The 113,429-nt window shown below is 64.2% G+C and carries 105 protein-coding genes and 2 pseudogenes (1 of these 107 running past the window's edge); 49 read left to right on the plus strand and 58 right to left on the minus strand.

Going from position 1 to position 113,429, the window contains the following annotated elements; all coding sequences use genetic code 11:
- Positions 1-189: 189 nt before the first annotated feature.
- Positions 190-987: an acyl-CoA thioesterase domain-containing protein gene (locus tag ABIB95_RS18865; protein ID WP_028169709.1), complete on the plus strand. Its 798-nt coding sequence runs from the start codon at positions 190-192 to the stop codon at positions 985-987.
- A 66-nt stretch (positions 988-1,053) separates the two neighbouring features.
- On the opposite strand, the gene ABIB95_RS18870 is transcribed toward ABIB95_RS18865, so the two are convergent.
- Positions 1,054-1,521 (minus strand): nuclear transport factor 2 family protein, encoded by a 468-nt coding sequence (locus ABIB95_RS18870; RefSeq protein ID WP_354241171.1) that lies wholly within the window; start codon positions 1,519-1,521, stop codon positions 1,054-1,056.
- A 150-nt stretch (positions 1,522-1,671) separates the two neighbouring features.
- Positions 1,672-2,460 carry an alpha/beta hydrolase gene (locus tag ABIB95_RS18875; protein WP_354241173.1) on the minus strand — a complete coding sequence of 263 codons (789 nt, stop codon included), beginning with the start codon at positions 2,458-2,460 and terminating at the stop codon, positions 1,672-1,674.
- A gap of 248 nt (positions 2,461-2,708) precedes the next feature.
- Between ABIB95_RS18875 and infC the strand changes: the two genes are divergently transcribed.
- Positions 2,709-3,248 (plus strand): translation initiation factor IF-3, encoded by a 540-nt coding sequence (infC, locus tag ABIB95_RS18880; protein ID WP_071917037.1) that lies wholly within the window; start codon positions 2,709-2,711, stop codon positions 3,246-3,248.
- A gap of 63 nt (positions 3,249-3,311) precedes the next feature.
- Here infC and ABIB95_RS18885 read toward each other — a convergent pair whose 3' ends face one another.
- Positions 3,312-3,716, minus strand: coding sequence for a hypothetical protein (locus tag ABIB95_RS18885; RefSeq protein WP_085404991.1), 405 nt, complete (start codon positions 3,714-3,716; stop codon positions 3,312-3,314).
- A 271-nt stretch (positions 3,717-3,987) separates the two neighbouring features.
- Here ABIB95_RS18885 and rpmI point away from each other — a divergent pair, with 271 nt between their 5' ends.
- Positions 3,988-4,188 (plus strand): 50S ribosomal protein L35, encoded by a 201-nt coding sequence (gene rpmI / locus ABIB95_RS18890; protein WP_008539890.1) that lies wholly within the window; start codon positions 3,988-3,990, stop codon positions 4,186-4,188.
- Between the two features lie 88 nt (positions 4,189-4,276).
- The gene (gene rplT / locus ABIB95_RS18895) at positions 4,277-4,636 is read left to right on the plus strand and encodes a 50S ribosomal protein L20 (RefSeq protein ID WP_014490867.1); all 360 of its coding nucleotides are present in this window, start codon (positions 4,277-4,279) and stop codon (positions 4,634-4,636) included.
- Positions 4,637-4,662: 26 nt separating this feature from the next.
- Here rplT and ABIB95_RS18900 read toward each other — a convergent pair whose 3' ends face one another.
- A complete protein-coding gene (locus ABIB95_RS18900) occupies positions 4,663-5,070 on the minus strand; it encodes a hypothetical protein (protein ID WP_354241175.1) in 408 nt (135 codons plus the stop codon).
- Between the two features lie 136 nt (positions 5,071-5,206).
- Here ABIB95_RS18900 and pheS point away from each other — a divergent pair, with 136 nt between their 5' ends.
- The 3 genes from pheS to ABIB95_RS18915 are packed head-to-tail and all read left to right on the plus strand — an operon-like array spanning position 5,207 to position 9,461.
- Positions 5,207-6,289 carry a phenylalanine--tRNA ligase subunit alpha gene (gene pheS / locus ABIB95_RS18905; protein WP_354241178.1) on the plus strand — a complete coding sequence of 361 codons (1,083 nt, stop codon included), beginning with the start codon at positions 5,207-5,209 and terminating at the stop codon, positions 6,287-6,289.
- The gene (pheT, locus tag ABIB95_RS18910; RefSeq protein WP_354241180.1) at positions 6,286-8,694 is read left to right on the plus strand and encodes a phenylalanine--tRNA ligase subunit beta; all 2,409 of its coding nucleotides are present in this window, start codon (positions 6,286-6,288) and stop codon (positions 8,692-8,694) included. The genes pheS and pheT overlap by 4 nt, the downstream gene beginning before the upstream one ends.
- Positions 8,691-9,461, plus strand: coding sequence for a sulfite exporter TauE/SafE family protein (locus ABIB95_RS18915; RefSeq protein WP_354241182.1), 771 nt, complete (start codon positions 8,691-8,693; stop codon positions 9,459-9,461). The genes pheT and ABIB95_RS18915 overlap by 4 nt, the downstream gene beginning before the upstream one ends.
- A gap of 166 nt (positions 9,462-9,627) precedes the next feature.
- On the opposite strand, the gene ABIB95_RS18920 is transcribed toward ABIB95_RS18915, so the two are convergent.
- On the minus strand, positions 9,628-11,025 hold the full coding sequence (locus tag ABIB95_RS18920) for a flavin monoamine oxidase family protein (protein WP_354241184.1): 1,398 nt from the start codon (positions 11,023-11,025) through the stop codon (positions 9,628-9,630).
- Between the two features lie 192 nt (positions 11,026-11,217).
- On the opposite strand from ABIB95_RS18920, the gene ABIB95_RS18925 reads away from it, so the two are divergent.
- On the plus strand, positions 11,218-12,189 hold the full coding sequence (locus ABIB95_RS18925) for a YiiX/YebB-like N1pC/P60 family cysteine hydrolase (protein ID WP_354241186.1): 972 nt from the start codon (positions 11,218-11,220) through the stop codon (positions 12,187-12,189).
- Positions 12,190-12,346: 157 nt separating this feature from the next.
- Here ABIB95_RS18925 and ABIB95_RS18930 read toward each other — a convergent pair whose 3' ends face one another.
- A complete protein-coding gene (locus ABIB95_RS18930) occupies positions 12,347-12,622 on the minus strand; it encodes a metal-sensitive transcriptional regulator (protein WP_007598521.1) in 276 nt (91 codons plus the stop codon).
- A 50-nt stretch (positions 12,623-12,672) separates the two neighbouring features.
- On the opposite strand from ABIB95_RS18930, the gene ABIB95_RS18935 reads away from it, so the two are divergent.
- A complete protein-coding gene (locus tag ABIB95_RS18935; protein ID WP_354241188.1) occupies positions 12,673-15,150 on the plus strand; it encodes a heavy metal translocating P-type ATPase in 2,478 nt (825 codons plus the stop codon).
- A 132-nt stretch (positions 15,151-15,282) separates the two neighbouring features.
- Positions 15,283-15,729 carry a nickel-responsive transcriptional regulator NikR gene (gene nikR, locus ABIB95_RS18940; RefSeq protein ID WP_063980230.1) on the plus strand — a complete coding sequence of 149 codons (447 nt, stop codon included), beginning with the start codon at positions 15,283-15,285 and terminating at the stop codon, positions 15,727-15,729.
- A gap of 174 nt (positions 15,730-15,903) precedes the next feature.
- Here the strand turns inward: nikR and ABIB95_RS18945 are convergent, their stop codons facing one another.
- Complete coding sequence (locus ABIB95_RS18945) at positions 15,904-17,547, minus strand: S53 family peptidase (RefSeq protein WP_354241190.1); 1,644 nt, start codon at positions 17,545-17,547, stop codon at positions 15,904-15,906.
- 287 nt (positions 17,548-17,834) lie between these two features.
- On the opposite strand from ABIB95_RS18945, the gene ABIB95_RS18950 reads away from it, so the two are divergent.
- The 3 genes from ABIB95_RS18950 (at position 17,835) to ABIB95_RS18960 (ending at position 22,030) form a co-directional block, all read left to right on the plus strand.
- A complete protein-coding gene (locus ABIB95_RS18950; RefSeq protein ID WP_354241192.1) occupies positions 17,835-19,007 on the plus strand; it encodes a phosphorylase family protein in 1,173 nt (390 codons plus the stop codon).
- Positions 19,008-19,070: 63 nt separating this feature from the next.
- A complete protein-coding gene (locus ABIB95_RS18955) occupies positions 19,071-21,098 on the plus strand; it encodes a S8 family serine peptidase (protein ID WP_354241194.1) in 2,028 nt (675 codons plus the stop codon).
- Between the two features lie 191 nt (positions 21,099-21,289).
- Complete coding sequence (locus ABIB95_RS18960) at positions 21,290-22,030, plus strand: sulfate transporter family protein (RefSeq protein WP_354241196.1); 741 nt, start codon at positions 21,290-21,292, stop codon at positions 22,028-22,030.
- Positions 22,031-22,060: 30 nt separating this feature from the next.
- On the opposite strand, the gene ABIB95_RS18965 is transcribed toward ABIB95_RS18960, so the two are convergent.
- From ABIB95_RS18965 to nth, 3 genes are read right to left on the minus strand one after another with little or no spacing between them, the layout of a single operon-like run.
- A complete protein-coding gene (locus ABIB95_RS18965; protein WP_354241198.1) occupies positions 22,061-23,689 on the minus strand; it encodes an MFS transporter in 1,629 nt (542 codons plus the stop codon).
- Positions 23,676-24,830, minus strand: coding sequence for an HlyD family secretion protein (locus tag ABIB95_RS18970; protein ID WP_354241200.1), 1,155 nt, complete (start codon positions 24,828-24,830; stop codon positions 23,676-23,678). The genes ABIB95_RS18965 and ABIB95_RS18970 overlap by 14 nt, the downstream gene beginning before the upstream one ends.
- Before the next feature lie 56 nt (positions 24,831-24,886).
- On the minus strand, positions 24,887-25,654 hold the full coding sequence (gene nth / locus ABIB95_RS18975; protein ID WP_354241202.1) for an endonuclease III: 768 nt from the start codon (positions 25,652-25,654) through the stop codon (positions 24,887-24,889).
- Positions 25,655-25,676: 22 nt separating this feature from the next.
- On the opposite strand from nth, the gene ABIB95_RS18980 reads away from it, so the two are divergent.
- Together ABIB95_RS18980 and ABIB95_RS18985 are read left to right on the plus strand one after the other, a co-directional pair.
- A complete protein-coding gene (locus ABIB95_RS18980; RefSeq protein ID WP_354241204.1) occupies positions 25,677-26,210 on the plus strand; it encodes a DUF2244 domain-containing protein in 534 nt (177 codons plus the stop codon).
- Between the two features lie 55 nt (positions 26,211-26,265).
- The gene (locus ABIB95_RS18985; RefSeq protein ID WP_028148809.1) at positions 26,266-27,162 is read left to right on the plus strand and encodes a methylated-DNA--[protein]-cysteine S-methyltransferase; all 897 of its coding nucleotides are present in this window, start codon (positions 26,266-26,268) and stop codon (positions 27,160-27,162) included.
- 123 nt (positions 27,163-27,285) lie between these two features.
- Here the strand turns inward: ABIB95_RS18985 and ABIB95_RS18990 are convergent, their stop codons facing one another.
- The 13 genes from ABIB95_RS18990 to dnaK form a co-directional block, all read right to left on the minus strand.
- On the minus strand, positions 27,286-27,909 hold the full coding sequence (locus ABIB95_RS18990; RefSeq protein WP_028155497.1) for a 2,3-bisphosphoglycerate-dependent phosphoglycerate mutase: 624 nt from the start codon (positions 27,907-27,909) through the stop codon (positions 27,286-27,288).
- 106 nt (positions 27,910-28,015) lie between these two features.
- Positions 28,016-28,831, minus strand: coding sequence for a 4-hydroxy-tetrahydrodipicolinate reductase (gene dapB / locus ABIB95_RS18995; RefSeq protein ID WP_028148808.1), 816 nt, complete (start codon positions 28,829-28,831; stop codon positions 28,016-28,018).
- Between the two features lie 103 nt (positions 28,832-28,934).
- On the minus strand, positions 28,935-29,933 hold the full coding sequence (locus tag ABIB95_RS19000) for a M23 family metallopeptidase (RefSeq protein WP_084794912.1): 999 nt from the start codon (positions 29,931-29,933) through the stop codon (positions 28,935-28,937).
- Between the two features lie 29 nt (positions 29,934-29,962).
- A complete protein-coding gene (locus ABIB95_RS19005; RefSeq protein ID WP_354177358.1) occupies positions 29,963-31,045 on the minus strand; it encodes a helix-turn-helix transcriptional regulator in 1,083 nt (360 codons plus the stop codon).
- A 178-nt stretch (positions 31,046-31,223) separates the two neighbouring features.
- Entirely contained in the window at positions 31,224-32,585 is a 1,362-nt protein-coding gene (locus ABIB95_RS19010) for an HlyD family type I secretion periplasmic adaptor subunit (protein ID WP_085404977.1), read from the minus strand.
- Positions 32,582-34,297: a type I secretion system permease/ATPase gene (locus tag ABIB95_RS19015; RefSeq protein ID WP_354241532.1), complete on the minus strand. Its 1,716-nt coding sequence runs from the start codon at positions 34,295-34,297 to the stop codon at positions 32,582-32,584. The genes ABIB95_RS19010 and ABIB95_RS19015 overlap by 4 nt, the downstream gene beginning before the upstream one ends.
- A gap of 122 nt (positions 34,298-34,419) precedes the next feature.
- Complete coding sequence (locus tag ABIB95_RS19020; protein ID WP_354241207.1) at positions 34,420-35,778, minus strand: calcium-binding protein; 1,359 nt, start codon at positions 35,776-35,778, stop codon at positions 34,420-34,422.
- A gap of 352 nt (positions 35,779-36,130) precedes the next feature.
- Entirely contained in the window at positions 36,131-36,433 is a 303-nt protein-coding gene (locus ABIB95_RS19025) for a DUF1330 domain-containing protein (RefSeq protein ID WP_063980243.1), read from the minus strand.
- A 73-nt stretch (positions 36,434-36,506) separates the two neighbouring features.
- Positions 36,507-37,220: an orotidine-5'-phosphate decarboxylase gene (gene pyrF / locus ABIB95_RS19030; protein WP_354241209.1), complete on the minus strand. Its 714-nt coding sequence runs from the start codon at positions 37,218-37,220 to the stop codon at positions 36,507-36,509.
- 6 nt (positions 37,221-37,226) lie between these two features.
- Positions 37,227-37,805, minus strand: coding sequence for an NADPH-dependent FMN reductase (locus ABIB95_RS19035; RefSeq protein ID WP_354241211.1), 579 nt, complete (start codon positions 37,803-37,805; stop codon positions 37,227-37,229).
- Positions 37,806-37,862: 57 nt separating this feature from the next.
- The gene (locus ABIB95_RS19040; protein WP_028148799.1) at positions 37,863-38,462 is read right to left on the minus strand and encodes a class I SAM-dependent methyltransferase; all 600 of its coding nucleotides are present in this window, start codon (positions 38,460-38,462) and stop codon (positions 37,863-37,865) included.
- 88 nt (positions 38,463-38,550) lie between these two features.
- Complete coding sequence (dnaJ, locus tag ABIB95_RS19045) at positions 38,551-39,678, minus strand: molecular chaperone DnaJ (RefSeq protein ID WP_063980245.1); 1,128 nt, start codon at positions 39,676-39,678, stop codon at positions 38,551-38,553.
- 245 nt (positions 39,679-39,923) lie between these two features.
- Positions 39,924-41,825, minus strand: coding sequence for a molecular chaperone DnaK (dnaK, locus tag ABIB95_RS19050; protein WP_028148797.1), 1,902 nt, complete (start codon positions 41,823-41,825; stop codon positions 39,924-39,926).
- Between the two features lie 395 nt (positions 41,826-42,220).
- On the opposite strand from dnaK, the gene ABIB95_RS19055 reads away from it, so the two are divergent.
- A complete protein-coding gene (locus ABIB95_RS19055) occupies positions 42,221-43,162 on the plus strand; it encodes a hypothetical protein (protein ID WP_208083799.1) in 942 nt (313 codons plus the stop codon).
- 125 nt (positions 43,163-43,287) lie between these two features.
- Positions 43,288-44,010 (plus strand): bifunctional nicotinamidase/pyrazinamidase, encoded by a 723-nt coding sequence (gene pncA / locus ABIB95_RS19060; RefSeq protein ID WP_028155509.1) that lies wholly within the window; start codon positions 43,288-43,290, stop codon positions 44,008-44,010.
- A gap of 152 nt (positions 44,011-44,162) precedes the next feature.
- Here pncA and grpE read toward each other — a convergent pair whose 3' ends face one another.
- Positions 44,163-44,768 carry a nucleotide exchange factor GrpE gene (gene grpE / locus ABIB95_RS19065; protein ID WP_063980247.1) on the minus strand — a complete coding sequence of 202 codons (606 nt, stop codon included), beginning with the start codon at positions 44,766-44,768 and terminating at the stop codon, positions 44,163-44,165.
- A 96-nt stretch (positions 44,769-44,864) separates the two neighbouring features.
- Entirely contained in the window at positions 44,865-45,953 is a 1,089-nt protein-coding gene (gene hrcA, locus ABIB95_RS19070; RefSeq protein ID WP_063980248.1) for a heat-inducible transcriptional repressor HrcA, read from the minus strand.
- Positions 45,954-46,121: 168 nt separating this feature from the next.
- Here hrcA and rph point away from each other — a divergent pair, with 168 nt between their 5' ends.
- From rph to hemW, 3 genes are read left to right on the plus strand one after another with little or no spacing between them, the layout of a single operon-like run.
- Entirely contained in the window at positions 46,122-46,835 is a 714-nt protein-coding gene (rph, locus tag ABIB95_RS19075) for a ribonuclease PH (protein ID WP_014490830.1), read from the plus strand.
- A gap of 11 nt (positions 46,836-46,846) precedes the next feature.
- On the plus strand, positions 46,847-47,482 hold the full coding sequence (gene rdgB, locus ABIB95_RS19080; protein ID WP_354241214.1) for an RdgB/HAM1 family non-canonical purine NTP pyrophosphatase: 636 nt from the start codon (positions 46,847-46,849) through the stop codon (positions 47,480-47,482).
- Positions 47,469-48,623: a radical SAM family heme chaperone HemW gene (hemW, locus tag ABIB95_RS19085; protein WP_063980250.1), complete on the plus strand. Its 1,155-nt coding sequence runs from the start codon at positions 47,469-47,471 to the stop codon at positions 48,621-48,623. The genes rdgB and hemW overlap by 14 nt, the downstream gene beginning before the upstream one ends.
- Before the next feature lie 120 nt (positions 48,624-48,743).
- On the opposite strand, the gene ABIB95_RS19090 is transcribed toward hemW, so the two are convergent.
- Positions 48,744-49,979 (minus strand): penicillin-binding protein activator, encoded by a 1,236-nt coding sequence (locus tag ABIB95_RS19090; RefSeq protein ID WP_063980251.1) that lies wholly within the window; start codon positions 49,977-49,979, stop codon positions 48,744-48,746.
- A gap of 339 nt (positions 49,980-50,318) precedes the next feature.
- Between ABIB95_RS19090 and rsmI the strand changes: the two genes are divergently transcribed.
- The 7 genes from rsmI to ABIB95_RS19125 all read left to right on the plus strand — a co-directional run bounded on the left by rsmI (position 50,319) and on the right by ABIB95_RS19125 (position 57,397).
- Positions 50,319-51,269 (plus strand): 16S rRNA (cytidine(1402)-2'-O)-methyltransferase, encoded by a 951-nt coding sequence (gene rsmI, locus ABIB95_RS19095; RefSeq protein ID WP_354241216.1) that lies wholly within the window; start codon positions 50,319-50,321, stop codon positions 51,267-51,269.
- Positions 51,256-51,654: a YraN family protein gene (locus ABIB95_RS19100; protein WP_028155515.1), complete on the plus strand. Its 399-nt coding sequence runs from the start codon at positions 51,256-51,258 to the stop codon at positions 51,652-51,654. The genes rsmI and ABIB95_RS19100 overlap by 14 nt, the downstream gene beginning before the upstream one ends.
- 10 nt (positions 51,655-51,664) lie before the next feature.
- The gene (gshB, locus tag ABIB95_RS19105) at positions 51,665-52,609 is read left to right on the plus strand and encodes a glutathione synthase (protein ID WP_354241219.1); all 945 of its coding nucleotides are present in this window, start codon (positions 51,665-51,667) and stop codon (positions 52,607-52,609) included.
- A 365-nt stretch (positions 52,610-52,974) separates the two neighbouring features.
- Complete coding sequence (gene cpaB / locus ABIB95_RS19110) at positions 52,975-53,790, plus strand: Flp pilus assembly protein CpaB (RefSeq protein ID WP_063980255.1); 816 nt, start codon at positions 52,975-52,977, stop codon at positions 53,788-53,790.
- 13 nt (positions 53,791-53,803) lie between these two features.
- Complete coding sequence (locus ABIB95_RS19115) at positions 53,804-55,321, plus strand: type II and III secretion system protein family protein (RefSeq protein WP_354241221.1); 1,518 nt, start codon at positions 53,804-53,806, stop codon at positions 55,319-55,321.
- Positions 55,322-55,373: 52 nt separating this feature from the next.
- Positions 55,374-56,108 (plus strand): CpaD family pilus assembly protein, encoded by a 735-nt coding sequence (locus ABIB95_RS19120; protein ID WP_354241223.1) that lies wholly within the window; start codon positions 55,374-55,376, stop codon positions 56,106-56,108.
- Positions 56,105-57,397 carry a CpaE/TadZ family protein gene (locus ABIB95_RS19125; protein WP_354241225.1) on the plus strand — a complete coding sequence of 431 codons (1,293 nt, stop codon included), beginning with the start codon at positions 56,105-56,107 and terminating at the stop codon, positions 57,395-57,397. The genes ABIB95_RS19120 and ABIB95_RS19125 overlap by 4 nt, the downstream gene beginning before the upstream one ends.
- Before the next feature lie 30 nt (positions 57,398-57,427).
- On the opposite strand, the gene ABIB95_RS19130 is transcribed toward ABIB95_RS19125, so the two are convergent.
- Both ABIB95_RS19130 and ABIB95_RS19135 read right to left on the minus strand, forming a co-directional pair.
- Entirely contained in the window at positions 57,428-58,201 is a 774-nt protein-coding gene (locus ABIB95_RS19130) for a tetratricopeptide repeat protein (RefSeq protein WP_354241227.1), read from the minus strand.
- A 79-nt stretch (positions 58,202-58,280) separates the two neighbouring features.
- Positions 58,281-58,526, minus strand: a complete 246-nt coding sequence (locus ABIB95_RS19135) for a PilZ domain-containing protein (protein WP_027534981.1) — start codon at positions 58,524-58,526, stop codon at positions 58,281-58,283.
- Between the two features lie 227 nt (positions 58,527-58,753).
- Between ABIB95_RS19135 and ABIB95_RS19140 the strand changes: the two are divergent.
- Positions 58,754-59,395, plus strand: a pseudogene (locus tag ABIB95_RS19140) (magnesium chelatase domain-containing protein); the annotation flags it as partial.
- 169 nt (positions 59,396-59,564) lie between these two features.
- Here ABIB95_RS19140 and ABIB95_RS19145 read toward each other — a convergent pair.
- From ABIB95_RS19145 to ABIB95_RS19160, 4 genes are all read right to left on the minus strand, one after another.
- On the minus strand, positions 59,565-60,047 hold the full coding sequence (locus ABIB95_RS19145; RefSeq protein WP_354241229.1) for a hypothetical protein: 483 nt from the start codon (positions 60,045-60,047) through the stop codon (positions 59,565-59,567).
- Positions 60,044-60,457, minus strand: coding sequence for a hypothetical protein (locus tag ABIB95_RS19150; RefSeq protein WP_354241231.1), 414 nt, complete (start codon positions 60,455-60,457; stop codon positions 60,044-60,046). The genes ABIB95_RS19145 and ABIB95_RS19150 overlap by 4 nt, the downstream gene beginning before the upstream one ends.
- A gap of 944 nt (positions 60,458-61,401) precedes the next feature.
- A complete protein-coding gene (locus ABIB95_RS19155) occupies positions 61,402-62,343 on the minus strand; it encodes a recombinase zinc ribbon domain-containing protein (protein ID WP_354241233.1) in 942 nt (313 codons plus the stop codon).
- 27 nt (positions 62,344-62,370) lie between these two features.
- Complete coding sequence (locus ABIB95_RS19160) at positions 62,371-63,900, minus strand: hypothetical protein (protein ID WP_354241235.1); 1,530 nt, start codon at positions 63,898-63,900, stop codon at positions 62,371-62,373.
- 117 nt (positions 63,901-64,017) lie between these two features.
- Between ABIB95_RS19160 and ABIB95_RS19165 the strand changes: the two genes are divergently transcribed.
- Positions 64,018-65,451, plus strand: coding sequence for a hypothetical protein (locus ABIB95_RS19165; protein WP_354241237.1), 1,434 nt, complete (start codon positions 64,018-64,020; stop codon positions 65,449-65,451).
- 132 nt (positions 65,452-65,583) lie between these two features.
- Here ABIB95_RS19165 and ABIB95_RS19170 read toward each other — a convergent pair whose 3' ends face one another.
- Positions 65,584-67,299 (minus strand): recombinase family protein, encoded by a 1,716-nt coding sequence (locus tag ABIB95_RS19170; protein WP_354241239.1) that lies wholly within the window; start codon positions 67,297-67,299, stop codon positions 65,584-65,586.
- Positions 67,300-67,332: 33 nt separating this feature from the next.
- Between ABIB95_RS19170 and ABIB95_RS19175 the strand changes: the two are divergent.
- The 3 genes and pseudogenes from ABIB95_RS19175 to ABIB95_RS19185 form a co-directional block, all read left to right on the plus strand.
- Positions 67,333-68,241 (plus strand): annotated as a pseudogene (locus tag ABIB95_RS19175) (YifB family Mg chelatase-like AAA ATPase); the annotation flags it as partial.
- A 109-nt stretch (positions 68,242-68,350) separates the two neighbouring features.
- Positions 68,351-68,824, plus strand: coding sequence for a hypothetical protein (locus ABIB95_RS19180; protein ID WP_354241241.1), 474 nt, complete (start codon positions 68,351-68,353; stop codon positions 68,822-68,824).
- Positions 68,825-68,943: 119 nt separating this feature from the next.
- Complete coding sequence (locus ABIB95_RS19185) at positions 68,944-71,178, plus strand: ATP-binding protein (protein ID WP_354241243.1); 2,235 nt, start codon at positions 68,944-68,946, stop codon at positions 71,176-71,178.
- A 205-nt stretch (positions 71,179-71,383) separates the two neighbouring features.
- On the opposite strand, the gene coaA is transcribed toward ABIB95_RS19185, so the two are convergent.
- The 7 genes from coaA to hisB all read right to left on the minus strand — a co-directional run bounded on the left by coaA (position 71,384) and on the right by hisB (position 76,119).
- The gene (gene coaA, locus ABIB95_RS19190; protein WP_028150152.1) at positions 71,384-72,340 is read right to left on the minus strand and encodes a type I pantothenate kinase; all 957 of its coding nucleotides are present in this window, start codon (positions 72,338-72,340) and stop codon (positions 71,384-71,386) included.
- Between the two features lie 25 nt (positions 72,341-72,365).
- Positions 72,366-72,686: a phosphoribosyl-ATP diphosphatase gene (locus tag ABIB95_RS19195; RefSeq protein ID WP_028150153.1), complete on the minus strand. Its 321-nt coding sequence runs from the start codon at positions 72,684-72,686 to the stop codon at positions 72,366-72,368.
- 78 nt (positions 72,687-72,764) lie between these two features.
- Positions 72,765-73,538, minus strand: a complete 774-nt coding sequence (gene hisF / locus ABIB95_RS19200; RefSeq protein ID WP_028150154.1) for an imidazole glycerol phosphate synthase subunit HisF — start codon at positions 73,536-73,538, stop codon at positions 72,765-72,767.
- Positions 73,539-73,548: 10 nt separating this feature from the next.
- Positions 73,549-74,286, minus strand: a complete 738-nt coding sequence (gene hisA / locus ABIB95_RS19205) for a 1-(5-phosphoribosyl)-5-[(5-phosphoribosylamino)methylideneamino]imidazole-4-carboxamide isomerase (RefSeq protein WP_354241534.1) — start codon at positions 74,284-74,286, stop codon at positions 73,549-73,551.
- Entirely contained in the window at positions 74,283-74,933 is a 651-nt protein-coding gene (gene hisH, locus ABIB95_RS19210; RefSeq protein WP_028150156.1) for an imidazole glycerol phosphate synthase subunit HisH, read from the minus strand. Before hisH ends, hisA begins: the two co-directional genes overlap by 4 nt.
- On the minus strand, positions 74,930-75,460 hold the full coding sequence (locus ABIB95_RS19215) for a DUF2628 domain-containing protein (protein WP_014490809.1): 531 nt from the start codon (positions 75,458-75,460) through the stop codon (positions 74,930-74,932). The genes hisH and ABIB95_RS19215 overlap by 4 nt, the downstream gene beginning before the upstream one ends.
- A gap of 65 nt (positions 75,461-75,525) precedes the next feature.
- Entirely contained in the window at positions 75,526-76,119 is a 594-nt protein-coding gene (hisB, locus tag ABIB95_RS19220; RefSeq protein WP_354241246.1) for an imidazoleglycerol-phosphate dehydratase HisB, read from the minus strand.
- Positions 76,120-76,309: 190 nt separating this feature from the next.
- Here hisB and hslV point away from each other — a divergent pair, with 190 nt between their 5' ends.
- The 4 genes from hslV to hslU are packed head-to-tail and all read left to right on the plus strand — an operon-like array spanning position 76,310 to position 79,341.
- Positions 76,310-76,870, plus strand: coding sequence for an ATP-dependent protease subunit HslV (hslV, locus tag ABIB95_RS19225; RefSeq protein WP_028150159.1), 561 nt, complete (start codon positions 76,310-76,312; stop codon positions 76,868-76,870).
- A 17-nt stretch (positions 76,871-76,887) separates the two neighbouring features.
- On the plus strand, positions 76,888-77,373 hold the full coding sequence (locus tag ABIB95_RS19230; RefSeq protein ID WP_135213974.1) for a GNAT family N-acetyltransferase: 486 nt from the start codon (positions 76,888-76,890) through the stop codon (positions 77,371-77,373).
- On the plus strand, positions 77,370-77,987 hold the full coding sequence (locus ABIB95_RS19235) for a DUF2585 domain-containing protein (protein ID WP_354241248.1): 618 nt from the start codon (positions 77,370-77,372) through the stop codon (positions 77,985-77,987). Before ABIB95_RS19230 ends, ABIB95_RS19235 begins: the two co-directional genes overlap by 4 nt.
- A gap of 49 nt (positions 77,988-78,036) precedes the next feature.
- Positions 78,037-79,341 (plus strand): ATP-dependent protease ATPase subunit HslU, encoded by a 1,305-nt coding sequence (gene hslU, locus ABIB95_RS19240; RefSeq protein ID WP_085404957.1) that lies wholly within the window; start codon positions 78,037-78,039, stop codon positions 79,339-79,341.
- A 51-nt stretch (positions 79,342-79,392) separates the two neighbouring features.
- Here hslU and ABIB95_RS19245 read toward each other — a convergent pair whose 3' ends face one another.
- Positions 79,393-79,698: a DUF3892 domain-containing protein gene (locus ABIB95_RS19245; RefSeq protein ID WP_166062285.1), complete on the minus strand. Its 306-nt coding sequence runs from the start codon at positions 79,696-79,698 to the stop codon at positions 79,393-79,395.
- A 279-nt stretch (positions 79,699-79,977) separates the two neighbouring features.
- On the opposite strand from ABIB95_RS19245, the gene ABIB95_RS19250 reads away from it, so the two are divergent.
- Positions 79,978-81,111 (plus strand): hypothetical protein, encoded by a 1,134-nt coding sequence (locus tag ABIB95_RS19250; protein ID WP_354241251.1) that lies wholly within the window; start codon positions 79,978-79,980, stop codon positions 81,109-81,111.
- Here ABIB95_RS19250 and ABIB95_RS19255 read toward each other — a convergent pair.
- From ABIB95_RS19255 to ABIB95_RS19265, 3 genes are read right to left on the minus strand one after another with little or no spacing between them, the layout of a single operon-like run.
- Positions 81,108-81,707, minus strand: a complete 600-nt coding sequence (locus tag ABIB95_RS19255; protein WP_354241253.1) for a Smr/MutS family protein — start codon at positions 81,705-81,707, stop codon at positions 81,108-81,110. The two genes, ABIB95_RS19250 and ABIB95_RS19255, sit on opposite strands and share 4 nt — an antisense overlap.
- Positions 81,704-83,245 carry a murein transglycosylase A gene (mltA, locus tag ABIB95_RS19260; protein WP_354241255.1) on the minus strand — a complete coding sequence of 514 codons (1,542 nt, stop codon included), beginning with the start codon at positions 83,243-83,245 and terminating at the stop codon, positions 81,704-81,706. The genes ABIB95_RS19255 and mltA overlap by 4 nt, the downstream gene beginning before the upstream one ends.
- Positions 83,223-83,930 (minus strand): Tim44/TimA family putative adaptor protein, encoded by a 708-nt coding sequence (locus ABIB95_RS19265; RefSeq protein ID WP_063980275.1) that lies wholly within the window; start codon positions 83,928-83,930, stop codon positions 83,223-83,225. The genes mltA and ABIB95_RS19265 overlap by 23 nt, the downstream gene beginning before the upstream one ends.
- 413 nt (positions 83,931-84,343) lie before the next feature.
- Here ABIB95_RS19265 and secB point away from each other — a divergent pair, with 413 nt between their 5' ends.
- Positions 84,344-84,829: a protein-export chaperone SecB gene (secB, locus tag ABIB95_RS19270; protein WP_028150166.1), complete on the plus strand. Its 486-nt coding sequence runs from the start codon at positions 84,344-84,346 to the stop codon at positions 84,827-84,829.
- Here the strand turns inward: secB and dnaQ are convergent.
- From dnaQ to ABIB95_RS19290, 4 genes are read right to left on the minus strand one after another with little or no spacing between them, the layout of a single operon-like run.
- Positions 84,826-85,542, minus strand: coding sequence for a DNA polymerase III subunit epsilon (gene dnaQ, locus ABIB95_RS19275; protein WP_354113559.1), 717 nt, complete (start codon positions 85,540-85,542; stop codon positions 84,826-84,828). The genes secB and dnaQ overlap by 4 nt on opposite strands.
- Before the next feature lie 27 nt (positions 85,543-85,569).
- Positions 85,570-86,169, minus strand: coding sequence for a dephospho-CoA kinase (gene coaE, locus ABIB95_RS19280; RefSeq protein WP_354241536.1), 600 nt, complete (start codon positions 86,167-86,169; stop codon positions 85,570-85,572).
- Between the two features lie 23 nt (positions 86,170-86,192).
- A complete protein-coding gene (locus ABIB95_RS19285; RefSeq protein WP_354241258.1) occupies positions 86,193-86,801 on the minus strand; it encodes a Maf family protein in 609 nt (202 codons plus the stop codon).
- 8 nt (positions 86,802-86,809) lie between these two features.
- Positions 86,810-87,649 (minus strand): pyruvate, water dikinase regulatory protein, encoded by an 840-nt coding sequence (locus ABIB95_RS19290; RefSeq protein WP_354241260.1) that lies wholly within the window; start codon positions 87,647-87,649, stop codon positions 86,810-86,812.
- Between the two features lie 459 nt (positions 87,650-88,108).
- Here ABIB95_RS19290 and hemJ point away from each other — a divergent pair, with 459 nt between their 5' ends.
- The 7 genes from hemJ (at position 88,109) to ABIB95_RS19325 (ending at position 97,045) form a co-directional block, all read left to right on the plus strand.
- Complete coding sequence (gene hemJ, locus ABIB95_RS19295) at positions 88,109-88,543, plus strand: protoporphyrinogen oxidase HemJ (protein WP_028150172.1); 435 nt, start codon at positions 88,109-88,111, stop codon at positions 88,541-88,543.
- A gap of 247 nt (positions 88,544-88,790) precedes the next feature.
- Complete coding sequence (gene rho / locus ABIB95_RS19300) at positions 88,791-90,056, plus strand: transcription termination factor Rho (RefSeq protein ID WP_045004625.1); 1,266 nt, start codon at positions 88,791-88,793, stop codon at positions 90,054-90,056.
- Between the two features lie 317 nt (positions 90,057-90,373).
- Positions 90,374-91,732, plus strand: coding sequence for a tRNA uridine-5-carboxymethylaminomethyl(34) synthesis GTPase MnmE (gene mnmE, locus ABIB95_RS19305; RefSeq protein WP_354241262.1), 1,359 nt, complete (start codon positions 90,374-90,376; stop codon positions 91,730-91,732).
- Positions 91,733-92,474: 742 nt separating this feature from the next.
- On the plus strand, positions 92,475-94,355 hold the full coding sequence (gene mnmG / locus ABIB95_RS19310; RefSeq protein WP_354241264.1) for a tRNA uridine-5-carboxymethylaminomethyl(34) synthesis enzyme MnmG: 1,881 nt from the start codon (positions 92,475-92,477) through the stop codon (positions 94,353-94,355).
- 9 nt (positions 94,356-94,364) lie between these two features.
- A complete protein-coding gene (rsmG, locus tag ABIB95_RS19315; protein WP_354241266.1) occupies positions 94,365-95,135 on the plus strand; it encodes a 16S rRNA (guanine(527)-N(7))-methyltransferase RsmG in 771 nt (256 codons plus the stop codon).
- A gap of 30 nt (positions 95,136-95,165) precedes the next feature.
- The gene (locus ABIB95_RS19320) at positions 95,166-96,020 is read left to right on the plus strand and encodes a ParA family protein (protein WP_063980282.1); all 855 of its coding nucleotides are present in this window, start codon (positions 95,166-95,168) and stop codon (positions 96,018-96,020) included.
- 137 nt (positions 96,021-96,157) lie between these two features.
- A complete protein-coding gene (locus ABIB95_RS19325) occupies positions 96,158-97,045 on the plus strand; it encodes a ParB/RepB/Spo0J family partition protein (RefSeq protein ID WP_354241268.1) in 888 nt (295 codons plus the stop codon).
- Positions 97,046-97,259: 214 nt separating this feature from the next.
- Here the strand turns inward: ABIB95_RS19325 and holA are convergent, their stop codons facing one another.
- From holA to leuS, 3 genes are all read right to left on the minus strand, one after another.
- Complete coding sequence (gene holA, locus ABIB95_RS19330) at positions 97,260-98,288, minus strand: DNA polymerase III subunit delta (RefSeq protein ID WP_071908756.1); 1,029 nt, start codon at positions 98,286-98,288, stop codon at positions 97,260-97,262.
- A gap of 110 nt (positions 98,289-98,398) precedes the next feature.
- Complete coding sequence (gene lptE / locus ABIB95_RS19335; protein WP_354178747.1) at positions 98,399-98,950, minus strand: LPS assembly lipoprotein LptE; 552 nt, start codon at positions 98,948-98,950, stop codon at positions 98,399-98,401.
- Entirely contained in the window at positions 98,937-101,561 is a 2,625-nt protein-coding gene (gene leuS / locus ABIB95_RS19340) for a leucine--tRNA ligase (RefSeq protein WP_354241270.1), read from the minus strand. The genes lptE and leuS overlap by 14 nt, the downstream gene beginning before the upstream one ends.
- 191 nt (positions 101,562-101,752) lie before the next feature.
- Between leuS and ABIB95_RS19345 the strand changes: the two genes are divergently transcribed.
- Positions 101,753-102,799 carry a GGDEF domain-containing protein gene (locus ABIB95_RS19345; RefSeq protein WP_354241272.1) on the plus strand — a complete coding sequence of 349 codons (1,047 nt, stop codon included), beginning with the start codon at positions 101,753-101,755 and terminating at the stop codon, positions 102,797-102,799.
- Here ABIB95_RS19345 and ABIB95_RS19350 read toward each other — a convergent pair.
- The gene (locus ABIB95_RS19350) at positions 102,796-104,499 is read right to left on the minus strand and encodes a diguanylate cyclase domain-containing protein (protein ID WP_354241274.1); all 1,704 of its coding nucleotides are present in this window, start codon (positions 104,497-104,499) and stop codon (positions 102,796-102,798) included. The genes ABIB95_RS19345 and ABIB95_RS19350 overlap by 4 nt on opposite strands.
- 109 nt (positions 104,500-104,608) lie before the next feature.
- Between ABIB95_RS19350 and ABIB95_RS19355 the strand changes: the two genes are divergently transcribed.
- A complete protein-coding gene (locus ABIB95_RS19355; protein ID WP_028150183.1) occupies positions 104,609-105,298 on the plus strand; it encodes a YggS family pyridoxal phosphate-dependent enzyme in 690 nt (229 codons plus the stop codon).
- A gap of 30 nt (positions 105,299-105,328) precedes the next feature.
- Here the strand turns inward: ABIB95_RS19355 and ABIB95_RS19360 are convergent, their stop codons facing one another.
- Complete coding sequence (locus ABIB95_RS19360; protein WP_354241277.1) at positions 105,329-106,114, minus strand: 2-keto-4-pentenoate hydratase; 786 nt, start codon at positions 106,112-106,114, stop codon at positions 105,329-105,331.
- Between the two features lie 6 nt (positions 106,115-106,120).
- Positions 106,121-106,690, minus strand: coding sequence for a L,D-transpeptidase family protein (locus ABIB95_RS19365; protein WP_354241539.1), 570 nt, complete (start codon positions 106,688-106,690; stop codon positions 106,121-106,123).
- 204 nt (positions 106,691-106,894) lie between these two features.
- On the opposite strand from ABIB95_RS19365, the gene ABIB95_RS19370 reads away from it, so the two are divergent.
- Positions 106,895-107,581: a response regulator transcription factor gene (locus ABIB95_RS19370; protein ID WP_007598630.1), complete on the plus strand. Its 687-nt coding sequence runs from the start codon at positions 106,895-106,897 to the stop codon at positions 107,579-107,581.
- Positions 107,582-107,640: 59 nt separating this feature from the next.
- On the plus strand, positions 107,641-108,087 hold the full coding sequence (locus tag ABIB95_RS19375) for a cyclic nucleotide-binding domain-containing protein (RefSeq protein ID WP_135213958.1): 447 nt from the start codon (positions 107,641-107,643) through the stop codon (positions 108,085-108,087).
- Positions 108,088-108,101: 14 nt separating this feature from the next.
- Here ABIB95_RS19375 and xth read toward each other — a convergent pair whose 3' ends face one another.
- The 4 genes from xth to ABIB95_RS19395 all read right to left on the minus strand — a co-directional run.
- Positions 108,102-108,917, minus strand: a complete 816-nt coding sequence (gene xth, locus ABIB95_RS19380; RefSeq protein WP_354241279.1) for an exodeoxyribonuclease III — start codon at positions 108,915-108,917, stop codon at positions 108,102-108,104.
- Positions 108,918-109,119: 202 nt separating this feature from the next.
- Positions 109,120-109,863: an outer membrane lipoprotein carrier protein LolA gene (locus ABIB95_RS19385; protein ID WP_354241282.1), complete on the minus strand. Its 744-nt coding sequence runs from the start codon at positions 109,861-109,863 to the stop codon at positions 109,120-109,122.
- Between the two features lie 150 nt (positions 109,864-110,013).
- Positions 110,014-112,497, minus strand: coding sequence for a DNA translocase FtsK (locus ABIB95_RS19390; RefSeq protein WP_354241284.1), 2,484 nt, complete (start codon positions 112,495-112,497; stop codon positions 110,014-110,016).
- 9 nt (positions 112,498-112,506) lie between these two features.
- Positions 112,507-113,429, minus strand: partial view of an aminotransferase class I/II-fold pyridoxal phosphate-dependent enzyme gene (locus ABIB95_RS19395; protein WP_354241286.1) — the 3' portion only. 292 nt of this gene lie beyond the right edge of the window; only the last 923 of its 1,215 coding nucleotides appear in the window; its start codon lies beyond the right edge, outside the window — the gene reads right to left on this strand; its stop codon occupies positions 112,507-112,509.

Consider the following 113,429-nt stretch of genomic DNA (forward strand, 5'->3'; position numbering starts at 1 on the left):
GTCGCTATCATCGACTTGGCGAGCGGAAAAAGTGTCGGCTATGTCCCCGAACACCCGTCGGTCATGTCCCCGGGCTGAACATCAAGCCGGGCGATGACACCGTTGTTGTGGTGAGAGCGCTTCTCGCCTCCTCATCCTGAGGATTGGGGGACCTTGATTTCCCCGCAGCTTTCCTCAAAGTCGCGCGTCATGACAAACATGCCTTTCTTCACCCGCGACGGCGATACATTCCATCCGACGGAAGTGGCCAACGGTCCCTGGGATCCGAAATCGCTGCACGGACGCGTCATCGTCGGCCTGCTCGGCTTCGCCATCGAGGAGCGCCATTCCGGCCCTGAATTCGTCCCGGCGCGGCTCACGGTCGACATGTTTCGGCTGCCGACCATCGACAAGCCGATCGAGGTGACGACGCGGCTGGTGCGCGACGGACTACGCATTCGCGTGGTCGAGGCCGAATTTGTCTCCGGCGGCGTCAGCATGGCGCGTGCCTCGTGCCAGCTGCTGCGCAAAACGCAGAATCCGGACGGCAACGTCTGGTCGCCGCCGAACTGGGACGTGCCGAAGCCGGACGACATTCCCAAGCCCACCGATCCCAGGCTCGGCATGAACGGCAAATGGACGACGCGGCCGATCGTCGGCCATATGGGCTCGCTCGGTCCGCGCCGGCTCTGGATGAGCGAGGTGCGCGAGCTGGTGGCCGGCGTGCCGATGACGCCGTTCGTTCATGTCGCTGTCGGCGCCGATTTCGCGAGCCCGTTTGCGAACGCCGGCGACAAGGGGCTCGGCTACATCAACAGCGACGTGACGATCTATCTGCATCGGCTGCCGGTGACGAACTGGATCGGCTTCGACGTGGTCAATCACCAGGCGACCGACGGTGTCGCGATCGGCGAATGCTGGCTCTACGACGAGCAAGGCCCGATCGGCACCGCCACGGTCGCAGCACTGGCGCAGCGCAAGCCGATGGCGAATCCGTCGAAGCGGTAATCGTTACTGTCATTCCGGGGCGCGCGCAGCGCGAGCCCGGAATGACAAGAGGAGAGGGCCGCGCGGCTACGCCAGATGCCGCTGCATCTCAGGCCGCGCTTTCAGCTCGGCGCCCTGCTTGCCGACGATCTTCGCAATCCGTTCCGGCGCAAACTTCAGATCGACGAACGCCGGCGCGGTGTTGGCGACCTCGTGATAGCTCACGATCCTGCCGTCGCGTAGCGTCATGATCGCGACGCCCTCGAACATTGCCCGCGCGCCGTTCGCTTCGGCCAAGGTCGAGCGATAGCTGAAGGTGTAGCGCGCATAGAGCGTGGTGCCGTCGGTGACGGGATCATGCATGTCCCAGCGGAAATCGGTCGCCGTGCGATAGAACCAGTCGTCGACCATCGCTGCGATCTTTTCGCGGCCTTCGAAGGCGCCGTAGAAGACGTCGTGATAGACGCCGTCCTCGGTGAAGAGATCCGCGAAGGCTTTTCCGTTACGCTGTTCGACGGCGTCGCAAAAGGTGCGCAGCATGGCAGTGGCGGTCATTGGCATTTCTCCCATTCTCGCTCTCCGTCATGCCCCGGCTTGACCGGGGCATCCAGTACGCCGCGGCTTCTCGGCTAAAGCACGATGGCCTCTGGAATACTGGATCGCCCGATCAAGTCGGGCGATGACACCGAATGTTGGGCGGCAGTCTCACCCGATCTCGGCCACCGCAGCAAGAATGCGGGCGATGTCCTGCGGGCGGGAGAGGCGGTGATCGCCGTCCTGGATCATGGTGAGCACGACGTCGTCGGCCGGCAGGCGATGCGTCAGCGCGAAGGCGTGCTGCCAGGGCACATCCGGATCCTTCGCGCCCTGGAGGATGCGGACGGGGCAGCCGAGATCGATGGCGCTGCCGAGCAGCAAATGATTGCGGCCCTCCTCGATCAGATTCCGCGTGATCGGATAGGGCGAGCCATCGCCATAGTCCGACGGCCGCAGCCAGAAGCCCTTGGTCTCGATTTCTTTCTTCACCGCGGCGGAAAAATTCTTCCACATCAACTCCTCGGTGAAGTCGGGCGCCGGCGCGATCAGCACCAGGCCCGCAAGCGACGCTTTACTGGCCCGCTTCCTGATCTCGCGCGCGAGCAGCAGCGCCATCCAGCCGCCCATGGAGGAACCGATCAGAACCTGCGGGCCGTCGCAGAACCGCTCGAATACCGCCACGCTGTCCTCGAGCCAGCTTCCGATGGTTCCATCGGCGAAATCGCCGCCGGATTCGCCATGGCCGGAGTAGTCGAACCGGACCGCGGCGCGGCCGTGGTCCGCGGCCCAGGCATCCAGCGCCACGGCCTTGCTGCCCTGCATGTCCGACTTGAACCCGCCGAGCCAGACCAGTCCGGGTCCGCGACCGGCGCGCCTGCGCACCGCGATCCTGCGTGCGGACGGGCCCTCGCCCACATCGATGAAGCCGAGCACGGCTTCGGGAATTGCATTGCTCATGGAACGTTTACTCTGGTTGTTCGGTTTGAACTGTCTGGATGCGTTCCGAGGCCCAGCCCAGCATCGCTATTGCCCTTTGGGACGCTTGCGGAACAGAAGCAAGGTGTCTATGTCCTGCAGCGTGCCCATGGGCGTGACCAAAATGCCTCGCATTTGAGGCTTTTTCGCCTCCCGCACGCGACTTGCTTGCCCGCAAACGCATCTTCCTTCAGACTAGCCGCCTCTTTCACAATTTTGGAGAACCACCCATTCGCCGTCCCAATAAAGCCCCGCCCGTTGCCAGCAAAGACGGGCCGCGCATCAATGATGATATTCGCAATGCGCAAATCCAGCTGATCGATCAGACCGGTGACAACAAGGGCACGGTCGAAACCGTCATGGCCATCCGCATGGCCCAGGAAGCTGGCATGGATCTGGTCGAGATTTCGCCGAATGTCAGCCCTCCCGTCTGCAAGATCATGGACTACGGGAAGTACAAGTATTCCGCCCAGAAAAAGGCCGCCGAAGCCCGCAAGCGGCAGAAGATCGTCGAGATCAAGGAGATCAAGCTCCGCCCGATGATCGACGACCACGATTACGACGTGAAGATGCGCGCGATGCAGCGGTTCTTCGAAGAGGGTGACAAGGTCAAGATCACGCTGCGCTATCGCGGCCGCGAAATGGCGCACCAGGAGATCGGCACCAAGCTTCTGGACAAGATCAAGAACGACGTCGCCGAGCTCGCCAAGGTCGAGCAGGACGCCAGGTTCGAGGGCCGTCAGGTCGTCATGGTGCTGGCGCCGCGCTGACGTCCGCTTTTCAGGACTGAGAGTTCAACGGCCCGTCCGGATTTCCGGCGGGCCGTTTGTGTATCAGGACCGGGTCGCATGCCAGATGCCGCTGCAGCGGTCGCCGGAAATGATGCCGTTCCAGGAGCCTGCACCGGCCACCCCGCCGAGCCGGCCGCCTCCACTGGCGTGGGACGCGCCGACCGAGACCTGGACCGCGACGGCGCCGCCGCGACGAACCGTGCCGGAGACCCGGCCGCCGCCGGCGGACGACACCCGGCCGCCGGTGACGGTGAAGGGGACGCTGTAACCGGAGCTGCAATTGCCCCGCGTGGTGGCGAAAGTGACATTCCAGATGCCGTCATAGCTGCCGATACGGGCGTCGGCGGTCGAGGGCAGCATGGCCGTGGCCAGCACGGCAAGCAGCGCCAGGCGGCGCGGGCGGGCGAGGTCCGTCAAGGACGAAAGCGATCGGGGAAAATGGGCCATTTTGGTCTTGCTCCAGGCGACATGGCTTGGACATATGGGTGGTAACTCCGAATAGTCGCCGGGCAGGTTTCGGCGGTTCAGCGTTGCCATTTGGCTTGTCCTCTGTCATAAGCCCAGCCTTCATCGCCCGGCTGATTAAGGGCTGCCGTGGCGGTGTCCGTGCGGGTTTCGCGCTTGTTCGTAAAACCTGAGCACAATCAACGCTCTAACGAGCATTTTTGACGGCCAGCCGCCTTCGCGGGCGGATTTCTGTGGCCATTAGGAGAGCCAAATGCCCAAGCTGAAGACCAAATCGGGCGCTAAAAAGCGCTTCAAGGTGACTGCCACCGGCAAAGTGATGCACGCCCAGCGCGGCAAGCGTCACGGCATGATCAAGCGGACGAAGAAGCAGATCCGTCAGCTGCGCGGCACTCGCGTGCTGTTCAAGACCGACGGCGACAACGTCAAGAAGTACTTCTTGCCGAACGCCTGATCGCGTCCAAGATCGTCGAAGATCATTGCCACCTCCGCCGCGCTCGCGCGGCGATCCGAAAACCAAGTCATCTCTGAAGGATTTTGTCATGTCTCGCGTCAAACGCGGTGTGACCGCCCACGCCAAGCACAAGAAAGTCTACAAGGCCGCCAAGGGTTTCTATGGCCGCCGCAAGAACACCATCCGCGCCGCCAAGCCGGCCGTGGAAAAGGCCCAGCAGTACGCGTTCCGTGATCGCAAGCGCAAGAAGCGGACTTTCCGCGCGCTCTGGATCCAGCGTCTCAACGCCGCTGTGCGTCCGTTCGGCCTGACCTACAGCCGATTTATCGACGGTCTCGCCAAGTCGGGCATCACCGTGGACCGCAAGGTGCTGTCGGATCTCGCGATCCACGAGCCTGCGTCGTTCCAGGCGATCGCCGAGAAGGCCAAGGCGGCGCTGGCCGCCTAAGAGGCTGCTTCAGAGCAAGCCCAGCACTAACGGCCGGCTCCGCCGGCATTCAGCGCACGTCGCGAGTAACGCTGGGCGACCTCCGCCCGGCAGAAGGCCGTGGCCGAGATATACATGGTGCCGGACTTGTTCCGGTACTTCCGGTCGCAGACCCGCAACTCGCGCTGATAGCTGAGCTTGTGCGGCGTTCTCAGCCGGTCGACAAAATCGGCCTCGCACTTCTTCTCGACCGCTTCGCCGAATTGCACGTCGCCGCTGGCGCCGTATGCGCAAGCATCGAACAGCGTCATGGCACGGTCGCAGCTCGGCGCCGCGTTCAGGACCGCGATGATGTCATCCATCGACGTCGATTTGGCCGGGCATTCCTCCGCGGCGTGAGCCGCGCTTCCCAAAAGAACCAAGCTCAAGCCGACCACCCAGGATCGTAAACGCATCGTCTTCTCCCTCGACTTCAGGTTGGTGCCAGCCATGCCTATAGGGTTCAAATGCCCTGCATTCACGACGGCTATACGGCTTGACGTTCCGGCCCGGCTGCGGCCACAACCGGCAGCGTTTTGAAAGGATCCGACCGTGTCCGACCTCGCCAGTCTCGTCCAATCCATCCTCGCGCAGATCAGTGCTGCCGGGGACGAAGCCGCCCTCGAAGCCGTCCGCGTTGCCTCCCTCGGCAAGAAGGGCTCGATCTCGGCGTTGCTTGCAACGCTCGGCAAGATGTCGCCGGACGAGCGCAAGACGCAAGGCGCGGCGATCAACCAGGCCAAGGACGAGGTCACCCAGGCCCTCGCCGCGCGGCGCGACGTGCTGAAGTCGGCGGCGCTCGATGCGCGGCTCGCATCCGAGACCATCGACGTCACCCTGCCGCTGCGCGATGCGCCGGCTGAAGTCGGCCGCATCCATCCGCTGAGCCAGGTCTGGGACGAGTTGACGACGATCTTCGCCGACATGGGATTCTCGGTCGCGGAAGGCCCCGACATCGAGACCGACGACTACAACTTCACCAAGCTGAATTTTCCGGAAGGCCATCCCGCCCGCGAGATGCACGACACCTTCTTCTTCCATCCGAAGGAGGACGGCTCGCGCATGCTGCTGCGAACCCACACCTCGCCGGTGCAGGTGCGCACCATGCTGAGCCAGAAGCCGCCGATCCGCGTGATCTGCCCGGGCCGCACCTACCGCATCGATTCGGACGCGACCCACACGCCGCAATTCCACCAGGTCGAAGGCCTCGTCATCGACAAGCACTCGCATCTCGGCCACCTCAAATGGATCCTGCACGAGTTCTGCAAGGCGTTCTTCGAGGTCGATCACATCAACATGCGCTTCCGGCCGTCGTTCTTCCCGTTCACCGAGCCGTCGCTGGAAGTCGACATCCAGTGCCGCCGCGACAAGGGCGAGATCCGCTTCGGCGAGGGCGAGGACTGGCTCGAGATTCTCGGCTGCGGCATGGTGCATCCGAACGTGCTGCGCGCCTGCGGCATCGATCCCGACGAGTACCAGGGCTTTGCCTGGGGCATGGGCATCGACCGCATCGCGATGCTGAAATACGGCATCGCCGATTTGCGCCAGCTGTTCGACAGCGACGTCCGCTGGCTGTCCCATTACGGCTTCAAGCCGCTCGAAGTGCCGACGCTTGCGGGAGGACTGAGCTCGTGAAATTCACCCTCTCCTGGCTGAAGGATCATCTCGACACCGACGAGCCCCTGGAAAAGCTCGCCGACAAGCTCACCATGATCGGGCTCGAGGTCGAGAACATCGAGGACAAGGCGAAGGCGCTGAAGCCGTTCACCATCGCGAAGGTGATCTCGGCCGAGCAGCATCCGAACGCGGATCGCCTGCGCGTCTGCATGGTCGACACCGGCGATGGTGGCGCACCGGTGCAGGTCGTGTGCGGCGCGCCGAATGCGCGCACGGGCCTGGTCAGCGTGTTCTCGCCGCCGGGGACCTACATTCCCGGCAAGGACATCACGCTCGGTGTCGGCACCATCCGCGGCGTCGAGAGCCGCGGCATGCTGTGCTCGGCGGCCGAACTGCAGATCTCCAACGACCATGACGGCATCATGGAGCTGCCGGCGGATGCGCCGATCGGCGCTGCTTACGCCGCATGGGCGGGTCTCGGCGATCCCGTGGTCGAGATTAATCTGACGCCGAACCGGCAGGACTGCACCGGCGTGCACGGCATCGCCCGCGATCTTGCCGCCGCCGACATGGGCAAGTTCAAGGACCCCACGATCAAGCCGATCAAGGGCGAATTCCCGTGCCCCGTGAAGGTCACGGTCGAGGACGCCACGCTGTGTCCGGGCTTCGCGCTGCGCCTCGTGCGTGGGGTGAAGAACGGGCCGTCGCCGGAATGGCTGCAGAAGCGGCTGACCGCGATCGGGCTGCGTCCGATCAATGCGCTGGTCGACATCACCAACTTCATGACCTACGACCGCGCCCGCCCGCTGCACGTGTTCGACGCCAAGAAGGTGAAGGGCAATCTCGTGGTGCGCCGCGCGCGCGATGGCGAGACGCTGCTGGCGCTCGACGGCCGCACCTACAATCTCGATCCCGCCATCTGCGTGATCGCGGACGAGCACGGCGTCGAATCGCTCGCCGGCATCATGGGCGGCGAAGCCTCGGGCTGCGACGAGAACACCACCGACGTGCTGATCGAATCGGCGCTGTGGAACGAGATCAACATCGCCCAGACCGGCCGCAAGCTCGGCATCAATTCGGACGCGCGCTACCGCTTCGAGCGCGGCGTCGATCCGGCCTTCATGGTGCCGGGGCTGGAGCTCGCGACCAAGCTCGTGATGGAGATGTGCGGCGGCGCGCCGTCGGAGAATGTCGTGGTCGGCAATGCCTTCGGCGACGATCGCGTGATCGATTTCCCGGTTACCGAGGTCAAGCGGCTCTCCGGCATCGAGGTGCCGCAGCCGGAGATGAAGCGTATCCTGACCCATCTCGGCTTCATGATGGCCGGCCCGGGTCCGGTGGTGAAGGTCGCGGTGCCCTCGTGGCGCACCGATGTGCATGGCAAGGCCGACATCGTCGAGGAGATCGTGCGCATCTACGGCGTCGACAAGGTGCCGATGACGCCGTTCGAGCGCGGCGAGGACGCGCGCAAGCCGGTGCTGACGCCGCTCCAGCTCCGCACCCGCCGCACCAGGCGCGCACTGGCGAGCCGCGGCATCATCGAAGCGGTGACCTGGTCCTTCATCACGAAGTCTGCGGCAACCCTGTTCGGCGGCGGTCAGCGCGAGCTCGAAGTCGCCAACCCGATCGCCTCGGATCTGTCCGACATGCGGCCGACGCTGTTGGCGGGCCTGATCGCGGCGGCGCAGGCCAATGCCGATCGCGGCTTTGGCGATGTCGCGCTGTTCGAGGTCGGCCAGGTGTTCAAAGGCGACCGCCCGCAGGATCAGTTCATGGCGGCCAGCGGCGTGCGCCGCGGCTTTGCTTCGTCCGAAGGTCTGGGACGGCATTGGTCGGGTTCGGCGCAGGCCGAATTGTTCGACGCCAAGGCCGACGCGCTCGCGGTGCTTGCCGTTGCCGGTGCACCGATGCAGGCGCTGCAGATCGTCGCGGGCGGACCAACCTGGCTGCATCCGGGTCGCTCGGGCACGATCCAGATCGGCCCGCAGAACGTGCTCGGCTATTTCGGCGAGATGCATCCGCGCGCGCTCGAGGCGCTCGGCGCCGACGGCCCGCTGATGGTGTTCGAGGTGATCCTCGACCGCATCCCCGAGGCGAAGAAGAAGCCGACCCGCGCCAAGCCCCTGATCGAGCTGTCGGCCTTCCAGCCTGTGTCGCGCGACTTCGCCTTCATTGTCGACCGCACCGTCAAGGCCGGCGACATCGTTCGCGCCGCGCAAGGCGTCGACAAGAAGCTGATCACCGGCGTGAATGTCTTCGACGTCTACGAGGGCAAGGGCATCGATGACGGCAAGAAATCGATCGCGATCGCCGTGACGATCCAGCCGCGCGAGAAGACGCTGACCGATCAGGAGATCGAGGCCGTCGCCGGGAAGATCGTGGCGGAAGTCACGAAGAAGACCGGCGGCGTCTTGCGCGGATGACCCTTGCGGATGTTCTTCCGAAGGACGTCAGCCTCACCATTGCGATGGCGCTCTGCGCCGTCGCTTTCGTTTCAGGTACCGCGCGCGGCTTCTCCGGCTTCGGCTCGGCGCTGATCTTCATGCCGCTGGCGAGCAGCATCGCGGCGCCGCGTCTCGTTGCCGCGCTGCTCCTGGTGATCGATTTCGTCGCGGCCCTGCCGCTGCTGCCCGACGCCTGGCGCAAGGCCGACCGCAGGGCCACCGCGGTGATCGTGCTGGGCGCGCTGGTCGGCGTACCGGTCGGCACCTATTTCCTCAGCGTGCTGGAGCCCGTCACCACGCGCTGGATCATCTCCTGCTTCGTCGCTGCGCTGTTGCTGCTGCTGCTGTCGGGCTGGCGCTATCGCGGCAAGGACCACGCCTGGCTCTCGGTCGGCATCGGCGGCCTCTCGGGCTTCTGTAGCGGTCTGGCGCAGACCGGCGGCCCGCCGATCGTCGGCTACTGGCTCGGCCGCCCCATCGCGCCGATCGTCGCGCGCGCCAATATCGTGCTGTTCTTCGGCGCGTCGGATTTCTTCTCGATGGTCAGCTACGCGACGACCGGCCTGATCTCACGCGAATCGCTGGTGCTGTCGCTGATCGTCGGCCCGGTCTATGCGATAGGCGTCGCGTTCGGTGCGTCGCTGTTCGGCCGCGCCAGCGAAAAAGTGTTTCGCGCGATTTGCTACGGTCTGATCGCGACGGCGGTGATCGCGGGGCTGCCGGTGCTGGACGGGATTTTGCGCTAAGCTCCGCTGTCGTCCCTGCGAAAGCAGGGACCCATACCGCGTGATCTGTCGATAAGCGCAGGTGGCAGTACCGACCAAGGACCCCTAACTGCTAGCTTTCGCCAAACCACTCCTTGTGGTGATGGGTCCCTGCGTTCGCAGGGACGACAGCGGAGTGTTTGGCGACTTAATTGCCCTGCTGCCGCGGCGCGCGGCGCTTCTTCGTCGACTGCGTCGGCACGTCGGCCGACTCGTCCTTGAGCGCGCCGATCTTGCGCAAGGCCGCATCCGCTGCGCGCTCACCGCTTTCCCAGGCGCCGTCGACGGTGCCCCACAGCGTCTCGTGCGTGGCTTCGCCGGCGAGGAACATGCTGCCGATCGGCTCGGTCAGGATTTTTCGCGAGAGCTGCCCGCCGGGCGAGGCCGCCGACATTGCGCCCATCACGAAGGGCGAGGCGTTCCAGCGCGTCGCGGTGGTCTTCTGCACGGCGGCCGCGGCCTCGCTGCCGAACAGCTTCGTGATCCATTCCCTGGCGAAGGCGACCATCGCCTTCTCGCCCTGCTCGGAGAGATCGCGGCCGAACGAGCCGCCGACATCGATCGAACACAGTGAGGAGCCGCCGATATTGGCGAGCATCAGCGCCGTGCGCGTCGAATTGCTCTGCTCGATGAGGATGTCATCGCGCGAGAGCCCCAGCGGATTACCCGGCAGTTGCAGCACAATGCGATCGTAGCTGCCGAGCGTGAGCTTTGACGCCGCATCGAGCGTGCGCTTGGGAATATCAGGCCCGAACTTGATCGCGCCCGACGTCAGCACATTGGTCGAGACCGTGACGATGGCGGCGCGTGCGGCGATCCTGCCGGATGACGTCTCCACGCTGACATCGCGATTGCTCCAGACAATCCTGCTCACCGGCGTCGACAGCGCCACCGGCGCCTGTTCGCCGAGCCTGGTGATCAGGGTCCCCAGGCCCTGGCGGCAGGCGATCGCGGTGTTGCGGTCCTGCGCACGCGCCTTGTCGATCGCCGACAGCTCCTTGAGGTCTTTGCCCGCAAAGCTCGCACCGAGCACGAATTCGGCCGCACCGGCCCAGTCCCCGAGATCCTTCGGCAGCACCGAGGCGCAGGCCGTATCGAGCTTGCCGCGCCCGGCCTCGTCGATGGCGCGGTTGGCGCGCACCAACGCCGCCAGGAACTGTTCGGTCTCGCCCGCGCGCGCATTGCGGCGGCCGATACGCATCTTCTGGCCGGTCGGTGCCGGCAGCACGTCGAGCCCGGCACTGCGCGCCAGCCGGATCATCGGATTGGTCTCGGGATTGTGCATCCAGCGCGCGCCGCGATCGAACGGCACGTCGAAGGTCGTGCTGTCCGTGATACAGCGCCCGCCGATCTGGGATGCCGCTTCCACGACCACGACCTTGCGGTTGGCCGCCATGATGCGCCGCGCCGCGGCAATTCCGGCCGCCCCCGCGCCGATCACGACGATGTCGGCCTCGCGCGGCAGGGGTGCGGCAGTCGCGCGCAGGACCGGCATCGCGGCAAGAGCCGCCGACGCCGATAGGAAGCTGCGGCGCGTGATTGTCATGTCATGGTTTCCGGGAACTTGCGGCGAACGGGAACAGCCCGCGAACCTTGCTGCATCTGGTGTTGCACGGCAACCACCATGGTGAATCAATCGTGCTTGATCTCACAGAGTGATGAACCGAATTGCAACACGTTTCGACCATGATAGAGAAGGGAAAAAGACGGCCGGAAAAGGCCGTGGGGGGAGTTTGAAATGGGGACGGTTCTGGACTCAGTCGGCAAGCTGATTGCCGCGTACCTCTCGAAGGAGGTGCCGGGCTACGAGCCGTTCACGCCGAGCGACCCGGAGCACCTGCGCGGCGTCATCGAGCCCGGCGACGTGCTGCTGGTCGAGGGCAACAACCGCATCTCCGGCATCATCAAATATCTGACGCAGTCGACCTGGTCCCATGCCGCGCTCTATGTCGGTCCGGTCGAGGGCGCCACGGAGCCCAACGGCGAGCCGCATGTGCTGATCGAGGCCAATATCGGCGAGGGCGTCACCTCGGCGCCGCTGTCGAAATATTTCCCGTATCACACCCGTGTCTGCCGCCCGGTCGGGCTGTCCTATGAGGACCGCACCACGGTCTGCCGCTATGCGATCAATCGCATCGGCTTCGGCTATGACACCAAGAACATCGTCGACCTGATGCGCTTCCTGTTCCCGTTGCCGATCCCGCAACGCTGGCGGCGGCGCATGATCTCGATCGGCTCGGGCGATCCGACAAAAATCATCTGCTCGGCGCTGATCGCGCAGGCCTTCGACGCCGTGCGCTATCCGATCCTGCCGAAGATCACCAAGGCTGGCAGCCGCGCCGCCCGCCGCGAGATCCTGCACATCCGCGATTCCTCGCTCTACATGCCCCGCGACTTCGACATCTCGCCCTATTTCGAAGTCGTCAAACCCACCATCGTGCACGGCTTCGACTACACCGCGCTGCACTGGGCCGACAAGCAGAAGCCGCTCGAGGAGGTAGCCGGCACATTCAGTGTGTTTCCAGAAACGCTCAGTGCGCCGCCGCTCGTTCCTGAGACGGCTGACGAAGAAGCGCCGACTGAAGTTCCGGCTGAAGAAGTGAGCGCGCAGCCCGCGGAGATGGGCGCCACCTGCTCCGAGCATTTTGTGCTGCTGAACGAACTGGCGATGTACCGCGCGCGGGGACGCGCGCAGGAGATGGCGGCGTAAACATCGCGCCTGCCGTCGTTCCGGCAAAGGCCGGGAGAGACGTTGCACCGCTCTTTCCACCGTCATTGCGAGCGTAGCGAAGCAATCCAGAGTCCCTCGGCGGAGGCAGTCTGGATTGCTTCGTCGCTGCGCTCCTCGCAATGACGACGGTGAGAGCCTACCGTTCCGCCCGCCCGATCACCGCCATCAGCTCCGCGATCTTCTCGCGCTGATCGGCCTTGTCGCCGCTCGCGATCGCGTGCTCGACGCAATGGGCGACGTGATCCTTCAGAACCTCTTCCTCGACCCGGCGCAGCGCGGCACGCACGGCCGAGATCTGCGTCACGATGTCGATGCAGTAGCGGTCCTCCTCGACCATTTTCGAGAGGCCGCGAACCTGACCCTCGATCCGGCCAAGACGTTTTCCGACGGATGCCTTGATGTCCTTGCGCATGCGCTTTATGTACCCCCCTAGGGTATATGTTGCAAGGCCGGAGCATGGCAATGAACGACGCCGACCACGGGCACCATCACACGTCGGAAACACCTTCCGGATGCGGCTGTTCCGCCAAGGCTGCTCCCGAGGCCGCCCCAATGGCTGCTCCGCCAGCCGACAAGCCCGCGGCTTCCTCTTGCTGCGGCGGGCACGGCGATCATGCCCAGCATCACGCGCATGACCACGGCGCCGCCGCGACCACAGTCCTCGATCCCGTCTGCGGCATGACGGTCGATCCCGCGGCCTCGAAGCATCACCACACACATCACGGCGAGACCTTCCATTTCTGCTCGGCCGGCTGCCGCACCAAATTCGCCGCCGATCCCGCAAAGTATCTCGCCAGAGAGAAGGCGCCCGAACCCGAGATGCCCGCGGGCACGATCTACACCTGCCCGATGCATCCGGAGATCCGCCAGGTCGGACCCGGCAGCTGCCCGATCTGCGGCATGGCGCTGGAGCCGGAGGTCGCGAGCCTGGACACCGGCCCCAATCCCGAGCTTGCCGACATGACGCGGCGGTTCTGGATCGGTGGCGCGCTGGCGCTACCGGCGGTGGTGCTGGAGATGGGCGGCCATCTCGCCGGCCCTCACGACTGGATCGATCCGGCGCTGTCGAACTGGATCCAGCTCGTCGTCACCACGCCCGCCGTGCTGTGGGCCGGCTGGCCGTTCTTCGTCCGAGGTTGGCAGTCGCTGGTCACCCGCAACCTCAACATGTTCACGCTGATCGCGATGGGCACAGGCGTCGCCTATGTCTACAGCGTCGTCGCGACTGTCGCGCCGCAGATTTTCCCGGCGACCTTCCGCAGTCATGATGGTGCCGTTGCCGTCTATTTCGAGCCCGCCGCTGTGATCACCGTGCTGGTGCTGCTCGGCCAGGTGCTGGAGCTGCGCGCCCGCGACGCGACGTCGGGTGCGATCAAGGCGCTATTGCAGCTTGCGCCGAAGACCGCGCGCCGCGTCGATGCCGATGGCGGCGAGCACGAGGTCGAGATCGATGCGCTCCACGCCGGCGACCATTTGCGCGTCCGCCCCGGCGAGAAGGTGCCAGTCGACGGAATTATCCTCGAGGGACGCTCCGCGCTCGACGAATCCCTCGTCACCGGCGAATCCATGCCGGTGACCAAGGAGACCGGCGCAAAGGTCATTGCCGGCACGCTCAACCAGTCGGGCGGCTTCATCATGCGCGCCGACAAGGTCGGGCGCGAGACGCTGCTGTCGCAGATCGTGCAGATGGTCGCGGACGCGCAGCGCTCGCGTGCGCCGATCCAAAGGCTGGCCGACCAAGTCGCGGGCTGGTTCGTGCCGACCGTGATCGCCGTCGCCATCGCCGCCTTTGCCGCCTGGGCCTGGTTCGGACCGGAGCCGCGGCTGGCGTTCGGCCTCGTTGCTGCCGTCAGCGTGCTGATCATCGCCTGCCCCTGTGCGCTCGGCTTGGCGACCCCGATGTCGATCATGGTCGGCGTCGGCCGCGGCGCGCAGGCGGGCGTGCTGATCAAGAACGCCGAGGCGCTGGAGCAGATGGAGAAGATCGACACGCTGGTGGTCGACAAGACCGGCACGCTGACCGAGGGCAAGCCCAAGGTGGTTGCGATCGTCCCGGCTGCCGGCTTTGCGGAGGACGACATCCTCCGCATTGCGGCCAGCGTCGAGCGCGCCAGCGAGCATCCCCTCGCCGACGCCATCGTGCGCGCCGCGAAAGAGAAGCAACTCACCCTCGCTCAGGTCGAACAGTTCGACTCGCCGACGGGCAAGGGCGCGACCGGAAAAATCGACGGCAGGAGCATCGTGCTCGGCAACGCAAGATATCTGGGGTCGATCGGTATCGACACCAGAGCGCTCGATGCCGAGGCCGAACGGATGCGCCAGGACGGCGCCACCGTGATCAACATGGCCGTCGACGGCAAGCTGGCCGGCCTGTTCGCGATCGCCGATCCGGTCAAGGCCTCGACTCCGGAAGCGTTGAGGGCGCTGGCCGATGAAGGCATCAAGGTCATCATGCTGACCGGCGACAATCGCACGACGGCGGAAGCGGTGGCGCGCCGGCTCGGTATCGTCGAGGTCGAGGCCGAGGTTCTGCCCGACCAGAAGAGCGCGGTGGTGACGAGGCTGCAAAAGGCCGGGCGCAGCGTCGCGATGGCGGGCGACGGCGTCAACGACGCGCCGGCGCTGGCGGCCGCCGAGGTCGGCATCGCCATGGGCACCGGCACGGACGTGGCGATGGAGAGCGCCGGCGTCACCCTGCTGGGCGGTGATCTCACCGGCATCGTGCGTGCGCGAAGACTGTCGCAGGCGACCATGAGCAACATCCGGCAAAACTTGTTCTTCGCTTTCATCTACAACGCCGCCGGCATTCCGATCGCGGCCGGCATCCTCTATCCGGCGTTCGGCATCCTGCTGTCCCCGATCATCGCCGCGGCGGCGATGGCGCTGTCCTCGGTGAGCGTGGTCGGGAATGCGCTGCGGCTGCGCGGGACGAAATTATGAAGGAACTGCGTAGCCCGGATGGAGCGAAGCGAAATCCGGGATCCTGCCCACATATTGGCACCGTCCCGGATTGCGCTTCGCTCCATCCGGGCTACGGTTCACGGGCCACAGGCGAGACGCGGGGAGCATCTGATGCAGCGGATTACGATCACCATCGAGGACGATCTTTTGGCGGAGATCGACGCGGCGGCGGAAGCGCGTGGCTACCAGAACCGCTCCGAGATCATCCGCGATCTCGCGCGTGCCGGCCTGCAACAGAGCGCCGAGGACACCGCGCAGACCGGCCCCTGCGTCGCCGGCCTCGTCTACGTCTACGACCACGCCGCGCGCGATCTCTCGAAACGCCTGGTGCAGGAATTCCACGGCCACCACGACCTCGCGCTGGCCACCCTGCATGTCCATCTCGACGATAACAATTGCATGGAGATGACGGCGCTGCGCGGCGACGCCTCCGAGGTCAAGCATTTCGCCGACCACATCATCGCCGAGCGCGGCGTCCGCTACGGCCGCGTGGTGATGATCCCGACCGGTGAAGGGAAGCAGGCGAAGGCGCGCAAGCACGGGCACCGGCACGAGTAGGAGCGAGCCGCACACGCGCTTAACCCTCTCCCCTTGTGGGAGAGGGTGGCTCACCGCGCAGCGGTGAGACGGGTGAGGGGTATTTCTCCGCGAATTCTGAACTCGCGGAAGCACACCCCTCATCCGGCGCTTCGCGCCACCTTCTCCCACAAGGGGAGAAGGAAGAGACAAACCTCACGCCGAGAGCAAATTCTGCAGCGCTTCGCCGTTGGGGACGCCGAGGCCGGAGCAGGCGTCCCAGCCGGGGCCGGCCTTGTACATGCCGTGCAGATCGCCGGTGATGTCATTGTTGCCGACCGTGATGTCGCGGAACACGCCTTGCGTGTGCGAGGCATAGATCAGCGGGTTGATGAAGCCGACGGTCTTGCCGAATTTCTTCGTCGTCGCCTCGTTGATGCGGGCGATCAACCCCGCCATCAGCGGCGCCACGGCACTTGTGCCGCCGATGGTGGTGCCGACGCCGTTGAGGAAGATCTGGTAGCCGGTCGCAGGATCGGCATCGCCGGCAACATCGGGCACCCCGCGGCCGTTGTGATGCGTCGGTGATTTCGGCACATGGGCCTGGGCCTGGTATTGCGGCCGCGGGAACACGACGCTGACACCGCCGCCGCCTGCGCCGCCCTGCGGCCCGCCGTTCCAGACCACCTCGTTGATCTGGCCGTTCGGCGCCTTCAGATTGGTGCCGCCGCAGGCGAGTGCAAACGGGCTCGAGGCCGGGAAATCTGCATGTGGCTTGCCGTCCCAGTCCGCACCCATGTCAGCCGAACCATTGTCGCCGGAGGCAACGCAGACGGTGACGCCCATCGCGGCGGCGTCGCGGATCGCCTCGTTCAGGCCGTCGACGAATTGCTGCGAGCCTTCCTGGTCTTCCGGCCCGCCCCAGCTGATCGAGATCACCGAAGGTTTTCGCGCGGTGTCGTGGACGGCGGCCTTGACCGCATCGATGAAGCCGTTGGTGGTGTTGGGCGCGAAATAGACCACGATCCTGGCGCCGGGCGCGATCGCACCGGCCACCTCGATGTCGAGCACGACCTCGCCGTCGGCGTCGGAATGGCCGGGCTTGTTGGCGCCGCCGTCGACGCTCGCAGGCGCGATCTTCGGCATCGCGATGCCCGCCTTCTTGAAGAAGGTGCGCAGGTCTGACGTTTTGTAGCCGGCGCCCGTGGGATGGCCCTTCTGGTCGATGTCGTTGAGCTCGATGATGGCGATGCACTGGCCGGCGCCGGTCTCGCCGCCGGGGAAATTGTAGAGCTGGGCGATCTGATCGACCGAGAAGCTGTCGCCCTGCGCGGCGCGTGCGGCTGCGCCCTTCTGCGGCAGCTTGCGGCGGAAGTGGGGTTGCGCCACCGGCCGGTTGTCCAGGCCGTGCACGCCGACCACGATACCTGCGAGCTCGGCCGGGATCTGCACGCTACCTTTACGCATGCGATGGGTCGCGCCCTCGTATCTGACCTTGTTGAGCTTGACGCCGAAGGCTGCGCTCATGGCCTTCACCGTCCCGGTCAGCTTCACGGTGCGGGACGCCAGATGCACGCTCTTGACGTTGAGATCGTGGTGATGCGCGAAATCGTCGATCTTGGCGACGTCGGCGGTATCGGCACCCATCGCTGCGCCGAACTCGGCACGCGAGAGATACTGGCGCTCGCGCGGCGGTTGCGCGCCGAGCGCCATCACCTGCTCATCGTCGGCACGCTTCGCGCGCAGGCGGACGCTGATCTCGATTTCCTGCTTGGGATCGGCCGCGCCGACGAGCTTGGCCCCCTTCGGCAATTTCCGTGCGCTGTTCGCCAGCGTCACGCGCGTGGTCGAGCTTGCCATGACTTCCTCCGTTTGTGATTGGAAGGCAGATTGTCGCACCTCAACTATAGGTGTAATCTCAAACCCAAATTGGTTCAGGCATTTGAGCGATATTTTTTCAGAAAACCTCTTGTTTGGCAGGGGCAACATCCGACTGGCTCAGATCGGCACGGAATCGGTCAATATTCACGACCATTCGACGACAAGGATTTCGATTTAAAATTGCAACCGTTGGCTTGTCTGGCCGACCAACGGAAGACGTTTGTCGAAATCAGACGTTTGAAAATCAATTTGGCGGAGACAATGCGATGCGTGCTGACCGCAAATGGGTTGAGAGAAATCTCGGTTTCGATCCGATCACGACGCCGCCCCCGCCCGACACCTTCGTGGTGAAACGCGTGGCCAAGGGCGCGGTGAAGAAATCCGCGAAGGTCACGACCGAAGACTTTCGGCGCGAGATCATCGATTTTGATTCCGAGTCGAGCGAGGGCCGCGAGTTCATGGCCTTCTCGACCTCGACCGGGCTGTCGCGCTTCACCGACATTGCCTGGCCGAAAGGGCTGGCGCCGCAAACCGGGCCGAAGCCGAAGGGCAACGGCAAGGGACCGTTGCCGCGCGCCGACGTGCTGGTCGTGACCTGGACCGTCGACGAAGGGCACGCCCTCAGCCGCGTGCTGACGCCGGGCAAGGACTCCCGCAACGATTACCTACCCTACACGCACAATTACGCGGCCATCTCCAAGAAGATGCGCAACGGCTGTCCGGCCAAGGAGCTGAAACGGCTCGGCACCTACTGGACCACCACGATCGGCAAGAAGAAGGTCGTGATCTTCAAATCCGATTCGCACATGTCGCAGGACGGCCCGCAGCTGCCGAACATCGACGTCTGGCGCCAGATCGTCACCGAGGTGCAGCCGGCGCTCGTCATCACGACGGGCACGGCCGGCGGCATCGGCAAGGAATTCGAGGTCGGCGACGTCGTCGTCAGTCCGATCGTTCGCTTCGACTGCCTGTCGAAGTTCAAGAAGCAGCCGTTCGCGCAGGAGCATTTTTCCAGCAGATCCGCCGTGACGAAGAAGTTCGCGCAAGCCAAGACGCTGTTCAAGGCCAATGCCGGGCAATTGCCGAAGGACAATACAAGGGCGCCGAAGATCTTCGTCGTGAAGCCGAGCGGCCTGTCCTCCTCCGTGGTCACCACCGACTTCTTCGGCTTCGACACCTCGGACGACCACTTCCATCTCCAGGGGCTCGGTGACGTCTCCGAAATGGGCGATGCCATCCTTGGCCTGGTCGCGCAGGAGATGGGCGACAAGGCACCGCGCTGGCTCGCGATCCGCAACGTCTCCGATCCGCAGATCAAGGCCGAAGGCACCCTGCAGCAGCAGGAGCAGATCGCCGCCCAGATCTACAAGGGGTTCGGCCGCTGGAGCACGGTCTGTAGCGCCATCACCTGCTGGGCCAGCATCGCGGCGGAGCCCTAGCGAGCGATCCGGCCAGCGCAGACGACAAAGGACGGACGATCAATCAGGGAGAGTGGAACGGCCATGGCGCAGATCACGATCAACGGCATCACGATCGATCCTTCGGCTCCGCACGCGGAACGCGCCGCGCTGTCGCTGGATCATGCGAATGCGAAGGAATCCGACTACATCATCGTGCAGACCAACCAGCCGCTCAACGCCGAGCGCAGAGGGCAGCTCGCCAAGGCCGGCGCCGAGATCCTGGAAGCCGTCCCGGGCAGCGCCGTCATCTGTCACTTTCCGGCGGCCGGGCTCGACAAGGTGCGGAAACTGCCGTTCGTGACATGGGCAGACCTCTACCCGGGCATCGTGAAGATCGCGCCGGCACTGCGCAACCTCGACACCCAACCCGGAGGCGTCGCTGCGGCGCGCGCGCTTGCGGCAAAGCCGGCGGCGCTCGACCGCACCAGCGTGACCGTCGACGTCATGCTCCACCGCAATGTCGGCGTGAAGGCCGCTGCAAAGAAGATCGCGGAAGCGGCGCATGTGCAGCTCGACGACGTCGTTCCGGGCACGGCCAAGGTGCGTGTGACGCTGAAGATGCGCCGTCTTGCCGACGTCGCGGCGCTCGACGAGGTACGCAGCGTCGAGAAGGTCTTTCCGCGCAAGCTGCTCAACAACATCGCGCGGGGCATTCTTCGCGTTCCCGCGGCGACGCCGAGCAATGGCGGCGAAGGCGCGGGCGAGATCATCGCGATCGCCGATACCGGCTTCGACAAGGGATCGACCACGAACACGCACCCGGCCTTCAAGGGGCGCGTCAAGAAGCTCTACGCGCTCGGGCGGCCCGGGCGCAAAGACGATCCTGATGGTCACGGCACTCATGTCGCGGGTTCTGCCCTCGGCGACGGCGTATCGAAAAGCGACGGCCCGATCCGCGGCACGGCTCCCGGCGCCAAGCTGGTTCTGCAATCCGTGCTCGACAGCGGCGGCAATCTCGGCGGCCTTCCCGACAGCCTCGATGCGCTGTTCGGTCCGCCCTACAAGACCGACAAGGCGCGAATTCATTCCAACTCCTGGGGCAGCGTCGGAAACTTCGGCGTATATGATTCCCAGGCCAACGAGCTCGACACGTTCGTCTACGCGCATCGCGACATGCTGATCTGCTTTGCCGCGGGAAATGAAGGCAGCGACAAGGATGGCAATGGCCAGGTCGACCCCAACTCCGTGACGCCGCCTGGTACGGCCAAGAACTGCCTCACCATCGGCGCATGCGAGAACAATCGCCCCAACGAGCCCATGACCTACGGAGAGGCCTGGCCACGCGATTTTCCGGCCATTCCCATCAACCCCGATCCCGTCGCCAACGATCCCGAAGGGATGGTGGCGTTCAGCAGCCGGGGACCCACCAACGACGATCGCATTAAGCCCGACGTCGTGGCGCCAGGATCTTTCATCCTGTCAACGCGCTCCCGCGTCACGAAATCGAAGGGATGGAAGCTCTCGAAGGACCCGCTCTACATGTTCGAAGGCGGTACCAGCATGGCCACGCCGCTGGTGGCCGGATGCGTCGCGGTGGTCCGGTCGTTCCTGAGGAAGAGCCACGGGCTGAAGTCGCCGAGCGCCGCACTGCTGAAGGCACTCATCATCAACGGAGCTCGTAGCATTGCTGGCCAATACATTCCCTCGGAGGCGGGCTCTGTCGCAAACAACAGTCAGGGTTTCGGCCGAGTCGACGTCCAGGCCGTGGTCGGCCCCCTTGCTGCGAAGGAAGCCTTGCAGTTCTTCGACGAGAAGAAGAAGCTCGACGCAGGCGAACGCGAAGACCGCACGGTCACGATACCGGCGGCAAGCGGCCGCCTGAAGGTCACGCTGGTCTGGACCGATCCGCCTGGCGAAGGCCTGCAAAGCGACCTCGATCTCGTCGTGGTGGCCAACAAGCAGGAACGCCATGGCAACATGCCGGCCGGCTCGAAGGACTTCGACCGCCGGAACAATGTCGAGCAGGTCATCTTCGAGAATCTGCCGGCCGGCGAAGCGGTGATATCGGTCATCGCTCATTCCATCGCTGTCGCGCCGCAGAACTACGCCCTCGTCATCAGGGTGAGCTAGAGCGTCTTCAAGCGAAGTGGCTGCCGGTCCGCGTGAGGAAAACGCGTCGAAACAAGAGCCCGGAGCTTCCGTTCTGATTCACTCAGAAACCAAGCTCCAGGCGCGGCAATCTGTCCCGGAAGGCTCGACCTCTTGTCGAACCTTCCGCGCATGTCTACCTCTCGCGGGTGGTTTTGCTGAGAGGTACTCCGATGCTCGATGCCGCCGTAAAGGCGCTGTCGCAATTGATCTCGCCGCCGATGCGCTCGATCCTGTGGCGATCGATCGGGCTTGCACTGGTGCTGATCATCGTGCTGGCGATCGGCTTGCAGCGGCTGCTGAGCTGGTTTGCGACCTATGGCGGGGTCTGGCTGGAAGGCCTGCTCGGGCCGAGCTGGCATTCCTCGCTCGAGGTCCTCGCCTGGATCGTCTCGATCGCGGCGGGCCTCGGCGTCGTGTTCGGCGGCGTGTTCCTGATGCCTGCGATCACCTCGCTGGTGGCGAGCCTGTTCGTCGACGACGTCGCCGACATCGTCGAGCGCGAGCACTATCCCGCCGAGCGGCCGGGCGCTGCGCTGCCGTTCAGCCAGGCGATCTACGAGGGCGTCAGGACCGCGCTGCTGACGATCGTGGTGTATCTGGTCGCCTTGCCGCTGGTCCTGTTCGCCGGTGCCGGATTCCTGATCTTCTTCGTCGCCGCCGCCTGGCTGCTCGGGCGCGAATATTTCGAGCTCGCCGCGATGCGCTTCCGCTCGCCGGAGGAAGCCAAGGCGATGCGGCGCGACAACGCCGCGACCATCTTCACCGCTGGCCTCTTCATCGCGGCCTTCGTCTCGATCCCGATCGTCAATCTGGCGACGCCGATCTTCGGCATGGCGTTCATGGTCCACATGCACAAGCGACTGTCGGGACCGCGGCCCGAGCTGATCGAGCCGGCGCGGCAGATGCGGTGAGACCTCTCGGCTCACCTGTCAGCTCACCTCTCAGTTCACTTGCACCCCGCATTTGCGCAGCAGCATCTTGGCGAAACCGAACGGCGCCGGCGTGAACGGGCCCGGTGGCGCCCGGGTGATCAGCGCGACGACGCCGAGCGCGACCATCGCGAGCCAGAAGCACAGCCAGAAGCCGTCGATATAGGCGAGCACATTGGCCTCGCGCTGCACCAGGCCCGCGAGCGTGCCGACCGCGCGCGCCTGCGCCATGCCGGTGCCATGGGCCGCGAAGTAATCGGCGAGCTGCTTGAGCCTACCCACCACGTCGGCATCGCCGACCACAAGGTTCTGGCCGAGATAGAAGGAATGGACCTGCTCGCGCACGCGCAGCCACGTTCCCATCAGCGCGATGCCGATCTCTGCGCCGCCGAGCCGCATGATCTGGATGTAGGCGGCAAAGGAGGTGGCGCGGCTCGGATCGGCGTTCGACAGCAGCGTGATGATGATCGGCAGCAGGAGCAGCGACTGCCCGATCGCCTGGAGCAGCACGATGCCGACAAAATCCTCGCGCGCCCAGACATGGCTGAGCTGGGTGCCCCAGAGATTGGCCGCGGCAAAGCAGGCAAAGCCCAGCACCACGACGAACCGCGTATCGAAATGGCGCAGCAGCCAGATCGAGATCGGCACCAGCACGAACATCGGCAGCGCGCCATAGGTGAGCAGCAACATCCCGCTCTGCTCCGGCCGGAGCAGAACGACATTGCCAAGGAAATTCGGCACCAGCGACGAGTTGGAGAGGCTGGTCAGCGTGTAGAGCAGGATCAAGATCAGCCCCAACCCGACATTGCGCGAGAACAGCACGTTGACATGTGCCCAGGGCTGTCGCACCAGCGACTCGTTGACGAGGAAGCCTGCGAACAGCACCACACCGCTGACGAGCAGCGCCATCACCGTCCCCGAGCCGAGCCAGTCCAGGCGATTGCCCTGGTCGAGGCCGGCATAGATCATCGAGACCGCGGCGCCGAGCAGCAGCATGCCGCCCCAATCGGCCTCGCGCAGCAGCGTGCGGTTCACCGGCTCGCTCGGCGTGCCCAGATAAACCATCAGGCCCATCAAGGGCGCGATCACGACGCTCTGCCAGTACATCCATTGCCAGCCGAGATGGTCGACATAGAAGCCGACCAGGGAGCTCGACGTATCCAGCGCAAAGCCGACCCGGATCGAATAGAGCGAGATCGCCGGCACCCACCATCGGATCGGTAGGTTTCGTAACACGATCATGAGCGTCGCAGGCACGAAGGTGCCGAGCAGCAGGCCATGAACGACGCTGAGCGCGAGCAGCGTCGGATAATCGTGCACGAAGGGAATGATCAGCGACACCGCGGCGTAGACGAGGCTCGGGATGCCGAGCACGCGGCGCAGGCCGAACACCGTCGCGAGCCACGCCACCGCCGGCGCAATCAGGATCTGCGAGCCGATGCCTGCGGTCGAAAGCCAGGCGCCCTCGTCAAACGAGAGCGAGAACGCACCGCGCAGGTCCGGCAGACCGACCGTGGTCAGCCGGCTGTCGAAATTGGCGAGGAACGAGCCGAGCAGCACCGCCGCCACGGCAAACAACGGCTGTGGCGCGATGCCGCCGCGCGAGACCGGTCCGCGGCGGGCATCGTCATTTTCCGCCATTGCCGCCCTTCGTGTCGATGCTGGTCACGACCGACATGCCGGGCACGAGCCGCGACAGCAGCGGCTGATTGTCGTCGAACTGGATCCGCACGGGAATGCGCTGCACCACCTTGGTGAAATTGCCGGTGGCATTGTCAGGTGGCAACAGCGCGACCTGCGCGCCCGTCGCCGGCGCGATGCGCTCGACCTTGCCGCGCAGTCTTTCGCGCGGGAAACTGTCGACGGTGATCTCCACAGGCTGGCCCGGAGCGACATGAGTCAGCTGGGTCTCCTTGTAGTTCGCGATCACATAGACCTTTGGCAGCGGCACCACGTTGATGAGGTTGGTGCCGATATTGACGTAATCGCCGGGCTGCACCTGGCGCTCGCCGACGACGCCGTCGAACGGCGCGATGATCTTCGTGTAACCGAGCTTCAGCTTCGCGCTCGCCAGCGTCGCCTTGGTGGCGTCGAGATCGGCGGCGCGCTGCTTCCTGGTGCCTTGCAGGACCTCGAGCTGATGCTGCTGGGCCGCGATCACAGCGCGGCTGGCGCGCACGTCGGCCTGCGCCTTGGCAAGACCCGCGACCGCCTGCTCGAGCCGCTGTCGCGTGCCGGCTTCGGTCTGCGTCAGCGATTGCTGGCGCTCCTGCTCCTGTTTGGCCTCGACCTCGAGCGCCTCCGCCGACAGCCGCGCGGCCTCAGCCTGCGCAATCGTCGCATATTGCAGCTCAATCTGGTTGGCGAGATTGTCGAGCACCGCTTGCGCGGCGGCAACCGCGGCCTCGGCTTGCGCGACCTGGGCCTGGTAGTCGGCGGGATCGATCTGGATCAGGAGATCGCCGGCCTTGACGCGCTGGAAGTCGGAGACCCCGACGGTCAGCACTTCGCCGGAGACACGGCTTGCAAGCCGCGTCAGGTCGGCGCGCACATAGGCGTCGTTGGTGGTCTGGACCACGGCGTTGCCGACCCATTCGTCGAAGCGGAGTGTCGCCAGTGCCACGAAGGCGAGCGCAACGATCACGGCGAACAGGGGGATCGCGAGCCGGCCCCAGAGCGAGCTCGCCGGCCGCTGCGTCGGCTTCGGCGGCGGAGCCGGTGCCGCGGCCGGCGGTGGCGATGGCGATGGCGATGGCGATGAGATTTGTTCTTGCTGACTCACGACATGTCCCCAAAACCGGCTTGCTTCACATCGCCCCCCGAAACGACGGCGCCACCTCAGACCGTCTTCTCCGGCCATCGGCAGAGATCGTTGATCAGGCAAACCTCGCAGCGCGGCTTGCGCGCGAGGCAAGTATAGCGGCCGTGCAGAATCAGCCAATGATGGGCGTGCAACATGAACTCGGCCGGGATCACCTTTTCGAGACCAAGCTCGACTTCGAGCGGCGTCTTGCCGGGAGCGAGCCCGGTGCGGTTGCCGACGCGAAACACATGCGTGTCCACCGCCATGGTGTGCTCGCCGAAGGCCATGTTGAGCACGACATTTGCGGTCTTGCGCCCGGCGCCGGGCAGCGACTCGATCTCGGCGCGCGTGCGCGGCACCTCGCCGCCGAAATCGCTGAGCACTTTTGCCGAGAGCGTAATGACGTTCTTCGCCTTGGTGCGATAAAGGCCGATGGTCTTGATGTATTCGCGCAAGCGTTCTTCGCCGAGGTCAAGCATCTTCTGCGGCGTGTCGGCGATCTCGAACAATGCGCGCGTCGCCTTGTTGACCCCGGCATCGGTGGCCTGCGCCGACAGCACCACCGCGACCAGCAGCGTGAACGGATTGACGTGCTCGAGCTCGCCTTTCGGCTCCGGATTGGCCTTGCGGAAACGGCTGAAGACTTCGTGGATCTCGGCCGGCGTCCAAGGTTTGGTAGAATTGGGTCTTGTGGCCTTGAGCGATTTCCTGGCGGGAGCCTTCGGCTTCGCAACTATCGCCTTTGCCTTTTTCTTCGGCACGGACGCTTTGCGCGGGGCCGGCTTGCGGGTGATTTTCGCCATGATCCGGATATACTGAGGGACGATGAGCACAGGCAACGAAATTGAGCGCGAGCGATCTGAGAGCGAGACGGAGCCTCAGATCTTTTCCGCGCTCCTGACGCCGCACCGCTCGCTGAACCGCACCGGCTTCCTCGCCGTGATGCTGTTCCTGAGCGTGGTGAGCTTTGCCACCGGCCTCGCCTTCCTGATGATGGGCGCGTGGCCGGTGTTCGGCTTCTTCGGCCTCGACGTGCTGGTGATCTGGTGGGCCTTCAAGGCTAATTTCCGCACCGCGCGGGCGCGCGAGGAGATTTCGGTCACGACGTCTGAGCTGCGGGTGCGGCGCGTCAGTCATCGCGGCCAGGTCGCCGAATGGACGTTCAATCCGCTCTGGGTCCGCCTCGACATGGAGGTCGACGAGGATTTTGGCATCGAGCATCTCTATCTGATCTCGCGCGGCCACCAGATCCAGATCGCCCGTTTTCTCGGTCCGGACGAAAAGGCAAGTTTTTACAAAGGCTTGGTTGAGGCCCTGAACGCTGCCAAGCGCGGCCCGACCTACAACCCGGTCTCCTGAGTCCGGATCGGAAATCGGGTGGTTTCGGCCCGGCGCCACGCCTACATTTCCAGTCATGATGACACTCGCCATAAATGACCAGCGCCTGGCCAAGCCGGGCTCCCAGAACGCCGCGTTGCGCGATTACGACTCCGTGCGCCGGGCGATCGCGTTCATCTCGGAGAACTGGCGCAGCCAGCCGGCCATCGAAGCGATGGCGGATGCGGCGGGCGTCACGCCGGATGAGCTGCACCATCTGTTCCGTCGCTGGGCCTCGATCACGCCGAAGGCGTTCATGCAGGCGCTGACGCTCGATCACGCCAAGGGACTGTTGCGGGACTCCGCGAGCATCCTCGATGCCGCGCTCGACTCGGGTCTTTCAGGACCGGGCCGGCTGCACGATCTCTTCGTCACCCATGAAGCGATGTCGCCCGGCGAATGGAAGAACGGCGGCGCGGGCCTGACGCTGCGCTACGGCTTCCATCCCTCGCCCTTCGGCACGGCGATCGTGATCGCCACCGACCGCGGCCTGTCAGGACTTGCGTTCGCCGATCCCGGTGAGGAGAAGGTCGCGCTCGCCGACATGACGCGGCGATGGCGCAACGCAACTTACGTCGAGGATCACGAAGGCACCGCGCCGCTCGCACAGCGCATCTTCGACACCAAGCTGTGGCGGCCGGATCAGCCGTTGCGCGTCGTCATGATCGGCACCGATTTCGAGGTGCGGGTGTGGGAGACGCTGCTGAAGATCCCGATGGGTCGCGCGGTGTCCTATTCCGACATCGCCTGCAACATCAACAGCCCGAAGGCCTCACGCGCCGTCGGCGCTGCGGTCGGCAAGAACCCGGTCTCGTTCGTCGTGCCCTGCCACCGCGCGCTCGGCAAGAGCGGCACGCTCACCGGCTATCACTGGGGCATCACACGCAAGCAGGCGATGCTGGGCTGGGAAGCCGGGCAGCTGGGGATGCAGTAGGCCCCGCTTCCCTAGGGTGGGCAAAGGCGCATAGCGCCGTGCCCACCATTCTTCCGCGATCGCTGACACATGGTGGGCACGCTACGCTTTGCCCACTCTACGACTCCGCGCTTGTGGCGAAGCTCAGCCCGCCAGATCCAGCTTCGAGGCCACCGTCGAATCCGCGTTGAGCCGGTAGATGATCGGCACACCGGTCGCGAGCTCGCGCTTCAAAATGCCTTCGGGCGAGAGCTTTTCCAGCACCATGATCAGCGCGCGCAGCGAGTTGCCGTGGGCGGCGACCAGCGTGCGCTTGCCGTTGAGCACGCCGGGCAGGATCTCCTGCACGTAATAGGGCAGCGCGCGCGCCAGCGTATCCTTCAGGCTTTCGCCGCCGGGCGGCGGCACGTCGTAGGAGCGGCGCCAGATCAGCACCTGGTCCTCGCCCCATTTCTTGCGGGCGTCGTCCTTGTTGAGGCCGGAGAGATCACCATAGTCGCGCTCGTTCAGCGCGAGATCTTTGGAGGTCGGCAGGCCCTTCTGGCCGAGCTCGCCGAGAATGAGATCGAGCGTGTGCTGCGCGCGCGTCAAGACCGAGGTGTAGGCGACGTCGAACACGAGGCCCTGCGCCTTCAGCTTGCGGCCGGCTTCCGTGGCCTCCTTCACGCCGAGCTCGGTGAGATCAGGATCCTTCCAGCCCGTGAACAGGTTCTTCAGATTCCACTCGCTCTGACCGTGGCGCACGAGCACGAGGAGACGTTCGCTCATTGACTGCTTTCCATTCAGGTTATTGTTGAGGAATGATCTTGGCGGAAAGCCGCTTCACATCTTGCGCTGACGCGGCCCTTCGGGTCCGGTTCATGCTCCGGCTCGCTCAGATGTCCGCGAGACCGAGCACGTCGGCCATGGAGTAGTGCCCCGGCTTCTTGCCATGCGCCCACAGCGCCGCCTTGAGCGCGCCGTGTGCGAACAGCATGCGGTCTTCGGCGAGATGCGACAGCGTCAGGCGTTCGAACGGACCGAGGAAGGTCACGCTGTGCTCGCCGGCGACGGTGCCGCCGCGCAAGGAGGCAAAGCCGATGTCGCCCGGCTTGCGCGCGCCGGTGATGCCGTCGCGGCCGCGATCCGAATGCTCATCGAGCGAGATGCCGCGGCCGGCGGCAGCGGCCTGGCCCAGCATCAGCGCAGTGCCCGAGGGCGCATCGATCTTCATGCGGTGGTGGGTTTCCACGACCTCGATATCGAAGCTCTCGTCGAGTGCCTTGGCGACGCGCTTGACCACCGCGGCGAGCAGATTGACGCCCAGGCTCATATTGCCCGACTGCACCACGACCGCACGGTTGGTGACGCTCTTGATCACGGCGTTGTCGGAGGCCGACAGTCCGGTGGTGCCGATGACGTGCACGATGCCGCGCTCGGCCGCGATCGCGACATTGGCGATGGTCGCGGCCGGCACGGTGAAATCCAGGATGCCGTCGGCATCTTTCGACATCGCCCAGAGGTCGGCCGAGAGTTTGACGCCGTTGGCCGGCAGGCCCGCGAGTACGCCGGCATCCTTGCCGAGCAGCTCCGAGCCGGGCGCCTCCAGGGCTCCCGCCAGCACCGCGCCTTCGGTGTCGGCAATCGCTCGTGCCAGCGCCCGGCCCATCCGGCCGCCTGCCCCGGCAACAATCAAACGCATATCGGACATAGTTCACCCTCTCCACGCCCTATAGCGGGAGCGGGCCGTTCCGGCAACCGATCAGGCCTTCAAAAGGCCCGTGGCGCGGGTCTCCCCAAGCACAGATGCAACGCTAGAGCATGAGCTCCAGGTCTTTCCTGAGCACGACCTGGCCATCGCGCTCTACAACATAAGTGGCCTTGTAGGAGCCGCGTTCCCACCCCCCGGGAGGTCGCTTCTTCCCCGCAAAGAGCATGAATTGCGCCTTGTTGGCCTGAAGTGGTGCAGACCGATTTTCCGCGATGACGTTGTCGAGGGGATCCTTGATGAGCAGCCATTGCGCGTCGCCCGCCTTCAGCCCGATAGCCCGCACGAACGCGACGATCGCCATCGAACCGGCGGACGGCTTTTGGCTCTCGGCACTGCCGTCCTCGATGAGTTCCATCGTGACCGGCCCCGTCGTAAAGCCCGCATTGAGGATGGCTCGTTCCTGGTACTCGAGTTTCGGGCGGAGGGCAGCAAGCCAGAGCGATTGACCGCCCTCGCAAGACTCGGGGCGAACGCCGTACGCAAAGGGATCGACCACCGCGCCATTGTGCCTCACGGTGAAATGCAGGTGAGGATACTCCGTGAGGCCGGAGAGACCGACACGGCCGAGCGGCTGTCCTAGGTCGACCTTGTCTCCAGGCTTGACCGACACACTGCCGGCGGCGAGGTGGCAGTACTGGGTTTCCCACTGCTCCGGATGTTCGATGACGACGCCATTGCCACATTCGGCCTCGCGCACCGCTTCGCGTCCCGATTTTGTGAAAGCGCCGTCCGGCGCGTCATTGCGTGTACGAAGAATACGGCCGCCTGCCGCCGCGCGCACGTCCACGCCGGCCCTTTGCACCGGCAGTGAGGGCAAACGAAAATCGGTGCCGTTGTGGTCGTCATAAGTCAGCGTGCCGCATTTGTAATCTCGCGCCGACCGCGACGGATCGAGATCCGTGTAATTCTGGATGTAGCAGGTGCGGCCAGGCTCGCAGGCAATCGGCAGCGCCAATTGAATGCTCTGGGCATGGGCAGGGAAGCCGGCCCCGGCCAATGCCAGGGCAGCGAACATCCGGTAGAGGAAACCTGCGCTGCCCATGCGCCTCGACATCGCGGAGAACCCCGTACTCATTCAGGCGAATGCTTGCCGGCCGTCCGCAATCTCATCGGACCCTCTTCGTCCAATCGACAATCGGAGGCCGGCCGGCTCACCCAGTTCTCGCGCCTGCCAGCGCCAAAAGGCGATTGGGTGAGATGATACAGAAGAAAGAACTCCGACTGTCGGTTGATCCCCAGTTTGAGCATGATCCTCTTGGTGTAGGTTCGCACCGTTGCCTCGGTCAGCCCAAGCTCGGCTCCAATATCGCGAGGGCACTGGAATTGAAGAATCCGGGCGACGATTCTTTCCTCAGCCCAGTTCAAGCCAAAGGCAGATGCGATGCAATGCGCGCCCTGCACGTCATCGAATTGCGGCACGACGATGAGGGCCTGTCCCAGCTTGTCATGCGTTGGAACAGCGCCGATCTTGGCGAAGGCGAACTGCTGACGATCCGTCGAAAGCGGTACCGTAGTGTTGAACCATCCATGAGTCCCGCTCTCGATGAGCACTTTCCCGATTGCCCCCCGCAAGCTCTCGGTCACGGAAGCGCATGAGCCAGCAAGCCTGCCTCCTTCCATCCTGAGCAACTCGCGCTTGGCAAGCAGCACGCGTCCACCACGATTGACTGCGTAAATGTGCAGGCCCTGGTCCACGACGATGGCGGGAAAGGTCAGCTCTTCGAGCCAGAGTTGCGCATCGACCTGCCCCGGCGCTTGCCGGGCAAGTGAATGAGCAGCCTTCCATAACGGGCGCACGGTATGCGCCAAGCCCGGAATCTCCGATGCCGCAAGCGCGGCCGGTCGCCATCCGGCCACGAACACGACCGTGGTTCGCTCATCGGAAGCAAACCTGCCAATGACTGAATGACTCTTTACCGGGGGTTCCGCGCCGATCAACTTGCGGACGAAGGAGGTCCGGGAATTGATCGGCTCGAGCGAGGCGACGTCCTCGGCCGTGCCCTTGCGCGCAAATCGCTCAACCATCGCCGCGCATGACGGATCGGCAGGAGCATCTCCGATCCTGGCTTCTTCCAGCCCGGAGGCGGATAGCATGGCTACGTAGCAGCTCCGGCAGCCGAGCAATTCCGCCATGGCCTTTGCGAAATATTCCATTGCGGCCTGTTGCGGGCGTGGCTCCGGACAAGACCCAGACGGACCGCATCCGTCATTGCCTTGCTTCGAGGCGCGCTCGACGCAATCGGAACGAAAATCATCCTGTGCGGAAGGTAGTGCCTTACTGCACTCATGCACGGTCGCCTCCCTCATAGGCCGGCCCACCCCTTACCAGCGCTTAATTCTCCCTGAACGCACGGTTGATCCGTAACGTCATCGGCTGCAAAAGATATTCCGCAAAGGTTCGTTCCCCCGTCTCGACAAATATCTCGACAGGCATTCCAGGCATCAATGTGGAGATGTAGGAGGCCGTCGGCGCGTTGGGGTCCAGCTCAACCTCGGCCAAATAGGAGCTGTCGCCGGAATGGGTGTCGGTCAGTGCGTCTGCCGCAACGCCGACGACCCTTCCCTCGAGCATCGGCCGGCGGCGAATGTTCAGCGCGTGAACTCGCACACGCGCCATCTGTCCGACATAGACCTCTTCCCGATCGGCAGGCTTCAATGTCGCCTCGATGACAAGCCGATCTTGCATCGGAACGATTTCCAAAAGGGTTTCCCGAGGTCCAAGCACGGCATTGAGGTCCCTGCTGTTGAGGCCGACGATCCTTCCACTTTCCGGGGCACGCAATTCAGACCGGACAAGCTGGGCACGCAACGCGGCAATTCGATGTCTGAGGTCGCCGATCTCCTCGCTCGTCGCATGCCGCTGCTTGGCGATATCCTGATTTTGGTTGAACCCCAGTTGCCTGCGTCTGTCCTGCAACTCCGCGATCTTGCCCTGCATCTCCGAGATTGACGCGGCATTGCGATCGACCTGTCCGGTGGCCTCGGCTTCGGCGCGTTGCAAGGCCAGCAAACGTGGTTTCCGGGCGAGGCCCTTTGCGAGGAGATAACTCGTGTCGGCGATCTCTTCCCGCAACAGCTTGAGTTGCTGTTCAAGCCCTTGGGTGTTGCTCTGCAGGCCGCGGATGGTGTCCGCGTTTTGCAGCATCTGCTGATCGATCACCTTGCGCTCGTTCTCAATCGCGGCCAGTCGCGCGGCAAATTCGGCCTCCTGGGTTTGAATGGCGATACGTGCGGAGAGACGCGTCGCACTTTCCCGCAATTCGTCCGGAAATCGGATTGACTTCGCGGCGTCCTGCTCCGCCGCCAGTCGGGCCTCCATCGCCAGATCAGCAAAGAACTTCGTTTCGAGGGAACCAAGGCTCCCTTCGATCTGCGCAGTGTCGAGCCGTGCAATGAGTTGACCGGCTTCGACGTGATCGTTCTCCCGGACATAGATCGATTTGATGATTCCGCCTTCCAGATGTTGCACTGCCTTGCGCTTCGAATGGACCTTGATGAATCCTGGTGCCACCACGGCGCCGCGGAGCGGAACCGTGGTTGCCCACAAGCCGAAGCCGCAAAATTGCAGGACGAGCAATACACAGCCCCATGCGATGATCCGTCGCATGTCGGATCGCGGTTGCTCCGTCGGCCACGTCTTCGACGGACCTGCAACAGGCGCGGACATCGCGGAGGCATGACCGGTCTGCGTCATGGAATGACCCTCCTGCCTGGCAACCTCTGAGGTTCGACATTGCGCGGGAGCCCTGGCGAACCCGGTACCGGTGCCGGCCGCTGGGCGCGAAGAACATCATATGGCGGTCCGAAGGCGACCTGGTTGCCGTCCCTCAACAGCAGCACGGCATCGGCGATGGTCAACAGCCGCGGCCGGTGAGTGACGATCACCGACGCCGCGCCGCGCGCTTTGGCCGATTGAATGGCGGAGCACAACGCTTCTTCGCCGTCCGGGTCGAGATTGGCATTGGGCTCATCCAGCAGGATCAATTTGCGATCGCCGAAGAAGGCGCGTGCAAGACCAATGCGCTGACGCTGGCCACCGGATAGCCTGCAGCCGTCGCGGCCGATCTCGGTCTGGTAGCCGGCCGGAAGGGACAGGATCATCTCATGCGCCTGCGCGAGCATGGCCGCGGCGACGATGGCCTCGTCCCGTGCGTATTCATCAAACCCGGCAATGGCTTCGGCCACCGTTCCTTCCAGGAGCTGCACGTCCTGGGGGAGATAGCCGACGAATTGCCCAAGCTGGTCGGGATCCCAGGTATGGAGTGCTGCGTGGTCCAACCGGATCGTACCGCTGGTCGGCCGATCGAGGCCTGCCATCAAGCGCAGTAATGTGGATTTTCCGGCGCCGGTCGGCCCGATCACGACGACAAGCTCGGACGGCCGGCATTGAAAGGATATGCCCGCGAGAATGGGACGCTGCGTCCCGCCAATCCGGAATGTCACCCGCTCGACCTTGAGCATGCCGGCTGGCGGCGGAAGCAACGTCTTCCGCGGACGCGCAAGAACCGGCATCGCGGCATTGCAGACCTGCGTCCAGGCGTCCTGCGCAGATGCCAACGCGCGCCAGGCCGAGACCAATCCTTCCATGGGCTGCAACGTGCGCGCTATCAGGATCGAGCTCGCGATCAGACTGCCGGACAGCACCTCATTCTGGAGCACGAGCCAGGCACCGCAGCCGATCGCGGCAATCTGCAGAATGGTCCTGACCATTCGCGCGGCGGCGCTAATCGTGTAGATGCGTTCGCTGGCCCGCACCACCGGAGACAGGGCTTCGTCATTGAGGCTCATAAACGCGCGGATGGCGCCCCGGGTCCAGCCCATCGCCCGCACCACGCTGGAGTGCCGGACGATTCCATCGAGCAACGCCTGCGTCTTCAACGCGGCCTGCGAAGCCTGCGCAATTTCGCCGCGCGCGATCCAATGGCTTGCAACACCCATCGCCAGCAGGACCCCCACCCCGATCAGGGCTATGACGCCATACCAGGGGTGCAGGAAGAACAGGATGAGAATAAACACCGGGAGGAACGGAGCATCGATCAGCGATGTGACCGTTCCGCTCGACAGGAAAGTTCTCAACTCGCGAAGCTTGACCAGATCGTGCTGCCGGCCGTCGCCCGGCGCCGCGCCGGTGATGCTGCCTTCGAGGATGATCGGAGCGAGGCAGTGCTCGAACCCAACCGCGAACCGGCTCAACAGGCGGTTACGAAACGTGTCGAAGGCGGCGCTGAAGGCGAGAGCGCCGACGGCGATGACGGTCAGGCCGACAAGCGTCTCGACGCTTCCGCTGCTGAGCACGCGGTCGAACACTTCGATGGAATAGAAAGGTACGACCAGCAGCAGCAGGTTTACGGACACGCTGAAACAGACGATCCACACCAGTGCGAATCGTCCCGGAATCAAGGCCACCAGCAATCTCTGACCAGATGCTGGGATCACACCACGGTTACGCGAATACATAACTTGCCGGCACTATCACTGACTGAAATGAGGGCGGGGCGGCCTGAAAGCCGCCCCGCTACTAGTCGGCGCTAGACAACGTCAACGGCCGTATAACCGGCGGCAGTGTTGATTTCGGCGATCGACTCGAACGGTGTCGCGCCGCCCGTGATGCCATCGAGCTGGATGGCGCCGAAGCCGAAATCCAGCACGGTGTTGGTGCCGTCGTCGTCCACTACCACTGTAGCCGGGTCAAAGCCTGGCGGAGCGTCGACAACAACGGCATCGCCATCGGCAAAGCTGAGATCGGTGACTTCATCGTTGCCGAAGTTCGTAGCTGTGTTGTCGCCGAAATTGTGCGTATCGGTACCAGCACCGCCCGTCAGCACATCATCGCCGAGTCCACCGTTGAGGACGTCGGCGCCATTGCCGCCGGACAACTCGTCATCGCCGTTACCGCCGTTCAGGGTGTCATTGCCGGCGCCGCCCGACAGGATGTCAGCCCCAGCCCCGCCGTTCAGGACATCGGTGCCGTCGCCGCCATCGAGCGTGTCATCTCCGGCGTCGCCGTCGAGCGTGTCGTTGCCGGTTCCGCCGCTCATTTCGTCGTCACCGGCGCCGCCGCTCATGGCATCGTTGCCCGCGCCGCCGGCCATCTCGTCGTCTCCGGCATCGCCGAACATCGTATCGTTACCGGCGCCGCCGTCCATGATGTCGTCGCCCGCGTCGCCGTGCATGGTGTCGTTGCCATCGCCACCGTTGAGCGTATCGGCGCCCAAACCGCCGTTCAGGATGTCGTCACCGGTACCGCCGTTCAGCAGGTCATTGCCAAGTCCGCCGTTCAGCGTGTCGTTGCCGGCATCGCCATTCAGAGTGTCATCTCCGAATCCACCGTTGAGTAGGTCGTTACCGTCGCCGCCATTCAAGACGTCATTGCCGGCGTCGCCGCTCAACGTATCGTCGCCGGCGTCGCCCCACAGGGTGTCGGCACCCGCGCCGCCATGAATGTCATCATTGCCGTCGCCGCCGTGGATGCCGTCGTCGCCGGCGTCACCAAAGAGCTGATCAGCGCCGGTTCCGCCATCGATGGTGTCGTTGCCTTGGTCGCCGTGGATAATGTCGGCGCCGGCATTTCCGTTCAGCGTGTCGTCGCCCGCGCCGCCGTTGATCGTGTCGTCGCCGGCGCCACCGGTGATCGTATCGATACCGGCATTTCCATCAAGGATGTCGTTGCCGGCACCGCCATCGATGGAATCATTGCCCGCGCCGCCGCTTACGTCATCATTGCCGTCCAGGCCAGTAATGGTGTCGTTGCCTTGAAGGCCAAAGATCTGATCGTCTAAATTCGTGCCAGGCAACACATCGTCGCCTGCTGTTCCGATGATTAGTGCCATGATCTTCACTCCCTTTGCATGGAAATGCGCGATGCGGGTCGCCTTGCGGCCCGTCACGGACGTCGCAGATTTCGGGTTGGCTTGATGCCCATCACCGATCGATGTGGGCTCCGATCAAGCAACCTTGGATGAAACGAGAGCGATCCAGCAATCCCCATTTGGGGACAAAAGAATACGGCAAGCTGGTGGACCCAATGACGGCCACGGTTTTCGTCTCAGGCGCGAACGACCCTCAGGCGTTCAAGCGAATGAGTCCGTCAAGGTGATGCAAGGTGATGTCGATGTGAGTGCGAGCGGAGATGTCCGCGACGCTCTCCTGATCGCGTGCGATGATCGCACGCGCGTGCTGTCCGCGAGAGCCGGATGATGCTCGCGTCAATCCAGGATAGGCTCTCGCGACGATCCGTCTTCAGGGCTGCGGGCCGTCATAGCCCTCGATGATGATGAGGTCGGCGATGGAGTGCGGCTGGCGCACCTTGATGTTGGCCTGGTATTCCGGCGAGTTGTAGCAGGCGATCGCGGTCTCGTAGTCGGGAAATTCAATCACGACGTTGCGCGAGCGGCTGGCGCCTTCGACGGTGGTGAACTTGCCGGCGCGAACGACGAAGCGGCCACCCCATTTCTTGAAGATCGGACCGTTGGCGACGGCATAGGGCTTGTAGCCCTCGTCGCTGCTCACATCCACGCGCCCGATCCAGTAGCCCTTTGCCATTGTTCTTCTCCCTGCTTGTTGATCTCTATCTAAGCATGATCCGACCGGAAAACCGCTGCGCGGTTTTTCCGAATCATGCGCCGAGCGCCTGCGCGATCTCGGCCTGGATGGCTTCCGCGATCGCCTTGGGGTCGGTGGCTTCAACCACCGGCCGTCCGACGACGAGATAATCGGCGCCCGCGGCAATTGCGCGGCCCGGCGTCATGATGCGTTTCTGGTCGCCGCTCGCAGAACCCGCCGGCCGGATGCCGGGGGTGACGAGATGCATCTGGTGGCCGACGATCTTGCGCAAGGCGCCGACCTCCTCGGGCGAGGACACCAGCCCGTCGACGCCGAGCACCTGCGCCTGCTGCGCGCGCGCTTCGACCAGCTCGGCGACGCTGAGCCGATAGCCGGCCGCGTGCAGATCGTCGTCGTTGTAGGACGTCAGCACCGTGACGGCGAGAATCTTCAGGCTCGCGCTGCCGCGGCCTTCGACCGCGCCCTTCATGGTCTGCGGATAGGCGTGCACGGTGACGAAGGTTGCACCCAGCCTGGCCACACTCTCCACACCACGCGTGACGGTGTTGCCGATGTCGTGCATCTTGAGATCGGCGAACACCTTCTTGCCCTTGTCGGCGAGCTTGCCGATCAGCGGCAGGCCGCCGGCATAAGCGAGCTGATAGCCGATCTTGTAGAAGGTGACGCTGTCGCCGAGCCTTGCGATCATCGCCTCCGCGGCGTCAACGCTGGGCAGGTCGAGCGCAACGATCAGGCGGTCCTTCGGGGCGATCTCGGCTGGCGTCATGTCACCTCACATCATGCGTTGGGAAATGTCGATCAATTGCCGCACCAGCTCCTTCAACGCGGCGATGTCGCCTTCGTTCGTGAGCCTGTCCATATCGTCATAGGCCTGGTCGGCAAAGGCGAGCGTGAGCTGGCTGGCAATCACATTGGCGTGGCAGGAGGTCAGGATCAGCCGCAATGCCTGGAGCGCACGGGCCGCGCCGAGCCGGCTCTGCGAGGCGCCGGCGAGCGCGAAGGCGCGGTTGCGAAACACGTCGCCGCGCGTCTCGTGCAGCTCATGTACGCGGCTGACCCAGTCGATCGCGTTCTTGAGCAGCGGCGGCACCGAGGCGTTATATTCGGGCGAAACGATCAGCACGCCATGATGCGCGCCGATCATGCGCTTGAGATTGATGGCGTGCTTGGGCGCGCCCGACTTGGCCTGGAGATCGCCGTCATAGATCGGCAGCGGAAAATCGGCGAGCGAGATGCGGGTGACGTCGACGCCGGCCTGAGCGAATTCATAGGCGGCGACCGCCGCCAGCTTCGCATTGTGCGAGCCGGTGCGCAGCGAGCCGGGAATGACCAGGATTTTGGGTGCGGACATCCACTTCCATGCGTTCGGCGAAACGAGTCCGCCGCGCAAAAGGGAATGCCGACGGAATTAGTCCTTGCGATACACCCAGACGCGGGCCGGCGGAAGGTTCATCCAGATCCGTTCCGAGGCCTCTGTGGACACGCCGGGCAGCGATTTCGGGATCGGCGGCACCACCGCATAGGTGAACTGCACGAAGGGCGCGCCCGGGGTCAGCGCCGCGAAGGCGTCGCGGACCAGCCGGAGCCGCGTCAGCATCGGTTTTGTCACGAGCGGCAGGCCGGAGACGACGGCGGAGGCCGGTGCGCTGAGCACGTTCCAGAGCGTATCGCGCAGGCGATAGGCATCGCCCTGCACCACCTTGGCTTGCGGATAGCGGTCGCGCAGCAAGGCGCAGAAGCCGGGATTGTATTCGACGAGGACGAGGCGCTTCTGGTCGACGCCACGCTCGACCAGGGCCGAGGTGATGGCGCCGGTGCCGGGCCCGAGCTCGACCACGGGTGCGTCTGAATTGACGTCGACGTAATGCGCCATGGTCCGGGCGAGCAGCTTGCCCGAAGGCATCACTGCACCCATGTGCAGCGGCTTTTCGATCCACGACCTTAGAAAGCGCACCTCGTCGTCGAGACGGGGCTTCTTCAACGCACGCGCGGACGATGGCAATGGCATGTCGGGACCGGACGGGACCGCGGGACCGCGGCGTGTCAGAAAATGGTCATAAACAGGTATAGGCCGAAGGCGGAACGGTCAAGACGAGTCAGGTTGCCCGATTACTGAATAGATCCTTGACCTTGGCGAAGAAGCCGACCGATTCCGGCTGGGTATTGCCGGAGGAGAGCTTTTCGAATTCCGCCAGCAATTCCTGCTGCTTCTTGGTGAGATTCTGCGGGGTCTCGACGGCAACCTGAACGTACATGTCGCCCATCTGGCGCGAGCGCAGCACCGGCATGCCTTTTGATGCAATGCGGAATCGGCGGCCCGACTGGGTTCCGGCCGGCACCTTCACCTTGGTTTTGCCGCTGTCGATGGTCGGCACCTCGAATTCGCCGCCGAGGGCGGCCGTCACCATCGAGATCGGCACCCGGCAGTGCAAATCGGCGCCGTCGCGCTGGAAGAGCTGGTGCTGGGCCAGCGACAGGAAGATGTAGAGGTCGCCGGGCGGGCCGCCGCGAACCCCGGCCTCGCCCTCGCCGGCGAGCCTGATCCGGGTGCCGTCCTCGACCCCCGGGGGAATGTTGACCGACAGCGTCCGCTCGCGGGTGACCCGGCCCTGGCCGGAGCAGGACGGGCAGGCATCCTCGATCATCTGGCCGCGGCCCTGGCAGCTCGGACAGGTGCGCTCCAGCGTGAAGAAGCCCTGCGACTGCCGCACGCGACCGGCGCCGCCGCAGCTCGAGCAGGTCTTCGGCTTGGTGCCGGCCTTGGCGCCGATGCCCGAGCAGGCCTCGCAGGTGACCGAGACCGGAATCTCGATCTGCGCGGTCTTGCCGCCAAAGGCTTCCTCGAGCGTGATTTCCATGTTGTAGCGCAGGTCGGCGCCACGCTCGCGGCCGCCACGGCCGCGCTGCCCGGCCATGCCGAACAGGTCCTCGAAGATGTCGGAGAAGGAGGAGGCGAAGCCCGCGCCGAAACCGGCGCCGCCGCCGCCCTGCTCGAAGGCCGCATGGCCGAAGCGGTCATAGGCCGCGCGCTTGTCCTTGTCCTTGAGGACCTCGTAGGCCTCGTTGATTTCCTTGAACTTGACTTCGCTGGTGTCGTCCCCGGGATTGCGGTCCGGGTGGAATTTCATCGCAAGCTTGCGGAAGGACGATTTCAGGACGGAATCGTCGGCAGTGCGTTCGACTTCGAGCGTTTCGTAATAGCAGCGCTTGGTGGACGTGGACATGTTGAACTCGGTCTATCCAATCGCGATTCAAGTCGGAGCGGAACAACGTCGCCAGGAGACGATATAGGCAGCCCTTTGCTTGGCGGCAGAGGGCGGCACGGCGACGTTCATCATAACGGCTGGGAATTGATCGATCGTAACGGGGACACGCCCCGCCGAGCCCGACACGACGGCCTCCCCCGTGAGGGGGGAGGCCGGTAGCGCGTGTGGGGTCCAAGCCGTCCGCATCATCACCCTCTTGGGGATCAGGCGGACTTCTTGTTGTTCTTGTCGTCGTCGACTTCGGTGAATTCCGCGTCGACGACGTCGTCCTTGGCCGCATCCTTCTTGGCGTCGGCCTCGGCCTGCTGCTTGTACATGGCCTCACCGAGCTTCATCGAAGCCTGGGCCAGCGTCTGGGTCTTGGCCTTGATCGCCTCGGCATCGTCGCCCTTCAGCGCTTCCTTGAGGTCGCTGACGGCATCCTCGATGGCGCGGCGCTCGGGCTCGGCGACCTTCGAACCGTGCTCGGCCAGGGCCTTCTCGGTGGAGTGCACCAGGCCATCCGCCTCGTTCTTGGCGGTGACGGCCTCGCGGCGCTTCTTGTCCGCCTCGGCATTGGCCTCGGCGTCCTTGACCATCTTCTCGATGTCGGCTTCCGACAGGCCGCCGGAGGCCTGGATGCGGATCTGCTGCTCCTTGGCCGTGGCCTTGTCCTTGGCCGAGACGTTGACGATGCCGTTGGCGTCGATGTCGAAGGTCACCTCGATCTGCGGCATGCCGCGCGGAGCCGGCGGAATGCCCATCAGATCGAACTGGCCGAGCATCTTGTTGTCGGCCGCCATTTCACGCTCGCCCTGGAAGACGCGGATGGTGACCGCGTTCTGGTTGTCCTCGGCGGTCGAGAACACCTGGCTCTTCTTGGTCGGGATCGTGGTGTTGCGGTCGATGATACGGGTGAACACGCCGCCCAGCGTCTCGATGCCCAGCGACAGCGGGGTCACGTCGAGCAGCAGCACGTCCTTGACGTCGCCCTGGAGCACGCCGGCCTGGATCGCGGCACCGATCGCCACGACTTCGTCCGGGTTGACGCCCTTGTGCGGCTCCTTGCCGAACAGCTGCTTCACGACTTCCTGGACCTTCGGCATGCGCGACATGCCGCCGACCAGAACGACTTCGCCGATCTCACCGGCGGTGACGCCGGCGTCCTTCAGCGCCTTGCGGCAGGGCTCGACCGTCTTCTGGACGAGGTCGTCGACCAGCGCCTCGAACTTGGCGCGGGTGAGCTTCATCGTCAGATGCTTGGGGCCGGTCTGGTCCGCGGTGATGAAGGGCAGGTTGATCTCGGTCTGCGTCGTCGACGACAGCTCGATCTTGGCCTTTTCAGCGGCTTCCTTCAGGCGCTGCAACGCGAGCTTGTCGTTGCGCAGGTTGATGCCCTGCTCCTTCTGGAACTCGTCGGCCAGATAACCCACGAGGCGCATGTCGAAGTCTTCGCCGCCGAGGAAGGTGTCGCCGTTGGTCGACTTCACCTCGAACACGCCGTCGCCGATTTCGAGAATGGAGATATCGAACGTGCCGCCGCCAAGATCGTACACGGCGATCGTGCCGGTCTTGGTCTTGTCCAGACCATAGGCGAGCGCGGCCGCGGTCGGCTCGTTGATGATGCGCAGCACTTCAAGGCCCGCGATCTTGCCGGCGTCCTTGGTCGCCTGGCGCTGGGCGTCGTTGAAGTAAGCGGGAACGGTGATGACGGCCTGGTCGACCTTCTGGCCGAGATGGGCTTCCGCGGTCTCCTTCATCTTCTGCAGGATGAACGCAGACACCTGCGAGGGCGAGTAGGTCTGGCCGTCGGCCTCGACCCAGGCGTCGCCGTTGGAAGCCTTCACGATCTTGTACGGAACGAGCTTCTTGTCCTTCTCGACCATCGGGTCGTCGTAGCGGCGGCCGATGAGGCGCTTCACTGCGAAGAACGTACGCTCGGGATTGGTAACGGCCTGGCGCTTGGCAGGCTGGCCGACGAGGCGCTCACCGTCGTCCGTCACGGCGACGATCGAAGGCGTCGTGCGCATGCCTTCGGAATTCTCGATGACTTTGGCGTTCTTGCCATCCATCACGGCGACGCACGAATTCGTGGTGCCGAGGTCGATCCCAATGACCTTTCCCATGGTCCTGATATCCTTGTTTTTGCGGCAGGTTGGCTGGGCCCAAGAGGCACCCGCTCCAAACCCCCTAAGATCAAACATCCGCGATATTGCGATGGTTGACGCTCATATAGGAGGGGGGGAGGGGCCCGCAAGGACCGAACGCAAGTTTCGGCCATGAAAACATTGGGTTTTGGAAGATCATATCCGGGCTCAACCGCCCTTGCGGGTGAGGAATTATTAACAGGTTCAGGCGTCAGGCCGGCCCCGCCACCGTGATCTGCCCCGCCCTGTTACCGGCGGGCTAAACCCGTTAAAAGGCGGTCGGCCGGACCGCCGCCATCAAGGCGGCTTTGCGCGACAAAGCGGCCCAATGGCCGACCATCGAACGGCCTCAATGTGAACCAATCAGAGTGCCCATGAAGCTCATTCGCCCCCTCGCCGCGCTCGCCGTTCTCGTCGCCACAGCGCTTCCGGCCCTTGCGGCCGATGCCGTTTTCCCGCCCGGCTTGCGCCTTGGCATGGTGCCGCTGGTCGGCCTGAGCACGGCCAAGACGTTTCCGGGCTTCGAGAGCGAGGACGGCAGCGTCAAGGTGCTGATCACCGAGCTGCCGCCGGCGGCCTATGGCGAGGTCGTGAGCGCCTTCAATTCCAATCCCGGCGGCACCGCCGGCGTCAAGCAGGACAAGATCGAGACCCCCGCGGGTCTTGCTTATTTCACCATGGAAAGCGGCAAGGCCGGCGAGACGCCGGTGAAGCGCTACTCGATGATCGTGCCGGGCGCCGGTTTCTCCGGCTATGTCGCGGTGCAGATCCCGGAGAACGCGACCAAGATCTACACCGACGAGGCGGTGCGGCAGATGTTTGCGAGCGCCGTCACCCGCAAGCAGGTCTCGGCCGAAGAGCAGATCGGGCTGATGCCGTTCAAGATCACCGATCTCGCCGATTTCAAGGACATCCGCACCCTGGCGCCGGGCTCCAGCATCATCCTGGCCGACGGCAATGAGAGCTCGGGCTATGAATCCAAGCCGTTCATGATCCTCGGCCTGATCGGCGCCACCCCGCAGCAGGCCGACGATCGCGCCCGCTTTGCCCAGGAGGCCGCGCTCCAGATCCCCGGCGTGCGCGAATCCCGCGTCACCATGTCGGAGCCGATCCGCATCAACGGCCAGCAGGGTTTCGAGACCCGGATCGACGGCGTCAGCGGCAAGGACAAGACGCCCGTGACCGTGGTGCAGTGGATCCGCTTCTCGAGCGGCGGTGCCTCGCTGCGCATCATCGCCAGCGCCCCGCGCGACCAGTGGTCGGCCGCCTTCACCCGCTTCCGCGCCGTGCGCGACGGCATCCAGCCCAAGGGTTAGTCCGAGGGTTAGTCTCAAGGGTTAGCCCAAGCGCTGGACAGAACCGGCTGCATTTTCGGGCTTCTGTTCGTATACGAACGGAACTAGGCTTCCTTCCATTGGATCATCCTGGAGGGAGGCGAACGATGCTTGATCGACGACAAATCCTCGCGGCGCTTGGGACAAGCGCTCTCGTAGCCCTTGCTCCAACCGCGCTCCTTGCGGCCGCATCGATCAAGCCGGACGATGCCTCCGCGCTGCTCGTGATCGACGTGCAAAACTGCTTCCTGCCCGGCGGCAGCCTCGCCGTTAAGGAAGGCGAGCAGGTCGTTCCCGTCATCAACAAGATGGCGAAAGCGTTTGCGAACGTGGTGATGACCCAGGACTGGCACACGCCGGGCCACATCTCGTTTGCGTCAGTGCATTCCGGCAAGAAGCCGTTCGAGACCGTCGATCTCCCTTACGGCAAGCAGGTGCTGTGGCCCGACCATTGCGTGCAGGGCACCGATGGCGCCGCGCTGTCGAAGGACCTTGCGATCCCGCATGCCGAGCTCATCATCCGCAAGGGTTTTCACAAGGACGTCGACAGCTATTCGGCCTTCCTGGAAGCCGACGGCAAGACCTCGACGGGCCTCGCCGGTTACCTGAAGGGCCGCAAGATCAAGCGCGTCTTCGTCGCCGGCCTCGCGACAGACTTCTGCGTCGCCTGGACCGCGCTCGATGCGCGCAAGGCGGGCTTCGAGGTCTATGTGGTGGAGGACGCCTGCCGCGGCATCGACACGCAGGGGTCGCTCGCAAAAGCCTGGGCCGACATGGCCAAGGCCGGCGTGAAGCGGATCCAGTCCGCGGATATCGCGGTGAGCGCGTAAGCGGCGCGAAAAGCTGCCAAACCCTCATCCTGAGGAGCGTGCTCCTTAGCACGCGTCTCGAAGGATGAAGGCCGAGCTGCAACAGCCGGGCCTGCATGGTTCGAGACGGCGCTGACGCGCCTCCTCACCATGAGGATCAACCAGTGCGCCGCTCAGTTCACTTCGTTGCTGTTCGCAGCCGGCGCAGCCTTGGTGCCGCCCTTGGCGACACCGACCAGCGCCGGGCGCAGCACGCGCTCGCCGATGGTGTAGCCGGCCTGCATGACCTGCACGACGGTGCCCGCAGGCACCGACGCATCCGGCACCTCGTACATCGCCTGCTGGAAGTTCGGGTCGAACTTCTGGCCCTGCGGATCGAACTTCTTGACGCCGTGCTTTTCCAGCGCGTTGAGCAGCGAGCGCTCGGTGAGCTCGACGCCCTCGATTAGCGAGGTCAGGCCGGGATCGGCCGCGGCACGGGCCTCGGCCGGAACGGCATCGAGCGCACGCTGGAGATTGTCGGCGATGTCGAGCACGTCACGGGCAAAGCCGGTGATGCCGTAGAGGCGGGCATCGGCGACCTCCTTGGTGGTGCGCTTGCGCAGATTTTCCATCTCGGCCAGCGTCCGCAGCATGCGGTCACGCGCCTCGGCGGCTTCCTTCTGCAACAGCTCGACCGAGCCGGGCTCCGGATCGTCGGGCATGATGTAGGGTTTTGACACCACGGGCTCATCGGTCGGTGGGGTCGTGTCGTCGGGCTGCCGGTCTCGATCGGTCATCGGCTCTCTTCTCGAACTCGTCTCAAGGGATTGTTGGCCCGGATATCGTGCCTAAGCTCACGAAAATCAAGCGCCCGTGATCGGAGGAAACGCCGGTCAGCCCCCCAGGAGGCGGCTGACGATGCGCGCGGCGTAGTCCACGGTCGGGATTACGCGGGCATAATTCAGCCGCGTCGGGCCGATCACGCCCAAAACACCGACGATGTGGCCGGCGGCATCCCGATAGGGCGAGATGATGGTGGAGGAGCCTGACAAGGAAAACAGTTTGTTCTCCGAGCCGATGAAGATCCGCACGCCCTCGGCGGTCTCGGCGCGTCCCAGAAGGTCGATCACGCCGCGCTTGGTCTCGAGATCGTCGAACAGCAGGCGAACGCGCTCGAGATCCTCCAGCGCGTGCAGATCCTCGAGCAGGTTGGCGTGGCCGCGAACGATCAGCTGGCGGTCCTCGTTCTCGCCGCCGGACCAGCTCGCAATACCGGCCGAAATCACCTTTTGCGTCAGCTGATCGAGCTCGGCGCGGGCTTCGCCGAGCGCGGTTTCGAGCTCGAGCCGCGCCTCGGCCAGCGTGCGGCCGCGAATCCGCGCATTGAGGAAATTACCGGCTTCCGTGAGCGCCGAGGAGGGAACTCCCGGCGGCAGCGACAACACGCGGTTTTCGACCTGACCGTCCTCGCCGACCAGGATCACCAGCGCCTTCTCGGGTTCCAGCCGGACGAATTCGATGTGTTTCAGCCGCGCATTGGATTTCGGGGTCAACACGACCGCTGCGGCGCGGGTGAGACCGGACAGCCGCGTCAGCGCCTCCGACAGCGCCGCCTCGACCGATTGGGCGTGACCCACCGACGTCAACTGGCTCTGGATCGACTGCCGCTCGGCGTCATTAAGGTCGCCGACCTGCATCAGGGCGTCGACGAAGAAGCGCAGGCCGAGTTCCGTCGGCAAGCGGCCGGCAGAGGTGTGGGGCGCATAGATCAGGCCGAGCTGTTCCAGGTCGGCCATGACGTTGCGGACCGAGGCCGGCGACAGCGGCATGGCGATCAGCCGCGAAATATTGCGCGAGCCGACCGGCTCGCCGGTCGCGAGATAGCTTTCGACAATTTGACGAAAGATGTCGCGGGAGCGCTCGTTGAGCTGGGCGAGGCCTGCGCGCGGCGCGATCAGATGGATCGGATCGTGATGGGCCACGGACGGTAACTCCTCTCAGACGCTTATAATTTGTCCATCCCGGAGGGTTCTGACAAGCGTGGCGTTTGCGGGGTGGAAAACCCGGGGTGAAAAAGCCTTGCCGCCCACCCTCACCCCACCTACAAGCACCGCGAATAGCCCTTTTCCGAGAGTTTTGGAGGATTTCCCATGCGGCCAAGCCGCCGTGCGCCCGACGAATTGCGCCCCGTGACGCTGGAGCGCGGCGTGGTCAAATATGCGGAAGGCTCCTGCCTGGTGAAATTCGGCGACACCCATGTGCTGGTCACCGCCACGCTGGAAGACCGCCTGCCGCCGTGGCTGAAGGGCCAGGGCCGCGGCTGGGTCACCGCCGAATACGGCATGCTGCCGCGCGCGACCTCCGAACGCACCCGCCGCGAGGCCTCCGCGGGCAAGCAAAGCGGCCGTACCGTCGAGATTCAGCGCCTGATCGGCCGCTCGCTTCGCACCATCGTCGATCTCGAAGCACTCGGTGAGCGCCAGATCACGGTCGATTGCGACGTGCTCCAGGCCGACGGCGGCACCCGCACGGCCTCGATCACCGGTGCCTGGGTCGCGCTCGCCGATTGCATCAACTGGATGAAGGCGCGCAACATGATCAAGGCCAAGGTGCTGCGCGACAACGTCGCCGCGATCTCCTGCGGCATCTACAACGGCACGCCCGTGCTCGACCTCGACTATGCCGAGGATTCGGAAGCCCAGACCGACGCCAATTTCGTCCTGACCGGCGATGGCCGCATCATCGAGGTGCAGGGCACCGCCGAACGCGAACCGTTCACACAGGACGAATTCCTCGCGCTGATGGCGCTGGCCCAGAAGGGTATCGCGCGGCTCGTGGACTTGCAGAAACTGGCCGTGGCGTAGTCAATAGGCCCATGCACCGCCGAATCACCGGAAAGCTCGTCATCGCGACCCACAATCCCGGCAAGCTCGCCGAGATGAAGGAGCTGCTCGCGCCTCACGGCATCGAGGCGGTGTCGGCCGGTGAGCTCGGCCTGCCCGAGCCCGACGAAACCGGCAACGATTTCCGCAGCAATGCCGCGATCAAGGCGATCGCGGCGGCGCAGGCGACCAAGCTCCCCTCCTTCGCCGACGATTCTGGCATCGTGGTCGACGCGCTCGATGGCGCGCCCGGCATCTACAGCGCGCGCTGGGCCGGTCCAGCAAAGGATTTTGCCGCCGCGATGGCCCAGATCGAGCGCCTGTTGCAGGAGCGCGGCGCCACCACGCCCGACAAGCGCACCGCGCATTTCGTATCCGCGCTCTGCGTCGCCTGGCCCGACGATCATCTCGAAGAGGTCGAGGCGCGCGTCGACGGCACCTTGGCCTGGCCGCCGCGCGGCACCGCCGGCTTCGGCTATGATCCGATGTTCCTGCCCAATGGCCACGATCGCACGTTCGGCGAGATGACCAGTATCGAGAAGCACGGTCTGCCGCCGCTTGGCCTCGGCCTGTCGCATCGCGCCCGCGCCTTCGTGAAACTGGCGGAGATCTGCCTTGAGCCGCGCTAAGCAAGCTTTCGGCGTCTATGTGCACTGGCCGTTCTGCCTGTCGAAGTGCCCCTATTGCGACTTCAACAGCCACGTCCGCCACGCCGCGATCGACGAGACGCGCTTCGCTTCAGCTTTCGCGCGTGAAATCGAAACGACCGCACAGCGTGCGCCCGGGCGTGAAGTCACCTCGATCTTCCTCGGCGGCGGCACGCCGTCGCTGATGCAGCCCGCAACCGTCGGCGCGGTGCTCGATGCGATCGGCAAGCACTGGCATGTCGCCAGCGATGTCGAAGTGACGCTCGAGGCAAACCCGACCAGTGTCGAGGCCACGCGTTTTGCCGGCTATCGCGCCGCCGGCGTCAACCGCGTCTCGCTCGGCGTGCAGGCCCTCGACGATGCCTCGCTGAAAGCGCTGGGCCGCATGCACAGCGCCCGCGAGGCGCTCGATGCCGTCGCCATCGCGCGCCGCTCGTTCGACCGTTATTCGTTCGACCTGATCTACGCCCGCCCCGACCAGACGCCGGCGATGTGGGCCGACGAGCTGCGTCTGGCGATCGACGAAGCGGCGGAGCATCTGTCGCTCTATCAATTGACGATCGAGGAAGGCACGCCGTTCTTCGGCCTGCACCAGGCCGGCAAATTGAAGACGCCGGACGAAGCGGTCGCGCGCGCGCTCTACGACGTGACGCAGGAGACCTGCGACAAGCTCGGCCTGCCCGCCTACGAGATTTCAAATCACGCGCGGCGCGGCGCCGAGTGCCGGCACAATCTGGTGTACTGGCGCGGCGATGAATATGCCGGCATCGGCCCCGGTGCCCATGGCCGCCTCGACATCGACGGGATCAGGCACGCCACCGCCACCGAGAAGCGCCCCGAAGCCTGGCTGATGCGGGTCGAGACCAACGGCCACGGCAACGTCACCGACGATCTCCTCAACAGCGAGGAGCGCGCCGACGAATTTTTGCTGATGGGATTGCGTCTCGCCGAAGGCATCGACCCCGAGCGCTACAGCGCGCTGTCCGGCCGCCCGCTCGATCCCAAGCGCATCGCGCTGTTGCGCGAGGAGGGTGCGATCATCGTGGATGCGACGGGGCGCCTGCGCGTGACCAGCAGCGGCTTCCCAGTGCTGGACGCCGTGGTCGCGGATCTCGCCGCGTAGCGAGCCGCCGTAGGGTGGGCAAAGCGGAAGCGTGCCCACCATTTTCACAGCGTTTGCAGGCAGATGGTGGGCACGGCGCGAAGCGCGCCTTTGCCCACCCTACGGCACCGTCGCCCCGAACTACGCCCCAAAGCTCTTCGGCGAGCCCGCGACCGCCACGCCACCACCCGTCGTCACCTTCATCACGGCGAGGCCGCGCTCGTTGGTGCCATCGGCGCGGAAGCGGAACAGGCCGTCGATGCCGGCGAAGCCGGAAGGGTTGGTGAGCACATCCGGCGAGAAGCGCGTCGGGCCTTGCGTGCGCGCCAGCGCGGCGACGAGGGCGACCGCGTCATAGGCGAGCGTCGCGGTGCGGATCGGCTCGGCACCGTATTTGGTACGGTAGCGGCCGGAGAAGGCGCGGAAGCCGGCCGGGTCCGGCGCGGCGTAGAGACCGCCTTGCAAGTTCGCATTGGCATAGACGCGCGGATTGTCCCACAGGCCGGTGCCGAGCAGCTGGATGTTGCGCAAATTCGCGCCTGCGGCCGTCATCGCATCGGCCACCGCGACGACGGCATCGCCGTCATCGGCGATGAACAGCGCATCCGCGCTGCCGAGCTGCTGGGCCACGGTGCGTGCCGGCGTCGCACGATCGGCGCCGTATTTCTCGAAGGCGACAATGCGGCCGCCGCGCCGCGGCACCGCCGCCTTCACCGCGGCCTCGACGACATTGCCATAGGCATTGTCGGGCACGAGCACGGCAACGGAGCGCTTTCCGATGCTGGCGGAATATTCGACGATTCGGTTGACGTCGGACTCCGGCAGGAAGCTCAGCAGAAAGACGCCGCGGCCGGCAATGCTGGAATCGGTCGAGAACGCGATCACCGAGATGCCGCGCGTACGCGCGACCTGCGCCACCGCCGGCACCGATTGCGCGAACAGCGGGCCCAAAATGATCTCGGCGCCTTCGTCGACCGCCTGCTGTGCCCCCGCCTGCGCCCCTTGCGGGCTGCCGTTGTCGTCCTTGATCAGGAGCTGGATGTTGGGATTCTGGAACTCGGCCAGTGCCATCTCGGCGGCGTTGCGCATCGACTGCGCGGCGAGGCCGGCATTGCCGGCGGCCGAGAGCGGCAGGATCACGGCAACCTTCACCCCGCCGCTGCCGGCGGTGGTGGCCTGTTGCGGCGGGCCGGCCGGCTGAGCCGGGGCCGGGGAGGAGCTGCTGAACGGGTTGGAGAACTGGCTGAGACTCTGCTGCACGCCGGCGCAGGCCGACAGCAAGGGGGCGCCGAGTAACAGGCCGAGTGCGCTCCGCCGGGTCGCCCCCGATAATCGGGAGCCCTGAACGGGAGATTTAGGATCGCGCGGGCCCAGCATCACAACTTCTCTTCTGACCGACCGTCGGCCGGCCGGTCACAACATTCTTTCCACGACACAAGCCGCGGATTCAGGCATATTGTCGGCAAATAGTTAACTAAAACAAAAGGATAATGACCACTTAACGCGGCCACACCTCAAGCCCTGGCTAGCTGTCCACCATCCGTCACCCGCATCAAGGTGGCGTTTCCGCCGCGAATGTGGCGCCGACGCTTCATTCCCTCTGCAATGTGATGCCGGATGGATCACATTCCAGTCCTTCCTCACCCCTGACCTGGCGCGATCTTTTTCCGAGGACCGGTTCCCAGCCCCCGGGATCATGCCTAAGTTCGATTCATTATGCGCGTAAAGCCGAGCCCGATAAATACACCTGAGACGACGGATCCCGCCTCGCGCGGTTTCTCCATCGACGCCCATCGGCTGACGGCGCCGAAGGCGGCGCCGGGCCTCCATCTGGTCGCCACCCCCATCGGCAATCTCGGCGACATCACGCTGCGCGCGCTTCAGACGCTCGCCGGCGTCGACGTCATCGCCTGCGAGGACACCCGCATCACGCGGCGCCTGACCGAGCGCTACGCGATCACGGCGCAGCTCAAGCAATATCACGAGCACAACGCGGAAGCGGCGCGTCCGAGGATCCTGGAGGCGCTGGGGCAGGGCGGCTCGATCGCGCTGGTGTCGGATGCCGGCACGCCGCTGATCTCCGACCCCGGTTTCAAGCTGGTGCGCGAGGTCTGCGCAGCCGGCCATGCGGTCTACGCGCTGCCCGGCCCGTCCTCGGTGCTGGCCGCGCTGTCGGTCGCCGCATTGCCGACCGACCGCTTCTTCTTCGAGGGCTTTCTGCCGGCGAAATCCGCCGCGCGAAAGTCGCGCCTTGCAGAGCTCGCCCGCATCGATGCGACGCTCGTGATGTTCGACTCCGGCAACCGCGTGCAGGACACGCTCGCCGAGCTTGCCGAGATCATGGGGACGCGCGAAGCCGCGATCTGCCGCGAATTGACGAAACTGCACGAGGAAATTTCGCGCGCGCCGCTGCAGGAGCTGGCACGCGGAGCGGACACGCTGGAGACGCGCGGCGAATTCGTGCTGGTGATCGCGCCGCCTGCGGCGGACGCGGAGCTGCTGACCTCGGATGCGCTCGACGGCCTGCTGCGCGAGCAGCTCGCCGCGCACAGCGTCAAGGATGCCGTCGCGCATGCGGTCGCGCTCTCGGGCCGGCCGCGCCGCGAGGTCTATGCCCGCGCGCTCGAGCTCGCAAAGGAGCTGAGGGACGGCGATGGCGAAGACTGAGGGCGCGGAACCGAAGGTCGCCTCGCCCGAGCGCGTCGCCGCGTTCCGCACCGGCATCTCCGCGGAGAGCCGCGCCGCCGCCTATCTCATGGCCAAGGGCTACCGCATCCTCGCCAGGCGCTACCGCACCCCCCATGGCGAGATCGACATCGTGGCGCGCCGCCGCAACCTGATCGCCTTCGTCGAGGTCAAGGCCCGCGCGACGCTAGATGACGCCGCCTTCGCCGTGACCCCGCGCCAACAGCAGCGCATCATCGACGCCGCGCAAGGCTGGCTCGTGGCGCATCCCGAGCATGCCGAATTCGAACTGCGATTCGACGCCATGCTGATTGCGCCGCGCTCACTTCCGCGCCATGTGTTGGCGGCATTCGACGCCTCGACCTGAAAGGCAGACCATGAAACTGAACGTCGCCGTCCAGATGGACCCCATCGCCCGTATCAACATCAAGGGCGATTCCACCTTTGCACTGCTCCTGGAGGCGCAGAAGCGCGGCCACGGCCTGTCCTATTACACGCCCGACAAGCTCTCGATGGTCGGCGAGGAGATCGTCGCGCCCATCCAGCTCCTGACCGTGCGCGACGAGCCCGGCAATCACTTCACGCTGGGCGAGCCCAGGCGCGAAGCGCTCAACGGCTTCGACGTCGTGCTGCTGCGCCAGGATCCGCCGTTCGATCTCGCCTACATCACCTCGACGCATTTCCTGGAGCGCATCCATCCGAAGACGCTGGTCGTCAACGACCCCGCCTCGGTGCGCAACGCGCCGGAAAAACTGTTCGTGATGAACTTTCCGCAGCTGATGCCGCCGACGCTGATCTCGCGCGACCTCGACGAGATCAACGCGTTCCGGGATAAGCACGGCGCCGTCGTGATGAAGCCGCTGCACGGCCATGGCGGCGCGGCGGTGTTCCGCGTGATGCCGCAGGACATGAATTTCGGCTCGCTGTTCGACATGTTCTCGGTGACGTTTAGGGAGCCGTGGGTGATCCAGCAGTTCATCCCCGAGGTGAAGCACGGCGACAAGCGCATCATCCTCGTCAACGGCGAGTTCGCCGGCGCGGTGAACCGCGTGCCGGCCGCCGACGACCTCCGCTCCAACATGGTGCGTGGCGGCGCCGCGCAGGAGACCGAGCTCACGCCACGCGAGCGCGAGATCTGCGCCACCGTCGGCCCGGCGCTGCGCGAGCGCGGCCTGCTGTTCGTCGGCATCGACGTCATCAACGGCAACCTCACCGAGATCAACGTGACATCGCCGACGGGCATCCGTGCCATCGCGCGGCTCGGCGGACCTGATGTCGCGGCGAAGGTCTGGGACACGATCGAGCAGAAGCGGGCGAAGTAGGGCGCTCACTCGTAGCTCGGATTGCGCTTCGCTCCATCCGGGCTACGGACATCAATTGAAACACGAGGAAGTACGCTCCTCACCCTGAGGAGCGACTACCGCGCACGCTGCGCGAAGCGCCGATGACTAACCACCCATTCACCATGACGTCGCGCGCATCGTTCGAACGAACGTCCCGCCCTGCGTGAATCTACGGGGCCATTGGCCGAGCGGATAACGCGACGTTCACCATCTGCCCAGAACGCGCATCGTCACGGGCCATCACACTCGGCCTCGCAACACCCCTTATACTTTTACTCCCTACTCATCGACGCAGGGGAACCCGCCACGTGCGGTTCGAGTGCCCCGCGTAAGAGTAGAAGCGTATGAACACCGCACGCATTGTCGTTCTCGTCATCGCGCTGGGCGCCGGCGGCGTCGCTGCGTATCTGGCGAGCGGCTTTGACAACAAGCCCGCGCCCGCCCTTCCCGTCGCCGAGAAGCTGCCGACGGTCGAGGTGCTGATCGCGAAGAACGACATTCAGCTCGGCCAGGCCGTCAAGCCCGAGGACCTGCAATGGCAGTCCTGGCCGGCGGCGACCGCGAGCAGCGCCTTCATCCGCCGCGACAGCAGGCCCGACGCCCAGACCCAGATCGCAGGCTCGATCGCGCGCGTGCCGTTGATGCAGGGCGAACCGATCCGCGAGCAGAAGCTGGTGAGGGCCGAGGGCTCGGGCTTCATGGCCGCGATCCTGCCCTCCGGCATGCGGGCCGTCTCTACCGAGATTTCAGCCGAGACCGGCGCCGGCGGCTTCATCCTGCCGAACGACCGCGTCGACATCGTCCTGACGCGGCGCCTGAAGAACCCCGATGGCGCCAACGGCGCGACCGGCGGCAACGACCTGATCCTGTCGGAGGTCATCCTGAGCAACATCCGTGTGCTCGCGATCGACCAGGCTCCGAAAGAAAAAGACGGCCAGAACGCCGTGCTCGGCAAGACCGTCACGCTCGAGCTCAAGCCGGACCAGGTCGCGACGCTGTCGGCCTCGCGCCAGGGCGGCACGCTGACGCTCGCGTTGCGAAGCATCGCCGATGCCAACGCGTCGGAGATTTCGATCGAAGACCTGACGGCCAAGCGGCCCGGCGGCGTGAACGTGATCCGCTACGGGGTGCAGGCACGGCAACTGACGTCACAGAAGTGATGATGGGGACACCATGAACTACGGGGATGATCGGACGGGCCTGCGCATTCGGGGGAAGCGCGCACGCTCGTTCTGGACGGGGGCGGTGCTGATGCTGGGGCTGATCGCAGCCCCCGACGTCGTCAGCGCGGCGGATGCGCGGGTCGGCGACCAGGCGCCGATGCAGGCGCCGGATCTCGGCGTGTCGCCGGTTTCGACCATCGCGCCTGCACGCACGCGCTCGCTGTCGCTCGGCGTCGGCAAGTCCGTCGTCATCGATCTGCCGCGCGAGGTCAAGGACGTGCTGGTGGCCGATCCCAAGATCGCCAATGCAGTGATCCGCTCGTCGCAGCGCGCCTATATCATCGGCGGCCAGGTCGGCCAGACCAACGTCGTGTTCTTCACCGCCGACGGCCAGCAGGTTGCCGCCTACGACATCGCGGTGAAGCGCGATCTCAACGGCATGCGCACGGCGCTGCGCCAGTCGCTGCCGGGCGTGCAGATCGAAGGCGTCGGCGACAGCGTGATGCTGACCGGCTCGGTGTCGAGCCCGATCGAGGCCCAGCAGGCCGGCGATGTCGCCGCAAAGCTCGTTGGCGGCGCTGACAAGGTTGTCAACAACATCGTCGTGCGTGGCCGCGACCAGGTGATGCTCAAGGTCGTTGTCGGCGAAGTCCGCCGCGACATCGTCAAGCAGCTGGGCGTCGACCTCAGCGCCAGCCTGAATGCCGGCACTGCGGTCGTGAACTTCAACAACTCCAACCCGTTCTCGGTCAGCGGCGGACCGATCGTCGGCAGCAACGGGCTCGGCGTGGCCGGCCTCGCCAAGGGTGTCGCCACCGTCAGCGCCACGATGCGCGCGATGGAAAGCGCCGGCGTCATGCGCACGCTGGCCGAACCGAGCCTGACCGCGATCTCGGGCGAATCCGCCACCTTCATCGCCGGCGGCGAATTCCCGATCCCTGCAGGCTATTCCTGCGATCCGGTCACCCACGTCTGTACCACCCAGGTCACCTACAAGAAGTTCGGCATCTCGCTGAACTTCACCCCGCTCGTGCTCAGCGAAGGCCGTATCAGCCTGCGCGTGATGACCGAGGTCTCGGAGCTGTCGAACACCAACGCGATCACGCTGACGCAGGCGGTGTCCTCGACCTCGAGCAACTCGATCACCATCCCCTCGGTCCAGACCCGCCGCGCCGAGACCACGCTGGAAATTCCCTCCGGGGGCTCGATGGCGATGGCCGGCCTGATCCAGCAGAAGACCAAGCAGGCGATCAACGGCCTGCCGGGCGTCGACCAGGTGCCGATCATCGGCGCGCTGTTCCGCAGCCAGGACTTCGTCAACAACGAGACCGAGCTGATGGTGATCGTGACGCCCTATGTGGTGCGCGCGGTCGCCCAGAAGGAATTATCGCGGCCCGACGACGGCTTTGCGCCGGCCTCGGACGCGCAGACGGCGCTGCTCGGCCGCATGAACCGGCTCTATGGCATCGCGCGCAGCGTCGATCCGATCGAAGGCACCCGCGGCGATTTCGGCTTCATCATCGACTGAGACAGACGGTTTGGGGACCGGGACAAGAAACGGGGCAAGAGGGGACAAAGCGATGACGAAGACGATCGCCGATCGATGTCGCAAGCTGCGGATCGCGCTCGTGCTGACGGGGCTTTCCGTCATGCTCGGCGCCTGCAACACCACCGGTGACATCGTCACCCAGACGGTGCCGACCGACTATCGCCAGCGCCACCCGATCGCGGTGCAGGAAGCCAAGAAGTCGATCGTGATCTTCGTCGGCAAGGCGCGCGGGGGCCTCTCCACCGCGCAGCACGCGGACGTCGCGGGCATTGCCAGGGACTGGGTGCGCGAAGGCACCGGTTCCGTCGTCGTCGACGTGCCGAGCGACGCTGCGAATTCGCGCGCCGCGGCGGCGACCTATCACGAAATCCGGTCGGTGCTCGCATCCGGCGGCGTGCCGTCGCGCGCCATCGTCCAGCATCCCTATCGCCCCGAGGATCCCGGCCTGCTGCCGACCATCCGCCTGAGCTATTCGAAGATCGCCGCGGTCGCCGGCCCCTGCGGGCTGTGGCCGGAAGACGTCGGTCCGAACATCCTCGACCCCGGCTACAACGAGAACCGGCCGTACTTCAATCTGGGCTGCGCCAGCCAGCGCAACCTCGCGGCCATGATCGACAACCCCGCCGACCTCGAGCAGCCGAGGGCGGAGACGCCCGCCTACACCGCACGGCGCGAGATCGCCTTCGAGCGCTACCGCAAAGGCATGGCGACCACGACCATGTATCCCGAGGCCGAAAAGGCCAAACTCAGCGACACCGGCAAATGACAAGTTTTCACGACGACGAGGAAGCGGACGACCCGCGGCACCCCGAGGACCACATTGCGCCGGTTCCTCGCATCTCGGTACAGGCCTTTTGCGAGACCGAGCAGACTCTCGCCGCGATCACCGCGGCCGGGCAGGATCGCCGTCTCGCCAAGGCGCATCTCACCGCCAAGGGCGGCGGCCTTGCCGCGGCCATCGAAGTCTATGACACGATGCCGACGCCGAACGTCATCGTGATCGAATCCGACGGCACACGCGATATCCTCGAGGGCCTCGACGATCTCGCCGGCGTCTGCGATCCCGGCACCCGCGTGGTCGTGATCGGCAACCCCAACGACACCGCGCCCTATCGCGAGCTGGTCCGCCGCGGCGTCAACGACTACGTGGTGGGACCGGTCGAAACCCTCGACGTCGTCCGCTCGATCTGCAGCCTGTTCTCGGCGTCGGAAGCCATCATCACCGGCCGCGTCATCGCGGTGGTCGGCGCCAAGGGCGGCGTCGGTGCGTCCACGGTCGCGCACAACGTCGCCTGGACCATCGCGCGCGACCTCGCGCTCGATTCCGTCGTGATCGATCTCGACCTCGCCTTCGGCACCGCCGGCCTCGACTACAACCAGGACCCGGCGCAGGGCATCGCCAACGCGGTGCTCTCGCAGGACCGGCCGGACACGGCGCTGATGGAGCGCCTGCTCGCCAAATGCACCGAGCGCCTCAGTCTCCTCGCGGCGCCCGCGACGCTCGACCGCGTCTACGATTTCGGCGCCGAAGCCTTTGATGCGATCTTCGACACGCTGCGCATGACCACGCCCTGCATCGTGCTCGATGTTCCCCACCAATGGTCGGGCTGGACGCGCCGCGCGCTCGTCAATGCCGACGACATCGTGATCGTGGCCGAGCCCGATCTGGCCAATCTGCGCAACACCAGGAACATGCTGAGCGTGCTCAAGGCGGCACGGCCCAACGACCGGCCGCCGCTGTACTGCATCAACCAGGTCAGCATGCACAAGCGGGCAGAGATCGACGTCAAGGCGTTCGCCAAGACCATGGAGAGCCAGCCGATCGCGGCGATCCCGTTCGACTCGAAATTGTTCTCGACCGCGGCCAATAACGGCCAGATGATCGCGGAGGTCTCCAAGAACCACCGCACCACCCTTCTGTTCCAGAACATGGCGAACCGCCTCGCCGGGCGTGGCGAGGTGAAGAAGCCGAAGCGCTCGCTGCTCGGGCCGCTCCTGAAGAGGCTCAAGGGCAGGGCGGGTCGCGGGTCAGCCCCGCATCGCAAGGTGTCGTAAGCACCAACGCGAACGAGAAACGAGGGCAGGCTACTTGTCCGCTCGCTGCTGCTTCTTCGCCAGCAACTGCCGTAGCGCCGTGACCTTTGCCGCGGCCTGATCCGGCGGCAGGTCGGCCTTCACGATGGTCTCGGCCTCGGCCTGCTTTCCCTGCAGTCCCACGACGAGCGCCAGATTGGCGCGCACGCGGGAATCGGCGCGATTGCGCTCATAGGCGCGGCGCAGCGTTTCCTCGGCCCGCGGCAGATTGTTCTGGAGCATGTAGGACAGGCCGAGATTGGACAGAACCTGCGGCTCCTCGGGCACGATCTTCAGCGCCGCCGAATAATATTGCTGCGCCTCTTCGTTGCGACCGAGCTGATCGAGCGCCGCGCCTTGCGCCGACAGGATGCGCCAGTCCGGATCCTCAGGCGTATGCGCGCGGCTGAGCACATCGAAAGCCTGCTGGAAATTGCCGCTGTCGGCGAGCGCGCGGCCGTAGCCGGCGAGCAGCGCCTTGTTGCTGGGATGGGCGAGCACGGCCTGCTCCATCACCGCAACCGCCTGGGCGCGCTGGCCGGTCTCGCGCAGCGCCATGCCATATTCGAGCGCGACGTTGGGATCGGAAGGCTTGGCGCGATAGCGCTCGCGAAGCGCGTCCATGTCCGGCTTCGGATCGGCCCTGCCGGCCGTTTCCGACTTGCCACCGAGCGCGCCGGTGATGTCCTCCAGACTCGTGGTCTGGCAGCCGCCGAGGGCAAGCATCACGAGCGCGGAAAGCAGGAATCTCGCCGGCGAAGAGGCAAGGGACGAACGCTTGGGCATACTCTGATCACTCGGCGACTGATCAGCGATGCTTACCGATTAACGCTAAAGTCCAGTTAAGGAACCTGGCCCGTCCGGCTCAATCGGTGAACTCGGCGCCGAATTCGCAGCCGATGCGCCAGCGCAGACGGCATTGGCGGGAATAATCGGGCGCGAAGATGATGGTGAATTGCGGCGGCACTTCCAGAAACTCCGCCACCACTTTCACGCCCCCATCCGAGATATCCGTGATCGTGCAATCCCTCGGCAGCGAGCCCGCGCCAAAGTGAATCTTTGCAAGCCGAGTGCATACCCGTCGTTCGCTTCTGCGGCGATTTGCAAGCATTTGAATTGTTCACCCGTTAGATCACGGCCCATCCCGCAGCTCTAGGAGTAGCGAACATTCGTTGGGATGTGCTGATGAGAGCCGCTCGCATTCGAGGCGTAGTGTCTGCGTGACGTTTACGACCGGTTAGGGTTTTCCGGGCCCCCAAGACTGTTCTCGTATTGTTCTTGCAAGAAAGATCGGGCTCTGCTACCCCTAATTGTGCGAGAGGGCAGGCTGGTTCGGGCATGGTTCAGCGGGTTTCTACCGTCGCCTTTGAGGGGATCGAGGCCCGCGCGGTCGACGTGCAGGTGCAGGTCGCGCCCGGCCTCCCTGCGTTCGCCATCGTCGGCCTGCCGGACAAGGCGGTGTCGGAGGCACGGGAACGCGTCCGCTCGGCGCTGATTGCCTCGGGGCTGGCGCTGCCGGCGCGGCGGATCATCGTCAATCTGGCGCCCGCCGACCTGCCCAAGGAGGGCAGCCATTACGACCTGCCGATCGCGCTCGGGCTGATGGCCGCGATCGGCGCGATCCCGCCGGATGCGCTGACCGGTTTTACCGTTCTCGGCGAGCTCGGTCTCGACGGCTCGATCGCGCCGGTGGCCGGCGTGCTTCCCGCCGCGATCGGCGCCAATGTGCGCGAGGAAGGCTTGATCTGTCCGGCGGCCTGCGGCTCGGAAGCGGCGTGGGCGAGCCCGGACATCCAGATCATCGCGGCACAATCGCTGATCCAGATCGCCAACCATTTCAAGGGCACGCAGGTGCTGTCGCGGCCCACGCCGCGCGTGCACGAGGTCGCCGCCTCCCCGCTCGACCTGCGCGACATCAAGGGCCAGGAGAGCGCCAAGCGCGCGCTGGAGATCGCAGCCGCCGGCGGACATCACCTGCTTAAGTGGTGGCCTTTTAATTTTTTCAATGTCACTCGTTTCGGATAATCGGTTAGCGATATCTGCTGCGGTTTCTGAGGGGGGCTCGGGGCTCGGGGTGCAATGTCCATATAAACACGAAAAGCCCCGCCGGATGCCGGCGGGGCTAGGATCATAGTTTGAGTTGAGTGCTTCAGGCAGCCGGCGACGAGCCCTTCGCGTGGCTGCGCGTCTTCCGCAGTCTTGATCTAGGAGGCTTTGAAGATGAAGGTTGCGCTGGCTTCAAAGAAACAACCATTAGGTCGTCCCACGGCCCGCGCGAAGCTTGCTCCAGCTCATAGTCGAGATACCTCAGCAGCTCTCGGATTCGTTCGTAGCCGAGCAGCAGCAGTGCAGATTTCCCGCTGCAGACAACCGCGGTCCCACCGCCGCAATAGATCGTGTACTCCCCACTTTGGGCGCGACCTTTGTCCATTGCCTGGAGAAAGGCGATTTTGAGCGCGCAAAGCTCGAACTTCACGCGGGGAGCCCGCAACATGAACCAATCAACGACGTCGGTCGTCAACAGGTCTGGCGTCAGTTCATCGGTGCTTTCCGGCTCCGCAATCATTCGATAATCCAGCCGCTTTCGAACGCGGGCCCTGAGTTCGTCTGGAGAGAGTGCCTTCGAGGTCATTTGGAATCCTCCACAAGACCTTCACGGCGGTTACCGCCGAGGGTGGCAAAAAACAGTTCCTCTGAGTTGCGAGGAACAGCCCGTTTCGGCCCCAGCAACTGGCGAGTCCCGTCCTGTCTGTGAGGGCTGAAGATCAGCGTGCTGCCGGAGATCGAAACGTTGCACCCGTGGCAGTCCACATGCTTGAGTTCACCGTTCACAATATCGAACTCGCCGGTCCCTCCTTCGTCGCCAAACCAGAACACGTGAATGCAGTCCGTATTGTCGCCAGTGACGTAGAGAAACTCGGGCCGTTCCGAGTACATGATGTCGGTCAGGCGAATTGGAGCTGCCAGATTGAATTTGTGAGAATAGCCAGCGCCGCGGATAGCAGCCCAAGGCATTTCTTTCGTGAGGTCGGCGTCGATCATGACAGGCCGCCGACGCCACAGATGGTCGTCACTCATAGTGTGTCCTTTCAAATCGGTCTGAATTGACCTGGACACACTCACATCACGATCGCGGTTGCCATTCTGTACTCTGAGACGGCACCTCTCCTTTATTTCACAAAAACTAAATGACTAGCCTCGCGGCCGCACTAGCGCCCCCCACGTCAACATAAGCTTCGGCTGCGGGCTCTGGCTGTTTTCGCGTGAGTGCGGAAACCGTCCTACAGGTCCGCCGGCTCATTGGAGCTCTGAGCCGGCAGCACATCACCACGCATCGTGAAAATTGTCTGTCCTACGAAACCTTGGGCAAATTTCTTTCACGCAATCGTCGAATAAGCTCTCGCTTACCTTCCTTCGAGAACGCCCAAGCTATGTCACGCATCAGCTTGCCTCGTTGACCCAGCTTGTATTCGCTGTGCTCGGTAACTGATCGCAGTTTCATCGACTACCCTTGCGCGAACATCCCGCAGTAGGTTCTGGATACGCTCGCGATCAACGACCAGCCCGCTTTGCTTCCATTTGTCCGATCTTGCGAGCTCATCCGCTATGTCTTCGACGGCCTTCTTGGGCTCGTCCAAGCGCAGCCTTAAGGCGTCCTTCAATAGTTCATGGCCGAGTCTAGTGGTCCATTCCACCGTTCGACCTGGTCCAGGCTTGGGAGGCGGATAAACAATCTGCGCTATACAAGCTAGGAGCAGCTTCCAGTGGTCCGTGTCATTGCGGTCCAGCTTGGATTCGTCGAAGAGCCGCTTTAATGCCGAATTTTGTCGTCCAACCATGATTAAATACGGATCGGCGGCTAGACGATCAAGCAATGACGCGGCGCAGCGACTGTTCAGCGATTGGCGCAGGACACAGCCGCCCCCCCGCACCGCAATTTCCCAGTGGGGGAATTTAAGTTCTCTGAGTGACCTGTTTGGGAATCTTTATTTCTCGTCGAGAGCCGGTTCGTCGGTGGGCAGTTGGACAACGGTGCCATCAGCGGAAAGCACGTCGAAATCCGGAGCCTTCCCACTAACCTTCTGAATGAATTTCGCCGGGGCTTCAGGATCGACGAACAATGTCATGCCCTGACCATCTCGAAAGACCACCTCAAAGCGCTGAGTATCAGGGTCGACGGTCAGGCGCAGCTCGCTGATCAATGATTGCAGCCTCGATGCGATCAGAGCGCGAAGCTTGTACACATCCCCACCTCTGGCGGCCCGCACACGCTCGATCAGCCCCGCAACCTGATCGGGGTGCCGGTAATACGTCAATGCCGTCTGATCGAGGACCGAAATCTCGTGGCGCAGTTGCTGTCTCAGCTTCTTTGCTTCGGCCAGCTCCTGCTCGCCCTTCTTGATTCTGCCGGCGAGGAATTCGCTATCGAAGTCAGCCATTTTGATGCCGGTCTCGAACGCACGGCGAAGCTCATCCTGAAGAAGCTTGATCCTGCCTTCGACGGCGTCTTTCTGGAAAGCCAATTCGCCTCGCCTGCTCGAATGCTCGCTCGATCGGACCAGCGAGGCCAGATCAAGCTGCTCGACGAACGACAAGAACGTCGACTCGAACTGGTCATAGCGCCAGCGGCCAGTCATTTCGCATCCGATATTGCGGAGTGCATTCGAGCACACGAGGTACGATTGGCCCTCAGGCGGCGTGCCTTTGTTTTGATAATGCATCGGCTTGCCGCAGTAGTCGCAAACCGCCAGCTTCGAAAAAAGGTTGGTGAAGTGCTTAACTTTCGAGCCGCCGCTGCCCTTCTTCCCTGTTTCCTTATCAGGCTTGGTCTTGCGCTCGAGCCGACCGCGCTGCGCCGCTTCGAAAACAGGCTGGGGCACGATTCGGGGGAAATAGTAGCGAATCGGATCGCCGTCAGGTCGCGGCACCCTCTCCGTTAGCATTCGGGCGCCGGGCTATCGCCGCGCATCTCTTCGTGATCGCCGCACTGATCGTTGCTGCTTCGCTCGTTGACGTTCCATCGCGCGACGCTGCTGCCGAGTCATGCCTTCAGACGCGGGGTCGGGAGGGAAGCTTATTGCCCGGATGGACCTTGTCTTCAGCTCAAGAGGCTTCTGCAGGACTTCGAAGTTCTCCCTATCCACGCGCAAGTCCTTGACCATTTCCGGTGTCCAGTCTTGCTGCGGATAGGCAACGAGATCCTCCGAGTCACCCATGTCGGAGATCGCCATCACAGCGATTCCAACGCAAAGTTGCAGATCACGGTCGTCGTGCAAGACAGAAAGGCAGTATGTCTGAAGCATAGTTGCTCTGACACGGCGATAGTCTTCCTGCGCCATCTCATCGGCACCGGCGAGAACAAGAAAGACATAGGCGACCTTGTCACCCGTGGACCGATCGTGTGTCACAGCAATGCGGGCAAGCCGTCCCATCTTCTGCGCTTCTAGCGCTTCTAGCGCGCCTATGATCGCCTCAGCGAGCACCCGGCGCTGCACGCGGTCTTCTCGCGCCATGATGCGCAGCGCTCGTTCCGCGTGTTCGACGGTGGGATCGGTATCCAAGATTCGGAATTGAGTGTCGTTCAGGACCCCGTCACTAAAAAGGCCTATCAGCCTGTCCCACTCATACGAGATACGGTTCGCCGTCGATCGCCGTTCATACTCTGGAGACCGGACAAGATAGGCGTACTCGCCCTGCATGAACGCTATCGCCGTATCAGCATCCGCGTTAGCCCCCATGACATCCGAAGTCGTGGGGAACCGATGCTCCCCATCCGGCTCCATCGTCAATAGATAGTTGGCTACCAGCTCCGCTTCACTTGGTGAAAATGACAACTTTCCTGATCGGATCAGTTCTGCCCGCGCGTTGAGGTATTTCGTGAAGTCGGTAATCGTGTCGAATTCTCGCATGACGACATCAAGGGTTGCCATGTTGAACACATGGACGAAGGGGCCATCGGGATCGACATCGCCAATGCAGAAGGCCCGATGACCGGGCACGGTGAAGTCAACATGATCCTTCCCGCGAAGATTCGGAAGAATCATGAATGTACCGTCCGGGTCATCGAAGTAGGATGAAGCGGCCTCCTCTCCGCCGGAGGCGACGCAGATGCCATGGACGCGCCTTCGCCCAACTGGCGGCAAAGTCAGCGGGATGGGTTGTTCGCATTTGCCATCCGCGAATATCGCCTTCGGGCTCTGTTTCAGCCAGAGATCCGCTTTGCGGATCTGCTCGGCGGATTCGCCGATCGCCCGACTGTACCAGCGTTTCCAAGCGATTTCGAAGGGCGCATCCGACCAAGCGATATGCTTGTCGCTAAACATCAGCACGTCGTCACCGCAGACCACGAGAAGGTCACATAGCTCCTTGCCTGGCTTCTTGAACACGTTGGGCCAAGACCAGAGATCGAGAAACGTATCATCAGCCAGTTTGGCTAGATGGCTTTCGGTGGGCGTGAGGCCTGACGCTTTCTTTATCGGCGGCATGATAGGCACCTGCGGCGGCGGCTGAAATAATTGGTACTATCACTTATAGAACTAACATTCCCGTTGCGCGCAAAATCGGCAGAATACCGCCTGTTACAGAAAAATGACGAGAGAGCTATGGACGACTTCGCGATACATCCCATTTCGATGACCCGCTTCAATGCCTTGGGCGGGTATGCGCGCCATCCCAGATCGTTCCTAATGATCGACGAGCTTGAGTATTTCGAGACTGAAAACGGTGATGTACTGGGTATAGCGACGCTCGACATCACGGATCAAGATTTTGGCGGGATCGTGCTGGCTCGAGACAGCAAGCTCTGCTTCCGCAGCGTCGATATCACCGAATTTTGCGCGACAGCGGACGAGGCACGGAAAGCGCTGTTCGCGGGGATGGTCAAGGCTGCCCAGGCGAATGCGGAGGAGCACCATCAGGGCGACGAAAAGGGCGCTCCGGTCGATTTTTTCACCCACCTGCATGAGGAAAGTCGGCTGAATCCGGCCTTCGTGCAACTGACGACCAGTGAAGGATACTCACCGGCCAGACAGATTATCGAGCCGATGATGCGCTGGCACGAGGATGCCGACGGCAATTTCGTCGAGCAATTCCAGACTACCGGCTTCGACCAGCGGATCTGGGAGCTTTATCTGTTCGCCACGCTGATTGAGGCGAACTACTCCCTCTCGCGTGTACATGCGGTACCTGACTTTTGCTGTTCAGGCATGCTGGGCGAGCTCTACATCGAGGCCGTGACGGTTGGACCAACCGTCAGGGACGGCAAGGTTGTGCCGCCTCCACCGATGGATACACCGGAGTATGTGAAGGAGTATATGCCAATCAAGTTTGGCAGCGCTCTCTTCTCCAAGCTGAAAAAGGAGTACTGGAAACAGCCACATGTAGCCGGGAAGCCGTTCGTCTTTGCAATTGCCGACTTCTCGGCGCCGAGGTCGATGGTGCATTCGCAACCGGCGTTGCCGCGTTACCTGTTCGGCTACGAGCACACCGGCGCGCTCGATGATCAAGGCAAGCTGGTAGTTTCGCCGGTGCGGATCGAAACGCACCAATGGGGGGATAAGGCGCCTATCCCTTCGGGCCTTTTCCGATTGCCGGAGGCCGCGCATGTGAGTGCGGTGATTTCGAGCAATGGTGGCACGATCGCCAAATTCAATCGTATGGGCATCCTCGGCAAATTCGGATCAAAGCAGGTGTTGATTATACGTGAAGGCCTAATGATGGATCACAATCCCGATTCGCTTCACCCAAAGATCTTTCGAGTGATCGTCAATTCGGCCGGTTACGAAGAGGACTGGATCGAAGGGCTGAACGTTTATCACAACCCCAATGCCGAGATCCCGCTGCCGATGGAGATGTTCCCGGGCGCGGCTCACTATTTCTGCGACGAGGCGGGACAAGTCACGAGCCGCACGCCGGACTTTCACCCCATAACGTCCGTCACCAAACATTACTGTCCCGTAGATGTGGACGAGGTGTTGGCCAAGGCTGGCGACAAGACGCATGCGGTTTGGACGGTGAAGCCTGGACAAGCGGAGTGAGCTTGCCCGCAATCTGTTAGTCCGTTTCCCAGCAATTGCCGACATTCCGAACATTCGAATAGTCGCCCACTCGACCCGGTGGTTTTCCCAGTGGGGGAATGAAAGATCTCTGAGTGACCTATTTGGGAATCTTTATTTCCCATCGAAGGTTAGTTCGCCGGCTGGCACTTGAACCACAGTGCCATCAGCTGAAAGCACGTCGAAATCCGGCGCCCTCCCGCTGACCTTCTGGATGAACTTCCCCGGATCTTCAGGGTCAACGAATAGCGTCATGCCTTGACCATCTCGGAAGACCACCTCAAAGCGCTGAGTATCAGGGTCCACAGTCAGACGCAGCTCGCTAATCAATGATTGCAGCCTTGATGCGATCTGAGCGCGGAGCTTGTACACGTCCCCACCTCTGGCAGCCCGCACACGCTCGATCAGCTCCGCAACCTGATCGGGACGGCTGTAATACGTCAATGCTGTCTGGTCGAGGACCGAAATCTCGTGGCGAAGTTGGTTCTCCAGCTTCTTCGCCGCGACCAAATCTAGTTCTGCCTTCTTGATCCGCTGAGCAATGAATGCACTGTCAAAATTCGCCATTTTCAGGCCGATCTCGTAAATCTTGCGCTGCTCGTCCTCCAGCATTTTGATTCTGCCCACGGCGGCATCATGTTGGAACGCCACCTCATGGCGCTTCGACGAGTGCTCACTCGATGACACGAGCGATGCCAAATCAAGCTGCTCTACGAAAGACAAGAACGTCGACTCAAACTGGTCGTAACGCCAGCGACCGATCATCTCGCATCCGAAATTCCGGAGTGCATTCGAGCACACAAGGTACGACTGCCCTTTCGGTGGCGTGCCCTTGTTTTGGTAGTGCATCGGCTTCCGGCAGTAGTCACAGACCGCCAACTTCGAGAACAGATTGGTCAAGTGCTTGCCCTTGGGTCCACCGCTACCCTGTCGGCCAGACTCAGGCTTTGTCTTTCGCTCCAGCCGGCCGCGCTGTGCTGCCTCGAACACGGCCTGGGTCACAATGCGCGGGAAGTAGTTGCGGATGGGATCACCGTCGGGCATCCGCTTTCCGCCCTCCATGCGGTTGGGCTGGAATGTTCCGATCGCCGCTGCACTACTCAAGATCTTGTTGACGGTCGAGTTCTGCCACCCTCCTTTGCCGGTGAAGGTCGGGATGCCTTCTTCGTTCAACCGGCGAACGATCGTGAACGTACCGATTCCAGATGCAGCCTCATCGAAAATCCGACGGACCACGGCAGCATGGTCTTCCAGCACCTCAAAACCCATCCGGTCCGGAGTCAGGCGCAGCCAGCTTGGGCACCTTGCGGTCAGCTTCTTCTGACTGATGACGGCCCGTTTGGCCTTCCAGGCTTGGGACAGACGATCGCTCTTCCGGGCTGATTCCTCGTTCGCCCGGCTCATCTTAGCAATCGAAATGATCAGATCTTCAAAGCTGATCTTGCCTTTGAAGACGCGCTCATCGTCCAGGGTGACCAGCACCAGCCCCGCTTCTACGATTTCGATGAAGGGCTTCAGGGCCACGATCGGCTCCTGCCGGCTCATCCGGTCGAAGGATTCGACGAGCAGATATGAGCCCCGCTCAATCTTCCCCTGGCGAACATCATCCAGGAACTTTCCGAAAGCCCCAGACGCGACATTTTCGCCCCTGTAGCCGGACTTGTTCACGTCGGTGAGATTAAAGTTGACCAGCTCCAGGCTGTGCAGTTCTGCGTATTTTCGCGAGGCTTCACGCTGACGGCGCAGGCTATCGCCCTTCAGCTGAACTTCGGTGGACATCCTGACATAGGAATAGGCCTTCGGCCTATCGGTTGGGAGGGTCATAACCATCAGATTTTATTAACATCTGATAACTTAATTGTCCACCATATCCTCATGATCGGCGCGCCCGGCGCCGGCAAGTCGATGCTGGCGGCGCGCCTGCCCTCGATCCTGCCGCCGCTGTCACCGGGCGAATTGCTCGAAGTCTCCATGATCGCCTCCGTCGCCGGCGAGATCGAGGGCGGCGCGCTGACCGCGCGACGGCCGTTCCGCTCGCCGCATCACTCCGCCAGCATGGCCGCGCTCACCGGCGGCGGCATCCGCGCAAAACCCGGCGAGATCTCGCTCGCGCATCAGGGCGTGCTGTTCCTCGACGAGCTGCCCGAATTCGATCCGCGCGTGCTGGATTCGCTGCGCCAGCCGCTGGAGAACGGCGAGGTCTCCGTCTCCCGCGCCAATCATCGCGTGACTTATCCTGCGCGCTTCATGCTGGTCGCGGCGATGAATCCGTGCCGCTGCGGCCATGCGTTCGAGCCCGGCTATGCCTGCAAGCGCGGCCGCATCGATCGCTGCACCGGCGACTACCAGGCGCGCATCTCCGGTCCGCTGATGGACCGCATCGATTTGCGCATCGAGGTTCCCGCGGTGACCGCCGCGGATCTGATCCTGCCGCCGCCGGCCGAGGGCTCGGCGGAAGTCGCCGCGCGCGTGGCAGCCGCGCGCGACATCCAGCTCGCGCGTTACGCGGATGCGGGCCTGCCGCATGTTCGCACCAATGCCGAGGCGCCGGCCTCGGTGTTGGAAGACGTCGCCAAGCCGGATGCGCAAGGCGCCAAATTACTGCGCGACGCCGCCGAGACTATGCGGCTGTCGGCTCGCGGCTATCACCGCGTCCTGCGGGTGGCGCGCACGCTCGCCGATCTCGACGGCGCCGACAAGATCGGCCGGCTGCATCTCGCCGAGGCGCTGTCCTACCGCGCACTCGCGGAGGATGTGCGGCAGATGGCCTGATCCTTCCGCGCATCAACCCGGCGGTAACGAGTTTCCTTTACGCTCTGCAAACCATAAGGCCCAAGCGTTCCCAGTACGAGTCCACACCGGGCCGGGCGAGTAGAGTGTCATGTTGCGTTTCAAGATCCTGGCCTCGGTTGTTCCCCTGCTGGCGGCCGCGGTGTTCGCCCGCGGCGAGATCGGATCGGTCTCGCATCCCTGCATCGCGCTGGGCGAGACTTCAGTCGAGCTGACATCCCTGTTCTGGACGGCCGGCGTCCATATCGCCTTCACCAACGATCTGTCGCGGGCCACGGTGCGGGTTCAGATCACCGACGATCCGGACGCGGCGGACTTCGCGGTCGTGGACGACGGTCTCGGCTCCGAACCGGACTCCTGTCAGGCCAATCCAGCGACGCGCCTCGTCACGATTGCCGCGGAGCCGGTCGACGGCGGTCCGGTGATTTACCTGTCCACCGACGGGCCAGCCGATTATCGAATCTATGTGCGCTCCAAGACCTTTTCGCAGCGCGAGGCCGCGGCGCTGATCGTCGGCGCCAATGGCGGCCACCGCCCGCTCCCGCTCCAGGCCGCCTCGCTCTGAAGCGTTAACACCTCGTCAACCCTGTTTGGAGGCCGAACCAAAGCCTCAAGCTGTTCGCAAGGTCGGCGAGACATCGTCGCAATTGGCGACGCGGGGTTTCGGAGCAAGAGTCGGGGTCGATGGCGATGGATCGGACGTTCCGGATCAAGGTGCGCATGCGCCGCTTCAGGCGACAGCATCCCCGCATCGCGTTCGCGATCCGCTCCTTCATGATCTTCTCGGCGACGTTCGGCGGCGCCTATGGCTTCGTCTCCGGCAGCCGCTCCGAGAACTCCGGCTACGATCCCAATACGTTTGCGGTCGGCGCGAGCTTCCTGTTCGCGCTCGCCTGCCTCGGCCTTGCCACGCTCAGCATGCGGCTGCGCTTCGTCAACAAGCGGATGCGTAAGCTGGCCGCCCACAACGAGACGCTGATCGACCGCAATTGGGAACTGAAGGAAGCGGAAGAACGCGCGCGCAGCCTGTTCGAACAGCAGGGCGACCTGATCGTGCTGCGCGACCACCAGGGCCGCATCACCTTCGCCAACGACGCCTATTGCGCGCTCGCAGCACAGGCGCGCAACGTGCTGGTCGGCACGCGTTTCGATTTCGACGTCCTCGAGCAGGGCGACAGCGCCCGCGAAAGCAACGGCACGCGCATTCACGACCAGAGGATCACCACCCCGCACGGCGCGCGCTGGATCGCCTGGCGCGAGGGCTATGTCCGTCTCGATGCCGGCCAGCCCGCCGAACTGCAGAGCGTCGGACGCGACGTCACCGACCGCACCGAGACCGAGCGCGCGCTGTCGGACGCGCGCGACCAGGCCGATGCCGCCAACCGCGCCAAGTCGCGCTTCCTGGCGATGGCCTCGCATGAGATCCGCACGCCACTCAACGGCATCATCGGCATGGGCGGCCTGTTGCTCGACACCGCGCTGACGCCAGAGCAGACGACCTATGCCAGGGCGGTGAAAACCTCCGGCGAAGCCTTGATGGCGCTGATCGAGGAACTGCTCGACTATTCCAAGATCGAGGCCGGCAAGCTCGATCTCGACCAGCGCCCGTTCGCGCTCTCGACCATGATCGAGGAGATCACCGAGCTGCTCGCGCCGCGCGCGCAGGCAAAGACGCTCGAGATCGCCGCCTATGTCGACGAGCGCCTGCCGCTCGAGGTCGTCGGCGACGCCGCGCGGTTGCGCCAGGTGCTGCTCAACCTCGCCGGCAACGCCATCAAGTTCACCGCGACCGGCGGCGTCGCGCTGATCGTCGAACCCGGCATCTGGCCGAACGAGATCAGTTTTCTGGTGCGCGACACCGGCATCGGCATTGCACCCGAGGCGCGAACGCGCATCTTCCGAGAATTCGAGCAGGCCGACGAGCGCGTCGCCCGCACCTATGGCGGCACCGGGCTCGGCCTTGCCATCAGCGAACGCATCGTCAAGCGCATGGGCGGCCGCATCACCCTGGAGAGCGAGCCGGGCAAGGGCTCGACCTTCGAGGTCGCGATCCCGCTTGCGCCATCGCAGTCCGGCGCGGGACAGACGGCGTTCCCGAGCCCTGATCTCACCGGCAAGTCGATCCTCCTGATCGCCGACGGCATCGAGGCCTCGCTGATCGCGCGGCGGCTGGAGCGCTGGGGCGGCCAGACCTGCCTCGTCTCGGATGGAGCCGTCGCAGAGGCGCTGCTTCCGGAGCGCTCATGGCATGCGGTGCTGGTCGATCGTGCGATCGGCGCCGTCATCGCCGACCATCTCGGCGAGGTCGCGCGCAAGCATGCGGCGCAGCGGCTGGTGCTGCTGACGTCGAGCTCGCGCCACGAGAAATTTTCAGCTTCCTTCACCGGCTTCCTGATCAAGCCGCTGCGCGCGGCTTCGCTCGCGGCACGTCTCGCGCTGACGCCGGAGGTCGCATCGCCCGAACTGGCGCCGGAGCCGCCGGCCGCCTCCCCCGCCGGCGTCGTAACGGCAAAGGGCCTGTCGATCCTCGTCGCCGAAGACAACGAGATCAACGCGCTGCTGATGCGCTCGCTGCTGACCAAGCTCGGCCACCGCGTCGTCATCGCCGTTCATGGCGAGGCGGCGCTGGAATCCTGGCTCGCGGCGTCATCCGCCGGCACGCCCTACGATCTCGTGCTGATGGACATCCAGATGCCGCAGCTCGACGGCATCGAGGCGACAAAACGCATCCGCACGCATGAGGCCGCCAAAGGCGGCCACCACACGCCGATCCTCGCGCTCACCGCCAATACGCTGGTGGAGGATCGCTATGCCTGTTTCGAGGCCCGCATGAACGGGTTTCTGATCAAGCCGCTCGACCGCGACAAGCTGGACGAGGCGCTGGCCGGGCTGGCGGCGGCGCGGCATCTGGCGGTGTAGGAAGGTCTCTTCTCCGTCATTGCGAGGAGCCCTTGCGACGAAGCAATCCAGAATCCCTCCGCGGAAAGAGTCTGGATTGCTTCGCTGCGCTCGCAATGACGATGTGGCTGCAGGCGTGCGCCAAACACCAATGTCGTAGGGTGGGCAAAGCGCCGCGTGCCCACCATTCACGTTCGAAATGGAGATAGACGGTGGGCACGGCGGCCTACAGCCGTCGCAGCGCCACGCTCGCCACTGTGTGGTCGGCGCCCTTCTTCAGGATCAGCGTCGCGCGGGGGCGGGTCGGCAGGATGTTGTCCTCGAGATTGGCGAGGTTGGTGCGTTCCCAGATCGCGATGGCGGTGGCGGTAGCTTCCTCGTCCGACAACAGCGCGTAGCGGTTGAAGTAGGATTTCGGATTGGTGAACGCGGTGTCACGCAGCGCCAGGAAGCGCTTGATGTACCATTGTCGCAGCGCCGCCTCGTCGGCGTCGATATAGACCGAAAAGTCGAAGAAGTCGGAGACGACGGGCACCGCCTTGCCGTCGCGCGGCAGCTTGCCGGTCTGCAGCACGTTGACGCCCTCGACGATCAGGATGTCGGGCTGGTCGATCTCGGCCCACTGGTTCGGCACGATGTCGTAGGTCAGATGCGAATAGACCGGCGCGCGCACGTGGCGGCGGCCGGCCTTGATGTCGGAGAGGAAGCTGAGCAGCAGCGGCAGGTCGTAGCTCTCCGGAAAACCCTTCTTCTGCATGATGCCCTGCCGCTCCAGCACGGCGTTGGGATACAGAAATCCGTCGGTGGTGATCAGTTCGACCTTCGGACGCGGCGACCAGCGCGCCAGCAGTGCCTGAAGCACGCGGGCCGTGGTCGATTTTCCGACCGCGACCGAACCGGCGACGCCGATGATGTAGGGCATCTTGCGGTCGCGGATGTTGAGAAACTGGCGCTCCGCGTAATACAGGCGCTGCATCGCATCGACATAGATCGACAGGAGGCGCGACAGCGGCAGGTAGATGTCCTCGACCTCCTGCAAGTCCAGGCGATCGTGCAGCGAGCGCAGCCGGTCGAACTCGCCGGGCTCCAGCGTCATCGGCGTGTCGTCGCGCAGTCGCGACCACTGCTCGCGCGTATAGACGCGGTACGGATTATACTGCTGCTCGGGTGCGCGGATATCCATGACGCGACCTTTCCGTTGGGAGCTACTAACCCTTGCGGGACGCCTTTTCTTCCAATCCGGACATATTCGTCCGCTTGTCCAGCGCGGCCTCGACCTCCTCCAGCTTTACGCCGCGGGCCTTGAGCAGCACAAGGAAGTGATAGAGCAGGTCGGCACTTTCAGCGATCAGATGCGCGCGATCGTTTTCGACTGCTGCGATTACGGTTTCGACTGCCTCCTCGCCGAACTTCTTGGCGCAATGCTCGGCGCCCTTGTCCAGGAGCTTGCGGGTATAGGACGCCTCGCCGCCGGCCGCCGCGCGGGCGTCGATGGTGTCGGCCAGATCGTGGATCGTGAAACGCGACATCGGAATTACTCGAAAACACACAAGGCCACGGAGGCCATTCCCCGCAGGCCTATGTAGCATTTTTATGAACGGGAGTCGTCAGGCATCGAGGCGCATGGCCAGTCCGCGCCGGGCCATGTGCTCCTTGGCTTCGCGGATGGTGAATTCCCCGAAATGGAAGATCGAGGCGGCTAGCACAGCCGTGGCGTGGCCGTCGCGGATACCATCGACGAGATGATCGAGATTGCCGACGCCGCCCGAGGCGATCACGGGAACGGGAACGCTGTCGGCGATCGCCCGGGTCAGCGGGATGTCGAAGCCCTGCCGAGTGCCGTCGCGGTCCATGGAGGTGAGCAGGATTTCACCAGCACCGAGCGAGACCACTTCCTGGGCATATTCGATGGCATCGATGCCGGTCGAGTTGCGCCCGCCATGGGTGAAGATCTCCCAGCGGTCGCCGCCCGGACGCTTGACCCGCTTGGCGTCGATCGCGACCACCACGCATTGTTCGCCGAACTTTTCCGCGGCTTCCTTGACGAATTCGCGCCGCGACACCGCGGCGCTGTTGATCGAGACCTTGTCGGCGCCGGCGCGCAGCAGCGTCTTGATATCGTCCACCTTGCGCACGCCGCCACCGACGGTCACGGGCATGAAGCAGGCCTCCGCCGTGCGCCGGACCACGTCCAGCATGATGCCGCGGTTCTCATGGGTCGCGGTGATGTCGAGGAAGGTGAGCTCGTCGGCACCGGCGGCGTCATAGGCGATCGCGGCTTCGACGGGATCGCCGGCATCGCGCAGGTCGACGAAGTTGACGCCCTTGACGACCCGGCCGTCCTTGACGTCGAGGCAGGGGATCACGCGCACCTTGAACATGTGTCAGCTCCTAGGCGGTGCGCGCGTTGCGGATCAGGGTGAGGGCAGAAGCCGGATCGAGCCGGCCATCGTAAAGCGCGCGGCCGGCGATCGCGCCGGCGAGCTTCCTGGCGCGCGGCGTCAGCATCGCCTTGACGTCCTCGATCGAGGCGAGGCCGCCGGAGGCGATCACGGGAATCGAGATCGCATCCGCCAGCGCGATGGTCGCGTCGAGGTTGAGGCCCTTGAGCAGGCCGTCGCGCGCGATGTCGGTGAAGATGATGGCGGCGACGCCTGCATCCTCGAAACGCTGCGCGATTTCCAGCACCGTCACCTGCGAGGTCTCGGCCCAGCCTTCGACGGCGACCTTGCCGTCGCGGGCATCGAGCCCGACCGCGACGCGGCCGGGGAATTTCCTTGCAGCCGCCTTCACCAGTTCAGGGTCGCGCACCGCGGCGGTGCCGATGATGACGCGGGTGATGCCCTTGTCGAGCCAGGCGTCGACGGTCGCAAGATCGCGAATGCCGCCGCCGAGCTGCACCGGGATCTTGATCGTCTTGAGCATCGCCTCGACTGCCTGCGCATTGACCGGCTTGCCGGCAAAGGCGCCGTCGAGATCGACGACGTGGAGATACTCGAAGCCCTGTTCGACAAAGCTCTGCGCCTGGGCCGCGGGATTGAGGTTGAACACGGTCGCGCGCGCCATGTCGCCTTGCTCGAGGCGCACGCACTGGCCGTTCTTGAGGTCAACAGCGGGAAAGAGAATCACGGTTTCCATCGCAAAAAGTTCGAGATCAGGGCCAAGCCGAAACGCTGGCTCTTCTCGGGGTGGAATTGGGTGCCGATGGCGGTGTCCTTCGCGACGATCGCGGTGACCGGTCCGCCGTAATCGGCGCGCGCGAGCACGTCCGCCTCGTTGGCAGCGTTGAGGTGGTAGGAGTGCACGAAATAGGCGTGCTGCCCCTTGGGGCCGAGCGGCAGCCTGTCCAGCACCGGATGCTCGCGCAGCAGGTCGAGCGTGTTCCAGCCCATGTGCGGGATCTTCAGGCTCTCGTCGCGCGGCATGATCTTCTCGACGTCGCCGCCGACCCAGTTCAGGCCCTCGGTGATGACGTGTTCCTTGCCGCGGCTCGCCATCAGCTGCATGCCGACGCAAATACCAAAGAAGGGCCGCGCCTTGACGCGCACCGCTTCGGTGATCGCCTCGACCATGCCGTTGACGGCATCGAGCCCGCGCCGGCAATCGGCGAAGGCGCCGACACCCGGCAGCACCAGACGGTCGGCGCCGTAGGCCTGATCCGGATCGCTGGTGACGAAGACCTTTTGCGGAATCTCCAGGCTGCGCGCGGCGCGCTCGAATGCCTTGGCGGCGGAATGCAGATTGCCTGAACCGTAATCGATGATCGCGACGCTCATCTTGACCCTCCCGGTTCTGGAAACAATCCAATGATGCCGCCCGACGGCAGCGGTGGCGGATTCGAGAATTGCTGACCCGGCACATTGCGGGTTGGCGGCGGGCCGCCGCGATCGACGGCCCATTGATCGTTGACGATGCCGCGCTGCTTCTGGCTCCAGCGCTCGAAGAACCGCCGCTCGGCGGTGTCCTCGTCGTCGGAGATGACGACGTCAAGCTGGCGCCACTTGCCGCGCGACAGTGTCCAGCGGCGCAGGCTCGAGGCCTCGAAACCCATCAGCACCGCGACGATCATATTGGCCAAGAAGATCGAGCTGCGGCCAACGCCGAGGCTATGCAAACCTGCATCGAAGGCAGCCAGAAAAATCACCCAGCCGATCAGCGCCAGCCAGAGCCTGTTCCAGAGCAGCCAGAACGGGCCGAGAACCATCGCCCAGAAATGAAAACCGTCGCGCACGAACACGAACTTGTCAGTCGCGCGCAGATCGGCTCCGGCAGGGGAGGGAGCATGAACTGTGTAGACAGGCATGGTGATGCCCCGCTCCTAGGAATTCAGTGATACCGCAAGCGGCGCGTGCCGCGGGCCGAAAAACGTCAGCCGCCGAGCGAGCCCTTGGTGGACGGGATTTCGCCCACGGCCTTCGGATCGATCGCGACGGCAGTGCGCAGCGCCCGCGCCAGGCCCTTGAAGCAGGACTCGGCGATATGGTGGCTGTTATCGCCATATAGGGTCTCGACGTGGAGAGTCACGCCGGCGTTCATGGCGAAGGCCTGGAACCACTCGCGCACCAGCTCGGTATCGAACTCGCCGATCTTGTCGCGGGGGAAGTCGGCCTTGAACACCAGGAACGGGCGGCCCGAAATGTCGATGACCACGCGCGACAGCGTCTCGTCCATGGGCATGTGGACGCCGGCATAGCGGGTGATGCCCGCCATGTTGCCGAGCGCCTGCTTGACCGCCTGGCCGAGCGCGATGCCGGTGTCTTCGGTGGTATGGTGATGATCAATGTGCAAATCGCCAACCGCCTTGACTGTGAGGTCGATGCGGGAATGACGGGCGAGGAGATCGAGCATATGGTCGAAAAAGCCGATGCCGGTCGCGATATTGGACACGCCGGAGCCATCGAGGTTCACGGTGACCTCGATGTCGGTTTCCTTGGTCTTGCGCTTGATCGTCGCGGTGCGCATTGAAAAGCGGTTTCCATTCTGGTTTTGGACCGAAAACGGCGGTCTTTTAACAGCCAAATGACGCCTTCGCTACTGCGGGAACGGCTGGCCGGGCCTCTACTTCTGCCTATGGTGAGCGAAATGGGCCCGGAGCGGCCCGTTGTACGGTCGGTCCCGACCGCCTAAATCAGGTCCGACAACGAGGTATTTGATGCAGGATTCCCAGAACAGCGCGCCGGGCTGGCACGGCACCACGATTTTGACGGTCCGCAAGGGCGGCAAGGTAGTGATCGGCGGCGACGGCCAGGTCTCGATCGGCCAGACCGTGATCAAGTCCAACGCCAAGAAGGTGCGAAAACTCGGCAAGGGCGACGTCATCGGCGGCTTTGCCGGCGCCACGGCCGACGCCTTCACGCTCTTTGAACGGCTGGAATCCAAGCTCGAGCAGTATCCGGGGCAGCTGACCCGGGCCGCGGTGGAGCTCGCCAAGGACTGGCGGACCGACCGCTATCTGCGGCGGCTGGAGGCCATGATGATCGTGGCCGACAAGGACGTCTCCCTGGTCCTGACCGGCACCGGCGACGTGCTGGAGCCCGAGGCCGGGGTCATGGCGATCGGCTCCGGCGGCAATTACGCCCTGGCCGCCGCGCGGGCCTTGATCGACACCGACAAGGATGCCGAGACCATCGTCCGCCGCTCCCTCGATATCGCCGCCGACATCTGCGTCTACACCAACCGCAATCTGACCATCGAAAGCCTGGCGACCGGCTAGGCCAGACCGAACAGGACATGGCGCCCGCCTACACCTTCCGCCCGATGAGCACGGCCGATTTGCCGCTGATCCGGCGGTGGCTGGGTGAGGCGCATGTGCGGGAATGGTGGGGCGATCCGGACGAGCAGTTTGCGCTCGTGGGCGGCGATCTCGATGAGCCGGCGATGGACCAGTTCATCGTGTTGGCCGGCACCCACCCGTTCGGCTATCTTCAATGCTATCGCCTGACAGCCTGGAATACCGGCTTTGGGCCGCAACCGGAGGGCACCCGTGGGATCGACCAGTTCATCGGCGAAAGCGACATGATCGCGCGCGGCCACGGCTCCGCGTTCATCCGCCAGTTCGTCGACGGCCAGTTGCGGCAGGGCCTGCCACGCATCGTCACCGATCCCGATCCGCTCAACGCACGCGCCGTGCGCGCCTATGAGAAAGCCGGCTTCGTCCGCGACCGCATGGTCGAGACGCCGGACGGGACGGCGCTGCTGATGGTGCGCGAGCCGTGACGCTGACGAGCACGCACGAGAGCGAGGTCGCCGTACCGCCGTACGCCTGGGTCGGCATCGCAATGCTGCTGCTGGCGCTGCAGGCCTCGATCCTGTTCGCGATGGGGCGGGTGCCGATTTGCACCTGCGGCTATGTAAAGCTCTGGCATGGCGTGGTGAACAGCTCCGAAAATTCGCAGCACATCACGGACTGGTACACCTTCTCTCACATCCTGCATGGCTTCCTGTTCTACGGCTTGACCTGGCTGCTGTTCGCGCGCCTGCCCTTCCTGCAACTGTCCTGGCCGGCACGGCTGATCGTCGCCATGCTGATCGAAGGCGCCTGGGAGATCGTCGAGAACTCGCCCTTCATCATCGAACGCTACCGTGCCGGCACGATCTCGCTGGATTATTTCGGCGACAGCATCGTCAATTCGATTTCTGACAATCTGGCCATGATGCTGGGGTTCCTCGCCGCGCGCGTGCTGCCAGTCTCGGTGACCGTCCTGCTCGGGCTAGCCTTCGAGATCATGCTCGCGCTTCACATTCGCGACAATCTGACGCTCAATATCCTGATGCTGATCCATCCGATCGACGCCGTGAAACAGTGGCAATCGGGCCCGCCCATCATCTGACGTAAAATGCGGCTTGTCCCGACCCGCATCTGATCCTAGCTAAGGTCCCATGACAGACTTCTCTCCCCGCGAAATCGTCTCCGAACTCGACCGTTTCATCGTCGGCCAGGCCGATGCCAAGCGCGCGGTCTCGATCGCGCTGCGCAACCGCTGGCGGCGGCAGCAGCTCTCCGGCTCCTTGCGCGAAGAGGTACTCCCGAAGAACATCTTGATGATCGGCCCCACCGGCGTCGGCAAGACGGAGATCGCGCGACGGCTCGCCAAGCTCGCGAACGCGCCGTTCCTGAAGGTGGAAGCGACGAAATTCACCGAGGTCGGCTATGTCGGCCGCGACGTCGAGCAGATCGTGCGCGATCTCGTCGAGGTCGCGATCGCCCAGGTGCGTGAGCGCAAGCGCAAGGACGTGCAGGCACGCGCGCAGCTCGCCGCCGAGGAGCGCGTGCTCGATGCGCTGGTCGGCGCCAATTCCAGCCAGGCAACGCGCGAATCGTTCCGCAAGAAGCTGCGCGCCGGCGAGCTCAACGACAAGGAAATCGAGATCGAGACGCAGTCCTCGGGCGGCGGCATGCCGATGTTCGAGATCCCGGGCATGCCCGGCGCTCAGATGGGCGCGGTGTCGCTCGGCGACATCTTCGGCAAGCTGGGTGGCCGCAGCAAGACGCGGCGCCTGACGGTGGAGAACTCGCACGAGATCCTCGTCAATGAGGAATCCGACAAGCTGCTGGATACCGACCAGCTCACGCTGGAGGCGATCAGCGCGGTCGAGAACAACGGCATCGTGTTCCTGGACGAGATCGACAAGATCTGCGCACGCGACGGCCGGGTCGGCGGCGACGTCTCGCGCGAGGGCGTGCAGCGTGACCTGTTGCCGCTGATCGAAGGCACCACGGTCTCGACCAAGCACGGCGCGGTGAAGACCGATCACATCCTGTTCATCGCGTCCGGCGCCTTCCACGTCGCGAAGCCGTCCGACCTGTTGCCCGAATTGCAGGGCCGCCTGCCGATCCGCGTCGAACTGCAGGCACTGACCCGCGACGACATGCGCCGCATCCTGACCGAGCCCGAGGCCTCGCTGATCAAGCAATATGTCGCGCTGCTGCAGACCGAGGGCGTGACGCTCGACATCACCGCCGACGCCATCGACGCGCTCGCCGACGTCGCGGTCGCCGTCAATTCGACGGTCGAGAACATCGGCGCGCGGCGACTTCAGACCGTGATGGAACGGGTGCTGGACGAAATCTCCTTCACCGCCCCCGACCGCAGCGGCGAGACCGTCAAGGTCGATGCGGATTTCGTCCAGAAGCACGTCGGCGACCTCGCCAAGAACGCGGATTTGAGCCGGTTCATTTTGTAAGCAGAAAGGCCCGGCACTTCTGTCGGGCCTTTCGTTGTTACAGACAGAGCGTCAGGGACACTCAGGCAGGCTCAAGAGATTGTTGCGCGTGTCGTCATCGCCTTCGGTGCGCAAATACTTGTTGCCGAACCGGCTGACACCGACTTCGACCAAAACAGCCTTTGTCGAACCAGGAAGCGAAACGTAAAAGCTCCACTCTCTGCGCTCGATCATAGCGATCGCCTGCTCTTGTGTGATCTTCCACTGGCTTGAGCCGTAGCCACCAACGTGGGTGATCCGCTCGAACGGATTCGGGCGATCGCGTTTATTCACACAGCGGATTTGCGCCGTCTGGGGTCTGGTTTGCGGACTGGTCATTCTTCTCTCCTATCGAGAGCTGGGCTTGACCACCGACTCCACCCATGATTCCATGAAGTGCTTAGACAGCCTGTTCCGCGCCCAGCTCGGGATGCGGGTCAGAAGCTTTGAAGCCGTTGGGTCTAGCCACCCGACGGCTTCGCCGCTTCTGAGGGTCGCGGGAATGGTATCGGTGAGCGCCGTATCGTCAATATGTAGTGGTGAAAAGAATCCTGTGAACCACATATTGACTCCAAACCCTTTCGGAGTCCGATCGCGCCGATTCCCTCGGAGCGCCACTTGAGCGCGGTTCTTGCAAACCTGCGCCAGAATCCCTGGCGTCTCCTGCTCGCGATCAACGCGGCGGTCATCGTCGGCGTGTTCGTCCACAAGATCCGGCTGCCGCCTTACGTCCCCTACATCCACCTCCTCGTCGACTACCATTTCGGCTTCATCAAGCGGGCGCTGATCGGCGCGATCGTCGCGCTGTTCACGGACAAGGTGCCGGTTTGGCTGGTGTTCGCGCTCGGCGGGGCGACGTGGCTGGTGACGCTGGGACTGTACGCAAGGCTATTCCAGAAAACGTTCGGCTTCACCGCGAAGACGCTGCCGCTGTTCGTCTTCATCGCGGGCTCGCCGTTCTTTCTCAAGAACTTCATGCACACGCTCGGCCATTTCGACATCTATGGCTGCGCGCTGGCGATCATCCTGCTGCTGATGCCGGCGGGCTCGCTGCTGTTCGTCGCAACGGCCGCGCTGTTCTCGATCATCCTCGTGCTGATCCACCACATTCATCTGCTGATGTATGTGCCGACGATCATCACCATCGTCGTGATCAGGCACTACCTCGCGCATGGCGTCACCAGAGCGAATGTCGCGTTCGGTTTGGTCGCATTGCTTGGCGTGAGCGCGCTGTTCTTCGCGGCGCAATTCCTGGGAACGATGCCGATCCCGGAAGCGGATTTCGTCGCGTATCTGAAGACCCGGATGGCTGATCCGGCGCGGACCGACCTGCTGCAATTCGCCTACATCTGGTATCAGCCGCTGGCGAAGGAGGTTTCAGATACCTGGGGCCGCCTGCCACACAACATCCTCGGCGTGCCGGTGTTTGCCCTGCTGATCTGGTTGCACACGCCACTCTGGCGCTATTTCGCCGGCCTGATCGGCGCGCTCGCGGATGACATGCACCGGCGCCTCGTCGTCGCGGCGCTGATCGGCATCAGCCTCGCCTATCTCGTGATGTTTGCGATGGTGTTCGACTATTCGCGCTGGATCTCGAACTGGGCGGTCTGCCTGTTCCTGATCCTGCACGCGGTGAAGATGCTGCCGGCCAAATACAATGCACCGCTGATCGCGTCGGAGGATCGGAAGACAAACATCTTCGGCCTGATCCTCACGCTGATCCCGCGCGTCGGAATCGTTCGGCCGTTCTAATACCTCGCCCGGCGTATCCGCACATAGAGCGCGCCCTCGCCGCCGTGGCCGATATGCGCCTCCTCGAAGCCGACGACGAAGGCGCGGAATTCCGGCAGGCTCAGCCATTCCGGCACCTGGCGGCGGAGCACGCCGCTTTCGCCGCCGCTCCGTCCCTTGCCGGTGATGACGAGCACGAAGGTCAGGCCGTCGTGATGGGCACGGTGCAGGAAGCCCGTCAGGGCCCGGTGGGCGCGTATCTGGGTCATGCCGTGCAGATCGAGCCGCGCCTCGATCTCGCTGCGGCCGCGCGACAATTTTGTGCGCTCGCGCTTGCCCAGCGGTGCCAGCGGTGCCAGCGGCGGCATGGCCGGCTTTGCCACCCGCACAGCCGTCGCGGCAGCGATCGGCCGTGGCGATGGCGCAGATCGCGTGGCCGGCGCTGCCGGTGAAGGCTCAGTGCGCGGCGGGGCATGCGCCTTTGCCACGCGATGCTTCCGCAGCGGCTTGACCTGTTTTGCGACCGCATCCCACAGCGCGCGCTCCTCCTCGCTCAGCGCACGGCGGCGCGGCGAGGGACGAGGCTCCAGCACGGGCGGACGGGACGATCGCTTCATTGCTGCCGATGGGGACGATTCTTGACTGGCCGCCGCGGCTCCTGAACGGGCTCTATCGCGGGACGCGGCACCGGCAACGGGACCGGATTGGCAACGGCGACGGTCTCACCCTTACCTTGCGCCACGGCTGCGGCCGGAGCCGCCGGCTTGGTCTGATCCTTGGGCGAATCGGTCTGCGGAAACAGCTTTGCGATCTTCTCCGAGGGACGCGGATCCGGCACCGGCAATTTCGCGGCGCGCACCGTGGGATCGAGGCCCTTCGGCACCAACATGACGAAGTGCATGGAATGGCGCAGCCGTCCCGAGACGCGGACGGCATCCGCGCCGGCGCCGAAATAGAGATCGGCGCGCGCGGGGCCGATGATGGCCGAGCCGGTGTCCTGCGCGATCATCAGCCGGTGGAACGGCGTCTTGGAGCGTTCGGAATCGATCGGCAGCTCGCCCTCGATGAAGAACGGCGTGCCGTAGACGTGCAGCGCCTTGTCGACCGCGATCGAGCGGCCGGCGGTCAGCGGAATGCCCTGCGCACCCACCGCTTCTTCCTTGTCGGACAGATTGACCTCGCGGAAGAAGATGTAGGAGCGGTTCTGGCGGCGCAGATCCTTGGCGCCATCGGGGTTCTGCGCCATCCACTCCCTGATCTTCTGCATCGACATCTCTTCCTTCGGAATGATGCCGCGCTCGATCAGGACACGACCGACGGCCGTGTAGGGATAGCCGTTATAGGCGTCGTAATTCAGCCGGACCGTGCCGCCGTCGTCGAACTTGATCCGCGCCGAGCCCTGGATCTGGGCGAACAGCAGATCGGTCGGGTCCTTCAGCCAGGCGATCTCCAGCCCGCGGCCGGCGATCTTGCCGTCCTCGATCTCGCCGCGATCGTAATAGGGCACCAGCTTGCGGCGGCCGATCTTGCGATAGACCGGGCCCTTGTTGGGCAAGCTGACCGAGTCCTGCTTGTAGCCGCGCACGAACAGGTTCGACGGGCGACGATAGACCGGCACGTTGAAGGCGTCGGTCTGCGTCCGCGATCCCTCCAGCACCGGTTCGTAATAGCCGGTGACGAAACCGTCGGGCTCGCCGAGGCGCGAGATCCGCAGCGGCGCGAAATTCTCCTCGAAGAAGGTCCTGGCTTTGCCGTCGTCGGTGAGCTCGAGCGACTTGGCGGCCCGGCAGGGCTCGCTCAGCGAGCCGCCAAGCGCCTTCGGTTCGGCCGCACCGGTCTGCGCGTTGATCGTCCGGCAGCTCGCGCGGAACGTCTTGTAGGCGGCCAGATGGTCGTCGTCGCTCCAGCCTTTCACGTCCGTCCAGGTCAGCGGCAGATATTGCGCACCGGGGATTTCGAACGGCAAAGGGAGCTGCGGATAGGGCAAGGCCCGCGGCGGGGCGGCGGCAAGTGCCGGGAGATGATGGTGATGGCTGCGATAGTGACGCCGCGCCGCCTCGGCGCCGAGCGAAAACGACGACAGCACGACGGCACCTGCGCAAAGCGCCGTCGCGCTGTTCTTCAGGAAATTCTTAATTCGCGCTTCCGGTGCCAACCAGCTTCCAGTTTGGATCGCGAGAGGTGATATCGCGGGCGAAGGTCCAGATGTCGGTGATGTCGGCGACCGTGTCCGCACTACCGTCGACGATATTGCCGCTCTTGTCGCGGGTGGCCGAGATCATCTGCGAGACGAATCGTATGGTGAGCTGAGCCGTGCGGTCCCGCAGCTCGGCGCCGACGAGCTCGGCCTTGTCGATCGAGACGAAACGCGTCTCGGTCTTCTGCTCATACTTCTCGCGTTCCTTGATGGCGGCGTCGAAGCTGTCATAGACCTCCGACGACAGCAGGTCGCGCAACGCGCGGCGGTCGCCATTGGCAAAGGCCAGCACGATCATCTCATAAGCGCCGCGGGCGCCCGAGATGAAATGGCGCGGATCGAAGGTGGAATCCTTGTCGACGATGGCGTCGAGACCCTGGGCGAGCGCGGTGCCCGGCTCGGTCAGGCCCTTCCAGCGGTCGGAGGGCGGAGCCGGCTCGGCGGTCGGCGCCAGCGGGGCCTGGTCGATCACCTTGCCCGGCATGGTCACGACGTTCTTGTCCTGGGCACCCCCCAGCGCATTGCGGGCGGCGGTGCGGTCGAACGGCGGCCGCTCGTTACCCGTCCGCTGTCCCAGCACGCTGCGCAGCCTCAGAAAGATGAAGACCGCCAGCGCCAGGAAGATGATGGTGTAGATGTCCACGTCGTATTCGCTTTCTGGTCTTCGCTGAAAGGGGCCGTCTCGGGTCGTCGCCGGGAAAATCAATCCGGCCAGTAGACCGTTCCATACGGGAACGGCAAGTCTACATCACCATTTTAGGTCCGCGCGTCTGGTCCTCGGGATGTAGGCACGAAATCTTGCCCGGCCAATGGCGCCTTTTGGCACAGCGCCGAGTGTAGCGCGTTTTATGCTTAAGGGGAAACCCGATCCTGCCCGGAAATCGCGCATCTTCAATCGTTTAACGCGCGATTTCGTCAGGAGGGCCGGGTGAACGTCACAATTGCGGGGGCGGCGCGGATACCCGATCCGGGGCCGTTCGTCCTTGTGGAGTGAGGCGGCCCTATGTTAGCCAACCGCCGCGAAATTCAGCCCAAATCGGGTAAGGAGAGACTCTTATGACCAACGGCAACGGCACCCCTCCCGAGGCGGCCCAGGCTGCCCAGCTCAACGTTCTGGCGCAGTATATCAAGGACCTTTCGTTCGAGAATCCGAACGCGCCGACCTCGCTCCAGCAGCAGGGCCAGCCGCCCCAGATCAACATCCAGATCAATGTCAGCGCCATCAATCTCAGCGAAACCGAGTTCGAGGTGACGCTGTCGGTCGAGGGCAAGGCCGAGACCGCCGGTAAGATCATGTTCTCGTTCGAGCTCGCCTATGCCGGCGTGTTCCGCATCACCAACGTGCCGAAGGAGAATTTGCATCCGCTGGTCATGATCGAATGCCCGCGTCTGCTGTTCCCGTTCGCCCGCGAGATCATTGCAACCGCCGTGCGCGACGGCGGGTTCCCGCCCCTGATGCTGGATCCGGTCGACTTCGTCGGTCTCTATCGTCAGAACATGGAGCGGCAAATGGCCGCTCAGCAGACGAGCGGTCAGGCCTAAACAGCCGGAGGGGCGGCTGGAGCGGGCAGGAACTCGTTCCAGATCGCCTTGTCGCCGAGCGTTGCGATGAAGGCCCGATGGGCCTCGCGCTCGGCATCGGAAATCCGCGGCGCGAGCGGCACGGTCCGCTGCCGCCGCGGCACATCGCCAGCCGCATTGGCGCGAATGTCCTCGCCTTCCGAAGCGAGGAGCAATTGCGATTGCCGCGCCCCGACCAGATCGACATAAACTTCGGCCAAGAGTTCGGCGTCGAGCAGCGCGCCGTGCTTGGTGCGGTGTGAATTGTCGATCGAATAGCGCGAGCAGAGATCGTCGAGCCGGTTCGACACGCCCGGATGCTTGCGCCGCGCCAACAGCAGCGTATCGACCAGCCGCTCGCGCGGGATCGCGACACGTTTGACCTTGTCGAGCTCGGCGTTGATGAAGCCGATGTCGAACGAAGCATTGTGGATCACCAGCGGCGCATCGCCGATGAACTCCAGAAACGCGTCGACGACCTCGTGGAAGAGCGGCTTGGTCGAAAGGAACTCGGCCGACAGCCCGTGCACCGCAAAGGCTTCCGCCGGCATGTCCCGTTCGGGATTGATATAGACGTGATACGTCTGGCCCGTCGGCATACGGTTGAAAATCTCGACGCAGCCGATTTCGACCAACCGATCGCCGCGGAGCGGATCGAGGCCAGTGGTTTCGGTGTCGAGAACGATTTCACGCATGATCAAGAGGCCGTGTGAGGCAGCGAATCAGGCTCGCCGCTGCGGCATCTTAACGACCTCGGCCAGAATGTGCGTGATTTGGGCGCGCACGGGTTCAAGTCCGTGTGACGTATCCACTACGAAATCGGCCCGCTTGCGCTTCTCGGCATCCGGCGTCTGCTTGGCAATGATCGCGTCGAGCTTGGCCTCGTCCATCGTGCCGCGCTCCAGCACACGCTTGCGCTGGAGTTCCGGCGAGGTCGACACTACGACGACGGCATCGACCCGCTTCTCGCCGCCGGTTTCGAACAGCAACGGGATATCCAGGACCACGACGGGCGCCTTGGCTGCTTCCGCATCGGCGAAGAATTTTTGCCGGGAGGCGCCGAGCATCGGATGGACGATCTGCTCGAGCTGCTTGATCGCGGCCGGATCATGCACGACGCGCGCCGACAGTTTTGGGCGGTCGACCTTGCCGTTCGCGGTGGTGCCGGGAAAGGCGGCCTCGATCGCCGGCGCGGCCTGGCCCTCGTAGAGCTGGTGGACGGCGGCATCGGCGTCATAGACGGGAACGCCGGCCTCCGCGAACAATTTCGCGGTGGTGGATTTTCCCATCCCGATCGAGCCGGTCAGTCCAAGGATCCGCATCAGCACGCAGCCGTTTCTGTCACTCACACTGCAACTAGCCGTTCGCGCCGCAGGAACGCAAGCAACGGCAGCAGCGGCAGCCCGAGAATGGTGAAATGGTCACCCTCGATGCGCTCGAACAGATGGCTGCCGAGACCTTCAAGCTGATAGGCGCCGACACTGGTCGTCACCGCATCGCCGGCGGCGTCGAGATAGGCGGAAAGCTCCGTCTCGGTCATCGGCCGCATGGTCATGCGGGCCACCGAAACATCCTCGAAAACGATCTTGCCATCTCGCGCCACGGCCACCGCGGAATTCAGCGCGTGGCTTTTGCCGGCGAGATCGAGCAGTTGCGCCATCGCCTGCGCGCGGCCTGCGGGCTTGTTGAAGAGACGCTCGCCGAGAGCCAGGGTCTGATCGGCACCGATCACATAGCTCCCTGGATGACTGGCCGAGACTGCCTTGGCCTTCTCACGCGCCAGCAGCAGGGCGATGTCATGCGGGCCTGAAAGTTTCGAGGCGGCCTGAATGCCGCGCTCGTCGATATCGGCCGTGATCGCCTTGAACTCCAGTCCGGCACTCGCCAGCAGCATCTTTCGCGCGCTGCTCTGCGAGGCCAGTACCAACGGAGTTTCGCCGCGCCAGAGAGACATCGCCGAAACTATCCCGTGGGCCGGTTGCGCTGGCGATCACTGTAGAGCTTCATGATCGCCGCGGCGGTTTCCTCGATCGATCGCCGCGTGACGTCGAGCAGCGGCCAGTCGTGCTTGGCGCTCAGCTTGCGCGCGAACGCGACCTCGTCGGCGACCGCCTGCCTGTCGGTATAGGTGTCGCCGCTGGTATCGGCACCCATCGAGAGCAGGCGGTTCTGGCGCACCTGGATCAGGCGTTCCGGCGTCGCATGCAAGCTCACCACCAGCGGCCGCGTCAGGGTCTCCAATTGTGCCGGCACCGGAATGCCCGGAACCAATGGCACGTTGGCGGTGCGGATGCCGCGATTGGCCAGATAGATCGACGTCGGTGTCTTGGAGGTGCGTGAGACGCCGACGAGCACCACGTCGGCATCGTCGAGGCCTTCGACATGCTGGCCGTCGTCGTGGATCATCGTGTAGTTCAGCGCGTCGATGCGCTTGAAATATTCCGCATTGAGGACGTGCTGGGCGCCGACGCGGCCCGTGGTCGCGGCGCCGAGATAGGCTTCGAACAACTGCATCACCGGCCCGATGATCGACAGGCTCGGAACGTTGATCCCCTTGCACTTGTCCTCGAGCCGGGAGACCAGATCCTTCTCCAGCAGCGTGAACAGCACGATCCCCGGCGCTTCCTCGATCTCGTCGAGCACGCGATCGAGCTGCTTCTGGCTGCGCACCAGGGGATAGACATGCTCGACCGGGGTGACGTTGGCGTACTGCGCCGCGACGGCGCGCGCGACGGTGATCAGCGTCTCTCCGGTGGAGTCGGAGACCAGGTGGAGATGGAAATAATTGTTCGAGGTCGGCACAAAAGCCCTTTGTATAGAGGCGGTGTGGTTTGTGGATTTCTGTGGACCTTAACCCCTCGGAAAGGGTTGCGCGACACCAGGGGCGGGACAAGTGCCAATTTTCTTCACACCACTGCCCATCGGAACAAGTCCGGCGACCCGTTGAGAGGAAAACGGGATTGCGCGGACAACCCCCTTGATAAGCTGCCGACAGAAACGCGCAAGCCTTTGAAGCTGGCCGACTTATCGAAGGCCGCCGGAAGCATCAGGGATATGTTGATGGATGTGAACAAGCACACGTGAACGTGCGGACGGAATTGTGTGAGTCCTATTCACGGTCACATAGACTCAAACCTTAAGAATCTAAGATTCTAGATTAGAGGAAGGCGCTACGGACGGATAAGTGTGTAGGGTGAGACCTTAACGAGTTCTTACTATCCCCAGCGTTCCCTGCGCTGGACAGAAAGCCGGGCGCAGAAAATGTTCGAAGACGTCTATCTCTGGATCAAGGCGCTGCACGTGATCGCCGTCATCTCCTGGATGGCGGGCATGCTGTATCTGCCACGGCTGTTCGTTTATCACTCCGAGGCCGAGATCGGCTCGAAGCAGTCGGAAACGTTCAAAGTGATGGAACGCCGGCTGCTCAAGGCGATCATCAACCCCGCCATGATCGTCACATGGCTTGCCGGGCTCTATCTCGCCTGGTCCGGCCACTGGTTCTCGTTCGGCTGGCTGCACGTAAAACTGGCACTGGTCCTGGCGATGTCTGGGGTCCACGGCTTTTTTTCACGCTGGTGCAAGGATTTCGCCGCCGACCGGCGTCCGCGTAGCCAGAAATTCTATCGAATTATCAATGAGGTGCCGACTGCTCTGATGATTTTGATCGTCATCATGGTGATCGTGAAGCCGTTCTAGGCAAGGCTTGCGATGAATCGCTCAGCGCTTCGGCTTGCGGAGTGGAAAGCGATTTTCTATATTGGCGGCATCCCACCCAACGCAGGCGGATGTGGTTTTGTCTGAGCTTTCCAGAGGCCGGACACCGCATCAGGTTTGAAGCCTCACCGGCGCTCTCCTTGCCAGACCTGCGGACCTTACCTTCTCGCGTTCGCATTTCAGAGCCTCCTCGCACCCCCTCCCAAGGTTACCCCACAGGACCACCCCAATGCGGGAAATTAAACTCCAGGACCTCAAGTCGAAGACGCCGGCCGAGCTTGTCTCGTTCGCGGAAGAGAATGGGGTCGAGAATGCCAGCACCATGCGCAAGCAGGAGCTGCTGTTCGCCATCCTCAAGCAGCTCGCGATTGCTGAAACCGACATCGTTGGCGAGGGCGTCGTCGAGGTGCTCTCCGACGGCTTCGGATTCCTCCGCTCGCCGGACGCCAATTATCTGCCGGGACCGGACGACATCTACGTTTCGCCCTCGCAGATCCGCCGCTTCGGTCTGCGCACCGGCGACACCATCGAAGGCCACATTCGCAGCCCGAAAGAGGGCGAACGCTATTTTGCGCTGCTGAAGGTCAACACGCTCAATTTCGAAGACCCGGAAAAGGCCAAGCACAAGGTCAATTTCGACAACCTCACGCCGCTGTTTCCGAATCAGCGTTTCCGTATGGAAATCGACGACCCGACGCGAAAAGACCTTTCTGCAAGGGTGATCGACATCGTCGCGCCGATCGGCAAGGGCCAGCGCGCGCTGATCGTCGCGCCGCCGCGCACGGGTAAAACCGTGCTGATGCAGAACATCGCGCATTCGATCGCGCACAATCACCCCGAATGCTATCTGATCGTGCTGCTGATCGACGAACGTCCGGAAGAAGTCACGGACATGCAGCGCTCGGTGAAGGGCGAGGTCGTTTCGTCGACCTTCGACGAGCCGGCGGTTCGTCACGTCCAGGTCGCCGAGATGGTGATCGAAAAAGCAAAACGGCTGGTCGAGCATGGCCGCGACGTCGTCATCCTGCTCGATTCGATCACGCGCCTGGGCCGCGCCTACAACACCGTGGTGCCGTCATCCGGCAAGGTCTTGACCGGTGGTGTCGACGCCAACGCGCTCCAGCGCCCGAAGCGCTTCTTTGGTGCCGCCCGCAATATCGAGGAGGGCGGCTCGCTGACGATCATTGCAACCGCCCTGGTCGATACTGGCAGCCGCATGGACGAAGTCATCTTCGAAGAGTTCAAGGGCACCGGTAACTCCGAACTGATCCTGGACCGCAAGGTCTCGGACAAGCGCACCTTCCCGGCGATCGACATCTCGCGCTCCGGCACCCGCAAGGAGGAGCTCATCACCGATCCGCAGGTGCTCAAGAAAATGTACGTGCTCCGCCGCATCCTGAACCCGATGGGCACCATGGATGGGATCGACTTCCTGCTCGACAAGCTGCGCTCGACCAAGAGCAATTCCGAGTTCTTCGACTCGATGAACACCTGAGTGCGATGCAGCATGAGATCAGAGGGCGCCTTCGGGCGCCCTTTTGCTTTTGTGCGGCTTTGCTGCGGAAGAAATGCAGCATGGCGATGGGACGAAAGGAAAATCCGGCTCTTCCGTAAGTTGTTGATATATTTACGTAATGCTTGACGCTGGCTGACCATTTGGTGCTTGGGCGAGGCTGCCTCTGCAGCAAAATGATGCGCCTTATGTTGCATCGCAATAGAGCCGTTGCTGCGGGCCAGAGCGCAGCAAAAGGGGGCGTCGGCATCGCGAGAACGGGCCGTTTGCCTTTTCGTCGCCAGCCGGACAAATAGGCCATGCATCCGCGAGACCAGACCATCTTTGCGCTGTCGTCCGGCCCTGCGCCGAGCGCGATCGCCGTGGTGCGGGTCTCCGGATCGCAAGCGGGGCTCGCGCTCACGACGCTGGCGGGGAGGCAGCCGGCGCCGAGACAGGCCAGCCGCCGGCTGCTCCGCGATGGCGCGGGCCAGGCGATCGACGACGCGGTCGTACTCTGGTTTCCGGGGCCGGCCAGCGCGACCGGCGAGGACGTCGCCGAATTTCACGTCCATGGCGGCCGCGCGGTGCTCGCGGCACTCGTCTCCGCTATTTCTCTTATTCCGAATATGCGCGCGGCCGAGCCCGGCGAATTCACGCGGCGCGCCTTCGAGAACGGCAAGCTCGATCTCACCGAAGCCGAAGGTCTTGACGATCTCATCCATGCCGATACCGATCGTCAGCGCCGCCAGGCGCTGCGCCAGTTGCAGGGCCTGCTCGGCGATCGCGCGCGCGACTGGCGCGAGCGCATCATCGAGGCCTCGGCGCTGATCGAGGCGGGCATCGATTTTTCCGACGAGGGCGACGTGCCGGCCGAGCTGAGGGCGCCGGCGGTGAAAGCGATCAAAGCGCTGCATGACGAAATCACAGAAGTCCTTGCGGCACAGGGACATTCTGAACGCCTGCGCGACGGCCTGGTGGTCGCGATCGCCGGCGAGCCGAATGTCGGCAAGTCGACGCTGATCAATCAGCTCGCGCGCCGCGAGGTCGCGATCGTCTCGCCCTATGCCGGCACCACGCGCGACGTGATCGAGGTGCAGCTCGATCTTGACGGCTACCCGGTCACGGTGATCGACACGGCTGGCATCCGGGAGACCGACGATCCCGTGGAGCAGGAAGGCGTACGTCGGGCGCGAGCCCGAGCCGAAGATGCCGACCTCGTGCTGTGGCTGGTGGAGGGTGGGCGCGTTGTCGATCCAGGCGCGATGCAATCGCTGGTGAAGTCCGGCCCCGGGCGTGATCAATCGAGCGGCTCGGTCTGGATCGTCCGCAATAAGATTGATCTGGGCGAGGCGCGGGGCGTCGGGCCGCGCGGCGAGTTCGGGATCTCGGCGAGCCGGGGGGACGGAGTTCCCGACCTGATCGACGCTCTCGTGAAATTCGCCGCCGAGTTTTTCAGGACGACCGAGGGCGCTTTGGTGACCCGGGCCCGCCAGCGAGATCTGTTGCGCCGGGCATCGGACAGCTTGCGCCGGAGCTTGGAGCTTGTAGAAGACGGCGAAGAGCTTGCCGCCGAAGAGCTGCGTGCGGCGGCCTATGCCTTGGGTCGCCTGTTGGGCCGGGTCGACGTCGAGGACGTCCTCGGGGCCATCTTCCAGAAATTCTGCATCGGAAAATAGGACTAGTTCTTCATTGTAGAACTAGCGCTTGTTCCAGTCCTTGCGTTTCACGTGAAACGGCAGCGGGATGGGTTCCGGTCCGTTTCACATGGAACAGGTGCTTGCAGTTTCGTAGCCCGGATGAAGTGAAACGCAATCCGGGACGGCTCCGCAGCCGGAACACCTTTCCCGGATTTCGCTGCGCTCCATCCGGGCTACAAGCTTGTCCCGCTCCTTGCGTTTCACGTGAAGCAGCAGCGGGATGGGTTCCGGTCCGTTTCCCGGGGAACACGCACTTGCAGGCTCCGGCCTGTTTCACGTGAAACAGCGGGGCGAGTGGCCCGCCTCGGTCTCAGTGTTCGTGCGCACGGTCTGATCGCCTGACGGGCAGTGAGGGTCGTGGCCGGTGGCCGTCCCCCAAGCTCGTCATTGCGAGGAGCCCTCGCGACGAAGCAATCCAGACTGCCTCCACGAGGGGATTCTGGATTGCTTCGCTCCGCTCGCAATGACGGAGTAGACCGATCGCTTGTGCCCTCTCTACCCCCGCCCAGAGCCGCGCGGGATCTCGCCAGGAGTTCTCGCCCGGTTAGACCCATCCTGTTTTCACGTGAAACGGCAGTCCGCTCAGTTCCGGTTCTACTGTGCATGGGGTTGTTTTCGCGAAAATGCGCATCGCCTCCCGGCCGCCCCCGTTTCACGTGAAACAACCGCCTCACCCAGTTTCTACTTCCGGCTTCTCCGCCTCTGCGTTAGAAGTCCGCCCATGCGAACAGAGCGAGAGAGTTTCGACGTCATCGTGATTGGCGGCGGCCACGCCGGCTGTGAAGCCGCGGCCGCTTCCGCCAGGATGGGTGCGACGACCGCTCTGGTGACGCACCGTTTCTCCACGGTCGGCGCGATGTCCTGCAACCCCGCCATCGGCGGTCTCGGCAAGGGCCATCTGGTCCGCGAGGTCGACGCGCTGGATGGTCTGATGGGCCGGGTCGGCGATGCCGGCGGCATCCAGTTCCGCGTCCTCAATCGCCGCAAGGGACCGGCTGTCCGGGGCCCCCGGGCTCAGGCCGACCGGAAGCTCTATGCCGCAGCCATGCAGGCCGCGATCCGGGACACCGAAGGTCTTTCCGTCATCGAGGGCGAGGCGGACGAGTTGATCGTGGTCGAGGGCCGGGTCACCGGACTACGCCTGGCGGACGGCCGCGAGCTTCGGGCAGGGGCCGTCGTCGTCACCACCGGCACCTTCCTCCGCGGTCTGATCCATCTCGGCGAGAAGAACTGGCCCGCCGGACGGGTCGGCGAAGCCCCGGCGATGGGTCTTTCGAGCTCCTTTGAGCGGGCAGGCTTCACCCTTGGACGGCTCAAGACCGGCACTCCGCCGCGTCTGGATGGCACCACGATCGACTGGTCAGCGGTCGAGATGCAGCCCGGTGACGAGCCTCCGGAGCCGTTCTCGGTGATGACGGAGCGGATCACGACCCCGCAGATCCAGTGCGGGATCACCCGGACGACCTCCGCGACCCATGAGGTGATCCGCGCGAACGTCCATCGCTCGCCGATGTACTCCGGCCAGATCAAGAGCTCCGGACCGCGCTACTGTCCCTCGATCGAGGACAAGATCGTCCGCTTTGGCGATCGCGACGGCCATCAGATCTTCCTGGAGCCGGAAGGGCTCGACGATAGCACTGTCTATCCCAACGGCATCTCGACCTCGCTGCCGGAGGAGGTCCAGCTCGCCATCCTCGCCAGCATTCCTGGCCTGGAGCAGGTGAAGATGGTTCGTCCGGGCTACGCCATCGAGTACGACCACATCGATCCCCGCGAGCTCGATCCGACCCTGCAGACCAAGCGTCTGCGTGGTCTCTTCCTGGCTGGGCAGATCAACGGCACCACCGGATACGAAGAAGCTGCCGGGCAGGGTATCGTGGCCGGCCTGAACGCGGCTTTGGCGGCGAGCGGCGCCGCCCTGACCGTGTTCGACCGTGCCGATGGCTATCTCGGCGTGATGATCGACGACCTCGTCACCCGCGGGATCAGCGAACCCTATCGGATGTTCACCTCGCGCGCCGAGTACCGGCTGACCCTGCGCGCCGACAACGCCGATCAGCGCCTCACCGAGAAGGGGATTGCGCTCGGATGCGTTGGGAGCGCCCGGACGCAGCATCACCGCGCCAAGATGGACGCCTTGAATGTGGCTAGAGCGCTGTCGAAGTCCCTGACCATCACCCCGAACGAGGCGATCAAGCACGGCCTGTCCCTGAACCGGGACGGCCAGCGCCGTTCGGCGTTCGAGTTGATGGCCTATCCGGACATCGGCTGGAGCCAGGTCCGGGCCATCTGGCCGGAGCTGTCGGCGATCGACCCGGTCATTGCCACCCATCTGGAGATCGACGCGAAGTACGACGTCTATCTCGAGCGCCAGAGCGCCGACGTCGAAGCTTTCAGGCGTGACGAGGGGATGGTGCTGTCGGACGTCGATTACCAGCAGGTCCCCGGTCTCTCCAATGAGGTGCGGGCCAAGCTTGAGAAGGCGCGGCCGTTCACCGTCGGCCAGGCTGGCCGGATCGACGGCATGACGCCGGCGGCGCTCGGGATCCTCGCGGCCTACCTCCGGCGCGAGGCACGGAAGACCTCAAAGGCGATCGCATAGGCGTTTCACGTGAAACAGCGCGGGCCGGGCGGCAGATCGTCATCAGGGAAACCATCGGCAGGTGAGGGCGCGAGCCGTCGATCCGAGCCGACGCCGATCAAACCGAAGATCGACAAGGCCAGCGCCAACGATCGGTCGCTGGACTCCATCATCGCGGCGGACAAGCTCGCGGCGCTCAGGCTCGCCCCCGTTTCACGTGAAACCGAGGAGCGACTCGACCGCTACATCGCGCTGCTCCGCGAGTGGCAGGCCAAGACCAATCTGGTCGCGCCCTCGACCCTGCCGCAGCTCTGGACCCGGCACATCGCCGACTCGCTCCAGCTCGTCGATCTCGCCCCTTCGGCCAAGCGCTGGGCCGACCTCGGCAGCGGCGGCGGCTTTCCCGGAATTGTCCTCGCCTGTGCCATGGCCGGAACGCCGGGCGCCAGCGTCCATCTCGTCGAGCGAATCGCCAAGAAGGCAGCCTTTTTGCGCGAAGCAGTTCGCGTCACCGCATCTCCGGGGCTCGTACATCTCGCGGAGATCGGGGATAATGTGGATAGAATCACCGGCCCCGTGGATTGCGTCACCGCGCGTGCGCTGGCTCCGCTACATCAACTCATCGGCTTTGCGGAGCCGCTGATGCGCCAGGGTGCAAAAGCGCTGTTTCCGAAGGGTCAAGATGTAGAGGCTGAATTGACCGAAGCCGCTAAATATTGGAATATTCAGCCGCAGCTTCACCAAAGCCGTACCGGCGACGGTTGGATCGTCGAGCTGACGTCCGTCGAGCAGCGCGGCTGAGGCGTTCAGGGGTCGAGTGGGGAATTTGCGATGAGCGTGATTGACGAACCGCAGCAGCAACAGACCGGCGAAGTCCCGCAGGGCCACCCGCGCATCCTGGCGCTGGCGAATCAGAAGGGTGGCGTGGGAAAAACAACCACGGCGATCAATCTTGGCACGGCACTCGCTGCGATCGGCGAGCGCGTCCTGATCGTCGATCTCGATCCGCAGGGCAACGCCTCGACCGGCCTCGGCATCGATCGCCGCAACCGCTCCTGCTCGACCTATGACGTGTTGATCGGCGAATCGAGCTTGCGCGAGGCGGTGGTCTCGACCGCGGTGCCGCGGCTGCACATCGCACCCTCGACCATGGACCTCTCCGGCCTCGAGCTCGAGCTCGGCACCACGCCCGGGCGCGCGTTCAAGCTGCGCGACGCCATCGGCGCGCTCAACAACAACGTCTCGCCGGACGCCGATTACACCTATGTGCTGATCGACTGCCCGCCCTCGCTCAACCTGCTCACGGTGAATGCGATGGCGGCCTCCGATGCGATCCTGGTGCCGCTCCAGTGCGAGTTCTTCGCGCTCGAAGGTCTGTCGCAATTGCTCCAGACGGTGGAGCAGGTGCGCTCGACGCTCAATCCGAACCTGTCGATCCACGGCATCGTGCTGACCATGTTCGACTCGCGCAACAACCTCTCGAACCAGGTCGTCGCCGACGTCCGTCAGTTCATGGGCGAGAAGGTCTACAAGACCATGATCCCGCGCAACGTGCGCATCTCGGAAGCGCCGTCCTACGGCAAGCCGGTCCTGGTCTATGATCTCAAATGCGTCGGCAGCGAAGCGTATCTGCGGCTCGCCACCGAAGTGATCCAGCGCGAGCGCGAGCTGCGCACCACGCATTGACGCTGCCGTAGGGTGGGCAAAGGCGTCTTCGCCGTGCCCACTATCTTCTGCACACAACAGGTGGGCACGCTTCACTTTGCCCACCCTACGATAATTCAGTTCTGGAGTGTTGCACCGTGAATCCAAGGGAGCTGGCGATGGCCGACGAAGCGCGTTCGCGACTGGGCCGGGGTCTTGCGAGTCTGATCGGTGATGTCGGCGGCGAGGCTCAGCATGTCGATCGTCCGCGCGCGCAGCGCAAGGTGCCGATCGAATTCATCAAGCCCAATCCGCGCAACCCGCGCCGCGCCTTTTCGGAAACGGAGCTCAAGGAGCTCTCTGATTCGATCAAGCAGCACGGCGTGATCCAGCCGATCGTCGTGCGTCCGGTCAAGGGCGCGCAGGATCGCTTCGAGATCATCGCCGGCGAACGGCGCTGGCGCGCGTCGCAGATAGCCGGCCTGCACGAAGTGCCGATCGTGCCGGTCGACATCAGCGACAGCGATGCGCTGGAGTTCGCGATCGTCGAGAACGTGCAGCGCGAAGACCTCAACCCGATGGAAGAGGCGCTCGGCTATCACGCGCTCGCCAACGAGTTCAAACGCAGCCAGGACGACATCGCAAAGGTCGTCGGCAAGAGCCGCAGCCACATCGCCAACATGATGCGGCTGACGAAACTGCCGGCCGAAGTGCAGGCCTTGATCACGAGCGGCGAGCTTACCGCCGGCCACGCCCGCGCGCTGATCGGCGTGCCCGATCCGCTCGCCTCAGCGAGGCGCATCGTCGCGGAAGGCCTCAACGTCCGCCAGGCCGAGGCGCTCGCGCATGAAGAGGGTGTGCCGGAGCGCAAGCCGCAGAAGGCGCGCAGCACCGGGGGGAAGGAAAAAGACCCCGACACGATCGATCTCGAAAAGCGCGTCAGCGATGCGCTTGGCCTCAAGGTCACGGTCAATCACCGCGACCCCGGCGGCTCCGTCCAGATCAACTACCGCAACCTCGATCAGCTCGACGAGGTGATGAGGCGGCTGGCGAAGGGCGCGCTGTAGACGTCATTCACAGTCTGTCCCTCACCCTGAGGAGACGCGCGCAACGGCGCGCTCCTCAGGATGAGGAGTTGGCGCTTCGCTCCGTCATTGCGAGCGCATCTGTTTCCACATCGTCATTGCGAGCGAAGCGAAGCAATCCAGAATCTTTCCGCGGAGGGACTCTGGATTGCTTCGTCGCTTGCGCTCCTCGCAATGACGCGGAGAGAGGGGGGCCTTACCCCCGCCGCTTCGCATTCGCGGCGATGGCCATCAGCGTGCGCTGGGCGATGGCGGCGGCTAGCGTCGATTGCTTGCGGGTGTCGAGCGCGGCGGTCGCGAGCTGCTCGATGATTGCGGCGAGCCGCGCCACGCTGAAATTGCGCAGCGCCGTTTCCACCGCGGGCTTTCGCGAAAAATGCAGGCGCGGATAGCCGCCCTCGAGCACGGCGGAGGCAGGCTGGCCGTCGGCGATCGCGAGCGCAGATTTGTGCAGCCACGCGGCCTGGCGCTGCGCGGCGGAGATGATCACGCCGGGATAGGTGCCGGCGATCATGGCCTTTGCAAATTCGGTCTCGACGATGTCGGGCCGGCCGGCGAAGGCGCCGTCGACGATGGGATCGAGTTTCAGCTCGGACGCATCGGCAACGACGGACATCACGTCATCCAGCGTGATCTCGCCTTTGCCATGCGCATAGAGCGTCAGCTTGCGCAGCTCATTGCGCGAGGCCTGGCGGTCGCCGCCGAGGAATGACATCAGCGCCGCGCGGGCGTCCTGCGCGATGCGCAGATTGGCGATGCGGAGCTCGTCGTCCATCAGCTTGGCAAGGTCGCGCTCGGTGTCGGGATAGCAGCCGATCGCCACGGCCGTCTTGGCGCGCTCGCAGGCCTTGCGCAGGGGCGATTCCGGGCGCAGCTCGCCGGCCTCGATCACGATCCGGCAATCCTTCACGCCCATCTCCGCCAGCGTATCGATACCGCTGGCAAAGCTGCGCGAGCCAGCACGGACACGGATGGCGCGGCGGCCGCCGAACAACGGCACCGTCATGGCTTCATCGACGAGCCGCGACGGCTCGGCGGAGAGTTCGTCGCCGTCGAGCTTGACGAGGGAGAAGGGATCGTTGGGGTCGTCGACGGCCGAGGCTATCAGTGCATCGGCGCGCTCGCGCACGAGGCCGGCATCGGGACCGTAGAGCAGGATGATCGGTCGGCCCCCGTCGGGACGGGCGAGGAAGGCGTCGATCTCTTTTCCGCGCAGCGCGACCATCGGGCCCAACTGTCATTCCGGGGGGCGCGAAGCGCGAACCCGGAAATCTCGATCAATAATCTCTGGATTCCGGATCCGCCCTGCGGGCGCTCCGGAATGACGGGGATGACTTAAGTGCCGGCGATGAAGAACGAGGCGAGGCGCGTGTTGATGTTCTCGGCGATCTCGTTGGCGGCACGATCCTCGGCATCGCGAAGGGCCCGGTTGCGGGCAAAGCGCTGGTAGGAGCCGGGCATGTCATAGGACACGCGCGCGAACGTCGTGCCGGTCATGACCGACTTGCCGCTGACGACCTCGATCAAATTGTACTGGGCGTCGATGCCGTAGTTTTCACTGTTCGGCAGGCCGGTATTGGGATCGACGATCAGCGACGTTTTGCTGCTCGCGAAGCGAATCTCCAGGCGATGGGTCGGCGGCATGCCCGTGGCCGTGCCGTAGAGCTTGAAGGCCAGGGCGTTGCGGACCTCGACGCCGACACGGGCCTCGCGGGAGGCATTGGCCTTGTTGATCGGCGGAAGGTCGACCCCCATCAGCTTCTCGCGCAGGCCGGGGGTGCCGTCACCACGCTCGGCATACATCGGCTGGAAGCAGCCAGCCGTCAGCGCCGCCAATGCGGCGACCGCCAGCAAGCGGGCAACGATCCGGATCCTAGCCGACAACATTCACGATCCTCTTGGGGACGATGATCACCTTGCGGACGGGCTTGCCGTCCAGGGCCAGTTTTACCGCATCGAGGGCCAAAACGGCAGCCTCGATTTCCGGATTCTGGGCCACTGTTGCAACTGTGACCTCACCCCGCTTCTTGCCATTGACCTGGACCACCAGGGTCACGGCGTCTTCAACCAGCAAATCGCGTTCGATTTGGGGCCAATCGGCCTCGGAAACCAGCCCGCTATGGCCCAGAACCTGCCAACACTCCTCGGCCAGATGCGGCATCATCGGGGAGAACAGCTGAACCAGGATCTGGCTGGCCTCCCGGACCGCCCAGGCGAGGTCAGGTGTGGGCTGGCCGGGGCGCTGGAGCACCTCGGAGAACGCATTGGCGAATTCACGGATATGGGCAAGGCAGACGTTGAAGTGCAGCCGCTCGATGCCGGTGGTGACCTTGTCCAGCGCGCCATGGGCGGCCTTGCGCAAGGTGGTCGCATCCGGGCCGAACGAGCCCGGACGGTCCGCCGGCGCGGCCTGGCCGAGCTCCACTGCATCGTTCACCAGCCGCCACAGCCGCTGCACGAAGCGCGAGGCGCCCTGAACGCGCTCGTCGCTCCAGATCACGTCGCGGTCGGGCGGGGAGTCCGACAGCATGAACCAGCGGGCGACGTCGGCGCCGTAGGTCTCAATGATGTCGTCGGGGTCGACCGTGTTCTTCTTCGACTTCGACATCTTCTCGATCGGACCGATCTGGATGTCTTCGCCTGACGTGAGCAGCGTCGCGCGCCGGCCGTTGCCGCCGACCTCGACCTTCACCTCGGCCGGCTGCACATAGGTGCCGTCGGCCTTCTGGTAGGTCTCGTGCACCACCATGCCCTGCGTGAACATGCCGGCGAACGGCTCGTCCAGCGCAATGTGCCCGGTCGCCTTCATCGCGCGGGTGAAGAAGCGGCTGTAGAGCAGATGCAGGATCGCGTGCTCGACACCGCCGATATACTGGTCGACCGGCAGCATCCGGTTGGCGACGGCTGGCGTCGTCGGCGCGTTCTCGTTCCAGGGATCGGTGAACCGCGCAAAATACCAGGACGAATCCACGAAGGTGTCCATGGTGTCGGTTTCGCGCTGGGCCTTGCCGCCGCATTTCGGGCAGGTGACGTGCTTCCAGGTCGGATGATGGTCGAGCGCGTTGCCCGGTCTGTCGAAGGTCGCGTCATCAGGCAGCGTCACCGGCAGGTCGGCGTCCGGCACCGGCACCACATCGCATTTGGGGCAATGGATGACGGGAATCGGGCAGCCCCAATAGCGCTGGCGTGAAATACCCCAGTCGCGCAGGCGGAAATTGACCTGACGCTCGCCGACCGGCGCGTTGCCGCGCAGCTCGCCCTCCAGGCGCTTTGCGACCTCGTCCTTGGCCTGCTCGATGGTCATGCCGTCGAGGAAGCGAGAATTGATCATGCGGCCGTCGCCGTCATAGGCGGTGTCGGTGATGACGAACGTCTTCGGATCCTGGCCCTCGGGGCACACCACCGGAATGTTGCCGAGATTGTACTTGTTGACGAAGTCGAGGTCGCGCTGGTCGTGCGCGGGGCAGCCGAAGATCGCGCCCGTGCCGTATTCCATCAGCACGAAGTTGGCGACATAGACCGGCAGCTTCCAGCTCGGATCGAACGGGTGGACCGCGCGGATGCCGGTGTCAAAACCCTGCTTTTCCGCGGTGTCGATGATCTCTTGCGCGGTGCCGATCTTCTTGATGTCGGCGATGAACTGGGCAAGCTTCGGGTTCTTCGCGGCGGCTGCTTGAGCCAGCGGATGATCCGACGAGATCGCCATGAATTTGGCGCCGAACAGGGTGTCCGGGCGCGTCGTAAAGATCTTCAGCTCGCTCTCGCCGGCGGGCGTCGTCGCCTGATCCAGCGCGAAGCGGACCAGCAGTCCCTCGGAGCGCCCGATCCAGTTGCGCTGCATCAGCCGCACCTTGTCGGGCCAGCGGTCCAGCCCATCCAGCGCCGACAGCAACTCCTGCGAGTACTTCGTGATCTTGAAGACCCACTGGCTCATTTCCCGTTGTTCGACAACGGCACCCGAGCGCCAGCCGCGGCCGTCGATCACCTGCTCGTTGGCGAGCACGGTCATGTCGACCGGATCCCAGTTGAGCTTGCGCTTCTCACGCTCGGCGAGGCCGGCGGCGAGCATGTCCAAAAACATCTTCTGCTGATGCTTGTAGTAGCTGGGGTCGCAGGTCGCGAATTCGCGCGACCAGTCCAGCGACAGCCCGATCGAGCGGAGCTGCTTCTTCATCGCGGCGATGTTGTCGTAGGTCCAGGCCTTCGGCGCGACCTTGCGCTCGATGGCGGCGTTCTCGGCCGGCAGGCCGAAGGCGTCCCAGCCCATCGGGTGCAGGACGTTGAACCCCTTGGCGCGCATGAAGCGGGCCAGCACGTCGCCGAGCGTGTAGTTGCGGACATGGCCGATATGGATGCGCCCGGACGGGTAGGGGAACATCTCCAGCACGTAGTATTTCGGCCGCGAATCGTCGTTCTTGGAGACGAAGATCGCCTGTTGGTCCCAGGCGGCTTGCCAGCGCGGTTCGGCGTCGCGGGCGTTGTAGCGTTCGGAGGTCATGGAATCGTTGGGTTTTCGTGGATTCGGCCGTCTAAAGACGGCGGACTAGGCCATAGAAGTCCTTAGGGGGTCAATGGGTTGCCGCTGGCGGCGGCCCCCCGCAAGGCTGCTCCGCTAAAGTACGGACGGCCCATTGGGATCGGATTAAGGGGTCGGTGCGAGGTTGGCCGCCGACAGCACCCCGCCAGGCGATGGAATCAGGCTTCGACGATCTCGATTACGACTATGCCGCGTCCCTCGCCGGACGGGCGGTGCGGAGCATGGCCGAGCAGCGGATTCCGCCGACGCCGACCAATTTTGCCGTCTGGTTCCACTATTTCGCAGGCAGCCATGACGACCTGCGCAATGCCATCGAACTCCTGATCGACCACAATCGTCCCTTCGACGCCAGGACCAACCAGGATCTGTTCGAGACCTATGTCGCGCCCCGGGCGGGCGCCGTCGCCTCCGAGACGTCCGATCGGCTGCATGCCCTCATGGGGGCGGCGAAGGAGTTTCTGGCGACGGCCATGGCCGACAATCGTTCCCAGATGCAGGCGATCAGCGAGGTCGCTGATCGGGGCAGGGCCGGTGTCGATCCGAAGGCGCTGGTCGCCCAGCTCATGAATGAGCTGGCGCGGGCCGCCACGAGGGCGACCCGGCTCGAGGCCGGCTTTGCGGAAAAGACCCGCGAGCTCGACGTGATCCGCGACTCGCTCTCCAAGTCCGAAGAGCGCGCCCGGACCGATACGCTGACGGGGCTGGCAAACCGGCGGGCGCTCGATGAATTCCTGCGCAAGGCACAGACGACCGCGGATTGGGGCGAGCCGCTCGGCGTGCTGATGCTCGACATCGACCACTTCAAGACCTTCAACGACAATTTCGGCCATGGCGTCGGCGACCAGGTGCTGCGCCTGATTGCGAAAGTGTTGCGCGAAAAAGTTCGCGAGCAGGATCTGTCGGCCCGCTATGGCGGCGAGGAGCTGATTGCCGTGCTGCCGGATGCCGATCTCGCCACTTGCGGCGAGATCGCCGAGCGCATCAGGCGCGCGATCGCCGAATGCACGATCACGCGCCGCTCGACCGGGGAGACCCTGCCCAACATCAGCGTGTCGATCGGCGTGGCGCAGTATCGTTCGGGCGAGGCGATCACCGATCTGATCGAGCGCTGCGACCGCGCGCTCTATCTCGCCAAGGGCGGCGGCCGCAATCGCGTGGTCACGGAGGTCGAACTCGATCACGCCGCGGCTGCAGGCTAGGCGCTCGCCGCCAGCATCATGGCGGCCGCGCCGTTCTCGATCACCTGGATGCCGTGCTCCATGACATTGTTGCGGCCGCGGTATTTTGCGGCGTAGAGCGCGGCGTCGGCGGCTTCGATGAGATCGCCGGGGCGCAGCGTCTCGTTCGGCTTCGTTGCGGCAACGCCGATCGAGACGGTGACGATCATGTGGGCGGAGGTGATGTGCGGCAGGCACAGCTTCAGCACGGCCGCGCGCACCTGCTCGCCGATCTCGACGGCGCGGTTCACGTCGGTGTTCGGCAGCAGCAGGCAGAATTCCTCGCCGCCATAGCGGGCCGCAAAGCCCATCGTGTCGGCGGCGATGCCGGACAAGGATTCGCCGAGCCGGGTCAAGCAGGAATCGCCTTCGAGATGGCCATAGGTGTCGTTGAACAGCTTGAAGTGATCGACGTCGATCATCAGCAGCGCAAGCTCGCTGTCATATTGCTGCGCGCGCATCCATTCGAAGTCGAGCCGGCTCTGGAAGCCGCGGCGATTGGCCAGCCCCGACAGCATGTCGATCGAGGCCATCACGGTGAGGCGGTCGTTGCTCGCGATCAGCTCGCGCTCGCGCTGGCTGAGCTGCGCGGCCATCGCGTTGAAGGCGCGGGCCAGCGGCACGAACTCGGCCGGCAGACGGTTGCGCGCGGCGCGGGCCGAGAGGTCGCCCTCGCCGAGGCGTTTGGCCATGTCGGCCAGCATCTCGATCGGCTTGATCACGAGCTTCTCGGCAGCGATCAGCGCGCCGAGCAGGACGAACAGGACGACGAACGCGAGCTGGAGATAGGCGGTGCGGATGTCGCGGCTGACCGCCGCGGACACCTTGTCCTCGTCGATGCTGGCAATCAGGCGGGCATTGGTGCCGGCGATGCGGATATAGCTCACCGCGCGGCGGGAGCCGTCGGCGGCGAGGAAAGAGAGTGAGCCCTCGTCCTGGTCCGAACGCAGCGCCCTGTCGGCGATCGCCGACATCAGCGGCATGTTGTCGAGCGGACGGCCGATTGCGCTGTGCTGGTCAGCCGGCGCGGCGAGCACGGTGCCGGCGCTGTCGACCAGCACGGCAGTGATGCCGGCGCGGCCGCCGAGATTGCTCATGACCTTCGACATCCAGTCGAGGTTGACGGTGGCGAGCACGACGGCATCCGCCACGCCGCTGAAGGCCGACACTGGATAAACCGCCATGACGGTCGGCGACGGCACGGGCCGCGACAGGATGAAGTCGCTCAGCACGAAGCGGCCGGTTTCCTGCGCCTGCTGGAAGTATGGCCGGTCGCTGAGGTCGAGGCCGACATACATGTTGTTGGTGGCGCACTGGATGCGTCCGTCCTGGCCGGCGATCAACAGCGTGCGGATCCAGGGAAGGTTCGACGGCAGGCTCGCGCGCAGCACGTCGCAGCTCTTGCTGATGCCGCCGGCGGAGGCGCGGATGAAGGCTTCAGATTTCAGGATGGTTTCGACCGACGAGATCACTTCGCGCTGCGCATCGGCGCTGTGTCTTGCAATGGTGGTGAATTCGGTCGCGGCCTGCGCGATCTGCCGCGCGCGCGTGTCCTCGAGCGAACGGATGCGCTCGAACATCAAAGGCGTCACCAGAATCACCGCGAGCAACGCAAGCCGTGCCCGGATTCCGAGAACCTGCTTGAGTTTCACTCGTTTGCGGTTGAAACTGACGTTTGCCATCTTCGCTGCCCACCCCATCGGCCAAGGTAAAGCGAAGGGTTCAAAAACTCTTTCTTGAACTCGGTAAAATTAGAACTAGCTCCGCAACAATCCAGTCCGAACCGACGTCATGACCGAAACCAACGCCGCGCCGGTAACCGGCCATTCACCAAACGCGCTCGCTGCGGTCGAAGCCGAAATTGTCCGCGCCTGCAAGGAAGCGCGGCGCGATCGTGCCTCCGTGACGCTGATCGCGGTGTCCAAGACCTTCGCCGCGGATGCAATTATCCCGGTCATCGACGCCGGACAGCGCGTATTCGGCGAAAATCGGGTGCAGGAGGCCAAGGGCAAGTGGCCGGCGTTAACGTCCGCTTATTCCGGCATCGCGCTGCATCTGATCGGGCCGCTGCAGTCCAACAAGGCGAAGGAGGCGGTGGCGCTGTTCGATGCCATCCATTCGGTCGACCGCCCGAGCATTTGCCAGGCGTTAGCCAAGGAAATCGAATCCCAGAACAGGCACCCGGAGCTGTTCGTCCAGATCAACATCGGCGAGGAGCCGCAGAAGGCCGGCATCGCTCCCGGCGAGGCCGATGCCTTCATCGCGAGCTGCCGCGACAGCTATGGGCTGACGATCTCCGGCCTGATGTGCATCCCGCCGGTCGACGAGCCGCCGGCGGCGCATTTCGCGCTGACCGCCAAGATCGCAGCGCGCAATGGATTGAAGAATCTCTCGATGGGCATGAGCGCGGACTTCGCCACCGCGATCATGCTCGGCGCCACCCATGTGCGCGTCGGGAGCGCGATCTTCGGGCACCGGTGACGCCGGCAGCGCTCGCAATGACGGCGGTGGTTACGCAAACCCCACCGACACCTGCCCCAGCACACCAAAATCCACCGCGAAATGATCGCCGGCCTGGATCGGCAGCGGCGGATGGCACGTGCCTGTCGTCACCACCTCCCCTGCCCGCAAGGTGATGCCGAGCCCGCGCAGCTCGTTGGCGAGCCAGGCCAGGGCAACACGGGGGTCGCCGAGCACGTTCTTGCCGTGGCCGAGATAGCGCTGGCCGCGCAGCGTGATCTGCGGCCGCTCCTCGACGAGATCCATGGCGCGCCAGTTCGCACTCGTCGCTGCGCCCAGCACGAACAGATGTGCGCAGGCATTGTCGGCGATCAGCTGCGCCTCGCCGGCGCTGGCGAAATCGCTAAAGCGCGAATCGGGAATCTCGATCGCGGGATGCAAGGTGTCGACGGCGGCGAGCACGTCGTCGACACTGTACGGCGTCGCGCGCGGCGGCAGATCGCGGCCCATGACGAAGGCGAACTCCGGCTCGCCGACGCGCATCTCGTTGCCCTTCATCGACGCGGTGCCGCCGTCGGCGATCACGGTGTCGCTCATGATGCGGCCGGCCAGCGGGCCCGCGACGTTGATGTGCTTCTGTCCGGCCTCGCTTGTCGCCGCGATCTTCCAACCGAACAGCTTTCCAAGCGATTGGTTTTCGAGGACGGCCTGGATGGCATAGCCATCAGCGCGGCTCTGCGGCCGCAACCGCGGCTCCAGCGCGTCAAACTTGGTGCCGTCGCGCCAATGTTTGACCAGGACCTGCGATGCGGCGGCGATCTGATCCTTGTCGAGCATGTGCCCTCACCCGATGATGATTCTTGTTCTTGGTCCCAGTCGCCGCAGCAATTGCAGCATCGCCGCTTTGGTCATCGAGACGCAGCCTGCGGTCGGCCCGAAATTGTCGCGCGCCAGATGCAAAAACACCGCACTGCCGCGGCGGGCGATGCGCGGTCTGGTGTTGTGGTCGATTTCGATGATGAAGTCATAGAGATGGTCGGTCCGCTTGAGACGGTCACCGCCCTGCTCCGGTCCGAGCCGGATCGCCTGATTGTAGTGGCGATCTCCGGCGTCCTCGCACCAGGCGTCCGTGTCGCCGATGGTCCGGGCCGGAAGAAAGGTCCGCGGACGGCTGTGGCGGTCGCTCCGCCACCATAATTGCCTGGGACGGAAGCTGCCCCGCGGGGTGCCGCCATCGCCCTCGCGCTTGTTTGCCAGGATTCCGCCCCGCCCCAGCGCCACCGGGATCGTCAGCGCGCCGGCCGTCAGCCAGCCCCGGCGCGGATTCCCGGCAGCAGGTTTAACGCGGATCGCTTGAAGCGGTCCGGAGCTTCGATTATTTGGGTAACTAACTGAATCCGCTTTGTTTTTCATGTGAACGTGCGATGTCGAATTCATTACAGGACATTCATCAAAACGGCCTGAGATTTTGAGTTAGAGTGCTTCTGGCTTGTGAATCGGTAACAGCCCACTACTTCAACACGAACAACAATAATAACGGCGACCCCCCTAACTTTCCCTCGCGGCTGGGTGCAGCATGCATGCGCGCCGAGCCGGACTCCAAAAGGATGACCCCCTATGGCCAATGCCCGCAAGATCCTCATCGTGGATGACGATACCGATCTGCGCGATACGTTGGTGGAGCAATTATCGCTGCACGAAGAATTTGAGGCCTCCGCCGTCGATACCGGCGCCAAGGGCGCAAGCGCCGCGAAGGCCAATGCCCCCGATCTGGTCCTGATGGATGTCGGCCTGCCCGACACCGATGGCCGCGAGGTGGTTCGTTCCTTGCGCAAGGGCGGCTTCAAGGCTCCGATCATCATGCTCACCGGGCATGACACCGATTCCGACACGATTTTGGGGCTGGAATCCGGCGCCAACGACTACGTCGCAAAACCCTTCCGTTTCGCCGTGCTGCTGGCCCGCATCCGCGCCCAGCTCCGCCAGCACGAGGCGAGCGAGGACGCGGTGTTCTCGGTCGGCCCCTACTCCTTCCGCCCGGGCTCGAAGATGCTGACCGCGGCCAATGCCCGCAAGGTCCGGCTCACCGAGAAGGAAACCGCCATCCTCCGCTTCCTCTACCGGGCCGGCCAGATGCCGGTCTCGCGTGAGACCCTGCTCCAGGAGGTCTGGGGCTATAATTCCGGCGTCACCACCCACACGCTCGAAACCCACATCTACCGCCTCCGCCAGAAGATCGAGAAGGACGCCGCCAATCCGGAGATCCTGGTCACGGAAGCCGGTGGCTACAAGCTGGTGCCGTGATACGCTTTAGGGGCGTGCGAATCGTTTTAGATCGCATGCCCTTTGAGCCCCGGACCTGAATGTCAATCGACGACGACGTAGCGCTTCTCGAGCGTGTCCCGACACTGCGCTTGTTGGGAGAGGCGTCGTTGCGCATGCTGGCGATCGGCTCCGAGCAGCGTAATTTCGTCCGCGGCGACGTCCTGTTCAATCTCGGCGACGAAGCCGATGCCGGATACGTGGTTCAACGCGGCGCCTTTCGGGTCGACGACGGCGCCGGCGCGGAGATGATCGCAGGTCCCGGCGCGCTGATCGGCGAGCTCGCGCTGGTGGTGCCGATGAAGCGCCCGTCGAGCGCGGTCGCGCTGGAGCACGCCTCCGTCATCCGCGTCGCGCGCAGCTTGTTTCAACGCGTGCTCGAGAGTGACCCGGCGGCCGCCGTTCGCCTCCGCGACGAATTCGCGGTGCGCTCCAGCCAGATCGCGAGCGATATCCTGATGGCGGGCGCGAAGCTGACGTCGTCGTAGCCCGGACGGCGCCGTCAAACCTCCAGCGTCACCGTCACCGGCACGTGGTCCGACGGGCGCTCCCAGCTCCGCGCGTCGCGCAGGATCTTGAAATCGCTGACCGCGTCCTTCAATGCGCGCGAGACCCAGATGTGGTCGAGCCTGCGGCCGCGATCACCGACGGTCCAGTCGGCGGAGCGATAGCTCCACCACGTATAGACCTTCTCCGACATCGGAAAACGCTCGCGCGCGACGTCGACCCACTCACCGGCTGCCAGCGCGGCTTGCAGCTTCTCGGTCTCCACAGGTGTATGCGAAACCACTTTCAGAAGCTGCTTGTGCGACCACACGTCGTTCTCGTGCGGCGCGACGTTGAGATCGCCGACCAGGATGTGGCGATCCTCCCCGCGCGGATGCAGCGGCTCGCAGGCCTTCATCTCGTCGAGGAAGCGAAGCTTGTGGTCGAATTTCTCGTTCAGCGCGGGATCGGGAATGTCGCCGCCGGCGGGCACGTAGAAATTATGCAGCACCAACGGCTTTGCGATGCTGGCTTTCTCGCCGAACGAGACCGAGATGTGGCGCGAATCCACCTTGTCGCAGAAGGTGCGGATGTTTTTCGAGTCGAACGGGATCCTCGAGACGATGGCGACGCCGTGATAGCCCTTCTGCCCGTTCAGCGCGACATGCTCATAGCCGAGCCGCTTGAAACGCTTCAGCGGAAAGGCATCGTCGATGCACTTGGTTTCCTGGAGGCACAGCACGTCCGGCCGCGCGCTCTTGAGAAACTTCGCGACCAGGTCGATGCGCAGCCGCACCGAATTGATGTTCCAGGTTGTCAGGGAAAGACGCATGAGGGATGCGTCTTAGCAAGCTCTCGTAGGGTGGGCAAAGGCGCAAAGCGCCGTGCCCACGTCTTTTCGGGTTTGGGTGCAAGGTTCGTAGGGAGCCCTCGTAGGGTGGGCAAAGCGAAGCGCGCCCACCAATGCCTGCCGCAGGGAGAGATGGTGGGCACGGCGCTAATGCGCCTTTGCCCACCCTACGGCAGTAGAGCTTTCAACCCGGCGATGGGCCGTAATTGGTGAAATCGATCTTGAACATGGCAGGATCGAGCTTCTTGCCCGCATCGAGATTGTAGACCGCGATCGTGGTGTCGTAGCCCTGCGGGTCGGTGACGGTCCACTGCTTCAACTGGCCGTCCTTGGCGCCGAACATCAGCAGGAGGCGGCTGGTGCCGACCAGCGCCTGCTTCTCCTCGATGGTGACGCTGACGAAGACGTCATCAGCCGAGACGTTGACGACATTGGTGTCCTTCATCAGGTCGATGCGATCGGACAGCAGGAAGCGCAGCGGCGTCTGCGACAGCGGATAGACGTCCTGGGTCGCGAGCTTGCGGTCGCGCACCACCAGCGAGGATCCGTCGGCGACGATGTCGATCGGGCTCGGCGCGTCATATTCGAAGCGCACCTTGCCGGGCTTCTGGATGTAGAAGTCGCCCTGCGTCTTGCTGCCGTCGGGGCCGACCTGGACGAAATTTCCAACCAGCGTCGACAGCGAGGACAGATAGGCGCTGACCTTGGCCGCCTGCGCCTTCTGGTTGGCGTCGAAGGTCTGGAAGATGCTGGTCGGCACGTTGCGGCGCGGATCCGGGATGACCGGGTTCGGCGGCGTCTGGGTCGCGCCGGTGACAGCGGGGCCTCCGCCATCGCGGCCCTTCGGCGCGGGCTTCGGCACAGGCACGCTCTGCGCGAACGACGCCGCGGTCACCATCGCGGCGGTGACGAGAAGCACACCGGCCATACGCGCGCTTCGCGCAGCGATGGTGGCAGCGAATCGAATGTCCGGATGTCTGATCAACGCGTCGTCCTGTGTGGCTGGGCGCCCTTTTAGCGTGATTTCGCTACTGCAGATATCGATTTTGCGTGAAATTATGTTCAGAGGCGGCTCGCCTCACATGTGGCTGTCTTCTTCCTCGACCAGAATCTCGCGCTTTCCGGCGTGGTTGGCGGGTCCGACGATGCCTTCCAGTTCCATGCGCTCCATCAAGGACGCGGCACGGTTATAGCCGATCTGGAGCCGGCGCTGGATGTAGCTGGTCGAGGCCTTGCGGTCGCGTTTGACGATGGCCACGGCCTGTTGGAAGAGATCGCCGCCGCCATCCGCGCCCATGCCGCTGGCGTCGAACACGGCGCCACCGTCCTCGTCCTCGGTCGGCTCTTCGGCCGTGACGGCCTCGAGGTATTCGGGCTGGCCCTGCGTCTTGAGGTGCCGCACCACCTTCTCGACTTCCTCGTCCGATGCGAAAGGTCCGTGCACGCGGCTGATGCGGCCGCCGCCCGCCATGTAGAGCATGTCGCCCTGCCCGAGCAGCTGCTCGGCGCCCATCTCGCCCAGGATGGTGCGGCTGTCGATCTTGGACGTCACCTGGAAGGCGATGCGGGTCGGGAAGTTCGCCTTGATGGTGCCGGTGATGACGTCGACCGACGGGCGCTGCGTCGCCAGGATCACATGCAGGCCGGCGGCGCGCGCCATCTGCGCGAGGCGCTGCACCGCGCCTTCGATGTCCTTGCCGGCGACCATCATCAGGTCGGCCATTTCGTCGACGATGATGACGATGTAGGGCAGCGGGTCGAGCGAGAGCTTCTCTTCCTCGTAGATCGCCTTGCCGGTTTCCTTGTCGAAGCCGGTGTGCACAGTGCGCGTCGGTTCCTCGCCCTTGGCTTTCAATTCGAGCAGGCGCGTATTGTAGCCGTCGATGTTGCGCACACCGAGCTTGGCCATGTTCTTGTAGCGCTCTTCCATCTCGCGCACGGCCCATTTCAGCGCGACCACCGCCTTCTTCGGGTCGGTCACGACGGGCGTGAGCAGATGGGGAATGCCGTCATAGACGGAGAGTTCGAGCATCTTCGGATCGACCATGATCAGGCGGCACTGGTCCGGGCGCAGCCGGTAGACCAGGCTGAGGATCATGGTGTTGATGGCGACCGACTTGCCGGACCCGGTGGTGCCGGCGATCAGCATGTGCGGCGTGCGCGCGAGGTCGATGATCACGGGGTCGCCGCCGATGGTCTTGCCGAGGCAGAGCGGCAGCTTCGCAACCGAATCGACAGTCTCCTTGGCGACCAGCAGCTCGCGCAGATAGACCTTTTCGCGATGCGCATTCGGTAGCTCGATGCCGATGGCGTTACGGCCGGGTACGACGGCGACGCGTGCCGACAGCGCGCTCATCGAACGGGCGATATCGTCGGCGAGACCGATCACGCGCGATGACTTGATGCCGGGCGCCGGCTCCAGCTCGTACAGTGTGACCACGGGACCCGGATTGGCTTTCACGATCTCGCCGCGCACGCCGAAATCCTGCAGCACGCCTTCGAGCGAACGCGAATTGGCTTCCAGCTCAGCCTTGCTGAGCGGCTGGCGATCGCCCGCCTTGGGCGCGGCCAGCACGGACACGGACGGAAGCTCGAACTTGTCGGAGGATTTCTTGGAAGCGGCCTTTGGTGCAGCCTTCTTGCGCGGGGCGCGCGCGGCCGGCTCCTCCTCTTCCTCCTCCTCCTCGTCTTCCTCTTCTTCGTGCTCGTCCTCGTCAATTTCGTCTTCGGACTGCGGCGAGATCGACGGCGCGGCGCGGCCGGCGCCGAGATTCGGCTCCTGGCGGCTGAACGCAACGGCTTTGGTCTTCGGTCCGCTCGAGACCAGCGAGCGGTAAGCGGTGCCGAGCAGCCAGATCAGCCGCGCCTTCGTGCTCATCAATGCGTGGAACAGCCACCCCAGCGACACCGAGCCGCGATCGCTCTCCTCGTCTTCGTCGAGCGGCTTGTCGTCGTCCTCGATCTCCGCGAACTCGTCGTCGTGCGCGCGCGCGCCGAGGCCGCAGGCGATCAGGAAGGTCGCGCCCATCGCGGCGAACAGGATCGTGCCCAGCACCATGCGATAGATCGTGCCCGCCGGTCCGAAAATCACCGCGGGCGCGCGTACGAGCGCATCGCCGACCACGCCGCCGAGGCCGGTCGGCAGCGGCCAGGCGCCGCCATGCGGCCAGCAGCTGGCAAAGCCCGCAGCGATCACGGTGCAGAGAATCCAGGAACCGAGCCGCAGCGCCTCGCGGTCGAACGGGCGATGGGTCATCATGCGCCAGCCCCAGACCGCGACCGTCAGGACCAGCATGATCGCGCCGAGCCCGAGGATCTGCATCGCAAGGTCGGCGCCGATCGCGCCGGCATAGCCGAGAATGTTGCGGATCGGCCGTGAGGTCGCGTGGCTGAGGCTTGGATCCTGCACCGACCAGGTCATCAGCGCGGCCGAGGCGACGCCGGACAATGCAATCAGGCCGAAACCGGTGAGCTCGCGCATACGCCGCGCCAGCCCCTCGCGGATCGACGGTGGCAGATGGCCGACCAGTGGAATGACACGTTCGATTGCCGACATGCTCATGGGCCCCGCCTAACCCAGAGTCTCGACCAGGCGGTGCAGCGCCTGCGCCGTGGTCTCGCCATCCTGCACCAGCGCAAGGCGAATGAAACCTGCGCCCGGATTGAAGCCGTCGGGCTGGAGCCGCGCCAGATAGCTGCCGGGCACCACGCGTACGCCTGCTTCCTTGAAGAGCCTGAGCGTGATCGACACGTCGTCGCCGAGCGCGGACGTGTTGAGCCAGACGCAGAAGCCGGCGTCAGGCCGGCGATAGCCGTAACGATCGCCGATGATCTGGTCGGCGAGATCGAACTTGATCCGGTAGAGCCTGCGGTTCTCCTCGACATGCGCCTCGTCGCCGTAGGCAACGGTCGCGACATTCTGGAGCGGCACCGGCACCTGCGGCGCCGCGATGTTGCGCAGCTCGAGGAACATGCCGATGAATCGCTTGTCGCCGGCGGCGAAACCGACGCGCAGGCCCGGCAGGTTGGAGCGTTTCGACAGCGACTGGAACGCAACCACGCGGGTGAAATCAGGGCCGGCGCATTCGAGCGCGCTCCCCGGGGCCTCGCGGGTGTAGATCTCGGAATAGCACTCGTCGCTGAGGATCACGAAGCCGTAGCGGTCGGCGAGCTGCTTCAACCGCCTGAAATAGTCGGGCTTGGCGACCGAGCCCTGCGGATTGGCCGGCGAGGCCAGATAGAACGCCACCGTGCGCGCCAGCGTCGCTTCGTCGATGGCATCGAGATCGGGCAGAAAGCCGTTTTCCACGGTGGTCGGCAGGTAGACCGGCTCGCAGGCCGCGGCGCGGGCGCCGGCGCCATAGACCGGATAGAACGGGTTCGGCATCAGGATGGCGGGCTTGCCGGGGCGCGGGCCGACATAGCGCGCGGCCGCGATCGCGGCAAGGAACAGCCCCTCGCGGCTGCCATTGAGGACGAGAATCTCGTTCTCGG

The organism is Bradyrhizobium sp. LA2.1 (genome assembly GCF_040547725.1).
In the GTDB taxonomy this organism is placed as follows: Bacteria; Pseudomonadota; Alphaproteobacteria; order Rhizobiales; family Xanthobacteraceae; genus Bradyrhizobium; species Bradyrhizobium barranii.

Excerpts from the sequence above, each read along its gene's own strand:
- ABIB95_RS18865 (WP_028169709.1), top strand. The coding sequence starts at position 190 with ATGACAAACATGCCTTTCTTCACCCGCGACGGCGATACATTCCATCCG.
- ABIB95_RS18870 (WP_354241171.1), bottom strand. The coding sequence starts at position 1,521 with ATGACCGCCACTGCCATGCTGCGCACCTTTTGCGACGCCGTCGAACAG.
- ABIB95_RS18875 (WP_354241173.1), bottom strand. The coding sequence starts at position 2,460 with ATGAGCAATGCAATTCCCGAAGCCGTGCTCGGCTTCATCGATGTGGGC.
- ABIB95_RS18885 (WP_085404991.1), bottom strand. The coding sequence starts at position 3,716 with ATGGCCCATTTTCCCCGATCGCTTTCGTCCTTGACGGACCTCGCCCGC.
- rpmI (WP_008539890.1), top strand. The coding sequence starts at position 3,988 with ATGCCCAAGCTGAAGACCAAATCGGGCGCTAAAAAGCGCTTCAAGGTG.
- rplT (WP_014490867.1), top strand. The coding sequence starts at position 4,277 with ATGTCTCGCGTCAAACGCGGTGTGACCGCCCACGCCAAGCACAAGAAA.
- ABIB95_RS18900 (WP_354241175.1), bottom strand. The coding sequence starts at position 5,070 with ATGCGTTTACGATCCTGGGTGGTCGGCTTGAGCTTGGTTCTTTTGGGA.
- ABIB95_RS18915 (WP_354241182.1), top strand. The coding sequence starts at position 8,691 with ATGACCCTTGCGGATGTTCTTCCGAAGGACGTCAGCCTCACCATTGCG.
- ABIB95_RS18920 (WP_354241184.1), bottom strand. The coding sequence starts at position 11,025 with ATGACAATCACGCGCCGCAGCTTCCTATCGGCGTCGGCGGCTCTTGCC.
- ABIB95_RS18925 (WP_354241186.1), top strand. The coding sequence starts at position 11,218 with ATGGGGACGGTTCTGGACTCAGTCGGCAAGCTGATTGCCGCGTACCTC.
- ABIB95_RS18930 (WP_007598521.1), bottom strand. The coding sequence starts at position 12,622 with ATGCGCAAGGACATCAAGGCATCCGTCGGAAAACGTCTTGGCCGGATC.
- ABIB95_RS18935 (WP_354241188.1), top strand. The coding sequence starts at position 12,673 with ATGAACGACGCCGACCACGGGCACCATCACACGTCGGAAACACCTTCC.
- nikR (WP_063980230.1), top strand. The coding sequence starts at position 15,283 with ATGCAGCGGATTACGATCACCATCGAGGACGATCTTTTGGCGGAGATC.
- ABIB95_RS18945 (WP_354241190.1), bottom strand. The coding sequence starts at position 17,547 with ATGGCAAGCTCGACCACGCGCGTGACGCTGGCGAACAGCGCACGGAAA.
- ABIB95_RS18950 (WP_354241192.1), top strand. The coding sequence starts at position 17,835 with ATGCGTGCTGACCGCAAATGGGTTGAGAGAAATCTCGGTTTCGATCCG.
- ABIB95_RS18955 (WP_354241194.1), top strand. The coding sequence starts at position 19,071 with ATGGCGCAGATCACGATCAACGGCATCACGATCGATCCTTCGGCTCCG.
- ABIB95_RS18960 (WP_354241196.1), top strand. The coding sequence starts at position 21,290 with ATGCTCGATGCCGCCGTAAAGGCGCTGTCGCAATTGATCTCGCCGCCG.
- ABIB95_RS18965 (WP_354241198.1), bottom strand. The coding sequence starts at position 23,689 with ATGGCGGAAAATGACGATGCCCGCCGCGGACCGGTCTCGCGCGGCGGC.
- nth (WP_354241202.1), bottom strand. The coding sequence starts at position 25,654 with ATGGCGAAAATCACCCGCAAGCCGGCCCCGCGCAAAGCGTCCGTGCCG.
- ABIB95_RS18980 (WP_354241204.1), top strand. The coding sequence starts at position 25,677 with ATGAGCACAGGCAACGAAATTGAGCGCGAGCGATCTGAGAGCGAGACG.
- ABIB95_RS18985 (WP_028148809.1), top strand. The coding sequence starts at position 26,266 with ATGATGACACTCGCCATAAATGACCAGCGCCTGGCCAAGCCGGGCTCC.
- ABIB95_RS18990 (WP_028155497.1), bottom strand. The coding sequence starts at position 27,909 with ATGAGCGAACGTCTCCTCGTGCTCGTGCGCCACGGTCAGAGCGAGTGG.
- dapB (WP_028148808.1), bottom strand. The coding sequence starts at position 28,831 with ATGTCCGATATGCGTTTGATTGTTGCCGGGGCAGGCGGCCGGATGGGC.
- ABIB95_RS19000 (WP_084794912.1), bottom strand. The coding sequence starts at position 29,933 with ATGGGCAGCGCAGGTTTCCTCTACCGGATGTTCGCTGCCCTGGCATTG.
- ABIB95_RS19005 (WP_354177358.1), bottom strand. The coding sequence starts at position 31,045 with ATGGAATATTTCGCAAAGGCCATGGCGGAATTGCTCGGCTGCCGGAGC.
- ABIB95_RS19010 (WP_085404977.1), bottom strand. The coding sequence starts at position 32,585 with ATGACGCAGACCGGTCATGCCTCCGCGATGTCCGCGCCTGTTGCAGGT.
- ABIB95_RS19025 (WP_063980243.1), bottom strand. The coding sequence starts at position 36,433 with ATGGCAAAGGGCTACTGGATCGGGCGCGTGGATGTGAGCAGCGACGAG.
- pyrF (WP_354241209.1), bottom strand. The coding sequence starts at position 37,220 with ATGACGCCAGCCGAGATCGCCCCGAAGGACCGCCTGATCGTTGCGCTC.
- ABIB95_RS19035 (WP_354241211.1), bottom strand. The coding sequence starts at position 37,805 with ATGTCCGCACCCAAAATCCTGGTCATTCCCGGCTCGCTGCGCACCGGC.
- ABIB95_RS19040 (WP_028148799.1), bottom strand. The coding sequence starts at position 38,462 with ATGCCATTGCCATCGTCCGCGCGTGCGTTGAAGAAGCCCCGTCTCGAC.
- dnaJ (WP_063980245.1), bottom strand. The coding sequence starts at position 39,678 with ATGTCCACGTCCACCAAGCGCTGCTATTACGAAACGCTCGAAGTCGAA.
- dnaK (WP_028148797.1), bottom strand. The coding sequence starts at position 41,825 with ATGGGAAAGGTCATTGGGATCGACCTCGGCACCACGAATTCGTGCGTC.
- ABIB95_RS19055 (WP_208083799.1), top strand. The coding sequence starts at position 42,221 with ATGAAGCTCATTCGCCCCCTCGCCGCGCTCGCCGTTCTCGTCGCCACA.
- pncA (WP_028155509.1), top strand. The coding sequence starts at position 43,288 with ATGCTTGATCGACGACAAATCCTCGCGGCGCTTGGGACAAGCGCTCTC.
- grpE (WP_063980247.1), bottom strand. The coding sequence starts at position 44,768 with ATGACCGATCGAGACCGGCAGCCCGACGACACGACCCCACCGACCGAT.
- rph (WP_014490830.1), top strand. The coding sequence starts at position 46,122 with ATGCGGCCAAGCCGCCGTGCGCCCGACGAATTGCGCCCCGTGACGCTG.
- rdgB (WP_354241214.1), top strand. The coding sequence starts at position 46,847 with ATGCACCGCCGAATCACCGGAAAGCTCGTCATCGCGACCCACAATCCC.
- ABIB95_RS19090 (WP_063980251.1), bottom strand. The coding sequence starts at position 49,979 with ATGCTGGGCCCGCGCGATCCTAAATCTCCCGTTCAGGGCTCCCGATTA.
- rsmI (WP_354241216.1), top strand. The coding sequence starts at position 50,319 with ATGCGCGTAAAGCCGAGCCCGATAAATACACCTGAGACGACGGATCCC.
- ABIB95_RS19100 (WP_028155515.1), top strand. The coding sequence starts at position 51,256 with ATGGCGAAGACTGAGGGCGCGGAACCGAAGGTCGCCTCGCCCGAGCGC.
- gshB (WP_354241219.1), top strand. The coding sequence starts at position 51,665 with ATGAAACTGAACGTCGCCGTCCAGATGGACCCCATCGCCCGTATCAAC.
- cpaB (WP_063980255.1), top strand. The coding sequence starts at position 52,975 with ATGAACACCGCACGCATTGTCGTTCTCGTCATCGCGCTGGGCGCCGGC.
- ABIB95_RS19115 (WP_354241221.1), top strand. The coding sequence starts at position 53,804 with ATGAACTACGGGGATGATCGGACGGGCCTGCGCATTCGGGGGAAGCGC.
- ABIB95_RS19120 (WP_354241223.1), top strand. The coding sequence starts at position 55,374 with ATGACGAAGACGATCGCCGATCGATGTCGCAAGCTGCGGATCGCGCTC.
- ABIB95_RS19125 (WP_354241225.1), top strand. The coding sequence starts at position 56,105 with ATGACAAGTTTTCACGACGACGAGGAAGCGGACGACCCGCGGCACCCC.
- ABIB95_RS19130 (WP_354241227.1), bottom strand. The coding sequence starts at position 58,201 with ATGCCCAAGCGTTCGTCCCTTGCCTCTTCGCCGGCGAGATTCCTGCTT.
- ABIB95_RS19135 (WP_027534981.1), bottom strand. The coding sequence starts at position 58,526 with ATGCTTGCAAATCGCCGCAGAAGCGAACGACGGGTATGCACTCGGCTT.
- ABIB95_RS19145 (WP_354241229.1), bottom strand. The coding sequence starts at position 60,047 with ATGACCTCGAAGGCACTCTCTCCAGACGAACTCAGGGCCCGCGTTCGA.
- ABIB95_RS19150 (WP_354241231.1), bottom strand. The coding sequence starts at position 60,457 with ATGATCGACGCCGACCTCACGAAAGAAATGCCTTGGGCTGCTATCCGC.
- ABIB95_RS19160 (WP_354241235.1), bottom strand. The coding sequence starts at position 63,900 with ATGCCGCCGATAAAGAAAGCGTCAGGCCTCACGCCCACCGAAAGCCAT.
- ABIB95_RS19165 (WP_354241237.1), top strand. The coding sequence starts at position 64,018 with ATGGACGACTTCGCGATACATCCCATTTCGATGACCCGCTTCAATGCC.
- ABIB95_RS19170 (WP_354241239.1), bottom strand. The coding sequence starts at position 67,299 with ATGGTTATGACCCTCCCAACCGATAGGCCGAAGGCCTATTCCTATGTC.
- ABIB95_RS19180 (WP_354241241.1), top strand. The coding sequence starts at position 68,351 with ATGTTGCGTTTCAAGATCCTGGCCTCGGTTGTTCCCCTGCTGGCGGCC.
- ABIB95_RS19185 (WP_354241243.1), top strand. The coding sequence starts at position 68,944 with ATGGCGATGGATCGGACGTTCCGGATCAAGGTGCGCATGCGCCGCTTC.
- coaA (WP_028150152.1), bottom strand. The coding sequence starts at position 72,340 with ATGGATATCCGCGCACCCGAGCAGCAGTATAATCCGTACCGCGTCTAT.
- ABIB95_RS19195 (WP_028150153.1), bottom strand. The coding sequence starts at position 72,686 with ATGTCGCGTTTCACGATCCACGATCTGGCCGACACCATCGACGCCCGC.
- hisF (WP_028150154.1), bottom strand. The coding sequence starts at position 73,538 with ATGTTCAAGGTGCGCGTGATCCCCTGCCTCGACGTCAAGGACGGCCGG.
- hisH (WP_028150156.1), bottom strand. The coding sequence starts at position 74,933 with ATGAGCGTCGCGATCATCGATTACGGTTCAGGCAATCTGCATTCCGCC.
- ABIB95_RS19215 (WP_014490809.1), bottom strand. The coding sequence starts at position 75,460 with ATGCCTGTCTACACAGTTCATGCTCCCTCCCCTGCCGGAGCCGATCTG.
- hisB (WP_354241246.1), bottom strand. The coding sequence starts at position 76,119 with ATGCGCACCGCGACGATCAAGCGCAAGACCAAGGAAACCGACATCGAG.
- hslV (WP_028150159.1), top strand. The coding sequence starts at position 76,310 with ATGCAGGATTCCCAGAACAGCGCGCCGGGCTGGCACGGCACCACGATT.
- ABIB95_RS19230 (WP_135213974.1), top strand. The coding sequence starts at position 76,888 with ATGGCGCCCGCCTACACCTTCCGCCCGATGAGCACGGCCGATTTGCCG.
- hslU (WP_085404957.1), top strand. The coding sequence starts at position 78,037 with ATGACAGACTTCTCTCCCCGCGAAATCGTCTCCGAACTCGACCGTTTC.
- ABIB95_RS19245 (WP_166062285.1), bottom strand. The coding sequence starts at position 79,698 with ATGACCAGTCCGCAAACCAGACCCCAGACGGCGCAAATCCGCTGTGTG.
- ABIB95_RS19255 (WP_354241253.1), bottom strand. The coding sequence starts at position 81,707 with ATGAAGCGATCGTCCCGTCCGCCCGTGCTGGAGCCTCGTCCCTCGCCG.
- secB (WP_028150166.1), top strand. The coding sequence starts at position 84,344 with ATGACCAACGGCAACGGCACCCCTCCCGAGGCGGCCCAGGCTGCCCAG.
- dnaQ (WP_354113559.1), bottom strand. The coding sequence starts at position 85,542 with ATGCGTGAAATCGTTCTCGACACCGAAACCACTGGCCTCGATCCGCTC.
- coaE (WP_354241536.1), bottom strand. The coding sequence starts at position 86,169 with ATGCGGATCCTTGGACTGACCGGCTCGATCGGGATGGGAAAATCCACC.
- ABIB95_RS19285 (WP_354241258.1), bottom strand. The coding sequence starts at position 86,801 with ATGTCTCTCTGGCGCGGCGAAACTCCGTTGGTACTGGCCTCGCAGAGC.
- hemJ (WP_028150172.1), top strand. The coding sequence starts at position 88,109 with ATGTTCGAAGACGTCTATCTCTGGATCAAGGCGCTGCACGTGATCGCC.
- rho (WP_045004625.1), top strand. The coding sequence starts at position 88,791 with ATGCGGGAAATTAAACTCCAGGACCTCAAGTCGAAGACGCCGGCCGAG.
- mnmE (WP_354241262.1), top strand. The coding sequence starts at position 90,374 with ATGCATCCGCGAGACCAGACCATCTTTGCGCTGTCGTCCGGCCCTGCG.
- mnmG (WP_354241264.1), top strand. The coding sequence starts at position 92,475 with ATGCGAACAGAGCGAGAGAGTTTCGACGTCATCGTGATTGGCGGCGGC.
- ABIB95_RS19320 (WP_063980282.1), top strand. The coding sequence starts at position 95,166 with ATGAGCGTGATTGACGAACCGCAGCAGCAACAGACCGGCGAAGTCCCG.
- ABIB95_RS19325 (WP_354241268.1), top strand. The coding sequence starts at position 96,158 with ATGGCCGACGAAGCGCGTTCGCGACTGGGCCGGGGTCTTGCGAGTCTG.
- holA (WP_071908756.1), bottom strand. The coding sequence starts at position 98,288 with ATGGTCGCGCTGCGCGGAAAAGAGATCGACGCCTTCCTCGCCCGTCCC.
- lptE (WP_354178747.1), bottom strand. The coding sequence starts at position 98,950 with ATGTTGTCGGCTAGGATCCGGATCGTTGCCCGCTTGCTGGCGGTCGCC.
- leuS (WP_354241270.1), bottom strand. The coding sequence starts at position 101,561 with ATGACCTCCGAACGCTACAACGCCCGCGACGCCGAACCGCGCTGGCAA.
- ABIB95_RS19345 (WP_354241272.1), top strand. The coding sequence starts at position 101,753 with ATGGAATCAGGCTTCGACGATCTCGATTACGACTATGCCGCGTCCCTC.
- ABIB95_RS19350 (WP_354241274.1), bottom strand. The coding sequence starts at position 104,499 with ATGGCAAACGTCAGTTTCAACCGCAAACGAGTGAAACTCAAGCAGGTT.
- ABIB95_RS19355 (WP_028150183.1), top strand. The coding sequence starts at position 104,609 with ATGACCGAAACCAACGCCGCGCCGGTAACCGGCCATTCACCAAACGCG.
- ABIB95_RS19360 (WP_354241277.1), bottom strand. The coding sequence starts at position 106,114 with ATGCTCGACAAGGATCAGATCGCCGCCGCATCGCAGGTCCTGGTCAAA.
- ABIB95_RS19365 (WP_354241539.1), bottom strand. The coding sequence starts at position 106,690 with ATGAAAAACAAAGCGGATTCAGTTAGTTACCCAAATAATCGAAGCTCC.
- ABIB95_RS19370 (WP_007598630.1), top strand. The coding sequence starts at position 106,895 with ATGGCCAATGCCCGCAAGATCCTCATCGTGGATGACGATACCGATCTG.
- ABIB95_RS19375 (WP_135213958.1), top strand. The coding sequence starts at position 107,641 with ATGTCAATCGACGACGACGTAGCGCTTCTCGAGCGTGTCCCGACACTG.
- xth (WP_354241279.1), bottom strand. The coding sequence starts at position 108,917 with ATGCGTCTTTCCCTGACAACCTGGAACATCAATTCGGTGCGGCTGCGC.
- ABIB95_RS19385 (WP_354241282.1), bottom strand. The coding sequence starts at position 109,863 with ATGGCCGGTGTGCTTCTCGTCACCGCCGCGATGGTGACCGCGGCGTCG.
- ABIB95_RS19390 (WP_354241284.1), bottom strand. The coding sequence starts at position 112,497 with ATGAGCATGTCGGCAATCGAACGTGTCATTCCACTGGTCGGCCATCTG.